We start from the raw sequence: 110,910 nt of genomic DNA, 5'->3' as shown, positions 1-110,910 counted from the left end.
GAGGCGCATCTCGAGGCGCTCCGTCCGGCCACCTATCACCTCGGCGGGCAGGCGATCGCGTTTGCGGCGGGCGAGCGCATCCGCACCGACACCTCCCACAAGTACACGTCGGCGGCCTTCCAGGCGCTGGCCCGCCGGAGCGGCTGGCAGCCGCGCGGCCTGTGGCAAGCGGAGGACGGGAGCTTCAACCTGCACCTGCTGGAGCATGCCGGCATGTGAGGCCCCGTCGAGGCCGGGCTCGTTGTCCGGCGTCGCTCGTGGAGCTTGCCCGGCGCGTCGGATGCGCGCTACGGCCGGGGCCGGTCGCTTCTCTCCCAAGGAGGCGTGTGGATCCTCCTCTCACACAGGGGAGGGAGCCGCGCTTGGGGCTGGCCCTTGCGTTCATCCGGCAGCGATGTGCGAATGTCGTGGCGGGCCGGGGGAGGGCACGGGTTCGCGCCGGATCGGCGCATCGTCCTGCCGCGGAAGATCGGGTTGCGGCCTAAAAATCCGTCGGCGCGACCGGCGACGTCCGGTCGAGCCCAGCCGGGGCGAGGGCGCCTCGAACCGATGGCGTCCCAACCACGGCGCGGATCGGACAGGCTTTGGACCGGAGGCGCGCCGGATCGCGCGCGGCGGGTCAGCCGCGCGAAAGACCCTGGACCCCGGCGAAAAATCTCACACCATCTGGAGCGGCCGGTGCTTGTCGTCGTCGGTATCGGTGGCCGCGCCCTTCGGCACGGTGCCGGTCTCGACCATGGCCCGCTGGTCGCGCGGTGGCGGCAGGAAATCCGTCAGGGGGCGCCAGGGCGCAGCCGGCACGCCCATCCGCACGGCGTTGGCCGAGCGGAACATCCATGCCGCGACCAGCATCCAGGGCACGACGAAAAAAACGAACGCAGTGAGTCCCACGACGATCCTCCCGGGCTAAGAGCCGTTCGCGCTCGCCGCCGAAACGAATACTGGTTCGGCATCGGCGAGCGCACTGAATCGACGGCTCTCCTACAAACGCGTGACCGGCCGGCATCGATCCGGGGGCTTCACGCCTCGTCGAAACGTGCCAGGGTGCAGAGGAGAGCCGCGTGGCGATACGCGCTGGGTGCCATGCCGAGGCGTGCGTTCAAACGGCGAGAGAAACGGGCCCGGCTGGCGAAGCCGCAGCCCAACGCCAGGGTGCCGCCGGCCGCAGGTCCGATCGTCACCGTACGGGATGCGTCTGCAAGACCAGTTGCAAGACCAGTCTCAAGACCAGTACCGGCGGCGGTCTAAAACGGAGTAAAATAACGTATGATAAGATTAAGACCGGGCCATCCTGCGATGACGGTTCCAAATCTCGAATCGTCGGCGATGTGCGCGAGGGTGTGTGCAGACGGTCCTTTCTACATGCGAAGTCAAAGAAAACACGCGGTTCAAACTGTGGTGTGAAGTCATCTCCGACCGCATGGGGCCAATTGAGCTGAGTCAGACTTGTGATCGGCCTTTCGAAGGACTGATACAGGCGGCCGATGTCGGCAGCTTGCGGATCACCCGCATTCGCGAAAGCAACGTGCGGTCGGAGATCACGCCGCAGACCCTGCGTCGGCGCGAGCGGACGGGGGCGGTGTTCGCGCTGATCCAGCTCGAAGGCCGCTCGATCAACATCCAGGATGGCCGGGAGGCCATCCAGGGGCCCGGCGAGATCGTGCTGCTGGCCGACCGGCCGAACGTGCACATCTCGGGGCCCAGCGATCAGTCCCTCGTGCTCGAGATCCCGGTCGCGCCCCTGACGCACATGCTGGGGTCGACCCAGCACCTCACCGCCCTGACGTTCGGGGGCGACGACGGCACCGGCGTGCTGGTGAAGGCCTTCTTCACCGATCTCGTCCGGGTCTACGCGGACCTCGACGCCGTGACGGCCGAACGCATGGCCGGTGTCGGCATCGACCTGATCGTGGCGAGCCTCGCCGAGCGGCTGGCCAGGGAGGTGCCGCGACCGCTCCACGGCAGCGTCGTGGTCCAGCGCGCCAAGGCCCATGTCGAGGCCAACCTGGGCGACACGACCCTCGACCCGCCCCGTCTCGCGGCCGCCGTCGGGGTCTCCTTGCGCCGTCTGCAGGAGCTGTTCCACGAGCGCGGCCAGCACATTTCCGACTGGATCTGGCAGCGCCGGCTGGACTCCGCGGCCGAGCGCCTGGCGGATCCGGGCTGCGCCCACATCGCGATCGGCAACCTCGCGTATGGCAGTGGCTTCACCAATCAGGCCCATTTCGCCCGCCGCTTCAAGGCGCGCTACGGCCTGAGCCCCAGCGCGTACCGGGCCGTTTCCGCGAAGCCGCCCCCGGGTCGGTAATCCGACGCGCGCGCGCTGCCGGCTCGGGCCGTGGAGCGTGGCCGCGCGCCGTCGCGACGGGCTCCGTCCCCGTCCTGTCCCCCGTCCCATCCCCGTCCCGTTCCCCTCCCGACCCCGTCGCAACGCCGCAGGCGGGATAGCTTTCGCGACTGCGGTGGTTTGCGGGACGACAGCATGGGGGCAGAATGGACGCCACCAGTCCTAGACTGGCGCCCGAGACCGCGCCAAAGACCGAGACCGGGCCGAAAACCTCGACCGCTCAGGCGCATCAGGCGGAGTTGACCCTGCGCGGCATCGTGCTCGGGGCCGCCATCACGATCGTCTTCATGGCGGCCAACCTCTACATGGGGTTGAAGACCGGGATGACGTTCTCGTCCTCGATCCCGGCCGCAATGCTGTCGATGGGCGCGTTCCGGCTGATGGGCGGCGCCGGCATCCTCGAGAACAACATCGTCCAGACCCAGGCCTCGGCGGCCGGCACCCTGTGCAACGTGATCCTGGTCCTGCCGGGTCTCGTCCTGATCGGGCATTGGCACGGCTTCCCGTTCTGGCAGACCACGGCGGTCTGCGCCCTGGGCGGCCTGCTCGGCGTGGCGTTCTCGATCCCGTTGCGGCGGGCGCTGGTCTCGGGCAGCGACCTGCCCTACCCGGAGGGCATCGCCGCAGCCGAGGTGCTCAAGACCGGCCACGAGGAGGAGGGCGGCCACGGCCTGCGCGACCTGCTGGCCGCCGCCGGGGCGGCCGGAATCGTCGGGCTCGCCACCACGGGGCTGAAGCTCCTGGGCGAGGGGCTCTCCGGCGCGATCAGCCTCGGGGGCGCCGCCTTCCGCACCGGGACCGGGTTCTCCCTGGCGCTGGTCGGCGTCGGCTATCTCGTGGGCATCGGGGCGTGCCTCGCGCTGCTGACCGGCGTGCTGATCGCCTGGGGCATCGCCGTCCCGATCCTGACCGCGCTCTCGCCCGATCCGGGCAAGACCGCCGGGCAGGCCGCCGAGGCGGTCTGGTCGGAGCAGGTACGCCTGATGGGGGCCGGGATCATCGCGGTGGGCGGCCTGTGGACGGTGGCCTCGCTCGCCCGCCCGATCGCGGCCAGCATCCGCACGGCCCTGTCGTCGGCCGGCGGCGGCCTCGGCGCGGACCACCCGCGCGAGGAGCGGGACCTGCCGATCACCTGGGTCGCGGGCGGGGCGCTGGCCCTGTGCGTGCCGCTGGCGCTGCTGTTTGCCGACTTCGCCCAGCCGGCCGGGCTCGGCGGCACGCTGATCGTCTTCGCGGTCGCGGCGACTTTGTTCATGGTGCTGTTCGGCTTCCTCATGGCCGCCGCCTGTGGCTACCTCGCGGGCCTGCTCGGCTCCTCGTCGAGCCCGATCTCGGGGATCGGGATCCTCACCACCATGGCGACCGCGCTGCTGCTGCCGCTGCTGCTGGGCCACGCGACCGGCCCCGACGGCGACCGGTTCGTCACCGGCATGGCGCTGCTGCTCACCGCCGTCATCGTGACGACCGCGTCGATCGCCAACGACAACCTGCAGGACCTCAAGACCGGACAGGTGGTGGGCGCCACCCCGTGGCACCAGCAGGTCGCGCTGGTCATCGGCGTCGGGGTCGGCGCCCTGGTGATCGCGCCGCTCCTGTCGCTGCTCTACCAGGCCTACGGCTTCGTCGGCGCCCCCTCGCGGGAGGGGCTCGACCCGGCGAGCGCCCTGCCGGCGCCTCAGGCCGCCCTGATGACCCAGATCGCGCAGGGCATCACGCACGGCGCGCTGCCCTGGACCATGGTGCTGATCGGCGCCGGGCTCGGCATCGTGCTGGTGGCGGCCGAGGCGTGGCTGAAGCGCCGCGACCTCACCTTCCCGGCGCTCACCGTGGGGATCGGCATGTACCTGCCGCTCTCCGTCGAGGTGACGATCGCCATCGGCGGCATCCTGGGCTGGCTCGCCGAGCGCCGCCTGCGCCGCCGGGTCCGGGGCGACCGGCGGGATACCGTGCTCGCCGCCGCCCGCCGCCGGGGCGTGCTCCTGGCCTCGGGGTTCCTGGTCGGGGAAAGCTGCGTCGGCGTGCTGCTGGCCGGCGCCGACCTCATCGCCGGGCACAGCGCGGCGCTGGCGATCATGGGGCCGGGCTTTGCCGCCACGGCGACTTGGCTGGGGCTGGCGGTGTTCCTGGGGGGGCTGGGCCTCTATTTCCGGCTGGTGTCCACGGCCGATGACGACGCGCCCGGGACCGCCGCCCGCTCTTCGGCCGCGTCATGAGGGCGGCGGCATCCGAAACCCGCTCGTTTCCGCTCAGCGCCGGGATCCTGTTCGGGCTGGGGCTCGGCGGATTCTTCGACGGGATCGTGCTGCACCAGATCCTGCAATGGCACCACATGGTGAGCAGCTGGTACCCGATCGATTCGATCCCGAACCTCGAGCTCAACACCCGCTGGGACGGGATCTTCCACAGCGCCACCTACGTGTTCGTGGTGCTCGGGCTGTTCATCCTGTGGCGCGCCGCCCACCGGGAGCACCTGGCCTGGTCGAACAGGTTGCTGGCCGGCTCGCTGCTGATCGGCTGGGGCCTGTTCAACCTCGTCGAGGGCGTGATCGACCACGAGATCCTCGGCGCCCACCACGTCAACGAGACGATGCCCCGGGACCAGTGGATCTTCTGGGATGTCGGGTTCCTGGTCTGGGGCGTCGCCATGCTGGTCGCCGGCTGGCTGCTGGTCCGGGCGGGCCGCCGGGAGGGGGCGGCGTGAGGCGTCGGCGAAGCGCCCGGCCGACCCTGGCCCTGCCGACCCTGGTTCCCTGGCTCGTGCTCGGGGCCGGCCTGGTCCTGGCGACGATGCCGGCCTGGCGGCCGCTGGTGTTCGGCACCGCACTCACCCTCGACGACCTGCTGAGCCTGCGCTGCCTGTCCGGCTGAGCCTCAGGCGCCGGCCTCGCCGAGCAGGGTCTGGACGAAGCGGCGGGTGCCCGGGTCGGCGGGCCGGGCGAACAGCTCGGCCGGCGGTCCCTGCTCCACAAGCGCGCCGCCGTCGAGGAACGCCACCGTGTCGGCGACCCGCCGGGCGAGGCGCAGGTCGTGGGTCGCCATCAGCATGGTCATGCCCTCGCGGGCGAGGCCGGCCAGCACGTCCACCACCTCGGCGGCGAGTTCGGGATCGAGCGCGGAGGTCGGCTCGTCGCACAGCAGCAGGCGCGGGGAGGGGGCGAGCGCCCGGGCGATCGCCACCCGCTGCTGCTGGCCGCCCGACAGGCTCGCCGGCCACGCCTCGGCCTTGTGGGCGAGGCCGACCCGCGCCAGCAATTCCAGCGCCCGGACCCGGGCCGCGGCCCGGGGCCATTTGCCGACCGTGATCAGCCCCTCGGTGATGTTCTCGATCACCGTGCGGTGGGGAAACAGCTGGAAGTTCTGGAACACCATGCCGGTCTGGCGCCGCACCGCCAGCAGGTCCCGCCGGGCCGGCGCCGTGCCGGGCCGGAAGGTGAGGCGCTGGTCGCCGAGCACCAGCGTGCCGGCCTGCGGGATCTCGAGCAGGTTCACGCAGCGCAGCAGGGTCGACTTGCCCGAGCCCGACGGGCCGATCAGCGCGGTGACCTTCCCCTCCGGGACCGTCAGGTCGATGCCGCGCAGGATCGGGGTGTCGCCGAACCGCTTCTCGATGGCCTGGAGGGCGATCACGCGCGGGCCTCCAGGTAGCCGCCGTAGCGCCCGAGGCGCCGCTCCAGCCCGCCCTGCAGCCAGGACAGGCCCGAGCACAGCACGAGGTAGATCAGCGCCGCCTCGGCGTAGAGGATCAGCGGCTCGTACGTCACCGCCACGATGCGCTGGGCCGCCTGGAACATCTCCGGCACGGTGATCGCGGCGGCGAGCGAGGTGTCCTTCACGAGCGCGATGAAGCTGTTGGACAGGGACGGCACCGCCACCCGCCCCCCCTGGGGCAGGATCGTGCGGCGCAGGGCCTGGGCGGGGGTCATCCCGGTGGCGTAGGCGGCCTCCCACTGGCCCTTCGGGATCGACGCGATGGCGGCGCGCACGATCTCGGACGCGTAGGCGCCGACGTTGAGCGTGAAGCCGATCACCGCGGCCGGGAAGGCGTCGATCAGGATGCCGGCGCTCGGCAGGCCGTAGAAGATCACGAACAGCTGCACCAGCAGCGGCGTGCCTCGGAAGATCCAGACATAGGTCCAGGCGAGCGCCGCCACCGGGCGCGGCCCGAACAGGCGCGCGAGCGCCACCGCCAGGCCGAGGCTCAGCCCGAGCCCGAAGGCGATGAGCGTCAGCGGCACGGTGAACCGGAGACAGGCTTCGAGCAGCGGCCCGAGCGACTGGAGCATGAGGTCGAGCCAGTGCGGCACGGGACGGTGTTTCCTGCGGGATCGGGCGACGGTCTATACGGGTTTGCGCCGCGGATCGCGCGGGGGATTTTTCGGGTCGGTTTCGGATCGCCCGCGCCTGTCGGGGGAATACGGTTCGGTGACCGAACCCGCCCGGCGGGGGCTGACGGGCTCACACCTGTCCGGACAAGGCGCGGGTCCGCTCTCCCGTGCGGGCTACGATGTTCGGACATCGTAGCCGGATGAAGCGACGGCTGGACCCAGGCGCGTCTCCCTCCCCCCTCTGCGGGGGAGGGTGGGCCGGCCGTGAGGCCGGGTCGGGAGAGGGGAACCCGGCCTCAGAAATGGGCGCGACCGGCATGACGGGCAAAGTCCGTTTCTGCACCGTCGCTCCCCTCTTGTGGGACTTCGTCCCGGCCCGACCCCCTCCGGGGGCCACCCTCCCCCGCAAAGGGGGGAGAGAGGGGGCGTGTCTGCCTCGAAAGGGACTTCTCTTCCCGCCGCCGAGGGTCCGAATTGCGATGTGCGAACATCGTAGCCCGGGGAGGGCGCGTGTTCCGCCGCGCCCTGCAGGCGATGACCCGCCTATCGAGACACGTCCGCCCCGAAATATTTCTGCGCGATCGCCGCGTAGCTGCCGTCGGCCTTGATCTCGGCCAGCGCCTTGTCGAGGGCGGCCTTCAGGTCGGGGTTGTTCTTGCGCAGGAGGATGCCGGACGCGTCGGCGTCGTCCTTCTGGGCGACGATCTTCACGGGGGCGTTCGGCTTCTGCTTGTGGAAGTCGAGGAAGGACAGGTTGTCGTTGATGGTCGCGTCGGCGCGGCCGGTGATGACCAGCTGGATCGACTGGTCGAACCCGTCGGTGCCGACCAATTCGGCCCCGGATTCGGTGGCGAGCCGCGCGAAGTTGCTGCTCAGGCTCTGGGCGGATTTCTTGCCCTTGAGGTCGGCGAACCCCTTGATCGTGCCGGTGTCGGCGCGGGTGATCAGCACCGCCCGGGAGCGGATATAGGGCTCGGAGAAATCGAACTTCGCCTGGCGCTCCTTGGTGATGCCGACCTGGTTGATCACCACGTCGTAGCGCTTGGCGTCGAGCCCGGCGATCAGGCCGTCCCACTTGCCTTCGAGGAATTGCGGCGCGACGCCGAGTTTGTCCGCCACCTTGCGGCCGATCTCCACGTCGAACCCGGCCAGCGCCCCGGAGGCGTCGTGGAAGGAGAACGGCGCGTAGGTCCCCTCAGTGCCGATCCGCAGGGTCTTGGCGGCTCGGATCGCGTCGAGGTCGTCGGCCCGCGCGGAGACGCCGAGGAGCAGGGCGGCCGCGGCGAAGACGGCCGCGCGGGCGGCGGGGACAAGACGCATCACGACGAACTCCAGAGCGAAAGCGTTGAAACCACGGACCCGGATCCCCGCCGCCCGTCCGGCAAGATCGTCCAGGACGGTTCTGTCGCGACGCGCGGATTGGAAAACCGGGGTGGCTCGTCGCCGCGTCGTCGCCGACCGGGCCGGGCCGAGAGCCCTATACCAAGCGGGGCGCGCGGCGCCTACGCCGAGTCGGGGCGGCTCCGTCGCCTGAAAGCAGAGTCTTCCAGTGGGCCGCACGGTTCCAGGTGTTTGGTTCTTCGGGGCGCGCGCCGCCCCGGACGGCCCGGATCGGCGGGAACGGGGCCTCGACGGCGCAAGACCTTGATCGACTGATGTTCTCGGATCCCGGACCCCGTCGCGCGGCTCCGGCATGACCGGGTGATGATCAATCCCATGCGCTGTGGGTAGGGAATAAGATTTCTTGCGGCCGGACCGGGTTGTCGCCGTCGCCCAAGGCTTGCGCGGCCGGCCCGGGCACATCGCAAACAGAGCGCGGCTTTTGTCGAGCCGGCGCCGGGACGGGCGTTGATCTTGGATGATCCTTCGGCACAGTGCCGGCGTGGTGTCGATCCGGGGCTGGCCTCTCGTCCCGGTGGCGGCACGCAATGGTCTATCGCTGTGAGCCGGGGGCCGCCCCGGCGGAGGATCGCGCATGAGCTCGCCTGCCCAGCCCTACCGGGGCGTCTTCCCGGTCGCCCCCACGGTGTTCGACGCCGCGGGCGCCCTCGATCTCGACGGACAGCGCCGGGCGATCGACTTCATGATCGAGGCCGGGAGCCACGGGATCTGCATCCTGGCCAACTTCTCCGAGCAGTTCGTCCTCACCGACGCCGAGCGCGAGACCGTGATGGACGCGGTGCTCGACCACGTCGCCGGCCGGGTGCCGGTGATCGTGACGACCACGCACTTCGCCACCCAGGTCTGCGCCGAGCGCTCGCGCCGGGCGCAAGAGGCGGGGGCCGCCATGGTGATGGTCATGCCGCCCTATCACGGCGCCACGATCCGGGTGCCGGACATCGGCGTCTACGACTTCTTCCGCGGCGTCTCGGACGCGATCGCGATCCCGATCATGATCCAGGACGCCCCGGTGGCCGGCACGCCGCTCTCGGCCGCGTTCCTGGCCCGCATGGCCCGGGAGATCGACAACGTCTCCTACTTCAAGATCGAGACCCCCGGAGCCGCCGGCAAGCTGCGCGAGCTGATCGCGCAGGGCGGCGACGCGGTGGTCGGCCCCTGGGACGGCGAGGAGGCGATCACCCTGATGGCCGACCTCGATGCCGGCGCCACCGGGGCGATGACCGGCGGCGCCTATCCGGACGGCATCCGCCAGATCACCGACGCCTACGCGGCCGGCCGCCGGAGCGAGGCGCTCGACGCCTACGCGCGCTGGCTGCCGCTGATCAACCACGAGAACCGGCAATGCGGCCTGTTGGCCTGCAAGGCGCTGATGGCAGAGGGCGGCGTCATCGCCCACGAGACCGCCCGCCTGCCGCTCCAGCCGCTCCACCCGGATACCCGCACGGCGCTGATCGAATTGGCCCGGCGCAACGATGCGCTGGTGCTGCGCTGGGGGCGGTGAGGGTTATTTGCTAGCGGCGGGCCGCGGTCCGACGGACGCGCGGCTTTCCCTCCCCCCTCTGCGGGGGAGGGTGGCCCGCGAAGCGGGTCGGGAGAGGGGAGCGACGCGGCCGGAGAAAGCTCTGGCTCGCACGCCCGCTCTGCCTCTTCCGGACACCGGGTTCCCCTCTCCCGACCCCTGCTGATGCAGGGGCCGCCCTCTCCCGCAGAGGGGGGAGGGAGGATGCGGTGGTTCAGGCGCCTAAGGCCGAACCCCGCCCCAACACCCCCGACAACCGCCGCACCGCCTCCCGCGCCAAGTCCGGGCTGATGGCGAAGCAGATACGGACCAGGCCCTCGCCCGCGGGGCCGAAGGCGGTGCCCGGGGCGACGCCGACCTTGGCGTCGCGCAGCAGGCGGAACGCCAGGTCGAGGCTCGGCTCGTCGCCGGCGATCCGGGGCATGAGGTAGAAGGCGCCCTCCGGCGGCGCCACCGTGACCCCGGGCAGGCGCGCCAGCCCCTCCACCAGGATCCCCCTCGCCTCGGCGCAGCGGTCGACCATCGTGCGGATGAAGCCGTCGCCCTCGTCGAGCGCCGCGACGCAGGCGTGCTGGATGAAGGTCGGGATCGAGGTGGTGCTGTACTGGCCGAGCTTGGCGAAGGTGGGCGCCAGGCCCCGGGGGAAGATCACCCAGCCGGCGCGCCAGCCGGTCATCGCCCAGTTCTTCGAGAAGGTGTTGGTCACGATCAGCCGGTCGTCCTCCGTGCAGATCTGCAGGAAGGACGGCGCGATCTGGTTGCCGTAGGTGAAGTGCGCGTAGACCTCGTCCGACAGGATCCACAGGCCGCGCGCGCGGGCGAGGTCGCGAAGCGCCGTCATCTCCGAAAGCGGCATGGTCCAGCCCGTGGGGTTCGAGGGCGAGTTGACCATGATCACCCGGGTGCGCGGCGTCAGCGCCGCCACGATGTCGGCGAGCGGCAGCGTGAAGCGCCCGTCCGGCTGGATCCGGTAGGGCACCGTCACCGGCACGCCACCGGTGATGCGGACCGCCTCGGCGAGGTTCGGCCAGGCCGGGGACGGGATGATGATCTCGTCGCCCGGCTCCAGCAGCGCCTGCGCGGCCTGCATGATCGCGTTCATGCCGCCGGCCGTGACGGCGAACCTGTCCGCCGGGACGTCCACCCCCCAGTGCCGGGCGTGGTAGGCGCCGAGCGCCGCCCGCAGGGCCGGCAGGCCGAGCGAGGTGGTGTAGCGGGTGTGCCCGGCCTGCATCGCCCGGTGCGCCGCCTCGACGATGAACGGCGGCGTCGGCAGGTCGCCCTCGCCGATCCAGAGCTTGACCACGTCCGGGTCGTCCCGGCCGCGATCCGCCACCAGGCCGATCTGGCTCGTGCCGATGCCGCGGATGCGCTCCGAGAGCGCGGCGGACAGGTCGAGGGGCATGTCGTGGGCGGCGGCAGCGGGTTCGAGCATGGAGCGAGGGGTCTCCTGGTGTCCGGGGAGCGGCGCAGCGCGGCGCGCGGGTGGGCACCCGACTTGCAAGCGCCCGGCCGTTTTGGGGAATCGCGCCGAGCCTGCCGCGTCGGAGCGCGCGCGTCCAGGCCCGGCGTCGCCGCGATGGCTGTCCTGTCATTATCGACATTTCAGAAATTTCTGAAAATGCTATAAACCGAGTCGCAGATCCCGAGCCGGGAGACCCATCGTGCTCGACACCCTCGATCCCCTGATCCTCGCCCGCATCCAGTTCGGCTTCACGGTGGCGTTCCACATCGTGTTCCCGGCCTTCTCGATCGGGCTGGCGAGCTTTCTGGCCGTGCTGGAGGGCCTGTGGCTCGCCACCGGCCGGCAGGTCTTCATGGACCTGTTCAAGTACTGGCTGAAGATCTTCGCCATCGCGTTCGCCATGGGCGTCGTCTCCGGCCTGGTGATGTCCTACCAGTTCGGCACCAACTGGTCGGTCTTCTCCGACAAGACCGGCCCGGTGCTCGGCCCGATGATGGCCTACGAGGTGCTGTCGGCCTTCTTCCTGGAGGCGGGCTTCCTGGGGGTGATGCTGTTCGGCATGCGCAAGGTCGGCCCACGCCTGCACTTCGCCGCGACCCTGATGGTGGCGTTCGGGACCTTCTTCTCGGCGTTCTGGATCCTGTCGGTGAACTCGTGGATGCAGACGCCGGCGGGGTACGGCACCAACGCCGAGGGCCAGTTCGTGCCGCTGGACTGGTGGGCGATCGTGTTCAACCCGTCCTTCCCGTACCGGCTCGTCCACATGGTGCTGGCGGCCTACCTGACCACCGCGCTCGTGGTCGGCGCGGTCGGCGCCTGGCACCTGCTGCGCGACCGGGCCAACCCGGCGGCCCGGACGATGTTCTCGATGGCGATGTGGATGGCCGCCCTGGTGGCGCCGGCCCAGATCCTCGCCGGCGACGCCCACGGCCTCAACACGCTGGAGCACCAGCCCGCCAAGGTCATGGCCATGGAGGGCCACTTCCAGAGCCACCCGGACGGGGCGCCCCTGGTGCTGTTCGGCCTGCCCGACCAGGAGGCCGGCACGGTCCGCTACGCCGTGGAGATCCCGAAGCTGTCCTCGCTGGTGCTCAAGCACAGCCTGGACGCGCCGCTGGCCGGCCTCGACAGCCTGCCCCGGACGGACTGGCCGCCGGTGCCGATCGTGTTCTGGTCGTTCCGCATCATGGTCGGGCTCGGCATGCTGATGCTGCTGCTCGGGGCCCTGAGCCTGCTCGCGCGCTGGCGCGGGGCGCTCTACCGGTGGAGCCCGCTGCATCGCTTCGCGCTCGCCATGGGCCCGGCGGGCTTCGTGGCGGTGCTGGCCGGCTGGATCACCACCGAGGTCGGGCGCCAGCCCTACACGGTCTACGGCCTGCTGCGGACCGCCCAATCCGCCTCGCCGCTCCACGGCCCGGCCGTGGCCGCCTCGCTCACCGCCTTCGTGGTGATCTACTTCTCGGTGTTCGCCATGGGGGTTCTGTACATCCTGCGCCTGATGGCCCAGCCGCCCCATGCCGGGGAGACCGGGATCGAGCCCGGCGCGCCGATCCGCACCGCGGGCATCACCCCCGCCCCGTCGGTCGATCCCGACCGCCACCTCCAGCCGGCCGAGTGAGGCAGCCATGGTCTACAGCGTCGATCTCACCGTGATCTGGGCGTTCGTGATCGCCTTCGCGGTCTTCGCCTACATCGTCATGGACGGCTTCGATCTCGGCATCGGGATCCTGTTCCCGGCCCTGCGGCCGGGGCCCGAGCGCGACACCGCGATGAACTCGGTCGCCCCGGTCTGGGACGGCAACGAGACCTGGCTGGTGCTGGGCGGCGGCGGGCTGTTCGCGGCCTTCCCGCTGGCCTACGCGGTGATCCTGCCGGCGCTCTACGCGCCGATCATCGCGATGCTGCTCGGGCTGATCTTCCGGGGCGTGGCGTTCGAGTTCCGCTGGCGCGATCCCGGCCACCGGGCGGCCTGGGATGTCGCCTTCACGGGCGGCTCGCTGGTGGCGGCGCTCGCCCAGGGGATCGCGCTCGGCGCGCTGCTGCAGGGCATCGCGGTCGAGGGCCGGGCCTATGCCGGCGGCTGGTGGGACTGGCTGACGCCGTTCAGCCTGCTGGTCGGCGCGAGCCTGGTGATCGCGTACGCGCTCCTCGGGGCGACCTGGCTGGTGATGCGCACGGAGGGGCTGCTCCAGCTCCAGGCCCGCCGCCTGGCCCTGCGCCTCACCGTCGCCACGGTGGCGGCGATCGCCCTGGTCAGCGCCGCGACGCCGTTCCTGCAGGGCCGCTACTTCGAGCGCTGGCTGGCGATGCCGAACGTGCTCGTCACCGCGCAGGTGCCGCTGCTCGTGGCGCTGGCCGCCGTCGCCCTGTGGCGGACCCTGCGGGGCGGCGGCGAGCGGGCCCCGTTCCTGATCGCGCTCGGCCTGTTCGCCCTCTCGTTCCTGGGGCTGGGGATCAGCATCTTCCCCGACGTGGTGCCGGGCCGGATCACGATCTGGCAGGCCGCCGCCCCCGCGTCGAGCCAGATGTTCATGCTGGTCGGCGCCTCGGTCCTGATCCCGATCATCCTGATCTACACCGCGTATTCGTACTGGGTGTTCCGCGGCAAGGTCGACGCGCACGGGTATCACTGATGGAGCCTGCAACCCCGCCGCCCCTGTGGACGCGCCTCGCCTGGTTCGTCGCGCTCTGGGCCGGGAGCATCCTCGGCCTCGGGGCCGTCGCGACGCTCCTCCGGTTCTGGCTCAAGAGCTGATAAGCCGGCCTCACGCCTCGATCGAACGCGCTCGCCTCCGTCGAACCGGTCTCCACGTCGGCGGCGCGCGCTCCGAACCCCCGCCTCGAACCCCCGCCCGCTTTGGGGGCTCACCGTCCGACGGATCGCCGCCGTGCACCTGCCTCCCCTGGTCCAGACCTTCGTGCTGCATTTCGGCGAGATGGGGTCTCGCTGGGGCATCAACCGGACCGTGGGGCAGATCTACGCCCTGCTGTTCGTGGCCGAGCGCCCGCTCAACGCCGACGAGATGGTGGAGCGGCTGGGCGTCTCCCGCTCCAACGTCAGCATGGGGCTCAAGGAGCTGCAGGCCTGGAACCTGGTGCGGCTGCTGCACGTGCCCGGCGACCGGCGGGACTATTTCGCCACCCCGGAGGACATCTGGCAGATCGTCCGCACCCTGGTCGAGGAGCGCAAGAAGCGCGAGATCGACCCGACCCTGACCCTGCTGCGCGAGCTGCTGATGCAGGAGGCCGAATCCGAGGTCGAGCGCCACGCGCAAGGCCGGCTCCGGGAGATGCACGACCTGTTCGAGCTCTTCGCGGGCTGGTACGCCGACGTCCGCCGCCTCGACACCGAGCGCCTGGTGCAACTCCTCACCCTCGGCGCCAAGGTGCAGAAGGTGCTGGCCATGAAGGACCGCCTGACCGGCCTCCCCGGCCGCCTCGGGGGGCGGGGCGGCCGGGTGGAGTGAGGGGGCGTTCCGAGCGGAGCCTGAAGGGTCCCGCGCTCGGCGAACGGTGCGCCGCGAGGGCACGGCAGGCGATACGGGAGCGGTATCGCGATCCCTCGGGACCGGGCTGTACCGCCGCATAGCGAGCTGCCGCCTGCCGCGCGCTCGCGTGATCCCCGCCGCGCGTAGGCCTGTTCAGAACCGGACCGTGAAGGCGCCCTTTGCGGCGTGGTCCTGGGCTCTGGCGCCGATCTGTCCGGTGTAGGACACGCCGAGCGAGGCCGCCGGGGTGAGCAGCACCGACAGGCCGGCCTCGGCGACCAGGGCGTCGCGGTCGATCGGCAGGCCCGCGCTGACGAACCGGGCGCCGGTGCCCCGGAACGCCAGCACCGCGCTCGGCACGACGTCGCCGAAGGTGCGCCGGTAGCCGGCGAGCGCGTGCACCGACACCGGCAGCGCCGCCTCCGGATCGAGCTGGCCTTCCGCGCGCACGCCCGCGGTCGCGCTCGGCAGCAGGCTGCCGCGGGCCGGACCCGTCAGCGCCGCCGCCCCGCCCTGCTCGGCGAAGCGGTCGCGCCCGAGCGCCACGGCGCCCGCGCCCACGAACGGCTCCAGCACCGCGCCGGCGCCGAGCGCCATCCGGTAGCCGGCCTCGCCAAAACCCTGGACGCTGCGCCCGCCGGTGCGCGCGCTCGGCGTGTCGGTCAGGCCGGGGAACGCCACCACCCGGCGCAGCCGCGCCGGCTCGTCGGCCGCCAGCGCGCCGAACCGCACCACCGCCGGACCCGCCTCCAGGCTGCCGTAGATGCCGCCGAACGTGCTCGCCAGCGTCCCGGTCTGGACCTGGCCGGGGCTGGCGAGATCGGTCTCGACATGGCCGCCGACCACGCCGAGCCGCAGCCCGCCGAGGCCGAGCGCGTCCAGGCGCGCGTCCACGCCCATCACGAAGCCGGCGCTCCGGCGCGACAGGGCGGCGGCGTTGGCGTCGGCCCGGACGTGGCCGAGGCTGCCCAGCCCCTGGCCCCACAGGCTCACGACCCGCGGGTCGAACACCCGCGCCGGGACCGCCACCGGCTCCACCGGCTCCCCGGGCCGGTCGGCGGTGTAGGCGGCCGGCAGGCTGCCGTAGTCGCGCGCCTCCGGGGCGGCCCCCCAGCGCAGCCGGTCGAGCACCGCCTCGCGAGTGAGGCCGGCATTGGCGAAGGCGGTCGAGGCCAGGCTGGCATGGGCGTCGCCCGCCAGCCCGGCGAACGCCGCCCGGGCCTGGGGCGCCGACAGGGTCGCGACCGCGTCGTACAGGACCGAGCCGACCGCCCCGGCCTGCACGGCCGTGGCGGTCGCGCGCTGGTTGCGGCTCTGGGCGACCGCGGCGAAGTCGAGGTCGTTGCGCGCCAGCGTCAGGGTCACGGCGTTCGGCTCGTAGCCGAGGAACGGGGTCAGGAACGCGAAGCTGCTCGACACCCCGGCGAACCGCCCCTGGACGCCGCCGGCGGCGCTCAGGATGGTGTAGCGGGTGCGCGCGGACCACGGGCCGGCGCCGGCCACCGCCTCGACCCGGGCGCCCGCCACCGTGGCGCTGCCGCCGACCGCGACGCGGTCGGCGCGGCCGTCGGCGGTGGCGTCGACCCGGTAGACCGAGCCGGGCGCCAGGGTGAGGCTGCCGGCGACGGTGATGCGCCCGAGGGGGCTCGATCCGGTACCGGGGCTGAGGAGGCTGCCGGCGCCGAGGCTCAGGCTGCCGAACCAGCCGTCGCCGGTGAGCCGGCTGCCCGAACCGACCGTGAGCGCGGCGTTGGGCAGGGCGCCGGTGACCGCGAGTTCGCCGCCCTGCACGCTGATCGGCCCCGAGAGGGTGTTGAGCCCGGACAGCGTCAGGGTGCCGGCGCCGACCTTGGTCAGGCTGGTCGGGCTGCCGCCGTCGACGATCTGCCCGGCATAGTCGGACGCGCTGCCGTCGGTGCCGACGGTGAGCCGGCCGTTGCCGAGCGTGGCGGTGGCGGTGGTGCCGGCGAGCGAGCCGACGGTGAGGGCGGTGCCGCCGAGGTCGAACGCGCCGTCGTTGGCGAGCCGGGCGATGCCGGTGGTGGGGCCGGTGAGCGCGATCACCGCGCCGGGGGCGTTGCCCACCGGCCCGGCGAGCACGCCGGCGGCCTGGACGGCGCCGGTGTTGGTGAGCCCGCCGGTGAGGCTGCCGGTGGTGACCAGGGTGCCGGCGTTGGCGAACGGGGCCGAGACGGTGGTGAAGCGGCCGGTGTTGATCAGGGTGCCGCCCGGGGCGTTGACCGCGTCGGCGGTGTAGGCGCCGGCGTTGACCAGGCGGCCGGTGTTGACGAGGTCGTCGACCACGCTGGCCTGGGCCGCGACGGTGAGCAGGCCGGCATTGGCGACGCGGCCGGCGACGAGGCGGCCGCCGTCGGCGATCGCGACGGTGCCGGCGTTGTCGAGGCCGCCGGCCAGGGCGTAGCGGCCGGAGACGGTCAGGCTGGCGCCGGCGGCGTTGGCGAAGCCGGCATCCGAGGAGACCGGCCCGGTGACGGCGAGTTGCCCGGCGTTGCGGATGGCGCCGTCGAGCGTGCCCCCGGTGGCGGTGAGGCTGCCGGTGTTGGTGATCCCGCCCGCGATCGTGCCGCTGGTGAGCGCGGAGCCGGCGTTGGTGAGGCCGCCCGTGAGGCTGCCGGCATGGGTGAGCGTGGTGCCGGCCAGGGTGACCACCGGCGAGACCAGGCTGGCGCTGGCGGTGAGGTTGAGCCCGCCGGCGGCCACGGTGGTCAGGCCGGTGAAGCTGTGGGCCCCGGTGAGCGTGAGGGTGCCGGCGCCGCGCTGGACCAGGTCGCCGGTGCCCGAGACGGTGCCCGCGAAGGTGACGGCGTCGGCGCGGTCGAACGCCAGGGTGCCGGCGTTGGCGACGTCGCCGACGAGGCTGCCCGTGGTGCCGCCGGCGCCGACCTGCAGGGTCCCGGCCGCGATGGTGGTGCCGCCGGTGTAGCTGTTGGCGCCCGCCAGGGTGAGCGTGCCGGCGCCGGCCTTGGTCAGTCCGCCGGTGCCGTCGAGGGTCCCGGCGAAGGTGGTGGAGGAGCCGTCGCCGCCGGCGGTGAGGCGGGCGGATCCGAGCGCGACGCGGCCCTGACCGGCGAGCGAGCCGACGGTCTCGCCGTCGGCGAGCGCCAGGGTGGCGCCGGCGCCGATGAGCACCGCGCTGCGGTCGCCGATGGCCTGGCCGCCGCGGGCCAGGAGGGTGCCGGCCGCGATGGTGGTGGCGCCCGCGTAGGTGTTGGTGCCCGAGAGCGCGAGGGTTCCGGCGCCGAGCTTGGCCAGGCCGCCGGCTCCGGTGAGCGATTGGGTGAGGGTGAAGGTGTTGGCCGGGTCGGCGATGTCGAGCCCGCCGCCGCCGTTCGCCCAGGTGATCGGGCGTGAGGTGGCGGTGAAGCCGGTGCCGGTCACCTGCAGGACGCCGCCGTCGAAGCTGAGCGGGGCGGCGGCGGCGCCGAGGCTGGCGTCGCGGGCGACCGAGAGCGTGCCGCCGGCCAGGGTGGTGCCGCCGGAATAGGTGTTGGTGCCGGTGAGCGTGAGCGTGCCGCCGCCGCGCTTGATCAGGCTGCCGCGGGTCGGGATCGACGCGAAGGAGGCGACTCGCGTGGTCTCAACCTGGACCTCGGTCTGCCAATCTGTGGCGATACCGGCGGCGACCTTGGTGAAGTCGGCGCGGCTCAGCCCCACGATATAGCGGGCCAAGCGGTTGCCGATGTTGACGCGCGCGTAAGCTAAGTTCGGATCGGAGAGCGGCCAGGCCCAGCCGATCCCGTTCGTCTCGACGAAGGCGGTCACGACTTTGCTGCCGACGGGGCTCGCGTCGCTCGCCTTGAGGGCGTCGAGGATGGCCGGCAGACTGCCGCTGCGGAACGCCTCGACGACGCCGACGAGGGCGGACCAGGTCTCCGGCAGGGAGGCCTGCAGGGCGGGAAGCGTGAGCTTCGGATCCATGGCGGCCTTGCGCGCCGGCCAAGCCGCGGCCTCGGCGTCGTTCTCCTGCTTGCGCTGGATCAGCGCGTCCTCGGAGATGTCGTTGGACCACGTGTCGCTGGTGCCGGTGGGAAGGTTGGCAGCGACGGGACCGAGGAACTGCCCAGGTCCTTTCATGGCCTTGTTCAGGTCGATCACGCCCCAGCCCCAGATCGCGTTGGGAGCGTTGGGGTTGGCGTCCGCGACGCCGTCGACCGCATTGCGATGGTAGGCGGTGGTGAGCAGGACGTCGCGGTTCTGCTGGTTGGTCATGTACGGGTAGCGCTGCATGATCACCGCGAGCGCGCCGGTGGCATGCGGCGCGGCCATCGAGGTGCCGCTTACCGTCGTATAGCCAGTCTGGTGCCGAGCATTGACACCCCATTGGCTGGGGTTCCATGCGGCACCCTGCGTATAGGGAGGTGTCGCACTAGTTATCCCACTTCCTGGCGCCACAACGTACCAATATTTATCGACGCCGGCTTTGTTTGAGTACCAAGCAATAGATAGACTGTTTGGATCATATTTATTTCTGTCAGATTGCTGCAACGCTCCAACGGCTAACCAGCGGCTTTCCAGCGCCGGCCTAAAGTAGGGTAACGAGGCTCGAATATCAGAATTTGTGAAGGATGTATTTCCTGCGATCACAACTTGTATAACATTATATCTCTGCGTAACCTCGTCCATTGCGTCGAGGAGGGATTTCCCCCCTGCAAACGTCGCGTAGGCACGCATCATTCCGGCTGTCGTATTATAGTTGTCTTGTAGAGGCGGGTCGCCCCAGGATGTATTTATAGCGCGGGCTCCCGTAAGTGCCACAGATTCGTAAGCGTTTTTAAAATAACTGTAATCGATATTAAAGCCATGCCTTGTGAAATCGATTGTTGCTGTGTCAGCAACATAAACTTTGGCATCGAACGCAACGCCGTGCATTCCAACGCCGTCGCGGGAAGCCGCGATCGTGCCGCTCACATGCGTTCCATGCGGATCGTTGTAGACGGGGTTGTACGTGCCCGGAACGGTGTAAGGCTGCCCCTTCGTAAAGGTATTCCACGATGGTGAATTGGCTTGCGGTCGCCCGTAAACATCCATGAGGTAGAAGCCGCTCGACCCGAATGTTCCTGTCAATGTGACAGGTTTGACCCGGCCATCCGCGAATTCAGGGTGTGCATTGTAGATACCTGAATCGACCACCCCGACGGTGACGCCCAGGCCGGTATAGCCCGCCGCGTAGGCATCGGCCGCATGGATCGCCTCCAAGCCCCAATCCGCCCGGTACTCCGTCGTGCGCCAGCTCGCCGGGTCGGTGCTGGCCAAGCTCTGGGCGAGGGCATGGTGCGAGACCGAGGCACCCAAGGCCGTGAGACCGAGGGTTGAACGGTATAGTGCAGTCGCGATCAAGCGCCGACACTTAGATCCGTTCCGTGAAGTGCTATCGACGTACGTGTGTCTACGCATCTTGACCGCTCAGTGTCCGGTGCAAAAGGGAAACAACGTCGCTTATTTTCCGCCGCAGATCGTCTTTGTCGAAAGTTAAGGCGTTAAAATGAGCGAATCCACGCAGGTTAGTTTCGAAAAAAACGAATGCAAGTGGAGTGTTGTTTTCGAAAAAGGTGCGACGCGTGATCAATTGCCGTATTGATACAGAATGATCGTCGAAATTTATTTGGTATGTCGCGAATGGTGTCGCCGGCAAAATTTATAAATTGGCATGCTTATTGCTTGTATCTGCGGGCATGGCGGGGCGCGCCGGGCGCTTCCGTCCGTTGAACAGATGCGGTTTTCGAGCGCCGTGTGACCCGAATGCCACGGCGTGGCGCATCGGTGGGCGGGCGATGCATGTGCGCGTGCCGGGGCAACCCGATGGCTCCCGCTGCTGGACGGCGGCACGGGACCGCTCGGCGGACAACGCGAGGGGGCCGCTCCGACGATCCGGCAGCCGTCGGCACGACGAAACACGGTCGCGGTGTGAGGCCCGGAGCGCGGAAGCGCCTCAATCGGCAACGCGTCGAGCATGGGTCAGCCGGGGGCTGGCGCCGTCACGGCGTCCGTAGCGCCCGAAGAGGGGCCAGGGCGGCGAGCGCCGACATGAAGACCGGCATCGGGTCGGTCGAAGGTTCTGCCCTGGTCGCGGTGTCGCCGACGAGCCCCGCTTCAGCCTTCGATGAGATGCGGCACGAACCGTGCCCGGTCCGTGGTGATGCGGCCCAGCCCCTCGCGCAGACAGAGGCCGCAGGGCTCGTCCCCGACGATCCAACTGCCGACGAGCGCGTGGCGGCCCTCGAAGGCGGGGAGTTCCGCCAGTGCTTGCCGCACGAAGCCTTCGCGTCCGTAGGGGCCCGCGTCGCGCTCCAGGAGCACGCCGTCGCGCACGAGCAGGATGTTGGCGCCCTCGCGCGAGACGAGCGGTTTCTTCGCGAAGGAGGTGCCCAGGGCCGCCTTGCCGGGATCGTCATCGAAGTAGGTCGGAAGCAGGTTCGGGTGGCCGGGCGCCATCGCCCACAGATGGGCGAGCAGGCCCTTGTTGGAGAGCACGGCCTTCCACGGCGGTTCGACGAAGCGGGTGGGCGAAGCGCCGATTGCCGGGCCGAACGCGTCGGCGAGCAGCCATTCCCAGGGGTAGAGCTTGAACAGGGCGGCCAGCGGCCGGCCTCCGGCGTCGAGGAACCGCCCGTCCTCGGACAGGCCGACCGCCTCCAGCGGCACGAACGGCGCCGCGAGCCCGGCCTGCACGGCGCAATCTTGCAGGTAGGCGACCGTGCCCCTGTCCTCCGGCGCGTCGGGATAGCACGTGAACGCCAGGGTGCCGGGGAGCCCCATGGCGGCGAGGCGGGCGATCAGCCGCTCGTGGAGCGCGTTGAACTGGTCCGCCCCCGCGGGCAGGCGTCCCCGCGCGAGACCGTCCTCCAGCCAGAGCCACTGGAACACGGCGCTCTCGTAGAGGGCGGTCGGCGTGTCGGCGTTGTATTCGAGGAGCTTGGCCGGTCCGGTGCCGGCCCCGCCGTAACAGAAGTCCATCCGCCCGTAGAGGGAAGGGTCGCGCCGCCGGAAACTGTCCGCGATGGCGTCCCAGGCGTGCTCGGGGATCGCCAGGGAGGCGAGGATCGCACCGTCCGACACGGCCCGGTCGGCGAAGGCGAGGCACAGGGCGTGGAGCTCGCGCGTGGGCGCCTCGATGTCGTCCTCGACCTCGGCCAGGGTGAAGGCGTAGTAGGCGCTCTCGTCCCAGTAGGGTTCGTCGTCGAAGGTGTGGAAGGCGAAGCCGGCCCGCGCCGCGTGATCGCGCCAATCGGGACGCTCCGGGATGGGCACGCGGCGCATCAGCCGCCTCCGAACCCGCCCGAGCGGCTGCCGGCCGAAGCGATCGCCCGCCCGGTCCCACCGAACCCGCCCTGGGACACCATCCGCGGTGCGGACGCCGTCGTGCGCGCCACGCTGGACGCGACGCGGGTCGCCGGACGGCCCGCCGCGGCGTAGACCCGGCCGCCCGAACCGGTGCAGTAGCCGCCTCCGCCGCGGCTGCCTCCGCCGGCCGCCTGGGTCTCCTCCGCGTGCCGGTAGAGCGGCTGGGCCGGCAGGCCTTGCTCCAGCGTGCGCCCGATCATGTAGCCGGCCATCAGGGGCACGAAAGAGCCGGCTGCGTCCGGAGCGACCGTCTCTCCCGCCACGCAGCCGTCCGGACCGTGATGCGCCCGGCATGTCTCCGCGGTGGGGTAGCGCGGCGCTGTCGTGGAATAGGCGGCCTGGGCGGCCGCATAATCGGTCGTGCAGGCCTCCTCCGTGCGAAGCCCCTGGCCGATGCAGGCGGACAGGCTGTCGTACACCAGGGCGTCCTCCTCCTTCTGGGAGGGATCCAGCCAGCCCAGTCCGAGCGCCGCCGCTCCGGCCCCGGTGACCAGGACGAGGGAGATCGCGGCCGAGCGCTTGCGCCGGCGGCTCTCGCCAGGGTCTTCTGCGGGCCCGACCGTGCGCGCGTCCGCCATCTCAGGCGGTCATCGAGGCGGCATTCACGAGGCCGCCCGCGAAGGACGCCGCGCCGAGGAGCACCGCGGCGGCCATCCGCCCGTCCTCGATGCGCCGCGACAGATCCGGCACCGCGAGGCGCACGAGCCAGTAGATCAGGATCTGCACGACGAGGGCGACGAGGCCCCAGACGATGCAATCGAGGATGGACTGGGCGTTGTAGATCGCCACCGAGAGCGGCAACGCGAAGCCGACGAGGCTGAAGCCCAGCGCCACCGCGGCCGCGGCCACGTCCCGCCGGATCAGCGCGAGCTCATTGTGGGCGGTGGCGAGCGTGTAGACGAGAAGGTAGAGGCCGATCAGTCCCCCAGCCGTCACGAGGTAGAGCAGGAAGGCGGGCAGACCCGAGATGGAGGTCATGCCCAAAGCCCTTCGGCGGGACCCGGCGCGGACCAGGGTGATGCGTCGGTCGGGTCGCCCATGGAGCCGTATCCGTCGAGGTTTCGCTCAGCCGCTCCGCAGGGCGTAGCATGCAGGCAGGAACGGTCACAATCGCGGGGCGGCAACCGCCGCTATGGGGCTGGACGATCGGCAGCGCGGCGTGTTCCCCGCCCACGCCGCCAAGTCAGACCGATGCGGACGCCGCCCCAAACCACACCCGCCACCAGCGTGAGCGCCATCAAGGGCAGCATCGCGACGACGACCCAGCCCATGAGCGCCATCAGCGTCAGGGGTAGACCGAGATCGATCCCGGCGATCACGCACGGATGGACGTCGTTCTCGCTCAACGTGCAGCCGGCCCCATTGCCCACGGCCAACGCGAAGGCAAACGGTAGGGCGGGCAGCCAGACGGCGAGGCCGAGGCCGATCAGGACGCGGTCCACACTGCGCATCACAAGCATCGCCTCGCGACGGGTCGAACCGGAACCGAGCCGCCCGGCGGGATCGGCTTCACGCTGACGGGCGCGGACTTCGCAGGCCGGATGGCGGGCTTAGAGCAGACGCGGGCTTACCCCGCTGCCCCCTCCACGCCCCCTCCACGGCTTCTCAGCGCGGAGGGGTGAGATCCGGTAGCCATCCCGCACCCGCACCCTCGTCGGGAGGGCACGCGTCGTGACGGTGCGCCGGCACGGAACCGGCGCGCGAGCCGATTGACGGCGGGTACGAGGGTCACCGGCGCTTCGTCAGGCTGAAGATCGCGAAACCGGCCAATGCGGCGAGGCCCAGGGCGAAAGAGCGGTTGCCGTGCACGAAGTCGGCCGCCTGTTCCCCGGCCTGCCGGAGGTCGTTGCCCAGCGGCGATCCGGTCAAGATACGCTCGGCCCGTGCCTTGTTCTCTTCGCGCGTGTTGATCGAGACCTCAAACCCGTCGCCATGCCGCTCGATGTCGATGCTGTTGCGGGCAAACCCGGCACGGGCCAGGCGGTCTCGCGCCGATCGAGCGGCCTTCAGGGAAGGGACCGTTACCGAAGCCAGGGTGCTGTCCATCATCATGTTCTCCACGCCGCGCGGCGTACCGCGTCGGTGCCGACCGCGCTCTTCGGAAAGCAAACCCCCTGCGGCCATTCAGGTTCGCGACGCCGCGACCCGGTGTCGAAGCCAAGCCGCAGGTGCCGCGCCCCGAGGGCCTACCGGAGGCCGGCACGCACCGCGAAGCCCGCGCGGGGGGCTCGCAGCCCGCCGATCTGATGCGGGTCTCGACGCGCCTGGCCCACGCCGCGCGCCCGATACGGATGAGCCCGGCGGCGGCCCGGAGTTCGCCCGGCCTCGCGCCGAGGCGCGTCGCTCCCTGGCACCGCGGGTGCAATCCGGGCCGAGTCTCGAAACAGATCGGGGGCCGCCCCAGGTGGACGCAAGACCGTATCCGGACGGATCGAACGCCGTGTCGAATCGCTGCGTTACGGTTTCCGGCCGAGCGGGATCGGAAGAGCGTGGAGGCGGCGCGTCCGTCCCGGTCTGGGGCCAACACCCACCCGATCCGGACAGGTCCGGGTTCCTGGACGAGGCTGCGGCCAACCCGGGCCTGGCGCTCCGCCTGCGGGTGGCTCCGCACGGTGAACACGCCCGGATGGCCGCGCCGTCCGGTCCCTGGCAGACCATCGCGGTCTCGGCCGGGCTGCCTGCTGGCCGTCTCGCCGCCACCGCGCGCCGACAGGCCGACGTCCGGCGCTGGCTTCCGCGGCCACGTGGAAGAGATCCCGGATCCGGCCCCGGATGGCGGCGCCCCGCTGCTGCCCGGGCGCGCTCATCCGCCAGAGCCGAAACCGTGAGCTGGCGAACCGGGAGGCCGATGTGTCCCTGAAACCACAGCGTGTGTAACGTTATTGCATTCTGTCGTTGAGGCATTGACCCCCGGGGGCGCGGTGGCGAGTATCGGGCGGCCAAGGTTCCCGCGGGCTTCGGTCCGCGGGCGAAGATGGGAATTCGGTGCGCTCGTACGGGCAAGGCCGAAGCTGCCCCCGCAACTGTAAGCGGTGAGTCCCTGCCGCCCGTGGTCACTGATGCGTCGCATCGGGAAGACCAGGCCGGGATCGTGACCCGCGAGCCAGGAGACCTGCCTCGGCGCGACGACGACCCTCGGGCGGGGTGCCCCGGCGGAACGCAGGGACGGCGCGGCCCCGTGGGCCCGTCGCCCGCACGCGCTCACGCTGAAGCCTCCGGCTCGACAACCATGAGTGTGCCGGTGCCAGTCCGCCCGAAGCCGACCACGACCCATCCCTCCGCGAAAGCCCGGGGCCCGCGGAGCCGTTCCCGGTCGCCCTTCCGCCGCCAGAGCCCGCGTGTCGCCCTCGCGGCGATCCTGACGGCGGGCTCGCCGGCCGGCGAGACGCGGGCGCAGGAGAGCATCGCCCTGGAGGAGGTCTCGGTCGAGCATGTCGGCGGCAGCCCAGCCCCCGGTACGACGGCCGCGTCGGACAGCATCGGCCTGATCGGGCCGACGCCGGGCTACGGTGCGACCCGGGCCGTCAGCGCGACCCGGACCCCGACCCGGCAGATCGACGTGCCGCAGGTGGTCACCGTCGCCCCCCGGGAGGTGATCAGCGACCTCGCCGCCACCCGCGTCGATCGCGTGTTCAACTACCTCCCCGGCATCGCGCAGCAGAACAATTTCGGCGGCCTGAGCCTGTTCAGCTACGCCATCCGCGGGGTGACGACCTCGGAGATCTACAAGAACGGTTTCCCGCTCAATCGCGGCACGCCCCCGCCGCCCGATGCCCAGAACATCGAGCGGATCGAGGTGCTGAAGGGCCCCGGCGCCGGACTGGTCGGGCGCAGCGATCCGGGCGGGCTGGTGAACCTCATCACCAAGCAGCCCACCGCCCAGCGCTTCGTCGAGATGGGCACCCAGATCGATTCGTTCGGGCTGACGCGCGGGACGGTCGATGCCGGCGGCGCGCTCAACGAGGATGGCACGGTCCTGTACCGGTTCAACCTCGCGGCCCAGGGCGCCGGCAGCTTCCGGGACTTCGTCAACAGCGACCGGCTGCTCGTGGCGCCGGTGATCAGCTGGCAGGTGACGCCGGATACCCGCGTCACGGTCGAGACCGAGTTCGTCAAGAACCGCATCGTGTTCGACCGCGGGGTGATCGCGATCAACAAGCAGCTCGGCTTCCTGCCGATCTCACGCTTCCTGGGGGAGCCGGGCCAGAGCACCTATCAGACCAACAACACCCTGCAGGTGCGCGTCGATCATCGCTTCGACGACGCCTGGCAGATGCGGCTCGCGACCTACCTCAACACGGGCGACCTGGCGGGCGAGTCGGCCGAGGTCCGTTCGCTCGCCGCCGACAACCGCACCGTGGCGCGCGACCGCAACGTGCGCGACTACCGCTGGGACGTGGCGATCGGGCAGGCCGAACTGCTCGGGCGCTTCGACACGGCCGGGATCGGCCACACGGTGCTGCTCGGGCTGGACCGCGAGAGCACCGACAGCCGGACGCAGTACTTCCGCTCGAATTTCCGCACGAGCCCCTTCGCGCTCGACATCTACGCGCCCGTCTACGGGCAGGCGCTGCCGCCGATCACCATCCCGCGCAACAACCTGGAGCGGGTCACCAACACCGGCCTCTACGCGCAGGACGAGATCGTCCTCACCCCGGAATGGCGGGCGCTCGTGGGGATGCGGGTGGACATCTTCGAGCAGTCCTTCCGGGAGCGGGCCCCGCGCAGCCAGGTCGATCAATCGCGCGTGGCGGCCTCGCCGCGGGCCGGCCTCGTCTACCGCCCGATCCCGGAATTCGCGCTCTACACCAATGTCGGCACGAGCTTCCGCCCGAATATCGGCCCCGACGCTGCGGCGGTGACGCGCGGCACGCCGCTCGCACCCGAGACCGGCCTCGGTTACGAGGTCGGCGTGAAGTCCGAGCTGTTCGACGGCAACCTCCTGCTGACGGCGGCCGCCTTCCGGGTCGAGCGCGAGAACGTGCTCACCCCCGATCCCAACAACAGCGGCTTCTCGATCGCGGCGGGCGCCGTGCGCAGCCAGGGGTTCGAGGTGACCGCGCAAGGTCAGTTGACCCCCGAACTGAAGGTGCTGGCCGGATACGTCTTCGCCGACGCGGTGGTGACGAAGGACAACGTGCTGCCGGTGGGCGCGCCGCTGATCAACGTGCCGCGCCACTCGGGCAGCCTGCTCGCGGTCTACGAACCGCAGGGCGGCGACTGGAAGGGCCTCGGCGTCGGCGGCGGCGTGCGCGGCGTCGGCGAGCGGGCAGGGGATGCCGCGGGCTCGGGCTTCGTCCTGCCGGCCTATGTCGCGGTGGACGCCCTGGCCTATTACCGCTTCGACAACGTCCGCTTGGCCCTCAACGTCGAGAACATCTTCGACACGCAGTACTACGAGAGCTCGCTCAACGTGTTCCGCGTGTATCCGGGCTCGCCGCGGCGCTTCACCGGCTCGTTCACGGTTCGGTTCTGATGGCCCGCAGGGCCGAGGAGCCCGCCGCGCCGCCGGATCCCCTGCGCCCGGGGGATGCCGGCTGCCGCGCCCCATCCCCGCGTCGATCGCACCGCATCGGCTCGATCGACGCCCTGCGCGGCCTCGTGATGCTGCTGATGGTGGTCGATCACGTGCGCGAGTTCGTCTACCTGCACGCCCAGGTTCGCGACCCGATGGATCTCGGCGTGACCCCGGCCGGCCTCGCCTGGACGCGGATCGCCTCGCATCTCTGTGCCCCGGTCTTCATCCTGCTGACCGGCCTGTCGGCGAGCCTGTACGGCCGGACGCATGGCGGGCGGTCGGCGACCGCCGCCTTCCTGCTGAAGCGCGGCCTGCTCCTGATCGTGCTGGAAGTGACCCTCGTCAGCTTCGCCTGGACCGCCAGCCTGCCGCCGCCCATCCTGTACCTGCAGGTGATCTGGGCGATCGGCATCGGCATGATCGCCCTCGCGGCCCTGCTCTGGCTCCCGCCGGTGGCGCTGCTGGGCGTCGCGCTGGCGATCATGCTCGGGCACAACGCCCTCGACGGGATCGCCGTCGCGCCGGACCAGGCAGGCTACGCCCTGTGGTCGATCCTGCACCAGCGCGGGCTGATCCCCCTGCCATGGGGCGCGGCCCGGACCTCGTACCCGGTCCTGCCCTGGATCGGGGTCATCGCGGCCGGCTACGCGCTGGGACCGTGGTTTTGCGGCGCCGTGCCGGCGAAGGACCGGCAGCGCCGGCTGGTCGTTCTCGGCGGGGTCGCGCTCGCGGCCTTCGTCGTCCTGCGCGGCCTGAACGGTTACGGGGATCCCGTACCCTGGCAGTCCCGCGCGACGATGGTCGACACCGTTCTGGCCTTCCTCAACCTGACCAAGTATCCGCCCTCCGCCGACTTCCTCCTGGCCACGCTCGGCCTCGGGCTCGTTCTGCTGGCGCTGTTCGAGGGCCTCCCGGCGGCGATGTCGGGTTGGCTGCAGGTCTTCGGCGGTGCGCCGCTGTTCTTCTATCTCCTGCACCTGCTGCTGTTGCGCGCCCTGCAGACCGCCGCGGCCGCGCTCGGTCTCGTCGCGTCCTCGGGGCGGATCGAGGTCGGCTCCCCCGCGCTGATCTGGCTGATGGCCGCCGCGCTCTCGCTGCCCCTCTACGCGGCCTGTCACGGGATGATCGGGCTCAAGCGCCGCGCGTCCTGGCCCGGCCTGCGTTACCTGTGACGAGGCACAAGGAACGCGGGCCCGCAGCAGCGTCGCCGCCTTGCGGTCACGGCTCCCCCCCGACGTGCGGGACACGATGCCACCAACCGTGCGCTTGCTCGTATCGGTGCGCGAACCGGAGAAGCATCCCCTCGGCGAAGGGCCGGGCGGCGATTTGCAGGCCGATCGGCAGGCCGCGCCGGTCGAAGCCGCAGGGCAGCGCGATGGCGGGCAGCCCCGTCAGATTGAACGGGTAGGTGAGGCGCCAGGACGCCGCCAGCACGCTCTCCTGCCGGCCCGCGAGCGCCACGGTCGCCTCGTCGGTCCGCCACGCGGTCAGCGGCGAGGCCGGGGTGACGATCACGTCCGCGTCGTCCAGCGTGGCGGCCATCTCGGCCATGATCAGCCCCCGGGCCTGCTCGGCCCGCAGGTAGTCCGGACCGGTCACGAACCGGCCCATCTCGACGAGGTCGCGGACGTCGTCGGCGAAGCCCGCCACGTGGCCCTGCGCGAGGCTGCGGTCGTGATAGGCCGTGGAGGACGCCAGCTCGATGGCGTAGATGGCGCCGAGCCCGTAACGCAGGGCGGGCACCGTGACGTCCCGGACCGTGCAGCCCTGCCCGGCGAAGAAGCGGATCGCATCCTCGACCGCCGCGGCGACGTCCTCGTCGACCGCCTCGAAGAAATGGTTGCGGATCACCGCCACCCGCAATCCGCCGACCGGCTCGTTGAGGCCGGCCGTGTAATCCGGCACGGGCACGGAGGCGGCGGCAGGGTCGGCCGGATCGGGGCCCGCCAGGACCTGGAGCAGGAGCGCCGCGTCGGCCACCGTCAGGGTGAGCGGCCCGGCATGGTCGAGGGACCAGGAATGCGGGACGATCCCCGAGCGGCCGATCCGTCCATAGGTCGGCTTGAGGCCCACGACGCCGCAGAGGGCCGCCGGGATCCGGATCGAGCCGCCGGTATCCGAGCCGAGCGCCGCCGGACACAGCCGGGCTGCCACCGCCGCCCCCGATCCGCCGCTGGATCCGCCGGGCACCCGCGCGAGGTCCCAGGGGTTGCGCGTCGGCGGCGTGACCATGCCCCAGGCGAATTCGTGCATGCGCAGCTTGCCGAGGATCACGGCGCCGGCCGCCCGCAGCCTCGCGACGCAATGGCTGTCCTCCCGCGGGAAGGTCAGGGCGTCGACCGAGGTGCCAGCCCGGGTCGGCAGGTCGGCGGTCGTGTAATTGTCCTTGATGCCGATCGGGATGCCGTGGAGCGGCCCGCGCGGCCCCGTCCGGGCGATCTCCTCGTCCGCCGCGCGCGCCGCGTCGAGGGCGGCCGAGGACAGGCACACGAAGCTCTGGAGGTCGCCGTCGAGGCGCCCGATCCGGTCGAGGTAAGCGCCGACGAGCGCGACACTCGACAGCTCCCGCGCCGCGATCCGCCGGGCGAGCTCCGTGATCGGCAGGGACCAGATGGCGTCAGTCATGGGGCACCCGGCGATAGGGGAGGCTCGGGTCGAAGACGACCGGGGGATGGACCGCCGCGAGGTCGAGGTCGCGCAGCAGGCGGATCTCGGCCAGGACCGGCGCGAACTGCGCATGCAGGTGCGCGACCCGTGCGGCCGGCTCCGGGGGCAGGCCGACGATGTCGTGCAGCGGGTCCAGCGCGCCCGCGGCCGCCGCACCGGGCCGCTCGCCGGGAGACCGAAGCAGCATCGCGGCGACATCCTCCGGCAACGCGCCGGCCGGCTCCTCCCGCCGCGGCATCCCGGCCACGAAGGGCACGAGCTGCCGCCGGGCCACGGCGAGGACGCGGCGCAGCTCGGCGACGGGGGCGGCATGCTCGTCGACGCGCAGGTCGAGGCACGGATAATCCTCGCGGGCGACGATCTTGAGCGCCGCCGATTGCTTGCCGCGCCGATCGCCGCCCGCGTCCTCGCCGGCTTCGAGGACGCGCATCAGCCGTTCGTCGAGGTCGCAGGCGGCGCTGCCGGCGAAGGCCTCGGCCATGGCTTCGATCACCCCGGGGGCGGCCAGCATGTTGCCCTGCACGGCGTATCCGGCTCCGGTGCGGTGCCCGGCCTGCGCCGTGCAGCCGGCACCGGTCCAGGCGGCGGCCGCGCCGCCCGCATCCACCAGCCCGATCTGGCGCAGGTCCGGCCGGTCGTCGGTCTCGAGCGCGGACGCGAGGGCCGCGTCCGCTTGCTGCCCCCCGGCGAGCCCGTCGAGGATGCGCAGGGCGAGGTAGGGGTTCACCCAGGATTGGGTGGTGACGGCCCCGATCCCCGCCCGGATGTACGGGCAGAGGCCGCCCACGGCCGGCACGGCGCTCGCCACCGCGACGCCGAGCTGCCCGGTCCGGGGACACCGGGCGGCGATGGAGAAGGTGTTGAGTTCCATCATGCCTCACACCGCGAGGTGGTCGATGACGCGGGCCTGCGCATCCGGGCCCTTGGCCGAGCCGCTGTCGACGATCTCGCCGAGCTTGAGCACGGCGTAGCGGTCGGCGAGGCCCAGCGCGAAGGCGACGTGCTGCTCCACCACCAGCATGGACAGGCCCGAGGCCCGCTCCGCCAGGAGCACGGCGCGCAGGCGCTCGACCATCGAGGGCTGCACGCCCTCGGAGATCTCGTCGATCAGGAGCAGGCGCGGGCGCAGCATCAGGGCGCGGCCGAGGATCAGCATCTTCTGCTCGCCCCCGGAGAGCGTGCCGGCGCGCTGGGCGAGCCGGTCCTTCAGGAACGGGAAATGGCCGAACAGGCGCTCCAGCGCCTCCGGCAGGTGCCGGTCGGACGGCACCGCGAGGCGCAGGTTGTCGCGGATCGACAGGTCCTGGAACAGCGGCTGCTCCTGGGGGGCGTAGCCGACGCCGAGCGCCACGAGCTTGGCGGGGGACAGCCCGGAGAGCCCCTGTCCGGCGATGGTGATCCTGCCCCCGCGCAGGGCCACCATCCCGAGGATGGTCTTGAGCAGCGTGGTCTTGCCCATGCCGTTCTTGCCGAGGAGGGCGACGATCTCGCCCGCTCCCACCGCCAGGGACACGCCCTTCACGATCGAGACGGCGCCGTAGCCGCTCGATACGGCATCGAGGTCGAGGGCGGCCCCCGACGGCGCGGTGCGTTGCGCGGCCTCAACCATGGGCGCCTCCCGAATAGATGGTGCGGACCAGCTCGGAGCCGACGACCGCGTCCACGGTGCCGTCGAGAACCAGGCGGCCCTGGTGCAGCACCACGATCCGGGACGAGATCTCCCGCACGAAGTCGAGGTCGTGCTCGACCAGGACGGCGGCGATCCGGCGCCCGGCGGTCAGCGCCTTGAGGACGGTCCCGATGGTAGTGCGCTCCGCCTTGGTCAGGCCGGCGGTGGGCTCGTCGAGCAGGATCAGCCGTGGCTCCAGCGCCACCACCATGGCGAGTTCCAGGGCCTGCTTCTGGCCATGGGACAGGAGGCGCGCGGGCTGCGTCAGCAGGCGGTCGAGGCCGGTCATCCGCAGCACGTCGAGGGCCGCCTGCGGCAGGCCCAGCGTCGGAGCCCGGCCGACCGGGTTCAGCCCGTCGTGAGGGGCCCGCGCGAGCCGCAGGCAATCGGCCACCGACAGGCTCTCGAAGACGCTCGCCACCTGGAACTTGCGGCCGACCCCGAGCCCGACGATCCGGTTCGGCGTCAGGCCGGAAATCGCCGTGCCGCCGATGGCGATGGTGCCGGTGAACGGCTCGGTGCCGTCGCTGAGGCAGCGCATCAGCGTGGTCTTGCCGGCGCCGTTGGGGCCCACGAGGCTGACGAGCTCGCCCGCCCGGATCTCCAGGTCGATGCCTTCGAGCACGGTCAGGCTGCCATAGGCTTTGGCCAGGCCTTCCACCTTGAGGATCGGAGCATCCGTCGCGATCGCGGCGGCGGTGGCGTCCCGCGCCACCAGGGCGGGGGCGGCGGGCTCCGTCCGGCCGAGCGGCAGCGCCCGCCACAGCCGGCCGGCGAGGTCGGCGAGCCCGCCCGGCAGCAGGATGATGATCGCCACGAAGGCCGTCCCCAGCAGGAGCTGCCAGAGGAAGGGCAGGTCGCCGGAGAGGTTCGCCGCGAGGTAGTCGATGGCGATCGTGCCGAGGACCGGGCCGAGCAGCGTGCCGCGGCCGCCGAGCGCCACCCAGATCACCAGTTCGGTGCCGAACAGGAAGCCGGCATTCTCGGGGGCGACCACGCCGGACGCGTTGGCGAACAGGAACCCCGCGAGCCCGGCCACGGCGGCCAGCGCCGCGGTCAGGAGGATCTGCAGGCGCCGGGGGTTGAGGCCGAGATAGGCGCAGCGCGCCTCGTTGTCGCGCAACGCCACGAGGGCGCGCCCGGCATCCGACCGCACCAGGATCCAGGCCGCCAGCGTGACGGCGATCAGGAACAGGGCCGCGAGGCGGAAATAGCCCTCGATCTCGAAGGGCAGCACGTCGAACCCGACGAGGCCGCTGCTGGAGCCGGTCCACTCGCCGCCCGAGTAGATGAGCTGCGTCACGACGATCGGGACGACCAGCGAGATCACCGAGGCGTAGAGCGGCGTCGAGCGGTGATAGAAGGACAGCCACCCCACCGCGAGGCCGAGCAGGGCCGGCGCCGCGACCGCGGTGGCGATGCCGGCCGCAATCCCGAGCGGGGTCGCCCCGTAGGCGCCCAGGATCATGGCGGCGGCGTAGGCGCCGACGCCGAAGAAGGCGGCCTGGCCGAAGGTCAGGATGCCGGCAAAGCCCCAGAGCAGGTCCACCGTGACGGCGAGCACCGCGTAGATCATCGAGCGGGTCAGCACGTTGACCGCGAAGGTGTCGAGGAACGCCGGCGCGATCCAGAGGGCCGAGGCCGCAACCGCCGCGACCACGAGGGGCGCCGTCCGGGCGAGGCGTCGACCGGAGAGGGCGGCGCGCTCCGTGGCGGGGATCGTGTCAAGCACGGGAGAAACCTTTCGGGCTGACGCGCAGGACGAGGGCCGCGAGCACCGCCACGGCGATGCTGCCCAGGATCGGGCTGACGAAGGTGCTGATCAGGACCTGCGCGGCTCCGAAGACGAGGCAGGCCGCCGCGAGCGCCAGGAAGGACGCGTCGGCGACCATCACCAGCATGAAGGCGCCGATCAGCCAGCTCACCCCCATGTTGGGATCGACGCTGGTCAGCGGAGTCAGGAGGACGCCCGCCAGCGCCGCGAGGCCCGCGCCGATCATGAACACCACCAGGCGCACCCGCCCGGTATCGATGCCGAGGCTGCGGGCCAGGGTCTCGTTCATGATCACGGCCCGGGCCGACAGGCCGAGCCGCGTCCGCTCGATGGTGAGGGCGAACAGGATCCCGATCGCGAGGGCGATGCCGAGGGCCACGAGCCGGTAGGCGGAATAGTCGACGCCGAGGATCGCGACGGTGCCCGAGAACAGGTTCGGGGTGAGCTGGACGTCGCGGCCGAAGGCCAGGGTGATGAGCTGGCCGAGCACGATCCCGAGCCCCCAGGTGGCGAGGATCGCGTCCAGCGGCCTGCGGTAGAGGGGGCGGATGATGAAGTGCTCCGCCAGGCCGCCGAGGCCCGCGCCGACCACGAAGGCCAGCGGCAGCGCCGCCCAGGGATTGAGCCCGAGCCTGGCCGTCACCACGGCGCAGTAGGCGCCGATCGTCAGCCACGCCCCGTGGGCGAAATTGATGATCTTCAGGACGCCGAAGATCGCGAGGAGGCCGATCGAGACCACGAACAGGATCGCCGCGGTGGTCAGGATGTCGAGGATGAGCAGCATCGCAGCTTCCGGATGAGCCGGCGTCGTCGCGCGGCGTAAGCGGATCGGCCCGACGGCCGATCCCGGACGCTCCCTCCCCCGGGAGGGAGGGAGAGGCGCATCACGTCACGGCAGCTTCGGGCACTGCTCGCCGGGATCGACATCCTTGAAGGTGCCCGCGACCTTGACCGATCCGTCCGCCTGGATCTGGCCGAGATACATGGTCAGGGGCGCGTGGTGCTGCTTGCTCATGCGGATCGTGCCCCGCGGCCCGGTCACGCTCACGGTGGGCAGGGCCTCGAGCACCTTCGCGGTCTCGGTGCCCCCCGCCTTCTCGACGGCGGCCTTGTAGAGGTAGATCGCCTCGTATTCCGGCACCGAGAGATCGTTGGGCGTCCGCAGCTCGGCACCGAACTTCTTCTTCATGGCGGCCAGGAAGGTCTTGTTCTCCGGGCTGTCGATCCCGGTCACGTAGGAGGCCGACAGGTAGACGCCCTCGGCGTCGGCGCCCATGCTCTTGGCGGTGCCCTCGTCCAGCGCGAGGTTGGCGAAGGGCAGCGACACGCCGGCGCCGCGCAGCTGCTTGGTGAGCGTGACGTTCGGCGCGCCGCCGGCGGTCGAGGTGACCAGCGCGTCGGGCTTGGCCTCCTTCAGCTTGGAGATGATCGCGGTCCAGTCGCTGCCGTCCATCGGCAGGTATTCCTCGCCCACCACCTTGCCGCCGGTCTTCTCGGCGTAGGTCTTGGCGAAGCCGAGCATGCCGCGCCCGAACGCGTAGTCGCTGCCGATGAGGAAGTAGGTCTTGGCGCCCTTGGCCTTGAAGGCGTCGATCACCGGCGGCACCTGCTGCTCCGGCACCCAGGCATCCACGAACATGTTCTTGTTGCAGGAATGCCCCTCGTAGAACGAGGTGTAGATGTACGGCACGCGGCCCTTGGTGACGGCGGGCAGGCCGGCGTTGCGGGCCGCGCTCGTCTCCATGGAGATCAGGACGTCGACCTTCTTCTGGTAGATCAGGCCGTCGAAGGCCTTCTGTGCGCCGGCCGCGCCGGAGGCGTCGTCGGCCACCTCCAGGACGAGCTTCCGGCCGAGCACGCCGCCGCCCGCATTGATTTCTTCGACCGCGAGTTCGGCCGACTGCACCACCGAGGGAGCGACGACGCTGTTGGCCCCCGACAGACCGATCGGCACGCCGATGACGATGGGCTTTTCGTCGGCGGCCTGCGCAGCCGAGGCCGCGAGCACGAGCGCAGCGGCCGTGCCGATGAGAAAACGTGTCACCATGAATGGGCTCCTGGGAAAGACGCGGTGGCGGCGGGGTCAGCCGTAGATGTCGGTGCGGCGGTCACGCAGGAGGGAATTGAACGCGTTCAAATCCTTGCGGCCGGCTTCGTCGAGATCGACCACGGCCGAGAGGGTCTCGGTCCGGTCGCGGCTCGCCGGGCCGGCCAGCGGCCAGCCCTTGGGGCCGATGATCAGGCTCTGCCCCTCGAAGGGCTGGCCGCGCTCGGTGCCGACCCGGTCGGCGCAGGCGATGAAGACGCCGTTCGCGTGAGCAGCGGCCCGGTGCAGGGTGTTGGCCATGGCGGCCTCGCCCGCGGGCTGGTCGAGCATCGGCACCCAGTTGGTCGGGATGCAGACGATCTCGGCGCCCGCGAGGGCGAGCTGCCGGAAGGTTTCGGGGAACCAGCCATCATAGCAGATCGCGATCCCGATCTTGCCGAGCGCCGTGTCGAAGACCGGGAAACCGAGGTCGCCCTTGGCGAAGAACACGTTCTCCTGGTCCCAGAGATGCGCCTTCCGGTAGGTGCCGATATAGCCCTGCGGCCCGACGATCACGGCGGCGTTGTAGAGGACGCCGTCCCCGCGCTCGGCGATGCCGGCCACGATGTGGACGCCGAGTTCCGCCGCGAGCGCCGCCCAGGCCCGGGCCGTCGGCCCGTCCGGCACCGGCTCGGCGAGGGCGGCCGCCTCCGCGTCGGATTCGAACACGTAGCCGGTGCTGGCGAGCTCGGGCAGGACGATCAGCCGGCTGCCCTCCGCCACGGCGGCGCGGATGAGATCGGACGCCTGCGCGATATTGGCCGCGACGGCACCGAATTGCGGTTCGAACTGGATGCAGGACACCCGTAACGGCGGGCGTGCGGGATCGTTCGCTTGGATCATGATGGCTCCAAAACGCAAAAAGCCCCTGGGCGCGGACGTCATCCGCGGACCAGAGGCTCCAAAGCCGAGATGTCATGCAGCAATGCTGCTGCGGGGCAACCTTGCCCGATAAGACTACGATACGCGCCTGAAGACGGGTCGCAAGGTGATATTTGCGGCAGGTTGCTGCATTCAGGTCTTTTCCGCCAACGCGATGCGCAAGCCGAGGCCGCTCATCGCCTCGTGGGCCGAGACGACGCTCTCGGCCACGCTCGCCATCGGCACGCGGGACGCGGTGGCACGGTCCCGAAGCATCTTGTAGGCGGCCTCCTCGTCGATCCGGTTGAGCTCCACGAGCAGCCGGACCGCCTTCTCGACGGTGCGGCGGCCCTTCATGGTCTCCTCCAGCCGGTTGATCTTGCTGATCAACCGGCCCTCGTAGCCGCGCCGATAGCGGGCCAGGGCAAACTGGGTCAGCACCCCGCGCGGGTGCAGCGGCTTGTTCAGCACGCCGTGCGCGTTGACGTCGGCGATCGCCTTCAGCGACGTCGGGCTCTCGTAGGCCACGATGGCGATGACGGCGGGCTCGATCTCCTCGATCGACGGCAGGAGGTGCATCACCTGCGCGTCGTCGAGCTGGATGAACAGCGTGTCGATGTCCGGCGGTAAGGCCGCCGGCGGCGGCCAGGCGAGGGAGACCGCGCAGCCGAGGCGCCGGAGTTGCTCCAGAAGCGCGGCGCCCTCCTCGTCGCTGGGATGGATGACCAGGGCTCTCGCCCGCCTCAGGTCGTCCAGGATCCTGCGGGCGGGCGCCGTCACGCGGCCATCCCCTCGTCCAGGCAGTTCGTCTCGAACCGGGACCAGGCGAGGTACGGATCGGGCCGCACCGGTCGGCGCGCCCGCCAGACGACGTCGAACTGCCCGTCGGCGCGGGCGACGCCGATGCCGGGGGTGAGCCAGACGTGCCGCGTCTCGCCATCGAAGGCGAGTTCGCCTTCCGGTGCCGCGAGGCGCTGCCGCAGAGCCGCGGCGCCGAGGCGCTCGGCATCGAGGGTGCCGGCCTCCGCCAGGGCGCGGGCGAAGAGATGCACCTGCGCGTAGGCGGTCTCAGACCACATGCTGGTCGGGCGCTCAGACCCGAACCGGTTCTGGAAGGCGGTGACGAAGCGCCGGTTCTCCTCGCCCACGAGGGCCGCGAAATACGAGGCCGCCAGGACGTGGCTGCTGCACAGGTCCGGGCCGATCGCCCGGATCTGGCCCTCCGCCAGGGTCAGGCTGGCGATCGGGCAGCGCCGCCGGTCGATCCCCGATGCGGCGTAGGCCCGGTAGAGCCGCTCGGCGCCGCGCCCGACCACGGTCGAGAACACCGCGTCCGGCGCCGCGTGGCGGATCTCGGCGATCATGTCGACATGGGCCGCATCGTCGGCGTCGAGGGGGGCGTAGAGTTCGCCGACGATGGTCCCGCCCTTGGTCTCGACCAGATCGCGCATGACCCGGTTCGACTCGCGCGGGTAGATGTAGTCGGACCCGATCAGGAAGATCCGGGGGCCATGCTCCTGGAGGAGGTAGTCTGCCAACGCGAAGACGTTCTGGTTGAGGGTCGCGCCCGTGTAGATGATGTTCTCCGAATACTCGAAGCCCTCGTAGATCGACGGGTACCAGAGCAGGCCGTTGTGCCGCTCGACAGTGGACAGGACCGACTTGCGGCTGGCCGAGAGCGAGCATCCGAAGATCACCTCGGCCCCGTCCTCGGCGAGCATCCGTCGGGCATAGGACCGATACGCATCGTTGTCGCCGGCCGGATCGTAGCAGATCGGTTCGATCGGCCGCCCGAGCACGCCGCCGGCCGTGTTGATCTCCTCGATCGCCAGGGCCGTGCCGAGGAAGTGCTCGGTCTCGGTGATGCCGCTAACCCCGCTGCGTGAGAACAGGACGCCGACCCGCCATGTCGCTTCGTCCTTGCCTGCCATGGCATCCCCACCCGTGCTGAAGGCCGCCCGCCGGGCGACCGCGCGCGCGCCGTCCTAACGCAGTCGCGACAGCCTTGGAAACCAAGGCGCCGGGGCGACGGGTGCGCGGGGGGCGGGACCGGGAGGCGGGATATGGCGCTCCTGCACGGCCGAAGCCATCCCGTGCAGGAGCGCGGCCTCATCGGCCACGCTATCCGTGGTGGGGCAGCCGACCGCGAACCGATTTTACCGTGCGACCACCGCGTGGGGGCGATCAGGGCATCCCGGCCAGCAGGGTGCGGGCGCTGGTCGGCCCGCCACCGGGCGCTGCCATGGGGTCGTTCACGGCGTGAGCGCGCGCCGGTAGATGGCGATCAGGGATTGCGCGGCGAACTCGATGTGACGGCGCAGGTGGTCGGCCGCCCGGTCGAACTGGCCGGCCTCGCACAAGGCGAGGATTTCCCGGTGCTCCCGGTCGGCGCGGGCGACGTCGCCGGAGGCCGAGAGCTGCAGCCGGGTCGGGCGGTCGCAATCCTGCAGCAGGCTGGCCACGATGGTCAGCGAGCGCGGGCGACCGGCATGCCGCAGCAGGTCGAGATGGAAGCGCTGGTTCAGCTCGCCCCAGCGCAGGATCTCGCCGGCCTCCAGGGCGGTGCCGTATTCCTCGGTGAGGTCGCGCAGGCCCTGGAGGTCCTGCTCCGACAGGCGCGGCGCCGAGAGGGCCAGCAGTTCCGGCTCGAGCCGGACGCGCAGGGCGAAGATGTCCTCGACCTCCTCCACCGACAGGCCCGAGACCACGGCCCCGCGATGCGGCATGATCTTGATCAGGCCGGTGGCTTCGAGCTGCAGCAGCGCCTCGCGGATCGGGATCCGGCTGATCCCGAACTCCTCGGCGAGCGCGTCCTGGCGCAGCTGCGTGCCGGCCGGAAACTCGCCGGTCAGGATCCTCTGGCGCAGGGATTCCGCGACGGCCGCGGCCACGGTCTTGTGGCGCAGGCGGTCAGGCACGGAGCGAGAGGGCACCGCAGTCAGCATCGGGGCCTCGACCGGACGGAGCTCACGGGCACAAGCCGGGCGCGCGGTTGGAGCGGATGCCGGACGCGGGCGGGCGTGCGGCGCTGGGGATTCTCGATCGGTGTCCTCATCGGGCGACGCGGCCCTGCGCGACGGATGCCCTGACCCGTAGGACGGTTCCAACGTCGGTCGACACCACATCCCTCCCATGACGTCCGGGGATCGGTCCGATCGACGCCGGAAGCAGACGCGCGTCGATCGATTCGGGTCCCGGCCATCCCTGGAAAGGTCGGGTCATCAAGAGTTTCGATCTCGTCAGATACAATCGTGCGAGTCAAGAAACTTTGTATAAAATCATTCAACGTGTAGCAGCCGTCGGGACATGGTCGGATTGCGGTTGTCCCGCGCTCTTGCCGGACCGGCATTCAACCACGTTAGAATTTCAGCCCCGCAGGCCTGCGATGGCCGGTCGTGCCGCCCATGGCGGCGGCCTTATCCCGGCGCCGGACCGGCCCAGGGCGCCTGGGCGAGCGTCTGGCCGAGATAGCCCAGCAGCGCGGTGATCCGGGCCGGCCGCGGGTCGCCGGGGGGCGTCACGAGGTGGAGCGCGATCGGGGGCGGCGACCAGCCTGGCAGGACCCGCTCGAGCCGCCCGGCCTCCAGGTCGTCCCAGATCATGAAGTCCGGCTGCAGGGCGAGGCCGAGCCCGGCCCGGAGCGCCGGGGCCAGCGCCTCGGCGTTGTTCGCCCGCAGCTGTCCGCCGGGCACGATCACGGCCTCCGCGCCGGCCGTGTCGATGAAGCGCCAGCGGTCGGGGGTCGGCAGGTAGGCGTAGCCCAGGCAGGCGTGGCGGGCGAGGTCGTCCGGATGTCCGGGCCGCCCGTGCCGGTCGAGATACGCCGGCGTCGCCACCAGCGAGCGCCGGATCGCGCAGAGCCGCCGGGCCCGTAGGGAGGAATCCGGCAGCGCCGCGATCCGCAGGCCGATATCGAAGCCGCCGCCGACGAGATCCACCACCGCGTCCGACAGGTGCAGGTCCACCGAGACCGCCGGGTGCTGCCGCAGGAAATCCGGCAACAGCGGCGCCACGTGCATCACCCCGAAGGTCATCGGGGCCGCGAGGCGGACCAGGCCGCGCGGCTCCGCGGCACCCGCCACGGCCTGCGCCTCCGCGGCCTCGCCCTCCGCCAGGATCCGGGCGGCGCCGGCCTTGGCGGCGTGGCCGGCCTCCGTCAGGGCGAGCTTGCGCGAGGTGCGGTTGAACAGCCGCGCGCCGATCCGGGCCTCCAGCCGGCCTACCGCCTTCGAGACGGTGCCCTTCGACAGGCCGAGGTCGTCCGCGGCCCGGCCGAACGAGCCCACCTCCACCACCTTGGCGAAGACCGCCCAGGCCTCGAAATCGGGGAGCCGCATGGGTCTCATTCCGGAAACGATGGGTTTCCAGCGTTTCTATTTTCGGATCCGATGGCAAGGGCCAGATTGCCGTCATCGACACACGTCCACCGCGCTTCTCGCGGCGGCCTCTCGGGAGACAGCGTCATGGTGCAGTCCGGCCTCCACCACGTCACGGCCTTTTCCGGCCCGGCAATGCGCAACCTCGACTTCCACACCCGCGTGCTCGGACAGCGGCTGGTGAAGAAGACCGTCAACTTCGACGATCCGGGCACCTACCACCTGTATTACGGCGACGCGTCCGGACAGCCGGGCACGATCCTGACCTTCTTTCCGATCGCGCACGCGGCCCCCGGCCGGGTCGGGATCGGCGAGACGCAGGAGACCGCGTTCCGGGTGCCCCGGGGCTCGATCGGCTGGTGGACCCACCGGCTGATCGAGAAGGCCGTCGCCCACGAGCCGCTGGTCCAGGTGTTCGGTGCGCCGACCCTGCGCTTCCGGGATCCCGACGGGATGATGCTGGCGCTGGTGGGCGTCGACGGCGCGGAGGCGGAGCCCGCCTGGGCCTCGGCCGAGGTGCCGGCCGAGCACGCGATCCGCGGCCTGCACGGGGTGACGCTCCTCCTGGAGACGGCACAGGGAACGGCCGCGATCCTCACGGAGGTGCTGGGCCTGCGCGAGGAGGCCCGCGAGGGCAACCTGATCCGGTTCGCCGGCAGCGCGGCGCTCGGCGGCTTCGTGACCCTCCGGGCGGTGGGCGGCTTCCTGCCCGGCCGGCAGGGGGCGGGCTCGGTCCACCACATCGCGTTCCGGGCGGCCGACGACGCCGCGCAGGCCGCGATGGCCGAAAAACTCGCCGGGCTCGGCCTCCAGGTCACCGAGCAGCGGGACCGGCAGTACTTCCGGTCGGTCTACTTCCGCGAGCCCGGCGGCGTGCTGTTCGAGATCGCCACCGATGCCCCCGGCTTCGCCATCGACGAGCCGGCGGAATCCCTCGGCACCGCCCTGAAGCTGCCCGCCGGGCTGGAGCCGCACCGGGCCCAGATCGAGGCGGTGCTGCCGAAGGTCGCCTGACCAAAACCTCCGCTCCGGACGAACGGAGCGGAGGCGCCAACCATGCCACCCGTGAGGTCGCCATGACCCAAGATGCCCTCGGCTTGATCCACCTGTTCGAACCCGGCGCGGCCGACGCCCCGCCGCTGCTGCTCCTGCACGGGACCGGCGGCAACGAGCACGATCTCCTGCCGCTCGGCCGGATCGTGGCCCCGGGCGCCGCCCTGCTGTCGCCCCGCGGGGCGGTGACGGAGAACGGCATGCCGCGGTTCTTCCGGCGCCTGGCCGAGGGTGTGTTCGACGAGGCCGACCTGCGCCTCCGCACCGCGGAGCTCGCCGCCTTCGTGGCCGCGGCGCGGAAGCGCTACGGGATCGCCGCCCCCGTGGCGCTCGGCTTCTCCAACGGTGCCAACATCGCCGCCGCGCTGCTGATGCTGGCGCCTGAGGTGCTGGCGGGCGCCGTGCTGATCCGCCCGATGGTGCCGCTCTCCGAGCCGCCCGTCGCCGACCTGGCGGGCAAGCCGGTGCTGATGCTCTCCGGGGCGATGGATCCGATCGTCCCCGCCGAGAACGCCGGCCGGCTGGCCCACCAGCTCACAGCGGCCGGCGCCGCGGTGGCGCACCGGGTCGTGCCGGTCGGCCACGGCCTGTCCCAGGCCGATGTCGGCCTCGCGGCGGACTGGATCCGCGGCCTCGCCCGACCGGGCGCGGCCTGATCCGCGCCAACGTCCCCACCTTGAACCGGAGTATCGCCATGGCTTCCCCGATCGCCCCCGCCGCCGCCCCCGCCGCCGCCGCCCTCTTGCCGGTATCCGGCCGGCTCCTGATGAGCGCCCTGTTCCTGGTAAGCGGGGTCGGCAAGCTCGCCGCCCCGGAGGCGACGCTCGCCACCATCCGGGCCGCCGGCCTGCCGCTGCCGGAGGTCTCGTTCGCGGCCGCCGCCCTGGTGGAGGTCCTGGGCGGCCTGCTCCTGATCCTCGGCTACCGGACCCGGCTCGTCGCCCTCGGGCTCGCCGGGTTCGCGGTGGCCACTGCCCTGACCTTCCACACGGCGCTGGCAGACCCGAACCAGATGTTCCATTTCCTGAAGAACCTCGCCGTGGCGGGCGGCTTGCTTCAGGTCGCGGCCTTCGGGGCCGGCCCGTTCAGCCTCGACGCCCGGCAGGGCCGGATCTGACCGGGCGCCGTCACCAGCACAGGGACCAGGAATGACCACGACCGACGCGCCGCTCGCCCTCGGGATCATCGGCGCGGGCATCATGGGCGAGCGCCTGATCGCCGCCCTCCACGGGGCACCGGATTCGCCGGTTCGGGTCGCCGCCCTGTGGGATCCGTCGCCGGAGGCCCTGGCCCGGGTCGGCGCGGCCTTCCCGGCGGTGCCGCGGGTCGCCGACGCCGCCGCGGTCGTGGCGGCGAGCGCCTGCGTGTACGTCGCCTCGCCGCCGGCCTCGCATCTCGGCTACGCCCGGGCCGCGCTGGCCGCCGGCCGGACCGTGTTCTCCGAGAAGCCCCTGGCGGTCGACCTCGCCGAGGCCCGCGCCTTCGTGGCGTCCGCGGGGGCGGCCGGGGCGGTGAACTTCCCGTTCGCCTCCTCGCCCGGCGTGGCGGCGCTGCAGCGCTGGATCGCCGACGGCGCGGTCGGGACGCCCCGGCGGCTCACCATCGCGGTGGCCTTCGCCCGCTGGCCGCGCCCCTGGCAGGCCGACGCGGCGCGCTGGCTCGACGCCCGGGCCGAGGGCGGCTTCACCCGCGAGGTGGTCTCGCACTTCCTGTTCCTCAGCCACCGCCTGTGCGGGCCCCTCCACGGGCTCGCCGGCACGGTCGCGTTCCCGGAACCCGGCCATTCCGAGCGGGCGATCGACGTGACGCTCACGGCGGGCGACGTCCCGGTCACGCTCACCGGCCGGGTCGGCGGGGTCGCGGAGGACGACCGCAACACCTGGACGCTCGAAGGCGATGCCGGCGCGATCCGCCTGCGCGACTGGGCCATCGCCGAGCGCCGCGCCCCGGACGGGACCTTCATCCCGGCCCCCGACGCGCTGCCCAACGCGGAGGTCCGCCCGATCGCGCTGCGCCGCCAGCTCGACGGCGTCGCCCGCATGACCCGCGGCGAACCCCACCATCTCGCCACCCTCGCGGAAGCGCTCGCCGTGCAGGAGGTGGTGGAGGGGATTCTGGCGCTGTGAGGTTTTGGAGGTCGGCGGGCCGAGATGTTCCGACTCGCTGCCGGATGAGGGCTCAGGCCAACCCCGGGCACCTCTCCCTCCCCCGCAGAGGGGGGAGGGAAGGCGCACGTACTTTCTTCCGCGCTCGAAAGGACGGCTTTCGCCCGCTTCACCCCCCCAGCAGCTCCACCAGGAACGGGATCAGCGGCGTGTCGGCCGGGGGCATGGCGAGGTCGCGCAGGGCCTTCGGGCGGACCCATTTGAGCGCCTGGCCCTCCATCGGGCGCGGCGTGCCCGACCAGCGCCGGCAGACGTAGAGCGGCATCAGCAGGTGGAAATCCGGATAGGCGTGGCTGGCGAAGGTCAGGGGCGCCAGGCACGGCTCCTCGACCCGGATGCCGAGTTCCTCCGACAGCTCCCGGATCAGGGTCTCCTCCGGGCGCTCGCCGGCCTCGACCTTGCCGCCGGGGAACTCCCACAGGCCGGCGAGCTGCTTGCCCGCCGGGCGCTCGCTCACCAGGATCCGGCCGTCGACGTCGACCAGCGCCACCGCGACCACCAGCAACAGGCGCAGGGCGGGCGTCCCGGGCCCGCTCACGGCGCCACCGCGAAGGTGGCCGAGACCTCGGAGGAGAGCTGGATCGTGCCGGCCTCGACCGGGACGCGCCGGCCCTTGGCCGCCATCGGCGCCGCCAGCGCCCGGCTGAAGGCCGGCGGCGGCGGGACCGCGCCCCCCGCGGTGGTGAGCACGCAGACCGGCCCGAGCTTGGCGCCGAGCGCCTCGGCCAGGGCCTCGGCCCGGGTCCGGGCATCGCGCGCGGCGGCGATCTGGAGGGCCGATTCGGCCTTGTCGGGCTCGCGCAGGCCGAAGCTCACCCCGTCGATCCGGTTCGCGCCCGCATCGAGCGCCTGGCGCAGCAGGTCGCCCAGGCGGTCCATGTCGGCAAGGCGCACGGTCACGGTGTTGCCGGCGCGGTAGCCGTCGGGCTCCTCGGTGACGAGGCCGCCCGGCCGGGTCACGGAGCGCGCGCCGGCCTGGAGCGTCACCGCGGCGGTGCCGATGTCGGCGGGCGGCACGCCGAGCGCCCACGCCTGCGCCGAGACGCCGGTTACCGCCTTCGAGGCGGCGTCGAGGGCCGCCGCCGGGGTCGCGCCCCGCGCCTCGATCCCGACCGTGACCTCGGCGAAGTCCGGTGCCCGCGCCTCCGCGGCGTGCCCGACGACGCTGATGCGGCGCTTGCACGCGTCATCGTCGGCGTGCGCCCAGGCGGGCAACAGGGCGAGCAGGAGAAGGCCGGCGAGGCCGGCCCTCACGAGCGGTAATCCCCGTTGATCTCGATGTAGGCCTTGGTCAGGTCGCAGGTCCAGACGCGGGCCTGGCCCTCGCCCAACCCGAGATCGACCCGGATCCCGATCTCGGGCTCGCGCATCACCGCGCTGGCGGCGTCCTCGCTGTAATCCGGGTCCCGGGCGCCCTGGACGGCCACGCGCACGTCGCCGAACCAGATCGCGAGCCGGTCCCGGTCGGCGGGCTCGCCGGCTTTGCCCACCGCCATCACCACCCGGCCCCAATTGGCGTCCTCGCCGGCCACCGCGGTCTTCACCAGCGGCGAGTTGGCGATCGACATGGCGATCTTGTGCGCGGAGGCGTCGCTCTCGGCGCCCGTGACCCGCACGGTGACGAACTTGCGCGCGCCCTCGCCGTCCTTGGCGACGAGCTGGGCCAGCTCGATCAGCAGGCCGTCGAGCGCCGCCTTGAAGCCGGCCAGCCGCGGGTCGGCCGCGTCGGCGATCTCGGCGTTGCCGGCCTTGGCGGTGGAGAACAGCAGCAGGGTGTCGGAGGTCGAGGTGTCGCCGTCCACCGTCACGCAGTTGAAGCTGGTCCTGGTGCCCGCGCTCAGCAGCGCCTGGAGGGCGGCCTGCGGCAGGGCGGCGTCGGTGAACACGAAGGCCAGCATGGTCGCCATGTCGGGGGCGATCATGCCCGCGCCCTTGGCGATGCCGTTGATGGTGACGCGCACGCCCGCGATCTCGGCGGTCCGGGTCGCGAGCTTGGGGAAGGTGTCGGTGGTCATGATCGCCCGGGCGGCCTCGGCCCAGGCGGCCGGGCCGTCCGTGGCGCGGGCGGCGCAATCGGCCAGCACGCCCTCGAAGCGCTCGGCCGGCAGCGGCTCGCCGATCACGCCCGTGGAGGCGACGTAGACCTCCCGGTCGCCGCAGCCGGCCGCCTGCGCGGCGATCTGGACGGTCTTGGCCACCGCCTCCCGGCCGAGCCGGCCCGTGAACGCGTTGGCGTTGCCCGAATTGACCACCAGGGCCCGGGCCGGTCCGTGGGCCAGGGCCTCGCGGCACCAATCCACCGGCGCCGACGGGCATTTCGAGCGGGTGAACACGCCGGCCGCGCGGGTTCCGGCGGCGAGGTCGACGTAGAGCACGTCGGTCCGGCCGCTGTAGCGGATGCCGGCCTGCGCGGTAGCGATCCGCACGCCCGGGAGCGGCGGCAGCTCCGGCACCGCGCGCGGCGCCAGCGGAGAGACGGGCGGGGATTTCGCGGACGACATCGACTCAAAGCTCCGGCAGCGCGCGGGGCGTCCCGCGGCGGCCCGGTGTTGCCCGCGCGACCCCGGCGCCGTCAACCGCACGCCGCCGCCCGGGGCTGCTGCCTAAGCGCGAGGCTGCACGCGCTTTGGGCAGTGCCGCCGCCGAATGCGGCGTCTTCGCGGCGGCAGACTTGCGCGGGGCTCGGTTCCCGGCATAGCATGGTGCATCGCAATGCCAGAGCGAGGTCGAGTGCGGACGATGCCCACAACCGACGTCGAGACGGCCTCCGGCAGGCTGCCCCAGGGCATCTGCTACCGGATCCAAGTGCTGGTCGTCGGCCGCCATAAGCGGTGGCGCGACGAGATCTCCACCGAGATCCGGATGCTGGGCTATCAGGTGACCGCCTGCGACCGCGGCGTCGACGCCATGACGGTGCTGGCCCTCGGGCTCCCCGTGGACGTAATGGTGGTGGATGCGGCCCTGCAGGGCGGCGGCCTGTGCTGCGCGCAGCTCGCGGTCGAGGCGCGGGCCCTGCGCCCGGGCCTGCGCATCGTCCTGTCCAGCGACCCGATCGATCCGCCGGCGCAGGAAGCCTCGGTGCTGGTTCCGGATGCCCTGTTCATCCAGCGCGAGCAGTTCCAGGACGGGATGGTCGCGAGCCTGATGCGCGAGGCGCTGGCCGACCGCGCGGCCTGACCGCGCCGGGTTGCCGTCGCCGGTCGAAGGCGGGCGAATCGCCCCATGCCCTGCGCTGGAGGATCGCCGGACGCGTCGCGACGTTCGGGATGACGGCGGGGCCGATTCGGGCGGCCCGAAGGCGTTCGGACAGGACGCGGCACAGTGGTGTGAAAGCCGGCCTCTGCCGTTCGAGTCGCTCAAGCCTCGTCCCGAATGATGGCCGCCGGCTTTCGGAAACAAGCGCCTGCAGCGCCGTGCGAACGGGATTTTGCGATCCGCGCGGCGTGTCTGCGGCTTGCGATCTTCATCGTCCCGATCGAGCGGTCTACCCGACGTGAGCATTCATTTGCGCGTCATAAAATCGATATGATTTGAGGCGGCATTGATTTCACGGCTCATCTCAGGCCATAGTTCAAGATCTATAGTTCAATTGTGCAAATCAAGAACGACACAACTGTGTCATCGGTCGGTATTTAAAGGGCTCCGTGCCGATTTTTGGCGCTGACAAGAGAGTCGTACGTCCGTGAAACTGGGAATTCGCCACCGGCTCTACGCCGGCTTCGCCATGCTCGTGCTGATCGCAGCCGGTATCGGTGGGTTTTCACTCTATCAACAGAGTGTTCTCAACGAACATTACGCGCTGCGGTCCCGATTCGAGTGGGGCACGCGGTCGGTCCTGACGATCAGCACCCTGGCCACCAGCCTGACGGCGGCGGCCGAAACGTTCCGTCTCAATCCCGATCCTGTGCAGATCGCCGGGATGGAGGAGGCGCGGCGCAAGATCGAGGAGCGGAGCGACCTGCATCTCGGGCGCGCCGTCAATCAGGACCGGCGCAAGATCTACCAGGATATGCGTGACGATGCCCGGGCCCTGAAGCCGGAGCTGGAGCGCCTCGCCGTGGCCTCCGTCGACCTGGGCAAAGCCAAGCTCGCCATGTTCAAGGCCGGCGACGAACTCTCCCGGGCGCTCGAAGTCCTGATCTCCGCCGTGCGGGCGCAGTCCGGCGAGGCCCTGCTGTTCCGGGCCCAGTCCGTCGAGAACGCCATCCTGCGCGCCCGGCTTACCGCCGCGCGCTTCACACTCCGGATGCAGGAGGAGGATCGGGTCGCGTTCCCGGTCAGCATCACACAGGTCCGCGCCGCCCTGGACAGCTTCGGGGCCAGCGAAGGCGGCGCGGCCTTCGCGCAGCCGGCCAAGGTCCTCGCCGACACGCTGGAAGCCTATGCCGCCAACATCCGGGACTACGACAAGGCCGCCGCCGGTTCGAGGGCGGCGCTGGAGACCGGGATCAAGCCGCGCACGGACCGGATCGAACAGATGACCACAACGGTGCGCGACAAGATCCTGGCCGTCGTCGCCGAACTCACCGAGTCGACGGACGCTTTGGAGGCGCGGGTCCGGCGGGTCCAGATCGGACTGGTGAGCTTGACCGTGGTGCTCGGCGGCGTCCTGGCTTTCCTGATCGGCCGCAGCATCATCCGGCCGATCACCGGCATGACCGGCGCGATGAAGCGCCTGGCCGAGGGCGACACCAGCGTGGTCGTGCCGTTGCCAGAGGTCCGCGACGAGATGCGGGAGATGGCCAAGGCGGTGGACGTGTTCCGCCAGAACGCCATCGTCCGCGCCGAGTTGGAAGCCGCCCAGGCCGCCGAGCAGGCGACCCGCCTGAGCCGGGCCGAGCGGGTCGACCAGCTGGTCCGCGCCTTCCAGCAGAACGTCGCCGCCTCGCTCGAAGTCGTCACCGGGGCCGCCACGGAACTCGATGCCACGGCGCGCTCGATGACCCAGGTCGCCGACGACACCAACACCCAGGCGGTCGCCTCGAGCGCCGCCGCCGAGCAGGCCTCCACCAACGTCCAGACCGTGGCGGCCGCCGCCGAGCAGATGGTCGCGTCGCTGCAGGAGATCGAGCGGCAGGTGATCCGCTCCAACGAGGTCGCGGGCCACGCGGCCCACGAGGCCGAGGCCACCAACACCGCCATGGCCAGCCTGCGGCTCGCCTCCGAGCAGATCGGCGCGGCGGTGACGACGATCTCGGGGATCGCCGGCCAGACCAACCTGCTGGCCTTGAACGCCACGATCGAGGCGGCCCGCGCCGGCGAGGCCGGCCGCGGCTTCGCCGTGGTCGCCGCCGAGGTGAAGGAACTGGCCGGGCAGACCGCCAAGGCCCCCGAGGAGATCGGCGGCCAGATCGCGGCGATCCAGGCGGCCACCCATCAGGCTGCCGCCGCGATCGAGCAGATCGCCCGCACGATCGCGGCGGTGAACGAGATCAGCGGCTCGATCGCCTCGACGGTGGTGCAGCAGACGGCGGCGACGAGCGAGATCTCGCGCAACGCCGGCGAGGCCGCCCGCGGCACCCGCGACGTCTCGTCCAACGTGGCCCAGGTGCTGGCCTCCTCCGGGGAGACCGGCAGCGCCGCCACGCAGGTGCTGCACGCGGCGTCCCAGCTGGCCTCGCAATCCCAGAAGGTCCGCCAGGAGGTCGACGGCTTCCTGCAGGGCATCCAGGCGGCCTGAGGCGGGCGCACGGCCTGCCGCAGGGCGCTCGTTCCGCTGTCGGGTGATTCCCTCCCTCCACCCCATCCCGAGGTGGAGGCGCTGGTCGCACGCACCACAGCACGCGGCGCGCGTGGCTTCGTACGGCGCGTCCGGCGGCAAGCGCTTGCAAAGAGGCGCTTGCCCATCCCCGCAAGGGAAGGAGCGTGCGTTCCGCCTTTCACGGGCGATATGAAACCCGCAAGGTCGGGGCGTCGCTTTGCGACGTCCCGCCCAACGCGGCGCTAGATCGCCGCCGCGGGATCCGTCTCGTCGCCGTCCGGCGCGCGCCGGGCGCTGGGACGCCGGTCGAGGAGGGACCGGCCGAGCGCGCGCAACGGCGCGGTCAGCCGTCGGGCATCCTCGGCGCGCTCCATGAGGCGCTCGCCGTTGCGGATCTCCTTGTCGAGCTTGGCCATCGTCCGGGCGAGCGCCGGATCCTCGTCGTCGAGCCAGACCTGGGTGACGCGGGCGAACGCGATCACAACGCCCTGGAGCTTGAGCTGGCCCAGCGGCCCCTCGGTGTCGATCCCGGCCGCCGCCAGCATGTAGCGGTGCGAGTTCAGCATAACGCTGTTGAGCGCCAGCATCGACAGCGGCTCGCCGCGCAGCGCGTAGGCGATCCGGCGGAGCGCCGGCTTGTAGGGGGTCATCGCGTCGAGCCGGCGCATCAGCACGTCGAACAGGCGCTCGCGGGTCGGCTCCTCCTCGAGGCCGGCGCTGTCGCCCTCCAGGACCTTGCGGTCGATGATCCGGGTCAGGCCGCCGAGCACCGCACCCTTCGACGGGAACAGGTCGCGCAGTTCCGCAAGCGTCAGACCCGCCTCCCGGGCGATGTCGCCGATCTCGATGTCATTCCACGGCTGCTCGGCGGCGAGCCGCATCAGCGCCTCGACCGCCGCCTCGCGGGGCGACGGCTTCGGCGCGGAACCGGACTGCGCCGATTCGGGATGCGCCGATTCGGGCTGTGCGGAGGTCTCCGGCGCCGTGCCGGCCTGGCTGGCCTGATCCGGGGCCGTACCGTCCTGCGGGGTGCTCGCGCCCTTGCGGGTACGCTTCGACGGGGCTCTGGTCTCGGTCATGGGTCTGTCGCCCGCTCCTGTCGGTCGTCGAGCCCCTATCTAGGCACGGCGGCGGCGATGGGCAGGGCCGTCGCGCGGCGATGCCGCACGGATGTCAGCCGGCGAGCTCGGCAGCCCGGCGCCGGGCCGCCGCCACGGCCTCGCGCATCAGCGGCGCCAGGCCGTCCGGCCGCATCAGCACGTCGAGGGCCGCGGCCGTGGTGCCGCCCGGGGAGGTGACGTTGCGGCGCAGCTCGGCCGCCTCGGCCGGGCTGGCGTCGAGGAGCGCCCCGGCGCCCGAGACCGTGGCCCGCGCCAGGGTCCGGGCCACGTCCGGATCGAGCCCGGCGGCGATCCCGGCCTCGGCCAGGGCCTCCGCCAGCAGGAACACGTAGGCCGGTCCGGAGCCCGACACGGCGGTCACGGCGTCGATCTGGGCCTCGTCGGCGAGCCACGCCACCGCGCCGTTGGCGGAGAACAGCGCGTCGGCCGCGTCGCGCTGGGCCGGCGTCATCTCCGGGCTCGCGCAGGCGCCGGTGGCGCCCCGGCCGATGCTGGCCGGGAGGTTCGGCATGGCCCGCACCACGGCCCGGGCCCGGGGCAGCCGGGCGCGCAGATCCGCGACGGTCTTGCCCGCCAGGATCGACACCAGCAGCGTGTCGCGGCCGATCAGCCGGTCGAGGCCGGGGGCCGCCGCCTCCAGGCCCTGCGGCTTGATCGCCAGCACCAGCACGGCGCCGGGCTCGGCCTCCGCCGGGTTCAGCCGGATCCCGCGCGCGCTGCACAGCTCGGCGATCTCGCGGGACGGCACCGGGTCGATGATGGTGGTGGCGTGGGGATCGAGGCCGGATTCGAGCCAGCCCGCCAGCATCGCCCCGCCCATCTTGCCGGCCCCGGCCAGGACCAGGGAGGGCGGCATCCGCGCGGCGTCGGGGGCGGCCGTCACGCCTCGCCTTCGGTCTCGAACAGCACGGCGTCCAGCGCCTCGCGGGCGCTCTTGCCGGCCCAGAGCACGAACTGGAACGCCTGGAAGTAGCGCTCGCAGGCGTCCACGGCGGTCTTCATCATGGTGGAGCATTGCGGGTGGGTCGGCACCGCGCCGCCCGCCAGCAGCAGCGCGTGCCGGAACATCACCACGCTGTCGCTCGACCACAGGTCGAAATGGCCGATCCAGAGCTGCTCGTTGATCATCGCGATCAGGCGCAGCACCTCGGTCCGCTGCCGCTCCGGCACCTTGAGGTCGAAGGCGCAGGCCACGTGCAGGGCCTCGACATCCTCGATCCAGGTGAACGCCACATGGTAGTCGGTCCACCGGCCGGGGCTGGTGATCGACATCTCGTCGGTCTCGGCCCGGTCGAAGATCCAGTCGCGCAGGGACGCCAGACGCTCGACGACGTCGAGCGGATGCTCGTTCCGGTCAGGGTCGTGGAAGTCGACGTGGAGAAGCGGCATGACGATCCAAAGGGACGGCCCGGAATCGATCCAGCCCGACGTGACGGGGACGCGAGAAGGAGTGTGAGAACACTCCGAGAACTTGCTACGACCGTCAGAGACGGGCCGGGGTGACGCGATCGACTGTCAAAGCGCTGCGGACATCGCCTGGCAGCCGTCGAATCACCCTATGCCTGACTATAGACCGGCCGTGACTCGCGACACAAAGTGCAGGTCACGCTCGGTGAACAGGAAACGAAATCGTCGGCTGCGCTTCCTGTGCAAAAGCCTGAAGCGTTGCCGTGCGGACTCAGATCGCCTCGCTGAGCCCCGCCACGCCGGCCGCGGCGGTGCCGGATTTGGCCTCGAGGGCGGTCACCCGGGCGGTGAGCGCGTCGTTCTGCGCCCGCAGGTTGGTCACGAGGTCGCGCAGCACGTCGAGCTCCTCGCGGGAGGCGATGTCGAGGTCGCGCACGAGGCGCTCGGCCTGCGCCTTGACCACGGTCTCGGCCTCGCGGCGCACGCCCTGGGCGGCGCCGGCCGCGTCGGTCATCAGGCGGGCGAGGTCGTCGAACAGTCGGTTCGAGGGGGGCATCGTGGTCTCCCGGATCGGCCGGCTGCCGCTTCGGCTGCCTGACTGCGCGATTCGAGATCACGAGATAGGAATCCGCTCGATGCGGAGCAACGCCCGAAACGCGGTCCTGGCGGCGAAGCGAGGCCCGGAGGCGGGGAAGCGAGGCCCGGAGGCCCCGCTTCGCGGCATCACATGTGGCGCATCGTCCGGCGGTGCATGTGCCGGCGCATCATCCGGCGCTCCATGCGCCGGTGCATCATCCGGCGCTCCATGCGGCGATGCATCATACGGCGCTCCATTGGCGTCACGCGGACCTGGGTGACGGCGTCCGGCGCGGCGATCGCCGAGGGCATGGCCGGGGCGGCGCTGGCGGGCTGGACGAGGGCGGCACCGCCCAGCGAGGCCAGCACGGCGAAGGCGAAAGTCAGTTTCCTCACGAGGAGACTCCAATGTTCTGATATCCGGGCATGGCGCCCGGTTCATCCTCCCAAGCGGGAGGTTCGGAGAGTCGTCTCGTGCCGGTGAGGGCACGGCGGGCCCGCGAGGACCCGCCGCCATCAACTTCTGGGTTAGAGATTCGTTTCCTCGAACGCCTTCACCCATTCGGCGCAGATCCCGGAGCGGACGATGTCGTCGCGGGTGAACTCCACCACCGGGATCGGCATCATCCGGCTCTTGATCAGGTGCATCACCGTGCGCAGCCCCGAGGTCTCGCGCAGGTCGGTCTGGGAGACGTCGCCGTTGATGATGACCTGGCAGTCGTCGCCGATCCGGGTCAGGAACATCTTGATCTCGGCGGTGGTGGTGTTCTGCGCCTCGTCCAGGATTACCAGGCAGTTCTTGAAGGTGCGGCCGCGCATCACCTCGAACGGCACGATCTCGATGTCGCCGGTCTTGAGCGCGATCTCGAAGGCGGCTTGGCCCATGCGCTCCTTCATGGCCTCGGTGAGCGGGGCGACCCAGGGGGCGATCTTCTCCTCCAGGGTGCCGGGGAAGAAGCCGAGCGAGCGGCCTGAGGGCACGTTCGGGCGGGTGATCACGACCTTGGAGATGCGGCGCTGGCGGAGCTGGTCGGCGGCGCGGGTCCCGGCGATGTAGGTCTTGCCGGTGCCGGCGGGCCCGAGGACGATCACCTGCGGGGCGCTGGCCAGGGCGTCGAGATATTCGGCCTGGCGGTCGGTGAGCGGTTGGATCGGGCTGAGGTTGCGTTCTTCGTCGAAGCGGGTGCGGTGAATACGGGGCGTGCGGTCTTCAACCAGTTCAAGTCGTGTGCGGCGTCGCTTCATGGATCAACACTCCAACGGGACTTGCCAACCTGGATCTGTCGATGAACTGCCGTTTACCTTGGTGCTCCCGGAGTTACACTATTCCGAAACTAATTCCGGCGCCATGCCGAAGGTTCCGCCCCGTGCTATTCGCCTGTGGAGAGCGTCACGCCGCCTCGCCCGGGGTCGAATACGCTGTGCAAGCGTCGCACCAACGCGATTCGCACGGGACGTTTGCGCGGCCGGTGTGACCAGGGGGTGACGGTCGGTGCCGCGCCGCCGGAACTGCCGGGACGCTGGCAAGATGGCATCAGGTCGAGGGCCCGGGACACGGGCGGGCGCGGCCATCCGGCACGACCGCGCTTCATCCGGCCAGCACGGGCGAAGCCGGCCGACCCTGTGGCCCGCGAACGCCCGGGCCCGGTCGGCGGGGCTAGCTCGATCCAGCCTGGATGAAGCTGTCGAGGACCATCTTCCGGCCGGCCTTGTCGAAGTCGACGGTGAGCTTGTTGCCGTCCACGCCCGCGATGGTCCCGGGGCCGAACTTCATGTGGAAGACCCGCTGGCCGTCCTGGAACGCCGATGGCGTACCGCTCGACTTGGCGATCAATTCGCCCTCGATCTGGCGCGGGCCGCCCGACCGTCCGCCGGGCGCGGTGCCGAAGCCGGACCGGCTCCCGGCGCCGGTGTTGGCCTGGGCGCGCTGCCAGCCGGGCGTGCCGTAGCTCGATCCGAACGGCGTCGGGTTGCGGTCGAACCGCGAGGCGCCGGCCGAGAAATGCGCGGGCGCCTCGACCACATCGACGGCCGATTCCGGCAATTCGTCGATGAACCGGGACGGGATGGTCGAGGACCACAGGCCGTGGATCCGCCGGTTGACTGCAAACGACAGCTTCGCCCGCTTGCGCGCCCGGGTGAGACCGACATGGGCGAGGCGGCGCTCTTCCTCCAGGCCGGCCCGGCCGCTCTCGTCGAGCGCCCGCTGGTTGGGGAACAGGCCGTCCTCCCAGCCGGGCAGGAACACGGTGTCGAATTCCAGGCCCTTGGCGGCGTGGAGCGTCATCAGCGAGACCCGCTCGGCGCCCTCGGCCTCGGAGGCCTCCATCACCAGGGAGACGTGCTCCAGGAAGGCCGCCATGTCGGGGAACTCCTCCATCGAGCGGACGAATTCCTTCAGGTTCTCCAGGCGGCCGGCGGCGTCGGCGGAGCGATCCTTCTGCCACATCTCGGTGTAGCCGGATTCCTCCAGGATGGTCTGGGCGACCTCGCTGTGCGGCTGGGTCTCGACCAGCCGGGCCCACCGCGAGAAACTCTCGGTGAGCGCCCGCAGGGTGGCGCGGACCCGGGGCTTCAGCTCGTCGGTCTCGCACAGGCGCTGGGCGGCGATCAGCAGCGGCAGGCGGTTGGCCCGGCCGAAGGTGTGGAGCTGCTGCAGGGTGGCGTCGCCCAGGCCGCGCTTGGGCGTGTTCACGATCCGCTCGAAGGCGAGGTCGTCGCTGACGTTCATGGTGACGCGCAGGTAGGCCAGCGCGTCGCGGATCTCGGCCCGCTCGTAGAAGCGCGGACCGCCAATCACCCGGTAGGGCAGCCCGAGCTGGACGAACCGGTCCTCGATCTCGCGCATCTGCGCCGAGATCCGCACCAGCACGGCGATCTCCGACAGGGGGTGCTGCTTGGATTGCAGGGATTCGATCGCTTCGGCGAGCTGGCGGGCCTCCTCCTCGGAATCCCAGGCGCCGGTCACGGTGACGCGCTCGCCCGGCTCGTCCTCGGTGCGCAGGGTCTTGCCCAGCCGGCTCTCGTTCTTGGCGATCAGGCCCGAGGCGGCGGCCAGGATGTGCCCGGTGGAGCGGTAGTTGCGCTCCAGCCGCACCACCACGGCACCCGGGAAATCGTGTTCGAACCGCAGGATGTTGTCGACCTCGGCGCCGCGCCAGCCGTAGATCGACTGGTCGTCGTCGCCCACGCAGGCGATGTTCTTGCGGGTCTGCGCGAGCAGCCTGAGCCACAGGTACTGGGCGACGTTGGTGTCCTGATACTCGTCGACCAGAATGTAGCGGAACCGGTCCTGGTAGGTGGCCAGGACGTCCGGGTTCTCGCGCCAGAGCTTGAGGCAGAGCAGCAGAAGATCGCCGAAATCGACGGCGTTCAGCGTGGCGAGCCGGGCCTGGTAGGCGGTGTAGAGCGTGCCGCCCTTGCCGAACGCGAAGGACGCGGCCTCGCCCGGGGGTACCTGCTCGGGCGAGAGCCCGCGGTTCTTCCAGCCGTCGATGGTGTGGGCCAGGGCGCGTGCCGGCCAGCGCTTCTCGTCGATGTTCTGGTCGGCGATCACCTGCTTCATCAGGCGCAGCTGGTCGTCGGTGCCCAGGATCGTGAAGTCCGACTTCAGCCCGACCAGCTCGGCATGCCGGCGCAGGATCTTGGTGCCGATGGCGTGGAAGGTGCCGAGCCAGGGCATGCCCTCGCCGGCGGGGCCGATCAGCGCGCCGATCCGGAGCTTCATCTCCCGGGCGGCTTTGTTGGTGAAGGTCACCGACAGGATGTCGAACGGGCGGGCGCGGCCGGTGGCGATCAGGTGGGCGATCCGGGTGGTCAGCACCCGGGTCTTGCCGGTGCCGGCCCCGGCCAGCACCAGCACCGGGCCTTCCGTCGCCTCGACGGCGCGGCGCTGCTCGGGGTTGAGCCCTTCGAGATAGGCGGCGGCGTCCCGCCGGAGGGCGCCCATGGCGCGGGCGGCGATGGAGGTCGGAGCGCCGTCCCCGGCGGGCTGCGCGTGCGGGCCATTCTGCATTCCGCTTCCCTGGACCAAATCGCGAACGGCGTCGAGGCCATTCGGTCCGGAGCCGCTGCAGCTCCGAGGGGGGATCGCCCGTGCGGCGCGCGGCCGGCAGCGCCTCTGGCGCCGTCCGGGACTTATCGTGCTATGGCCGGTGACAGGTTGCCCAGGGGGGCACGCGACGGCGGGGCATCGCGATGGTGCCGGCCCGCGCGGAAAAGAGTGCGGAACGGGTAGCGTGCGTGATCTTCTGACCGCGCTGGCGGGCGCCGTCATCCTGGTTCTCGTCGCGGCTCTGGCCGTTCCGCCCGTCATCGATTGGCAGGCCCAGCGCGCGCTCGTCGACCGGGGCCTGACGCGGTCCCTCGGGGTGCCGGCCCGGACCGACGGCCGGATCGAGGTTCGGCTCCTGCCCTCGCCGCGGCTGCGGATCGACCGCCTGCATCTCGGGGCCGATCCGGCCCGCCCGACCCTCGACGCCCGCTTCGTCAAGGCCGAGATCGCCCTGACGCCGCTGCTGAAGGGCGAGTTCCGCTTCACCGAGACGCGAATTGGACGGGCCGAGATCAAGCTCCCGGTGGTGGCCAGCGAGGCCCTGCGGATCCCGCCCGATCTCGGCGAGGCCCTGCGCGCCCGCGACTTCGCCATCGAGGACCTGCACGTCCAGCAATTCCTGGTGACCACCCAGGTGCCGGCCACCGGCCGGACCGACCAGCTCTACGTCCAGGACCTGCACCTGCAGACCCCCGCGCTCATCGGGCCGTGGCGGGTCGAGGGCACCAGCGGCGGCGTCCCGTTCCGGGCGGTGAGCGGGACCCCCGGGGCGGACGGGCGGCTCGCCGTGAAGATCGCCGGCGGCGGCGACGCGCATCCCCGCTTCGAGGCCGACGCCCGGCTGGGCCTCGTCCCCACCGAGTCCGACGGGACGGTCATCGAGTCCGAAGGCTCGGCCCGCCTGGTGGTCGGCCCGCCGACCCAGGCGGCCGGCCCCTACCTGCCGTTCTCGCTCGGGGGCAGCTTCAAGGCCCGGGGCACCCAGGTCCGGTTCGAGGGCGTCGAGCTGGCGATCGATCCGGGCGGCCGGGCGCTGCGCCTGGGCGGCACCGGACGGCTCGACCTGCGCCAATGGCGCGCCGGCCTGACCCTGGAGGCCCGCCGGCTCGACCTCGACGCCTTCCTGACCTCCCCGGAGGGCCAGAACCTGATCGGCCGCGGGCTGCCGGGCGCCGGGGCCGGGTTGCCGGCCATGCTCGACCTCGACCTGTCGGTGGGCAGCGCGGTCCTGGGCGGCGAGGAATGGTCGAACCTCGCGCTCGCCGGCACCGTCGAGCGCGCGGGCGGCCTGCTGCTGCGCCGCCTGACCGCGACCGGACCCGGCGACGCGACCCTGACCGTCAGCGGCCAGGTCGAGGCGGCGCCGCTGCGCCTCACCGGTCCCGTGGCGCTGGTCGCGGCCGATTCCGACCCGCTCGGGCGCTACCTGCGCCGGCTCGGCGTCGAGGGCCCCCTGACCGCGCTCCTCGACGGGCGCAGGGTCGAGGCCGCGGCGGACCTCGCGGCGGCCGCCTCCAGCCTGTCCGTGCGCAACCTGCGCCTCGCGCTGGGGGCGGCCCGCGTCACCGGCAACGCCCGCTACACCGCCGCGGAAGCCGGCGCGCGCGGGCGGTTCGACGCCCAGATCCGCGCCAGCGGCATCGACATCGCCGCCCTGCCGCCGCTCGGGACGACGCTCGGCAGCCTGCGCGACCACGACCTCGCCCTGACGCTGGAGGCCAAGGACGTGCGCTACGGGCCGGCCGGCTCCGGCAACGGCACGATCGCGGCCAGCATCCAGTCGGACGGGTCGAGCCTGGTGGTCGACAGCCTCGACGTGACGGACCTCGCGGGCGCCAGCGCCAAGCTGTCCGGCCGTATCGGCGCGGACGGGACCGGCCGCGTCTCCGGCCGCCTGAAGGCCCCCGTGGCGGCCCCGCTGCTCGGCCTGCTCGAACGGGTCTGGGTCGGCGAGATCCGCCTGCTGCCCGCGTTCCTGCGCGAGGCACCCCTCGACCTCGCCGTGACCCTCGATCGGGAGGGCGGCGCGTCCGACGCCCTGCGCAGCCAGATCAAGGGCAGCGCCGGCGGCGGCACCCTCGACCTGACGCTGGCGAGCCGCGGCACGCGGATCGAGGGCGGAACCGCGACCCTCGCGGCCCCCCGGGCGGGACTCTGGTTCGGGCGCACCGACATCCCCGGATTGCAGCAGCCGGCCGAGCTGCACTTGAGCGCCGAGCGGCCGGACGCCGACACCCTGGCGCTGGCCGTCAACGGCACGCTCGCCGGCTTGAAGCTCGCCACCGCCCGGCCGATCCTGGTGGGGTCCGACGCCCTGCCGGGGGCCGGCGAGATCCGGGCCGCCACCGCCGACCTCGCCCCGTTCCTGACCCTGGCCGGGGCCGCGCGCCTGGCGCCGGGCGTGTGGCCGGCCGACCTGACGTTCGTCCTCGCCAAGGACGGCAGCGACATCGCCGCCGACACCACCGGGACGGTCGCGGGCGCGGCCCTGGGCGGCCGGCTGCAGCGGGCCCCGGGCGGGGCGCTGCGCGGCCGGCTCAGCCTCGACCGCCTGTCGGTGCCGCAGCTGACGACGGCGCTGCTGCTGCCACCGGATCCGGCCAAGGCCGACCGCTTCGGCCCGGTCCCGCAGGCGCTCGCCCCCCTCGCGCTCGAGGCCCGTGTCGCGACCCTCGACCTCGGCCGCGGCCTCGCCGCCACGGAGGCCGGCCTGGCCCTCGGCCTTGCGGACGGCGTCCTGACCCTGCGCAACCTGACGGGCAAGCTCGCCGGTGGGCGGATCGCGGGCTCGGCCACGCTCACCCGTCGGGGCGCGGAGGCGTCGGTCACCGGCGAGGGCGCCCTCGACGACGTGGCCCTCTCCGCCCTGGCCGGCGGTCCGATCGGCGGACGCCTGACCGCGTCCGCGCGCTTCGTCACCACGGCCGAGACCGCCCCGGGCCTCGCCGACAACCTGTCCGGCAGCGGCAGCCTCACCCTCAAGGACCTGAGCGTTCCGGGGGCCGACCCGGCGTCGCTCGGCCGCGCGCTCGCCCGGGCGGTGGAGATCGACGATCCCCTGCGCGAAGGCCGGCTCCAGGCCCTGGTGGCCGAGGAACTCGCGAAGGCCGGCGCCCAGGCGAAGGCGCCGGCGCGCAGCCCGGCCACCCTCGTGGGCGGGGTCCTGCGGGCCGGCCCCCTCGACCTCGATTTCGGGGCCGCCCGCTGGTCCGGCACCCTCGGCTACGACCTGCGCGGCGGCCGGCTCGACGCCCGCGGGCTCCTGTCCGGCGGCCCGGTCCCCCGCGGCTGGAATGCCGGCCCCCCGGCCGTCCAGCTCGGCTTCACCGGGTCCCTCGCGGCCCCCGAGCGCGTGCTCGACGTCGGCGCCCTGTCGAACGGGCTCGCCGCCTTCGTGCTCCAGCGCGAGCTGGACACGATCGAGCTGACCGAGGCCGACCAGGTCGAGCGCCAGCGCCGCCGGGCCCGGATCGAGATGGACCGCGCCCGCGCCGCCGCCCTCAAGGCCGCTGCCGACAAGGCCGCGGCCGAGGACGCCGCCCGGCGCGCGCGGGTGCAGAGCGAGGGCGAGGCGGCCCCCGGCGGGACGGAGGGGACGCAGCCGCCCGGCCGGCCGTGAGGCCAGGCTCGACCCCCTGATCGCGGCGTCGGCTCAGATCGCCTGTTCGGCCTTCGCCGGGGTGATGGGGACCGCGCAATGCGAAGGGTCGACAACCGACGCTCGGGGCCCATCGCGATCTCCGCAACGGATGGCTACGCGACGGTTCGCTTCGGGATGGCGCTGCCTGGAAGCGGACGTCGTGTGTTGCCTCGCTCACGACACGAGGCAGACGTATCCGGACCGAGCCCCGGCTCCGGCACACTCGAGCGAACGGACGAGCCTGCTCCCGTAGCCTGAGGCGAGGCGCGGTTACCTGACTCGACTGTGACCGTTTGCCCTCGCAACGATCGGGGCGCCGCGCGATTGGCAGGGTCGCGCAGCTACGTTTCCGGGCGCACCTTTCATCCCCGTACGAACGAGAGATTTATGACGCCTCAATTCTGGCTGTGGCTGGGCTTTGCCGGAATGGCAGCCGGAGCCGCCGCGATCCTGTTCATGGCGAAGCGACGGACGCATGCCGAGGAGGCCGATGGCATCATCCATGGCATCGTGCCGATCATCGCGGCTTGCTCCTACTTCGCCATGGCGACGGGACAGGGAAGCATCACCCTTCCGGCCGGCCCCGATGCGGGGGAGGTTGCGCGCCAGTTCTACTTCGCCCGCTACATCGATTGGACCTTCACAACACCACTCCTGCTTCTCGGGCTCGCGCGCACGGCGATGCATTCTGGGATGCGCCGGCCGGCCGTCGTCTGGGGACTGATCGGCTCCGACCTGATCATGATCGTCACGGCCCTGGCCTTCGGCCTATCGACGGTCGCCTGGATCAAGTGGACGTGGTTCGCCATCTCGTGTGGTGCGTTCGTGGCCGTATTCTACGGGATCTTCGTGCAGTTGCGCGCGGAGAACGCCGCTGAGCGGGCCGACGTGCGCACCGCCTTCCTTCGCAACGCGGTGTTCCTGACCGTCGTCTGGTGCGTCTATCCCGTTGTGCTCCTCATCGGCCAGGACGGCCTCGGCATCCTGTCGCCCACCTTGGCCCTCGCCCTGATCGCCGTCTCGGACCTGACCGCGAAGGTCGTCTACGGCATCATGGCGACGATGGAGACCACCCGCGCCGTCGATCGCGACCTGGCCGACGGCCGGACCACCGCGACACCGCTTCGCCGGGCGGCCTGATCGGGATGGCGGCTCGCACATCCAGTCCCGTCCTCGGGGTCCGTGATCGGGCGAGCCGCCGCCGGATCGGTTCGGTGGAAGCGAAGCTCCCGCCCCTGGCGGGCGCCCTCGCGGCGCTCGCCCTGATCGCCACGGCGGCCCTGCCACGCGACGTCTCCTGGCTCGTGGCCCTTGCCGTGGTGATCGTTCTCGGCGTGCCGCACGGCGCCCTGGATGGGGCCATCGCGGCGCCCCTGCTGCGTCCGCGTTACGGCCGGCTTTGGTTCGGGATCTTCGCGGTTCCGTATCTCGGCCTTGCCGCCCTGGTGCTACTGTCCTGGGAGATCGCACCGATGGCGACCCTGGCGGGTTTCCTCGCGTTGTCGGTCCTGCATTTCGGCGAGGAGGATTCCGGTCCTGGGCGGCCGTTCGAGGCCCTCGTGCGCGGCGGCCTGCCGATCGCCCTGCCGGCGCTGCTGCGGCCCGACGAGACGGCCGCAATGTTCGCGGCCGTGGCGCGAGTCCCGATGCCCCAGCTTCCCGATTGGTGGGCGGCCGCATCCTGGCTCTGGCTCGCCCTGGCCGCAGCCTGGGTGCTTGCGCATCGGCGCCGACGGGCCGTGCAGCTGGAGATCGCCGTGCTGGCAGCCGCCTTCTGGCTTCTGCCGCCGCTCACGGCCTTCACGCTGTACTTCGTCGCCCTCCACGCCCCCCGGCACATGCGCGCGCTGGTGTGCGATCCGATCCGGGCGCCGGGCGTGGACACGATGGGCAAGGCCGTCCTCGGCTCGCTACCGGTGTTCGGCCTCACGCTCCTGCTCGGCGCGGCCCTGTGGCCGCTCTACGCTGCGGGCTCGGACAACGAGGCCGTCACCCTCCTGACCCTCACGCTTCGCATGCTCTCCGCCCTGACGGTGCCGCACGTGCTCCTTGATCGGATCGCCGCCCGGCATCACGCTTGAACGCCCCTCCGTTCGCCGACCTTGGGATTTGCTCCTCGGGGTGAGCCCGGCCGCGTGCTCGGAGATCGCCGAGCCGTCCGCGGCCCTTCAGGTCTAGACCCAGAGCAAAGAGGGCCGCGCACGGGCTGCCGATCCGACCCACGTTCCGGATCTCCTACACCCTCCCCACCACCATCAGCGCGAAGGCGTAGATCAGCGCCACCTCCTCCAGCCGGTCGAAGCGGCCGGCCGCGCCGCCGTGGCCGGCTTCCATGTTGATGCGCAGGAGGATCGGGCCGCCGCCGGTCAGGGTGGCGCGCAGGCGGGCGACCCATTTGGCCGGCTCCCAGTAGGTCACGCGCGGATCGGTGAGGCCGCCGAGCGCCAGGATCGCCGGGTAGTCCTTGGCGGCGACGTTGTCGTAGGGCGAGTAGGACAGGATCGTCTCGAACGCCGCCACGCTCTCGGCCGGGTTGCCCCATTCGGGCCATTCCGGCGGGGTGAGCGGCAATTCCGCGTCCAGCATGGTGTTGAGCACGTCCACGAACGGCACGTCGGCGACGATGCCGGCGAACAGCTCCGGGGCGAGGTTGGCGACCGCGCCCATCAGCATGCCGCCGGCCGAGCCGCCATGGGCGACGATGCGCTTCTCCGCCGTGTAGCCGGCCGCGATCAGCGCCCGCCCGCAGGCGATGAAATCCGTGAAAGTGTTGGGCTTCTTCTCGCGCTTGCCGTCGAGGTACCAGCGCCAGCCCTTCTCGGTGCCGCCGCGGATATGCGCGATCGCGTAGACGAAGCCGCGGTCGACCAGGCTGAGCAGGTTCGTGCGGAACCCGGCCGGCATCAGCGTCCCGTAGGAGCCGTAGCCGTAGAGCAGGAGCGGCGCCGAGCCGTCCAGCGGGAGGTCCCGGCGGTGCAGGAGCGAGATCGGCACCTGCTCGCCGTCCGGGGCGGTGGCGAACAGCCGGCGGGTCACGTAGGCGGCCGGATCGTGCCCGGACGGCACGGCCTGGCGCTTGCGCAGGGTCCGGCCGCGGCTGTCGCAGGCATAGTCCCAGGTCTCGGACGGCGTCGTCATGGACGAGTAGACGAAGCGGATCGTCGCCGTTTCGAACGCGTGGCCGCCCCGCAGGCCCAGCGCGTAGGCCTCCTCGGCGAACGCCACCGTGTGCTCGCCGTCATCCGCGAGGTCGCGCACGATGATCCGCGGCCGCGCGTTCTCGATCTCGAGGCGGACCAGGTGGCCGGCCAGCAGGTGCAGGTGGCGGATCATCACCCCGGGCCGGTGGGGCACGAGGTCGGTCCAGTTGGCCCGGCCCGGGTCGTCGAGCGGCGCGGTGACGATCTTGAAGTCCTCGGCGCCGTCCGCGTTGGTGCGGATGTAGAGCCGGTCGCCCCGGTGCTCGACGTCGTAGATCAGCAGCGGCTCGCGCGCCTGCACCAGGCGCAGGGCGGCCGACGGCGCGTGCCGGTCGAGCAGCCGGACCTCCGAGGTCTCGTGGTCGCTCGCGGTCACGTCGAGGAACGCGCCCGATTGGGTGCGCCCGATATGGACGAAGTAGCCGGCATCCGCCTCGGTGTAGAGCGTCTCGTCGTCCGCCTGCCCGGTGCCGATCCGGTGGCGCATGACCTTGGCGGGGCGGTGGTTGGCGTCGAGGGCCACGTACCAGAAGCTGTGTCCGTCCGCGGCCCAGACCGCCTCGCCGGAGGTGGCCTCGACCCGGTCGTCGAGGTCGAGCCCGGTGGCGAGGTCGCGCACCCGGATCGTGTAGAGTTCCGAGCCCTTGGTGTCGGCGCTCCAGGCGAGCCGGCCGTGGTCGTCGGAATGGACCGCGGCGGCGATCTCGAAGAACGGCAGCCCCTCGCCCTCGCGGTCGCCGTCGATCAGGATCGTCTCGTCCGGGTCGGGGCCCGACTCCGGCACGTTCGGCGCGGTCGAGGGCCGGCGGCAGACCAGCGGGTGCTGCCCGCCCTCCCGGTGGCGGGTGTAATAGGCGTAGGGCCCGTCGGGATCGGGCACGCCGCTCTCGTCCTCCTGGATGCGGCCGCGCATCTCGGAGACCAGATTCTTGCGCAGGTCGGCGGCGCCGGCGAGCGCGGCCTCCGCGAAGGCGTTCTCGGCCTTGAGGTAGGCGGCGATGTCGTCGGGCAGGGCGGCGGGGTCCTTGAGGACCGCCTGCCAGTTCTCCGCTTTCAACCACGCGTAGTCGTCGACGATCTCCCGGCCGTGGACGCTGAAGCGCCGCGGCCGGATCTCGGCGACCGGCGCCCCGGTCCGGTGAGCAAGAAGGCCACGCCCGATATCCGTCATCGTCTCTCCCGCCGGGTTCCGTCACGCCCGGTCTGGGGATGTGTCCCGCCCGGGGCCGGGACGCAAGCCGCCGCGACGCCGGAACCGGCCAGGACATAACTTTAGGTAGGTTTCAAGAAAATGACGGTCTACTTCTAGATGGGATGGCGGAACTTTAAGTATCGCGCAACCGAAACATCGGCGCGTATCCATAATGATGTTCTAACTTGTAATACAAAACCGCCTGTTGTACCTTCGTATGAGGGATCGATTGGTGCACTCCCGGCCTGGGGCCGCCTGTTTGTGCTGGGTGCCACTCTGTCCCGATGCCTGCATCAGGCGCTGCTTGAACTGGCGAGGGCAGAAGCGAGACGCACGCTTCTTAGGAAATCGGGGGGACGTGGTGGAAGAGAACAGGAACGGGATCGATCTCGTCGGTGCGACGGCCGATATCGTGGCGGCCTATGTCAGCAACAACGCCGTCCCGGTGGGCGAATTGCGGCCGTTGTTCGGGAATGTCTACGCGGCCCTGAAACGGGTCGCGGAGGACCATGCCGGCGCGGTGGACGTGCGGGCGGAACCGGCGGTCCCGGTCGAGGGCTCGGTGACGGCGGATTACATCGTCTGCCTGGAGGACGGGCGGACGTTCAAGTCGCTCAAGCGGCATCTCCGCTCGAAGTACGGGATGAGCCCCGAGCAATACCGCGCGAAGTGGAAATTGCCCGCCGATTACCCGATGGTGGCGCCGAACTACGCCAAGGCCCGCTCCGAACTCGCCAAGGCGATCGGGCTGGGCCGGCCCGACGCCTTCCGGAGCGCCGCCTGAGGGCGAGCCGACCGGGACCGGGACCGCGAGCCGGGAAACCGGGACGCCGTCGGACGTTGGGTTGCGATGGCGCGCTTCCTGCGAGGCCGTCGAACCCCCGTCCGGCGCCGAGGTGCTGAGCATGAACGCCATTCCCGACCCGCAGGACGGCGATCCCGCGGAGGACATCGTGCGGGTGAACGCCGCCCTCTCCGAATGGGCCGCGCGTTCCGCCGCCGACAGCGCAACGCTGATCGATCGCTTCGAAGACCTGGGCTACGCGGTCCGGGGCAAGTCCGAGGCGGAGATCGCCGAGATCCTCCGCCAGCCGCCGACGGGACAGCGTCGGACCTGAATCCCGTATTAGGTAAATAAGCCTTGACAATCGGGCTGACCGTCCGGTAGGCGTGGTGACGGGCCTTGCGTACCGAGATTGGAACAAAACATGAACAAAAAGGCGAAGTCCAGCCGGGCGAAGGCGGCGGCGCGTGGGACGGCCGGGACGCCCCTGACGTCCGAGGCGGCGCGGCTTCTGGCCCGGCTCGGGGAGGCCGGGGCCTATGCCCGGCCGGATCCGCTCACCGAGGACGGGCTGCTCGTCCGCCGCGGCGGCGACGGGGTCTCGGTGGGGAGCGGACGCTTCTCCTGCGCGGCCGGGCAGGCGCTGGTCGAGGCCGACCTCGCCGCTTGGAACCCGGGCGGCACCCGGCTGACGATCGGCACGGCCGGGCAGGCGCGGCTGCGGCGCGGCGCGGCCCCGGACGGGATGGCGTTCCTGGCCCAACACCACGATCTCACGGTCGAGCCAGGCAGCGGGCCGGAGCCGACCCTGCGCAACGCCTCGGAAAATCCTCTGGCCTGGATGGTCCGGCGCCGGGGCGGCGACGGCGCGCCGCTGATCGACCCGGCCGCCTTCGAGGCCGGCGAGCGGCTGCGCCGGGACATGACCACGGCCGCGATGCTGCCCCGGATGGGGATCGAACTCGGCGCCCCCCGGGTCGACGGCGGCAGCGCCCGCGACCCGGCCGCCGCCTCCGACCAGGTGATCGCCGCGCGCCAGCGGGTCCGCGGCGCCCTCGACGCCGTGGGCGGCGACCTGTCGGGGCTGCTGATCGACCTGTGCGGCTTCCTCAAGGGCCTGGAGCGGATCGAGGCCGAGCGCCGCTGGCCGGCCCGCTCGGCCAAGGTCGTGGTCCGCATCGCCCTGGGGCGGCTGGCCGAGCATTACGGCCTGGCACGCGAGGCGACCGGACCGGACCACGGGCGGTTGCGGCTGTGGCGGGCGTGAGGGGGACCGGTGCGGACGCCGGAGGGGTCTCGGCTTCACCCTTTGCATCCGGCGATGCGGGAATGCGCCAGCCCGCGCGGGTGAGGGGCCGGCCGGGTCGGCCCGATCCTACGCCTCGGCCCCCAGGAACCGCACCGAATCCCGGTGGACCCGGTCGGCCATGGCGCGGACGCCGTTCGAGCGTTGCGGGGTCAGGTGCTCGCCCAAGCCCAGCTTGGTGTAGAGTGCGAACGCGTCGGTCTCCGCGGCCTCGCGCAGGGGTTTGCCGTCGAACAGCGCGATCATCAGCGCCACGAGGCCGCGCACGATGTGGGCGTCGCTGTCGCCGCGCATACGCAGGCGCGGCTCCGAGTCCGAGCGGTCGACGTCGAGGTCGATCCAGACCTGGCTGGCGCAGCCCTGGACCTTGTTGGTCTCGGCGTGCAGCGCCGGGTCCGGCGGCGGCAGGGCGCGTCCGAGCTCGATCAGGTAGCGGTAGCGCTCTTCCCAATCGTCGATGAACGCGAAATTCTCGACGATGGTGTCGATCGGGGGAACCATGATGGACCGGATCCGGATTTGGGCGGGGCCGCTATACGGCGCTGGGGGAGATCTGGCGACTCCCGTGCGAACCACCAGGGGGCGCGGCGCCGGAGATCAGGTCTCCGGCGGCTGCGTCGGCGGCAGGGTCAGCATCAGGGGCGTGGCCGTGCTGGCATCGCCCGCGACCTGGATCTCGGCCTGGGCCGCGTAGGCCGCGATCAGGCGCGGCCCGAGCTTGGGGATGTTGGACCGTCCGGTGGCGGCCATCTCGCTCACCCCGGAGACGATCGAGACGCGCAGCGGCTGCCCCTCCGCGCGCTCGATCTCGATGGCGATCGAGCAGGCGACGTGCTCGGCGGTGGCGTCCAGGCACTCGGCCACGATCTCGGCGACGATCATGCCCAGGGCGTTGGCGGTGCGCGGCTCGACCAGCCCGGTCCCGGAGCCGCTGACCTGCACGCCGATCCGTCCGGCCCGGCGCAGCTGCCCGAGGCCCGAGGCCAGGCGGTGCAGGTAGTCGTGCAGGTCGATCGACGCGATGTGAGGGGCCTCGTGCAGGTGCTGCTGCACCAGGGCGATCGCCCGCACCCGCTGGCCCAGCGCCTCGAAGCTGCCGCGGCACGGTTCCGGGGCGGCCCGCCCGTACAGGCCGATCAGGCTGACCATCACCTGGAGGTTGTTGCGGACCCGGTGGTAGACCTCGGCGAGCAGCGCCTCCTTCTCAGCGAGCGCCTGCTCGATATGCTCCTCCGCATGCTTGCGGTCGGTGATGTCGAAGCAGGTGCCGAGATAGCCCTGGAACCGGCCGTCCTCCACGAGCGGGCGGGCGGTGTCGAGCAGCCAGCGGTAGACGCCGTCGTGCCGCCGAAGCCGGAATTCCACCGTGAACGGCGAGCGCGCCGCGAACGCTTCCGAGACGATCTGGGCGTGGCGCTCGAAATCCTCGGGATGCAGGCCGCTGCGCCAGCCGACGCTCAGCTCCTCTTCGAGGGGCCGGCCGGTGAACTCCAGCCAGCACTCGTTGTGGTGGACCGCGTGGCCGTTCTCGTCCGAGCGCCACAGCATCAGCGGCACCACGTCGGCGAACCGCCGGAAGCTGTCGCCCAGCGCGACGCTGCCCGTCAAAGCGGCCCCGTGCGACGGATCTCCCGCCTGGTCGGCCGCCGGCGGCGCAGCCATTCCGGACCCTGGTGGCTGACCGCCCATTCTGTACCCGACCCGCTGTGTCGAACTGTGTGAGACGCCGTGATTGGTTCGTGATTGCGCCGGTCAACGTGCCGGTCGGGTCCCCGTTCCGATCCCACGTTGCCGCTGCCGCCGTCATCCACACGGGCCTGTGGATTCCCGCACGCGGCGGGATCGGGGTTACACGGGCTGGACGATTCATCTCCCGAGGGTGGGTCCCACACGCGATCACCCGCGCCGTCATTCCGGGGCGCCGCAGGCGAGCCCGGGATCCAGAACCGCCGTCGGTGCAGGAGCTTAACACGCCGGCGTCTCTGGATCCCGGGCTCCGCCGCGCAGCCCCGGAATGACGGCGCGGGGCTGTATCGATCAGGTCGTCACGAGAAAAAGACTGAGCCGTCCGCCCTGAGCGGAGATTAAAATTCTCCCCTGCCTGACCCGCAGTCACAAGGGGGCGGGGGAAACGCGTTGCGTTTCCGAGGCTTGCCGCCGAACGGCCCTGTTGTGTGCATCCGGTGGACCGCTCGGGAGAGGCGGCGGCTCAAGCCCGGATCAGCTTCGACACCACCGCCAGGAGCTGTTCCGGCTTGAACGGCTTGGTGATCCAGCCGGTGGCGCCGGCGGACTTGGCCTGCTGTTTCACCGACTCGTCCGATTCCGTGCTCAGGAACAGGATCGGCACGCCCGCGCAGGACGGCACGGTGCGCAGCTGCCGGATCATCTCGATGCCGTTCATCACCGGCATGTTGAGGTCGGTGATCACCAGGTCGATCGCCCCGGCCTTCGCCTTGGCGAGACCCTCGGCGCCGTCCGCGGCCTCGATCACCGTGTGGCCGGCGGGGCTCAGCACGATCTTGATCATCTGCCGGATGCTGGGCGAATCGTCGACGGCGAGAACGGTGGCCATGGTGGGGCGCGGTCCTGGGATCAGAGAGCGGGAGCGGCGTCGAACGGGGCGTGCGGTGCGATGCCGGCGCGCCGGAACGCCGTCACGACCGGGTCGGGCAGGTTGGTCAGGTCTAGGGTGAGGCCGCGCCGGCCGGCGGTCCGGGCGGCCGCGGCGACGAGCTGGACGAAGGTGATGTCGGTCCGTTCGATCGCGGCACAATCCAGCACGAGCCGCGACCCGCCCTCGATGGCGGCCAGCACATCGTCCTGGAGCGCCTGCGCGGTCCGCAGCGTACAATCGGCCGGCATCGTGAGGGTGAGGTGTTCGGCCATGAGCAATCCGCTGCTGAGGCGCGGCCGGACTGGCTGCAGCCGTACGCATAAAGAGTCGCGCCCGTTAAAGTTTCCTTGAGCTGACCATAACGGCCAGGATTGTCCGACCCGTCGCGCTGCAATTCCTGTTGAAAACTGCTCGACCGGGCCGGCGGAGCGGTTTTATATTTGCCGAATTCATTGGTTTTATTTCGGCATACCGGTTCGGCTGAGACTTGTATCCGACTGTATTTCAGCACCAATATGCGGCTTGTATTGATATTGACGTTTCTTGAGATGATGATCGCTTCAAAGCACAATGAGTCACATCATCTGCATGATTGGACGTCAGACTGCCCAGAGCATAACTTTTCATTCAGATGACGCGGCTAGGAACCCGGTGATTGATAGTCCTGCGTTCAAGCCTGTCCCCGGCAAGATCTGGCAGAGTCCGAGGAATACACGGTGATGGCCTTCTGGGGGCGCGCGAATCTCAGGACAGCTCGGGCGGACGCAGCGGATCCGCGCGCGGCTCAAGAGTCCGACCGGGCCGAGCCCGTCGCCGAGCCCGTCGCCGAGACCGCCGCCGACCCTGTGGTGGTGCGTCCGGAGGGCCGGGGCGCGGCCGCCGACGTGCTCCAGGCGCGGCTCGGCCTGTCGGAGGTCCAGCGCCGGACCCTGGATGCGCTGATCGACGAGCTCGGGATCATCTCGGCGGATGTCGAGGCCGACGTGCACGGCGTGTCGGACCGGTTCCAGCGGATCGCCACGACGACGCGGGGCCAGTCCGAGATCGTGCAGGGGCTGGTGACGGCGGTCCAGTCGGTCCGGATCGACGGGGCCGAGCGGCCGCTCGCCGAGGTCGCGGGGGCGCTCGGCGAAATCCTGGCGATGCTCAACGACCGGATCGGCTTCATGGCGTCGCGCGGCGCCACCATGGGGGATGCGCTGAACGGCGTGCTCGGCGAATTGTCCTCCGTGGACGGCAGCATCGCCGAGATCGAGAAGATCAACCGCCAGACCAACCTGCTGGCGCTGAACGCCAAGATCGAGGCGGCCCGGGCCGGGGAGGCCGGGAAGGCGTTCGCGGTGGTCGCCGACGAGGTCCGCAGCCTCGCCGGCACGATCAACGCCCTGTCGGGGGTGATCAAGCGGCAGATCGGCTCGATCGCCACCGGCCTGCGCAGCAGCCACGCGTTGCTGCACGACATCGCCACCATCGACATGTCGGAGGAGAGCCGCAACGCCGACGCCCGGGTCCGCCTGGTGATGCAGGCCCTGGTCGAGCAGAGTTCGCGATTCGCCGGCGTGCTGAGCCAGACCGTGCAGACCACCGAGGCGATCACCCAGGACGTCTCGGGCGCGATCGTGGCCATGCAGTTCCAAGACCTCGCCAAGCAGCGGATGCAGAACCTGCAGGCGATCCTGCGGGCGCTTCCGGCGGCCCCGGAGGCCGGCGCCGGGTCGGAGCGGGACTGGGCGGCCGCGATGATCGCCGGGTGTACCCTCGGCGAGGTCCGGGAGCGGATGTCCCACCGCCTGCTGGGCCAGGCGGCACCGGCGCGGCTGCACGACGACGATCCTCTGGCCGGCATCGACCTGTTCTGACTTCGCGCCCGTCTTCGGTGCGCGATGGGCGTATCCGATGCAAAAAATCTAGGGCGTTATGTAGAATTGGCGATAAGTCTGCGGAATTATTAGATTAATCTCGCTGTAGGTCTCCATATTTTGCAATCGAGAGCCGATTTTGTTCATCGCACCAAAATTAGGTTTCTTAAAGAAACGTATTTTAGCGCGGGAAAAGCGCAGATCTTAGATTTTTGATGGATAAAGCGCTTCATTTTTTAACGGGTTTAAAGTATGGTATGGCCTGATTGATAGACCTGATCTCGGCTCTATCGCGGGGTATAGCCTTTGGGCAGCGTCCTCGGTGGGCGCGTGATCGCCCCGGTATTTTCGAAGACGGCGCAACGGGATCCGCTCGACGATGACTGATCACGATCCACGCGCGGTGTTCCTGGCGGAGGCCAATGAGCTTCTCGACCGCCTTGAGACCACGCTGCTCGACCTCGGCGACCGGCCCGGCGAAACCGCGCTGGTCGACACCGCGTTCCGGGCCCTGCACACGATCAAGGGATCGGGGGCGATGTTCGGCTTCGACCGGGTCGCGGCCTTCACGCACGATTTCGAGACCGCCTTCGACCTGGTCCGGCGCGGCGCGGTGCCGATCAGCGCCGAGCTGGTCAACGTCTCCCTCTCGGCGAAGGACTACATCCGCACGCTGATCGAGGATCCGGAGGTCACCGCCCCGGTGATCGGCGATGCGATCCTGGCCGAGCTCGAGCGCCTGGTCGGCCGCGCGCAGGCCCAGCCGGCGCAGCAGGAGGGGGCGAAGTCGATCGCCGACGCGCCCGAGCCGGCCGCAGGCTGGCGGATCGGGATCGCGTTCGCCCCGGAGGTGCTGCGCAACGGCACCAACCCGCTGGCGCTGCTCGACGAGCTGCGCGAACTCGGCCCCTGCACACTGGTGCCCCGCCTCGACGCGCTGCCCGACCTCGGCGCCCTGGACCCGGAAAGCCTGGCGCTCGGCTGGGACGTGACCCTGCGCGGCGCCGCGACCCGGGAGGCGATCGAGGACGTCTTCCTGTTCGTGCGCGACGACATGGTGCTGACCCTGGCGCCGTTGCTGCATGGATCCCAGGACGCACCTCCGGGCGTCCCGGACCCAGAGCAGGAGCGGTCCGCCCTGCCGGCCGTCGCGCCGGCATCTGCGCCGGTGCCGGCTCCCGCGCCCGTCCCTGCGCCAGCCCCCGTGCCGGCGGTGTCGGAGACGGCGCCTGCGCCCGTGGCCCGGCCGCCAACCGTGCCGCCGCCGGCGGCAAAAACACCCGGGCGGCGCGGCCCCGCCCGCAGTGCCGAGCCGCGCGCGGCCAGCACCATGCGAGTCGAGGCCGAGCGGCTGGACGAGCTGCTCGACCGGGTCGGCGAACTGGTGATCGCCCAGGCCCGGCTGAGCCAGCTGGCCGGCCTCCACGCCGATGCCGGGCTCCAGACCATCGCGGAGGAGATCGAGCGGCTGTCGGCGCAGCTGCGCGACACCACCATGAGCATCCGCATGGTGCCGATCGGGGCCCTGTTCAGCCGGTTCCGGCGCCTCGTCCACGACCTGTCGGGGGATCTCGGCAAGCCCGTGACCTTCGTGACCGAGGGCGAGGACACCGAACTCGACAAGACCGTGATCGAGCGCCTGGCCGATCCGCTGGTGCACCTCATCCGCAACGCCATCGACCACGGGATCGAGGATCCCGCCCGCCGGGGCGCCTCCGGCAAGAGCGCCACCGGGCGGATCACGCTCAGCGCCGAGCATGTCGGCGCCCAGGTCCACGTCACCGTGCGCGACGACGGCGCCGGGCTCGACGTGGCGCGCATCCGCGCCAAGGCCGAGGAGCGCGGGCTGGTGGCGCCCGGCACCCCGCTCACCGACCAGCAGGTCTACCAGTTCCTGTTCGCGCCGGGCTTCTCCACGGCCCAAGCGATCTCGTCGCTGTCGGGCCGCGGCGTCGGCATGGACGTGGTCAAGCGGACCATCGAGGCCCTGCGCGGCTCGATCGACATCACCACCGAGCCGGGGGCGGGCACCGCCCTCGTGCTGCGCCTGCCGCTGACGCTCGCGATCATCGAGGGCCTGCTGATCCGGGTCGGCGACGGCCGCTACGTGCTGCCGCTGGCGGCCGTGGAGGAATGCGTCGAGCTGCCCGAGGGGGGGCGCAGCGACCGCGGCCGGGACTTCCTCAACATCCGCGGCGACCTCGTGCCGTTCCTGCGGCTGCGCACCCTGTTCGCGGCGGCCGGCGAGCCCGACCCCTACCAGAAGGTGATCATCGTCTCGGTGGGCGAGGCCCGGTTCGGGCTCGTGGCCGACCAGATCCTCGGCAATCACCAGACGGTAATCAAGTCGCTGTCGAAGCTGCACGCCGACGTCACGACCTTCTCGGGCGCCACGATCCTGGGCGACGGCACCGCGGCCCTCATCATCGACCCGGCCCAGCTGATGGCCGGCGGGCAGATCGGCGCCGCCCCGGACGGGCTGCGCGAATACCGCGAGGTGGCGTGATGACCGATTTCGTCGATGCGATCGAGCAGGGCCACGCCTTCCAGGTCGTGATGATGCGGATCGGCACCGAGACCTTCGCGCTCGGGGCCGGGATGGTGCGCGAGATCATCGACCCCATCCCGACCACCCGGGTCGCCGGGGCGCGGCCGCATCTCGGCCACGTGGTCAACGTGCGCGGCAACGTGGTGCCGCTCGCCGACATCCGCGAGCGCTTCGGCATGCCGATGGACGCCGCGACGGCCGATACACGGTTCGTGGTGATCGAGCTGGATCTCGACGGCGACCCGACCCTGGTCGCGCTCGTGGCCGACAAGGTGTTCGAGGTGACCTCGGTGCCCCTCGAGACCCGCCAGCCGGCGCCGACGATCGGCACGTCGTGGCGGCCCGAATACATCCGTTCCATTGTAAAGTCCGGGGAAGAGTTCGTCATTATTCCGGACATGCAACAAATATTAAATTGATTATGCTTGGAGATTGTCGATGCGCTTTTCAATCAAAGCCAAGCTCGCGGCCGGGTTCGGCGTCATGCTCATCCTCGTCGGACTGGCGGGTTGGGTCGGTTATTACAAGCTCGTGAATACCGATGCGGCCCTGCAATACGTGCTCGGCCGCGCGGACCTGAACACCCTCGCGCTGGAGGCCAAGTCCGATCTGTTCAACGCCATATCGCTGACGCGCGCCGCGGTGATCGCAGTCGACGACGACCAGATGGCGGTTTTCGCCAAGCAAGCGTCGGAGAGGCGCAGCGCCGTCCAGGCAAAGCTGTCCAAGATCAAGGATCAGATCGATACCGAGAAGGGCCTGCGGCTCTACGATGAGGTCAAGGGCCGGCTCGAGAAGCAGGCGGTGATCGCCGGCCAAGTCGTCACGCTGACCCAGGTCAATTCCAATGTCCGGACCTGGACCGAGATCGAAACGGTCGGCATCCCGGCACTGAGGGCCCTGCAGGCGGATCTCGAGGCTGTTTCGGCGAAGGCCGGGACCGACGCCGGCGTGGCCCGCGCCGTCGCCGCATTCCAGATCCAGATCGAACGGGCCTGGGGCGGCCTGAAGGCCACCACCGGGGCGATCAGTTACCCCGCGCTGGAGCAGCATGTAAAAGCCGCGCGGACGTTGGAATCCAACCTCGCGCCGAGCCTCGACGCGCTGCTCCGCGCCCTGGCCGAGTCCAAGCACGGGATGGCCGGAGACCATAGCCAGGGGTCGCCCGTCCGGCCCTCGTTCGACCTCTGGATCGCCTCGTTCCGAAAGGCCCTGGCCACGGTCGAGAACGGCGCGACCATCCGCGCCGCCGACCTTGCTGCGGGCGACTACGTCACCGCCAGCACGGCGACCCTGCAGGCCATCGACGCCTTGGCTCAGTACGAGACCCAGCAGATGGCCGACGCGGCCGAGCACGCCCGGGTGGAAACGCGCGACGGGCGGACGATCCTGATCGCCACGGTCGCCGGGGCGCTGCTCCTCGGATTCATCATCGCCACCTGGCTCGCCGTCTCGATCGCGCGCGGTCTCCTGCGGGCGGTCTCACTTGCCGAGGCCGTTGCGGTGGGAGACCTCGGCACGACGATCACCGTGACCTCGCGGGACGAGATCGGCGACCTCGTCGCCGCCCTGAACCGCATGACCGCCAGCCTCAACGACACGGCCGCGATCGCCAACGCGATCGCGGCGGGCGACCTCACGGTCGAGGCGCGCCCCCTCTCCGACAGGGACTCGATGGGCCGGGCGCTGCAGACGATGCTCGGCAAGCTCCGGGCGATTGTGGCCGACGCGTCGGTCGCGGCCGGCAACGTGTCGGCGGGTTCGCAGGAGCTGTCGGCCTCGGCCGAGCAGCTGTCGCAGGGCTCCACCGAGCAGGCGGCCTCCACCGAGGAGGCCTCGGCGTCGATGGAAGAGATGGCCGCCAACGTGAAGCAGAACGCCGAGAACGCCAGCCAGACCGAGACCATCGCGCGCCAGTCGGCCAAGGACGCCGAGGTCAGCGGCGCCGCGGTGGGACGCGCCGTCGATGCGATGCAGACCATCGCCCAGAAGATCACCATCGTGCAGGAGATCGCCCGCCAGACCGACCTGCTGGCCTTGAACGCCGCCGTCGAGGCGGCCCGCGCCGGGGAGCACGGCCGCGGTTTCGCGGTGGTGGCGTCCGAGGTGAGGAAGCTCGCCGAGCGCAGCCAAGCGGCGGCCGCCGAGATCGGGACCCTGTCCTCCGACACGGTCAAGGCGGCCCAGCAGGCCGGCGAGATGCTCGGGCGTCTGGTGCCCGACATCCGCAGGACTGCGGGGCTGGTGGAGGAGATCTCCGCGGCGTGCCGGGAGCAGGATGTCGGCTCGGCCCAGATCAACCAGGCGATCCAGCAGCTCGACAAGGTGACCCAGCAGAACGCCAGCGCATCCCAGCAGGTCTCGGCGACCTCGGAGGAACTGGCGACCCAGGCCGAGCGGCTTCAGGCGACCATCGCCTACTTCCGCATCGAGGACGCCCAGACGGGCATCGACCAGGCGGTCTCGCGGCTGCGTGGCGTGGCAACCCGGATGGGGACTGCGCCGGCCGCGGCCTCCCCGGCCCGGGGCGGCGCCAAGGCCCGCGTCGGCCGGCCGACCCTCGCCCCGGGCGGTAACTTCGCCCTGGACATGGGCGAGGGCGACGCCCGCGATGCCGACTTCGTCCGCGTCGCCTGACCGATCCCGGCACCGCGCGGGCTCCCTCCGCGCGGCGCCTCCCGTCGAGACGCCCGATCCCCGAGACCCCCGATCCTCACGTCGCCGCGACGAAGCCCCGTGTCCCCCGCGTTCCGGGCCGGATCCGGCCAGCCGCGACCCAGCCGGAGACCAGCATGTCCAGCCTGTGGCAATACCTGACCCTCGGCCTCGATCGCGAGATCTTCGGGATCGACATCGAATCCGTACATGAGATCCTCGATTACCGCCCGCCGGCGTCCCTGCCGCAGGCGCCGCCGTTCCTGGTCGGCATGATCGACGTGCGCGGCCAGAGCTACCCGGTGGTGGACCTGCGGACCAAGCTCGGCCTGCCGGCGATCCCGGCGACCCCGGCGACCCGGATCATCCTGCTGAACATCCCCATGGGCGACCGGCCGATGCGGGTCGGCTTCGTGGCCGACCGGGTCATCGAGGTGACCGAGCTCGACAGAGCGGAGCTGGAGCCCGCCCCCGATGTCGGCGGCCGCTGGCGCTCGACCTACATCGCCGGCATCGGCCGGAAGGGCGACGCCTTCGTGGTGGTGTTCGACCTCCGGGCGCTGATGGCCGGGGAAGACCCGGCGCTCCTGTTGCCTTCGCTCGCGGCCTGATCGCCCCACCGGGAGCCACACCATGCCGCGCCTGAACGACCGCCATTTCGAAACCGTCGCGGAGATGATCCAGGACCGGGTCGGAATCCAGATCCCACCGGCCAAGCGCACCATGGTGGAGGGCCGGCTGCGCAAGCGCATGCGTGCGCTCGACATCGAGACCCTGACGGAATACGGGCGGCACGTGTTCGATCACGGCCACCTCGCCGAAGAGTTCGTCCACATCATCGATTGCGTCACCACCAACAAGACCGACTTCTTCCGCGAGCCGGCGCATTTCGACCAGCTCCGGGACGAGCTGATCCCGATGCTGCGCCGGAACGGCATCACCCAGGCGCGGCTCAAGCTGTGGAGTGCGGCCGCCTCCACGGGGGCCGAGGCCTACACCCTCGCGATGGTGCTGCACGACATGGCGATGGCCGGGCACGCCCTCGACTACGCGATCCTCGGCACCGACGTCTCCACGGAGGTGCTGCGGGTCGCCGCCGACGGCATCTATCCGGACGACGTCCTCCAGGCGGTGCCGCCGCATTTCCGCAGGCGCTACGTGATGAACGCCCGCAACCCGTCCTGGAAGGTCGGGCGGATCGTCCCGGAGCTGCGCAGCCGGGTCCATTTCAAGCACCTGAACCTGATGAACGCACAATATCCGGTCGATCGCGACGTGGACATCATCTTCTGCCGGAACGTTTTGATCTATTTCGACAAGGATACCCAGCGGGCTGTGCTGTCCAGGCTGGCCACGCACCTGCGGCCCGGCGGCTTCCTGGTGGTCGGCCACTCGGAATCGATGGCCGGGGCCGGGGTGCCGGGCCTGGCTCAGATCTCCTCGACCATCTTCGGCCGGACGCCGGGCGCGGTCGCGTGAGGCGGGGCGCGCCGATCCGCGTCCTGATCGTGGACGATTCCGCCTCGGTCCGGCAGACCCTGGTGGGCATCCTTGAGGCTGCCCCCGACATCACCGTGCTGGGCACGGCGGCCGACCCGTTCATCGCGGCGCGGCGCATCCACGACGAGGTGCCGGACGTCATCATCCTCGACCTCGAGATGCCCCGGATGGACGGGCTGACCTTCCTGCGCAAGATCATGGCGCAGCGGCCGATCCCGGTGATCGTCTGCTCGACGCTCACCGAGGACGGCTCGCGGACCCTGTTCGAAGTGCTGGAGGCGGGGGCGGTCGATGTCTTCCCGAAGCCCCGCGTCGACACCCGCCAGTTCCTGATGGAATCCTCCGTGCGGGTCTGCGACGCCGTGCGGGCGGCGGCCCGGGCGAAGCTGCGCCCGGGCCTTCCGGCTCCCCGGCCGGTGGAGGCCAAGCTCACCGCCGACGCCGTGCTGCCGCTCAGCGCCCGCCCCCGGGCCCTGGCCGGGACGGATCCGATCGTCTGCATCGGCGCGTCCACGGGCGGCACCGAATCCCTGCGCGACGTGCTGGAGGCGCTGCCGCCGGATTGCCCGGGCCTGGTCATCGTCCAGCACATGCCCGAGCACTTCACGGCGGCCTTCGCCAAGCGGCTGGACGGGCTCTGCGCCATCGCGGTCAAGGAGGCGGAGGACGGCGACGCGGTGGTCCCCGGGCGGGCCCTGATCGCCCCCGGCGGGCGGCACCTGCTGCTCCAGCGCAGCGGCATCCGCTACACCGTGGCGGTGAAGGACGGCCCGCTGGTCTCGCGCCACCGCCCGTCGGTGGACGTGCTGTTCCGCGGGGCCGCGCAATGCGCCGGCGCCAACGCGCTCGGCATCCTCATGACCGGCATGGGTGACGACGGCGCCAACGGCCTCCTGGAGATGCGCCGGGCCGGCGCGCTCACGGTGGCGCAGGACGAGGAGAGCTGCGTGGTGTTCGGCATGCCCAAGGAGGCGATCGAGCGCGGCGCCGCGGCCAAGGTCCTGCCGCTGGACCGGCTGTCCCACGAGATCATCCGCTTCGGCTGCGCCCCGGCCCAGCGCCAGCCGGCGTGAGCCGGAGCGCCGCGGGCGCGCGCACTCAGCCGCCGCGCAGCAGGGCGCCGAGCGCGTCCGTCACAAAATCGGCGACGCGGCGGATCCGGGCGTTGCCGCGCACCTCCTCGTGCAGGACCAGCCAGACCGGCAGCGGCGCGAGGGCAAGGCCGATCTGTGCCTGCTCCAGCTCGGGGTGGCGTCCCGCCAGGAGGACCTGGGCGAAGCCGAGGCCGGCCCCGGCCCGCATCAGGTTCCAGTAGGCCATCTGGTCGTCGCAGCGGATCGGGAAATCCGTGCGCGCCGCCCGGAGCCCGTGGGCGGCATAGGCCCGCAGCAGGGCGTCGCTGCGGTCGAAGCCGAGGACGTCGTGCTCATCGAGGTCCGCCACCGTGCGGGGCCGACCGCGGCGCTCGAAATAGCCGCGGGTGCCGAACAGGCCGAGCGGCGCCTCTCCGAGCCTGCGGGCGATCAGCGCATTCTGGGTCGGGTCGAACATCCGGATGGCGATGTCGGCATCCCGGCGCAGCAGGTTCTGGGCCTGATCCGAGGCGACGAGTTCAATCTGGATGCACGGCTCGGCCGCCCGCAGGTCCGCCAGGATCGGCGGCAGCAGCAGGTTGGCGACCATCACGGAGGCCGTGATGCGCACCGTCCCGCGCAGGCCCTGCGCGCGACCCTGAGCCTTGAGCGCGAAGGTTTCGGCGGCTTCGCCCATGGCGCGCGCGGCGTCGATCAGGCCGAGGGCCGCCTCGGTCGGATCGAGCCCCCGGGCCGAGCGTGTGAACAGGGTGACGCCGAGCGCGGTCTCCAGCGCGCGGATATGCCGGCTCAGGGTCGGCTGGGTCGCCCCGATGCGCGCCGCGGCCGCCGACAGCGAGCCGGCCTCCACCACCGCCAGGAAGGCACGCAGCAGGGTCCAGTCGAGGGTATTCATATTTCGGGTACCGCCATGCCGAATCTCGATATCGCCATTCGGAAATGGATCGGCGAGCCTCGGGATCGTCAAGCGGGAGACGACGTCATGGCCGGAATGGTAACGGGAGTGCCGCGGCTGCTCCTGCGTCTCGAAGGCGTCTGCATCGCCGCTGCCGCCACGGTGGCGTATGGCCGCCTGGACGCCGGCTGGTGGCTGTTCGCCCTGCTCTTCTTCGTCCCCGACCTGACCCTGCTGGGCTATGTCGCCGGGCGGTCGGCGGGGGCTGCGCTCTACAACGCCGCACACGGGTACGGCCCGCCTGTCGCCTGCCTGGCCTGGGGCGTGTTCGGGCCGGCCCCGGAGGCCCTCGCGGCGGGGCTGATCTGGGCCGCCCATATCGGCTTCGATCGTGCCCTCGGCTACGGCCTCAAATACGCCGACGGCTTCGGCGTGACGCATCTGGGGCCGCTGGGGGGGGGTCCGAGGGGTTCGCGGGCCGACGCGTGACGGGGCCCCAATCGGCGGCCCCCGGCCCAGCACCGGCTGGCGTCAGGCATCCGAGGCCGGCCCTGTCGGCGCCGTCTGTCGCGATCCGAGGAGCGTGCCGCCCCGCGCCCGTCGATCCAGGAGGCGCGCGAGGCCGGGAAAGACCGGTCAGGCGGGGCTTTCAAAACCGCACGCGCTCCCGCGGGGCCCGACCGGCGCGTCTTCGTGAGGCGCTCACCATCGGAGGGCCGGCGCGCGCCTTCCGGGCCACGACCGAACCCTCCCTGCTTCCGCTGTCCCGGCCACAGGTCAGGCCCGGCGGCGTTGACCCGACAGCGTGTCGTTGGCGACGGCGCGGGGCGCCTCGGACTGGATGTTCACCATCGGCTTGTGCGCGGCGGCGGGATGCCGGCTGCGCACGGCGGCAAGGAGGAGGCCGGCGAAGACCGCCGCGCTTCCCGCGCCGAACGGGGCCAGGAGGACCGCGCCGGGGCCGAACCATGGCCATGCGCCGACACAGGTCAGAATGCCACCCGCCAGGGTGGCCAGCACCAGAACGAACACTTCGCCCCCGTATTCATTTTCGAACGCGTCGCCGACGCGCCAGTCACATAGATTACCGTCGCACAGGTCTCCCCGGCAACCCCAGTATTTTTGCAGGACGCGCGACGAAAACGGCTCGCTCCATGTCCAATACGCAGATCGGACGCGGGTGACTGCAGCGTAAGCACGGTTCGACCAATAAAGTATCGAACCGGATTTCATGGTGCCTCAAGACTTTTTCTAGACCTGTGCTTGGTGTTCGACGGGCGCCGGGCCACCGCATACGCGAAGGTCTGTCTCGATCGCGTGCAGTCCCGGACCTGTCGCTCTGCTCTGGAAGCCTGCGCCGGGGCCATCGACAGCGCTGCCGCTCCCGGGCGCTGCGCGCATCGCCAAACCCGGAAAACCCACCGCAGACGGCAATCAGGAGCCTCTGACGGTGCAGGATCCCGACCCGCCGATGAGGCCGGATCCGGCGCAACATCCGGCCCCGCAAAGGAAATTTCGCCATCGCGCGCCGTCGCGGTGCCGCACGGTGCGGATCGGGTCTCGCCTGGGACGCGGCGCGACCCGCGCGGCCCCGCCGCCCACGATTACAACTTGCGAGATGTTTAAAGCTAACCCGAGATAGTCCGTGACGGCCCCGCATGGGTTGTGTCTGATGCCATTCGACACAACCCATAGGGTACCCTGTGAGACCGAACCCGATCCGCCCCGGGGCTTTGCTGTCGGCCGATGCCGGGCCCGCCCGAGGATCCGGTGGCGGTCGCGGGCCGAGCGCCACCGGCCCGAACGACACCGCGCGCGACGATTCCCGGGCACCAGTAAGCCCCTTGCCGGCGCGGTCGCCAAGCGCGGTCGCCAAGCGCGGTCGCTATGCCCGGTGCCGACCGGTGAGGCCCCATGCCTGCGCGCGGCTGGTGCTGGCCGGTGCCGTGCTTCTGGGATTCGCGGGCGCCGCCTGCGCCCGGGATGTCCGCGAGCCGGACGAATCGACCCTGGACCGGCATGGCCATTACCGCAGCCGCGACGGCTCCGAGGTGCATCGCCCGGCCAAGACCCGCGACGGCGGCAAGCCGGGCGGCGCCACGGCCAAGTGCCGCGACGACACCTGGAGCTTCAGCCACACGAGGCGCGGCACCTGCTCCGGCCATGGCGGCGTGGCGCGGTGGGAGGGGTGAGTCGGTGCCCCGAAGATCTGCCTAAAATCCGTTTCTAGGATTTTAGAGATTGACACCGTCGCGCTCCTCGGGTACAAGACAGGCACGGTCGAGAAGTGTGCGGAGCGGCGGCGATGCGGTCCTTCGATGCGCTCCCGTCGGAGCGGCGCGCCCTGGCCGAGCAGCTCCTGCGCGAGACTGCGTTGACGCTCGAAGAGATCAGCGCCTGCACCGGCGTCAAGCCGGCCACGATCTCCACCTGGAACGCCCGGTCCGGCTGGCTGAGGCCGCGCCGCTGGCGGCAGGACGTGGTGACGCGCTGGCCGGAGGCGCGCCGAGCGGCGCTCGGCCGCCTCATCGGCGCGGCGCAGAACGATCCCGGCGACGTCGCCGAGGCGGTCGGGATCGGGCGCGACGCCGCCCGCCGGCTGATGGCGGTCTGCGGCGTGGCCCGGCCCGAGCCGCCGGCCGAGCCCGAACGTGAGCCCCAGACCGAGCTTTCGGAGGCGGCGGTCGAGCGCGGGATCCTCGATCCGGACTCGGCGGCAGACCCGCCGGTCCTGCGGGCGCACCTGCGCGCCCACATCGCCCGGCAGATCGCCGCCTTCGACGCCGCCTTGAGCGGGCAGGGGGCGGCGGTGCTGGATTCCGCCCGGGTGCTCCGCGACCTCGGCGGTCTCAAGCGGCTGCTCGACGAGATCGCTCCGGGGCAGGCGCGTGCGCGGACCGGCGGACCGGCGGACAGGCGCAGGGGGAGGGCGGCGATGGCGGCACCGGACCCGACCTGCCTGCGCTCCGCACGGAGATCGCGCGCCGCTATGCTGGCTTTGTCCGCGACCGGAAGGCTGCCTGACTTCCTCGCGACCCTGCCGGCGCCGTTGGTCTGCGCCCTGGCCGACGACTGGCTGCACCAGGCCCGCCCCGACCAGCTGCCGCCCGCCGAGACCGCGACGCCCTGGACCACCTGGGCGGTGATCGGCGGCCGCGGCTGCGGCAAGACCCGCACCGGAGCCGAGTGGGTCGATGCGCTGGCCCGGGGCGATCCGGCCTTCACGCCGGAGCCGGTCGGGCGCATCGCCCTGGTGGGCGAGACCCATCTCGACGTGCGCGACGTGATGGTCGAGGGGCCGTCCGGCCTGCTCAACCTGCCGGCCCGGGGCCGGGTGCGCCCGCGCTGGTCGCCGAGCCTGCGCCGGCTCGCCTGGGACAACGGCGCGGTGGCCCAGGCCTTCTCGGCGGAGGAGCCCGACGCGCTGCGCGGCCCGCAATTCGGCGCCGCCTGGTGCGACGAGGCCGCCAAGTGGCGCCGGCCCGAGGCCGCGTTCGACATGCTGCAATTCGGGCTGCGGCTGGGCACCCGCCCGCGCAACCTCGTCACCACCACGCCCCGGCCGGTGCCGCTGATCCGCCGCCTGCTCGCCGACCCGCGCACCGTGGTCAGTCGCGCCCGCACCCACGACAATGCCCGGCACCTCGCCCCGGATTTCCTGGAGCAGGTGGTCGGGCGCTATGCCGGCACCCGCCTCGGCCGCCAGGAACTCGACGGCGAGCTGATCGCCGACCGGGACGATTCCCTGTGGGAGCGTGCCGCCCTGGAGGCCGGCCGGGTCGGCGCCGCGCCGGACCTCGCCCGGATCGTGGTGGCCGTGGATCCGCCCGCGACCTCGGGCGCGCGCTCGGATGCCTGCGGGATCGTGGCCGCGGGTCGGGCCGGCACCCACGCCTACGTGCTGGCGGACGCGAGCCTCGCTCGGGCGAGCTCCCAGGCCTGGGCCGGGGCAGCGCTGGCGCTCTATCATCGGTTTCGGGCCGACGCCCTGATGGTCGAGGTCAACCAGGGCGGCGAGATGGCCGCCGCGGTCCTGGCCCAGTGCGACCCGGCGGTGCCGGTCACGCCCGTCCGCGCGACGCGGGGCAAGTACCTGCGCGCCGAGCCGGTGTCGCTGCTCTACGCCCGGGGGCTCGTCCACCATGTCGGGGCCTTCCCGGCCCTGGAGGACGAGCTGTGCGATTTCGGTCCGGACGGCCTGTCAAGCGGCGGCTCGCCCGATCGCCTCGACGCCCTGGTCTGGGCGGTGACGCACCTGCTGCTCGACGCACCCCGCGCGCCGCGGATCCGCGGCCTCTGAAACCAAATTGTGCGCGGTCACACGGGAACGTGACGCCGGGCTGCATCCTTAAATTGCATACACGCAGGGCGACTGCTATAAACCCGTGTACATCGGAGGATGGCCCGTGAACTCGGATGTTAATCCTGAGAGCTGTCTGTCCGACGGAGCCCATCGGCGCCTCCGGATGATCGCTGAGACCCTCGGCTGCCCGGTGGGCGATTTCTACGGTGTGGCGACGGTCCGCCCCGACCTGAGCGCGACGGTCGAGCTGCTGCGCCTGTGGAACGCGATCGCGAGCGAGACCGATCGGGCCGCGGTTCTGCGCTGCGCCCGAGAGGCCGCCAACGTCGTCAGCCGCGAAGTCGAGGCCGTCTGATCGGCGTCGCGGCGTTCGGTTTTCGTTTGGCCTCATCCGGAATCCGGCGGCGACCTCTCGGGACGATGTCCGAGCCCGGCGTGCCCCGATCTCGAATACCCTGCCTTCTGACGCGGTAAGTCGCCCGATCGGCGGATCTTTGCCCTGCATCCTGCGGCGCACACGCAGCCGCCGCGAAGGTTGGGCCGACATCGCTCTCAACATCAGGCTCGCGATACCCGCCGCTTCCACAGGGGCGGAGGCGCGTCGCGCCCGTTCCCGCACTGCCTAAGCGCGTCGGCTGCCGATGCGGCGCTGCGAAGCCTCGACGCGGGGTTGGGATGGCCCGCGCGTGCAGGGCGCCGGATCCAAGCCGTGCTGTCGAAGCGCGCACAAAACAATACGGCGCGCTTCTGCGGGAAGCGCGCCGGGAGTCGGTTCGTGGTCTCTGGAACGAACTGCATCCTGAATACACGACTTCGCCCATCCAGGCTGTAGCGGCGTCGCCACGGTGCCGGTTCGGGTGCGGTGTATTCGCCGCAGCCGCCGTGATGCCCGAGGGCGCTGGCCGAGACCATCCGAAGCCTCCCGGTCCAGGCCCGGCCCTCCCGGGCCGGCGGACGCTCGGAGGTCGACATCATCATGGCGCAGGAGCGGACCGGCATGGCGACCTTCCTTGATCGGATGACGCGGGTGGCGCGCCGCGCCACCGGGGGCCCTCCGGGGCTGGCCCTCGCCACCAAGGCCGCCCCGGCCTTCGCGCTCTACACCGACGGGCGAGCGAGCTGGACCGCCCGGGACCCGGCGGCGCTGGCAAGGGCCGGCTACCAGCGCAACCCGATCGTGCACCGGGCGGTCCGGCTGGTCGCCGAGGGGGCGGCCAGCCTGCCGCTCATGGCCACCGGACCGGGCGCCGGCCATGCGGCCGATCTCCTGGCGCTGCTCGCCCGGCCGAACCCGCGCGAGAGCGGCACGCGCCTGCTCGAGACCGTCTACGCGGACCTGACGCTCAGCGGCACCGCCTACCTGGAGGCGGTGAGCCTCGACGGGCGGATCGCGGCCCTGCAGAGTCTGCGGCCCGGCCGGATGCGGATGCTGCCGGGTCCCGACGGCTGGCCCGCCGCCTACGTCTACACGGTGGGCGGCAGCAGCCGGCGGTTCGACCTGCCGGCACCCGGCGCGCCCGAGGTGCCCCCGATCCTGGCGCTCAGCCTGTTCCACCCGGACGACGACTATGCCGGCCTCGCCCCGATCGAGGCCGCCGCCACCGCCCTCGACATCCACAACGCCGCGAGCGCCTGGAACAAGGCGCTGCTTGACAACGCGGCCCGGCCTTCGGGTGCGCTGGTCTTCGCCGGCGCGGCGCTCACCGAACCGCAATTCGACCGGCTGAAGGCCGAGCTGGAGGCGAATTACCAGGGGGCCGCCAATGCCGGCCGGCCGCTGCTCCTGGAGGGCGGCCTGGACTGGAAGCCCCTGGCGCTGTCGCCCCGGGACATGGACTTCGTCGAGGCCAAGAACGCCGCCGCCCGGGAGATCGCCCTGGCGTTCGGGGTACCGCCCCTGCTGCTCGGCCTGCCCGGCGACAGCACCCACGCCAACTACGCCGAGGCCAACCGGGCGCTCTACCGCCAGACCCTGATCCCGCTCGCAGCCCGCACCGCCCAGGCGCTGGCCGGCTGGCTGGAGCCGGCCTTCGGACCGATGGACCTGGAACCCGACCTCGACCGGATCGAGGCTCTGTCGGGCGAGCGGGAATCCCTGTGGCGCCGGGTCGAGGCGGCCGGGTTCCTGTCGGACTCCGAGAAGCGCGAGGCGGTGGGCTACCCGCCGGAGCCGGAGGCGGGCGGGTGAAGGGCGCGCCGCCTGCCAGACCCGCGCGCTCTCCCTCCCCCCTCTGCGGGGGAGGGTGGCCCCCGAAGGGGGTCGGGAGAGGGGAGCGACGGTGCAGGATTGATGCGGCGGCCTTCACACCGGCTCCGCATTGTCCTGAATCCGGGCTCCCCTCTCCCGACCCTCGCTGACGCGAGGCCCACCCTCCCCCGCAGAGGGGGGAGGGGACGCGCCTGGGGTTGGCCTTGGCCCCAATCCCAAAAGAACCAACCGAGGATCCTGCCGATGGATGGCCATTTCTCCGGCTACGCCAGCGTGTTCGGCGTGCCCGATCTCGGCCGCGACGTGGTGGTGCCGGGCGCGTTCGCGACCAGCCTGGCCCGGCGCGGGGCAGCGGGGGTGAGGCTGCTGTTCCAGCACGATCCGGCCGAGCCGATCGGGCGCTGGCTGTCGCTCCGGGAGGATGCCCGCGGCCTGTTCGCCGAGGGGCAGCTCAACCTCGCGGTGCAGCGCGCCCGGGAGATCGACGCCCTGATGCGCGGCGGCGGCCTCGACGGGCTGTCGATTGGCTTCCGCACCCTGCTGTCCCGCAAGGGCCCGGCCGGCGAGCGCCGGCTGCAGCGGGTCGACCTCTGGGAGATCTCCCTGGTGACCTTCCCGCTGCAGCCGCAGGCCCGGGCGAGCCCGGATCACACCCCGTCGGCCGAGGAGATCCGCGGCCTCGCCCGGAAGATCGCTCCCAACCCCGCCGCCTGCCGCGCCCCTTGCCCGCGCCCGGCGGCCCGGTCCCGCTTCACCCACCCCAGCCACGAGGTCGTTCGATGATGTCTCACACCACCGCGCTGTCGAGCCCCGCCCCGGAGACCAAGGCCGCGCTGCCCGGCCTGGAGAACAAGGCCGGCCGCCCCGGGGCCGAACCGGTCCAGCCGGCGCTGGACGAACTCGCCACCGCCTTCGAGGCGTTCAAGGAGACCAACGAGACCCGCATCGCCCAGATCGAGGGCCGGCTCGGCACCGACGTGCTCACCGAGGAGAAGCTCGCCCGGATCGACGCGGCGCTGGACGCCGCCCGCACCCGGCTCGAGCGGATCGGCCTCGACCGCGCCCGGCCGGCGCTCGGCCAGCCGGGACCCCGGGAGGATGGGGCCGCGCAGGAGCACAAGGCGGCCTTCGACCTCTACGTCCGGGCCGGCGAGAGCGCGGGGCTCAAGCGTCTGGAGGCCAAGGCCCTGTCGGCCGGCTCGGGGCCGGACGGCGGCTATCTCGTGCCGCAGACCATCGAGCGGACCGTGCTCGCGCGCCTCGCGCAGGTCTCGCCGATCCGGTCCATCGCCAGCGTGCAGCAGATCTCGGGCGCCCAGTACAAGCGCGCCGCCGCGGTCGGCGCCCCGGTGACCGGCTGGGTCGCCGAGACCGCGCCGCGCCCCGGCACCGACGGGCCGGTCCTGTCCGAGATCGCGTTCCCGGCCATGGAGCTCTACGCCATGCCGGCCGCGACCCAGACGCTGCTGGACGATGCCGTGGTCGATCTCGACGCGTGGCTCTCCGCCGAGGTCGAGATGGCGTTCGCGGAGCAGGAGGGGGTGGCCTTCGTCACCGGCAACGGCGCCAGCCGCCCGCGCGGCTTCCTGAGCTACGACACCGTGCCCAACACCGCCTGGGTGCCGGGCAAGCTCGGCGTCGTCGCCACCGGGGCGGCCGGGGCGTTCCCGTCGACCAACCCGTCCGACGTGCTGTTCGACCTGGTCTACGCCCTGCGTGCGGGCTACCGCCAGAATGCCGGCTTCGTGATGAACCGGCGGACCCAGAGCGCGATCCGCAAGTTCAAGGATGCGCAGGGCAACTACCTCTGGCACCCGCCGCTCACGGCCGCCCAATCCGCGACGCTGATCGGCTTCCCCGTGACGGAGGCGGAGGCGATGCCGGAGATCGCGGCGGGCAGCCTGTTGGTGGCGTTCGGCGACTTCCGCCGGGGCTACCTGGTGGTGGACCGCACCGGCCTGCGGGTGCTGCGCGACCCGTACTCGGCCAAGCCCTACGTGCTGTTCTACACCACCAAGCGCGTCGGCGGCGGGGTGCAGGATTTCGATGCGATCAAGGTTCTGAAGTTTGGGTAAGCCTTGGCGTGGCTGACAGGCGCGTCGAACCCTCCCCCCTTTGCGGGGGAGGGTGGCGCCTGCGTCAGCAGGGGGCGGGAGAGGGGAGCGACGCCTCCGGAAAGGGCGCGACGGGCGCGAACTCCTGCACCGTCACGCCGCCCCTCTCCCGACCCGGCCTAACGGCCGGCCCACCCTCCCCCGCAGAGGGGGGAGGGAAGGAGCGTGCCATTACCGAATCCGCTTGGCTCTCGACCGAAGCGCTTACCGCCCCGGGTTGCCGTCGCGAAGGGTGCCGGTCGGCTCCTGGACGTGGGCCTCGAGGAACCAGAGGTGCTTGTCGACCGCCCGCGAGATCTCGGTGAACAGGTCGGACGTGCCGTCATCGCCGGCCTCGTCGGTCTCGTCGATGTTATCGCGCACCGCGTTGGCGTAAGCGGCATAGCTGTCGATCAGCGCGGCCACGTGGTCGGCGATGGCGTAGATCCCGGTCGGGTAGGCCGGCAGCTTGGTCTTCTCGGCGACCGCCTGGGTCGAGCCGAACGCCGTGGCGCCGAGCTGCACCGCGCGCTCCGCGACCTTGTCGTTGAAGTCGTCGAGCTCGGTACGGAAGCCATCCAGCATCTCGTGGATACCGATGAACTGCGGGCCCTTGAGATTCCAGTGCGCCTGCTTGATCGCCAGGGCGAGGTCGATGCCGTCCGCCAGCCGGGCGTTCAGCGCCTCGACCGAGACCTGCTTGGCGTTCGAATCGGTGTTGTTACGGGTCTTGTGCGAGCGAACGGTGTCGCCTTTGCCGGTCTCAGCCATCAAATCTGCTCCGTGACTTTGCGTGCGGGCCTCCGCGCAGATGCCGATACGGCCGCGGGTCCTCATCGAACGCGATTGCGTTGCACAAACGCGACGGCGCGCCCGGTGTTCCGAGCGGCGCCGACACGTCCGGGCGCGCGGTCTCGTCCCGACGGCCGATGACGGGCCCGGGGACGAGGCTCAGCGGCGCCGGCCGGGCTTGGCCATCCAGTCGGAGCGGTTGCCGCGGGGCAGGGCCTCGCCGACCGGGATCCGCGACAGTTCGGCCGACCGGGTGGCGATCCAGCCGGTATGCTCCGCCACCGGCGTCACCGCGGTGAAGCCGCCGCAGGCGGTCCGGCGCGCGCCCTGCTGCAGGGCGCCGCTCGACCAGCTGACCACGCCGACGATCCGGTAGCCGCCGGGGCCGCCGACCAGGATCGGGCCGCCGGAATCGCCCAGGCACGCCCCGGCGCCCGAGGTCTCGGCCATCCGCCGCCGGTCGGTCACCACGGTCACCCGGTTGGCGACCTGCAGCGAGCCGATCGACACGAGGTGCGCCAGCCGCAGGATCCGCGCCGAGTCGCGCCGGTTCTCGGCCACGACGCCGAAGCCGGCGATGTCGACCGGCGCGCCGGTGTCGATCGTGGCGGCCCCGCGCGGATCCAGGGGCACGTAGTCGGCGCCGAGCGGCGCCTCGAGCTTGAGCAGGGCGAGGTCGACGCCCGGCTGGTCCTCCGGGGTCGTGCCGGGCACGAAGTCCGGATGCATGGTCGCGGCGATCACCGGGGTGCGCTGCTGGCGGAAGCCGCGGTCCACGCTGATGATGGTGTAGCCGGCCGGGCGCATCACGCAGTGGGCGGCGGTGAGCACGAGGTCCTGAGCGATCAGCGTGCCCGAGCAGATCTCGCCCTCGGTGCTCTCGATCCGCACCGCGAAGGTCCGGGCGCCGTTGGGGTCGCGGGTGGTGGTGCCGTTGATCACCGCGGATGCGGGCGCCGGCATCAATCCGGCCACGGCGCCCAGCAGGGCGCTGCCGAGCCCCAGGCCGAACAGACGCTCACGGGGGCCGGCCTTGCGCATCGGGCGACGGAACATCGGGCACTCCGGGGGCGCTCGCGGCGCAAGGTGGGACGCCGCGGCCAGAGGCGCGGCGCCGAGGGAGCCTAGAGCAAGGCAATGAACCGGCCAAGCTGCGGTTCCGGATCGGTAGTCAATGAGATGGGCGAACACTTTGATCGGCCACTGTTGAGCTTCGATCGCGTGGCCGGTCAGCGGTGGATCTGTCGGCTCACCCCCAACCCCGTCAGTCCGGGGCCGCGCAGCGGAGGCCGGAACCGAGAAGCGCGGGTTCAGCGAGGTCTTGCGGTCCCCGCCTGTGGGTTCCGGGCTCGCCCGCGGCGCCCCGGACCGACGATCTGGGGTTCTCAGCCGTCGTCTCGCACGCACACGGGCAGCGAACCGCAACCCCGCCGCGCGATGGCCCACCACGGGCGGCCCGTCAGCCGCCCCACTGCGCGCTGCGGCCCCATCCCGCCAGCACCCGGTCGATCCAGCCGCGCTGCGGTCCCACCAAAATGCCCTGGGTGAGGCCGCCGCAGGTCCCGCCGACCCAGGCGGCCAGCGCCAGCACGGACCCGTCCGGCGCGGTGATCGGGCCGCCGGAATCGCCCTGGCAGCCCCCACCGGCCGCACCCTTCAGCCAGACCAGGATGCGGCTCGGCCCGTGCGGCTCGATCACCGGCAAGCCGACGCTGCGGTAGGTTCCGGTCGAGCGCGGGTCGCCGGCCCTGGCGGCGCCGTAGCCCGACAGGGTCAGGCGTTCGCCGGCCCGGGGTAGCGCGGCGCCCAGGGTCACCGGGGCGAAGCGCGCTGGCAGCGGCGTCGCGGTGCGCAGGAGCGCGAGGTCGATGGACCGCCGGCGGCCCGAGGCGCCGCCGGCATCGTAGCCCGGATGGATCGCCCGGCCCGCCACCTCGACCAGGACCGGCGCCCCGGCCTCGTCGCGAAAATGGATCCGATGCTCCTGCCCGGCGGCGGCGCAATGGGCGGCGGTCAGCACCGTGTCGGGGGCGAGTACCACGCCGGTGCAGACGCCGCCCTTCGACGACAGGACCATCACGGCCCCGCCGGCCTGCGCCTCGGCGCCGCCGACGATCGCGCGGGCCGGACCGGCCGCCAGCGACAGGGCCGCAGCCAGGACGGTGGCCGGGACGGTGAGGGCCGCCCGGCGGCGCTTCGGAACCGGCATTCGGAACAATGACCTGTGAGGGGGCAACGCGATGATCCCGATACGCGCCGACGGGGCCGTGGTCGAGCCGGTGACCGTCGCCGAGCTGCGGGCCTACCTGCGTTTCGACTCCGACGACGGCGGCACCGAGGACGGGCTGCTCCAGGCCCTGATCACCGCGGTCCGGGCCAGCCTGGAGATCGAGGCCCGCCGCATCCTGGTCCCGGGCCGCTACCGGATCGCCCTCGATTCCTGGCCCGCCAACGGCCGGCTGGCCTTGCCGCTGAGCCCGCTCGTGGCGCTCGTCCGCGCCGGCTTCGCGGACGCGAAGGGCGTCACCGAACTCGCCGCCGGCCTGGTCCGCCTCGGGCCGGAGCCGGTCGAGGCGCCGGGCCTGCTGATCGACGCAAACGTTCCGGACCCGGCTGGTCGGACGATCCTGATCGAGGTCGCGGCCGGGTTCGGGGGCGACGGCCCGCCGCTGCCGGCGCCCCTGCGGCTCGCGATCCTGCGGCTGGCCGCCGCCCGCTACGAGCACCGCGGCGACGAGCCGGATGCCGTCCGCACCGATGCCGCCGACCTCGCCGCGCCGTTCCGGCGGATGCGCCTGTGATCCGCCGCCCTGTCCGCATGCGACCCACTGGAGCAGCCCCGATGGCGCCCAATCCGCACCACCCTGCGCTCGGCGCCCGGCGCCGCCGCTTCGTGCTCGAACGGCCCCTGGAGCAGCCCGACGGGTTCGGGGGCGTGCTGCGCCGCTTCGTGGCCGGCCCGGTCCTGTGGGGCGCGATCACCCCGTCCGGGCTGGCCGACCGCCCGGAGGGCGGCCGGACCGACACGCGTCCCACCTACCGGGTCACCCTGCGCGCCGGGGTCGCCCTCGACCCGACCATGCGGCTCGCCGCCGGCCCGCGCCGCTTCGCGATCCGCGCCGTCGGCGAGCCGGACGCGCGGGGCCGCGACCGCGTCTGCCACGTCGAGGAGCTGGCCCGGGAGAGCGCGTCGTGAGCGACCCCAGCCCGCTCCTGGCCCTGCGCGCCGGCCTGATCGCCCGCTTCTCCGGCGACGCCGCGCTGGCCGCCCTGCTCGGCGGAAAAGTCCGGCTCCACGACGAGCCACCCCGGGGTTCGGTGCCGGTCTACGCCCTGTTCGGCGACGCCGAGAGCGTGGACGATTCCGTGGACGGCGCCGAGCGCCACCGCCACAGCCACGCCATCGCGGTGATCGCCAAGCCCGGCTCGGTCCGCACCGCGCTGGACGCGGCCGCCCGCATGGCCGCGCTCCTCACCGACGCCGCTCTGCCGCTCCAGGGCTGCCGCCTCGTCACCCTGCGGGTCCGGGCGATCAGGGCGAGCCGCGACGCCCGCACCGGCGAGGCCCGCGCCACCCTGACGATCGAGGCCGTCACCGAGACCCTTTGAGGTGGGCGCGGTGCCTGACACGCACGGCACGTTCGATTGCGATGAGGCAGGAGGGAACCGATGGGCGCACAGAAGGGCAAGGATTTGCTGCTCCGGGCCGGCGACGGCGCGGGCGGCTTTCTGGCGGTGGCGGGCCTGCGCACCCGGCAGATCACCCTCAACGCGGAGACCGTGGACGTCACCAACGCGGACTCCACCGGCCGCTGGCGCGAGCTGCTGGCCGGGGCCGGCGTGCGCCGGGCCGCGATCGCCGGCGCCGGGGTGTTCCGCGATCAGGCCTCGGACCTGCGCCTGCGGCTGATCTTCTTCGAGGGCGCGATCGAGACCTTCCAGGTGGTCGTGCCGGCCTTCGGGACCCTGGAGGGCCCGTTCCAGATCGCGAGCCTCGAATACCGGGGCGACCATGCCGGCGAGGTCACCTTCGACATCAGCCTCGACTCGGCGGGCGTGCTCGCCTTCACGGCGGCTTGAGCCATGGCCAACCGGATCCGCGGCGAGGTGCCGCTCCAGCTCGCCGGCCATCGCTACACCCTGTGCCTGACCCTCGGCGCGCTGGCCGAACTGGAGGGCGCGCTCAAGGCCGGCGACCTCGTCGGCCTGGCCGAACGCTTCGATGGCGGCCGGGTCTCGGCCCGGGATCTGATCGCCCTGCTGGGCGCGGCCCTGCGGGGCGGCGGCCACGCCCTCGACGACGACGCGGTGGCACGCCTGCCGCTCGCCGGTGGGCTTGAGGCCGTCTCCACCGCCCTGGGCGAGGTTCTCGCCGCCGCGTTCGGGGAGGCGCCGGGCCCCGCAAACCCTCGGTAGGGCCGGCGCCCGACGGTTATGCGTCGGCGCCGGCTCGAGCCACGGCCTTTCCCTGGGACGACGCCCTCACCCTCGGCCTCGGGGCGCTCGGCTGGAATCCCGCCGCCTTCTGGGCGGCCACGCCCCGCGAGTTCGCCGCCGCGCTCGGCCGCCGCCGCGGCCCGGAGCCTCTGAGCCGCGACGGGTTCGAGCGCCTGCTCGCCGCCTATCCGGATCCGGGCCCGTGAACGGAGCCGGGGCTCCACCCCTGACCCGGCCAAAGGGCTGAGCCCTTTGGGATCCCGGGTGTTGGCACCACGCTGACCCCGACCAACCAGGAGGGCCGCCCGATGAGCGACGCCGATCCCGATTCGCAGGATGCCGCCCGGATCAAGCAACTCGAGACCTTGGACCAGCTCGCCAAGAATTTCGGGCGCAGCCTGGATTCGGCGCTCACCCGCGGGGCCGCCTCGGGGCGCAGCCTCGACGGCGTGCTCGGCACGATCGGCAGCAAGCTCGCCGGCGCGGCGGCCCGGGCGGCCGCCGGCCCGATCCGCTCCGGCATCTCCGGCCTGGTCAACGCCGTGCTCGGGGCGGGCGCCGGCAGCGAGACCGGCTTCGCCCGGGGCGGGGTGTTCCGGGGCGGACAGGTCCAGCCCTTCGTGGCCGGCGGGGTGGTGGCCGCGCCGACCTACTTTCCGATGGCCAACGGCACCGGCCTGATGGGCGAGGCCGGGCCCGAGGCGATCCTGCCGCTGAACCGCGGCCCGGACGGCCGCCTCGGCGTCGCCGCGGGCGGCGCAGCCCGGCCGGTCTCCGTCACGGTCAACATCGCCACCCCCGACCCCGGCGCCTTCCGCCGCTCGGAGGCGCAGGTGACGGCGAGCCTCGCCCGCGCGGTCGCGCGGGGGCAGCGGGCGACGTGACCGCCCCTCACGCCGCCTTGCTGGCCGCCGCCTCGCGGGGGCGGCTGCGGCGTCCGTCGACGCTCACCGCGGGGGCGCCTTCGAGGGTCACGCGGCGGACCACCCGGGGCTGGTCGCCGTAATCGTCCACCGCGCGGTGCACTGTGGCCCGGTTGTCCCAGATCGCCACGTCGCCCAACCGCCAGGACCAGCGCACCGTGTTCTCCGGACGGGTCGCGTGGTCGTGGAAAATCGCCAGCAGGTGCTGCGAATCCGAGGTCGTGAGCCCGAGGATGCGCTGGATGAAGTGCCCGACGATCAGCGAGCGTTCGCCGGTCTCCGGATGGACGTGCACCAGCGGGTGCTCGGCCTCGTGGACGGTCCGGGTGAACACCTCGTCGTGCCGGCGACGGCCGGCCTCGGTGACGTTCACCCGCCCGCCGACGTAGTCGTAGACGTTGGAATGCAGCGCCCAGAGCCGATCGGCCAGCGCGCGAAGCGGCTCGGGCAGGTCCGTGTAGGCCGCCGCCGTGTTGGCCCAGAGGGTGTCGCCGCCATAGGCCGGCAGGGTCACGGCGCGCAGGATCGAGATCGCCGGATAGGCCGGCACGAAGGTCACGTCGGTGTGCCAGGAACTCGCCCGCTCGCCCCGGCTGGCGTCGAGGTCGAGGATTCCCGCGGTCCCGGGGAGCGACGGCACGGTCGGGTGCGGGACGAGCTCGCCCAGGCGCCGTCCGAACGCCTCCTGGCCGGATTCGTCGAGGCTCTGGTCGCGGAAGAACACCACCTTGTGGGTGAGCAGCGCCTGGCGGATCGCCGCCACCGTCCCGGCATCGAGGTCGCCCGAGAGCGCGACGCCGCGGATCTCCGCGCCGATGCAGCCGGCGACCCGGCGGATGTCGAGATTGGGGTGCAGGGACTGCAGGACGGCACTCATCGGAAAACTCCTTCGGTCGGTGACGGCCCGTACTGATCGCGCAAGAGTTTCGAAGCCTTTTCGAGCATCGAGATCTTCGGCGGATCGTGGCGCGTCTTCCATGATCTTTGACCGGTGTGTGCCGATTGTCGATGAACGGCGTTTTCGAAGTTCCGGCGTTTTCCGAAAGACTTTTCCCGGCCGCCGGCTGCCGGCAGGGGGGGCCTTCTCCCGTCGCCCGACCGGGATCGGGTCTTCGCCGGATCGGGCTCCAACACGGGATCATCGCGCCATGGCCGACGCCTTCCACGAGGTGCTGTTTCCCCTCGACGTGTCGCTGCGCGGCAGCGGCGGGCCGCAGCGGCTCACCGAGATCGTCACGCTGGCCTCGGGGCGGGAGCACCGCAACGGCCGCTGGGCCGATTCCCGGCGCCGCTACGATGCCGGGTTCGGGGTGCGCGGGCTCGACGCGCTCCATGCGGTGCTGGCGTTCTTCGAGGAGCGGCGCGGAAGGCTGTACGGCTTCCGCTACCGCGACCGGGTCGATTTCCGCTCCGGGCCGCCCGGGCGGGCGATCGGCCCCCTCGACCAGCCGCTCGGCGCCGGCGACGGCGCCACGGCGACGTTCGCGCTGACCAAGTCCTACGGGTCCGGCTTCGCGCCCTACCGCCGGCGCATCGCCAAGCCGGTCGCCGGCAGCGTCCGGGTCGCCCTGGCCGGCCGGGAGGTCGGCGCCGACGCCTTCGCGTGCGACCCGGCCACCGGGCTCGTCACCTTCGCGGGCGGGCACGTCCCGGCCAAGGGCGCCGCCGTCACGGCGGGCTTCGCCTGCGACGTGCCGGTCCGGTTCGACACCGACGACCTCACCATCGACCTTGCGGCCTTCACGGCCGGCGAGATCCCCAAGGTGCCGCTGGTCGAGATCGTGCCGTGAGGGACAACGATGCGTGCCATCCCCGATGCCTTCGCGGCCCATCTCGCGGGCGGCGTGACCACCCTGTGCCGGTGCTGGACCCTGCGCCGGCGCGACGGGGCCGCCCTCGGCTTCACCGACCATGACCGCGACCTGACCCTCTCGGGCCTGGTCCACGAGGCCCGGACCGGGCTGGACGCGGCCGAGGCCAGCGCCGAATCCGGCTTCGCGGTCTCCGGGGGCGACGTGGCCGGGGCGCTGAGCGCACTCGGGCTCACCGAGGCCGACATCGCGGGCGGACTCTACGACGGCGCGTCGGTGGAGACCTGGCTGGCCGACTGGACCGCCCCCGAGACGCGCCTGCTGCTCGATGTCGGCACGATCGGCGAGGTGCGCCGGGAGGGCGACGCCTTCGTGGCCGAGCTGCGCGGCCTCGCCCACCGGCTCGATGCCGAGCGCGGCCGGACCTTCCGGGCCACCTGCGGGGCCGATCTCGGCGATGCCCGCTGCCGGGTCGATCTCGCCGCCTGGCGCACCGCCGGCTGGGTCACCGGCCTGCCCGAACCCGCGACCCTCGCGGTGGCCCTGGCCGGCAACTTCGCGGACGGGCTGTTCACCGGCGGAACGCTCACCTGGACGGCCGGCGCCAATACCGGCCTCAAGGCCGATGTGCGGCTCCAGCTCGACGCGCTCCTCGAATTGTGGACCGCGCCGCCCCGGCCGGTGGCGGCGGGGGATGCGTTCAGCCTCACCGCCGGCTGCGACAAGCGGCTGGCCACCTGCCGGGACCGCTTCGCCAACGCGATCAACTTCCAGGGCTTCCCGCACATGCACGGCAACGACGCGGTGATGCGTGCGGTGCCGGGCTCGGAGCCCGTCCTCGACGGCAGGAGCCTGTTCCGATGAGCGCAATGCGGCGGGACATGGGCGTGGCCGCCCTCGGCGAGGCGCGGCTATGGCTCGGCACGCCCTACCGGCACCAGGCCTCCCTGCGCGGGGTCGGCTGCGACTGCCTGGGCCTGCTGCGCGGGGTCTGGCGCGGGCTCTACGGCGCCGACGAGCCGGAACCGGTGCCGCCCTATGCCGCCACCTGGGCCGAATCCGCCGCCCCGGGGACCGATCCCCTCACCGAGGCGGCAGCGCGCCACCTCGTGCCGGTGCCGTCCGCCGGAGACCCGCCCCGTCCGGGCGACGTGCTGCTCTTCGCCTTCCGCCGCCACCTCCCGGCCCGCCACTGCGCCATCGCCACCGGCGACGGTGCCATGATCCACGCCCACGACAACGCCACGGTCGCCGAGGTCGCGCTGACGGCGTGGTGGCGCCGGCACCTGACCGGGGTGTTCCGCTTTCCGCAGGCCCCTTACGAGGCGCCGGTCGCCACGGTCAGCTTGACGCCGAGCGCGTCCATGACTTTGCGCACAGTCTCGTAGCGCAGCTTCGAGCCCGGGGTCAGCGCCTTGTACAGGCTTTCCCGCCCCAGGCCGGCCTCCCGGGCGATCTGGCTCATGCCGCGCGCCTTGGCGACATCACCGAGCGCCGCGACGAACAGCTCGGGATCGGGATCCTCAAGCGCGGCCGCGAGATATTCGGCGATCGCTTCCTCGCTGTCGAGGAACTCCGAGGCGTCGAAAGGCGTGAAGGACATCAGGTGATACCGTAGAGATGTTTGGCCAGGGCCTTGGCTTTCTGAATATCTCGATCCTGACTGGACTTGTCGCCGCCGTTCAGAAGCAGGTAGGTCACCTCGCCCCGCCGAACGTAGTAGAGGCGATATCCTGGGCCGTACGAGATTCGCATTTCGAAGACGCCTTCACCGACCGGTTTGACGTCACCGAAATTACCGAAGCCCGCAGCTCGGATCCGAGCGACGATACGCGCCTTCGCGCGGTGATCCCGCAGGTCGGTGAGCTACGGACGAAAGCTATCGGACAGCAGAATCGTAGCCACGATGCAACGTATCCGACCGGATACGGATCGGCAATCCGTGAGCGTCATGTCTTTCCACCCCCACCCCCGGAGCCCGCCATGGCCACCCTGATCCTGTCCACGGCGGGCGCCGCGGTGGGGACCGCGCTCGGCGGGCCGATCGGATCCGTGGTCGGGCGCGTACTCGGGGCGGCCGCGGGGGCGGGGCTCGACGGGATGCTGTCGGGCTCCGGGCGGCACACGCGCTTCGTCGAGGGGCCGCGGCTCGCCGACGTCGCCGGCCTGTCCTCCACGGAGGGCGATCCCATCCCCCGGGTCTACGGGCGGGCGAAGATCGGCGGCAGCCTGATCTGGGCGACGCGCGTCCGCGAGGTCGCCAACTCGACGGTGGAGCGCGCGGCCTCCGCGTCCAAGGGCGCGGGCGGGCAGAAGACCGTGCACACCCGCTACGCCTATTTCGCCAACCTGGCGGTCGGCCTGTGCGAGGGCGAGGTCGCGCTGGTCCGCCGGATCTGGGCGGACGGCAAGGAAATCGATCAGGTCGGGATCACCCTGCGGGTCCATGCCGGCGGCGCGGACCAAGCGCCGGACCCGCTGATCGTCGCCAAGGAGGGCGCCGAGAACGCCCCGGCCTATCGTGGCCTCGCCTACGTGGTGTTCGAGAACCTGCCGCTCGCCGACTTCGGCAACCGCGTGCCCCAGTTCGCCTTCGAGGTGGTCCGCCCCGTCAACGGCCTGTACCACCGGATCCGCGCCGTCGACCTGATCCCGGGGGCCGGCGAGTTCGCCCTCGACCCGAACCGCGTCACCGTCGATCTCGGCCTCGGCCGGACCGAGGCGGCCAACCGGCACCAGCTCCAGCGCGCCACCGACGTCACCGCCTCCCTCGACGCGCTTCAGGCCCTGTGCCCGAACCTCCGCCGGGTCGCCGTGGTGGCGACGTGGTTCGGCACCGATCTGCGCGCCGGCGCCTGCCGGATCGTTCCGAAGGTCGAGACCCGGGGCAAGCGCACCAAGCCGGAGGCCTGGGCCGTCGCCGGGATCACCCGTGACAAGGCCGAGGTGGTCTCGACCCTACCGGACGGCACCCCCGCCTACGGTGGGACGCCCTCGGATGCCGGGCTGACCCGGCTGGTGGCCGACCTCGCCGCCCGCGGCCTGGACGTGCTGCTCTACCCGTTCGTGATGATGGACGTGCCGGCCGGCAACGGCCTGCCCGACCCGCGCGTGCCCGGCGCGACCCAGCCGCCCTATCCCTGGCGCGGGCGCATCACCTGCGACCCGGGCCCGGGCGTCCCCGGCAGCCCGGACGGCACCGCCGCCGCGGAGGCGCAGGTCCAAGGTTTCTTCGAGGGCGGCTATCGCGCGGAGGTGCTGCATTATGCCGGCCTCGCGGCCCTGTGGGCGGCCTCCGGTATCCGGATCGCCGGCTTCGTGATCGGCAGCGAACTCGTCGGCCTCACCCGGGTGCGGGGTGCCGCCGGCTACCCGGCCGTCCAGGCGCTCCGGTCCCTCGCCGCGGATCTGCGCGGCCGGCTCGGGCCCGGCGTCACGCTGGTCTACGGGGCGGACTGGACCGAGTACGGCGCCCATGTCCGGGACGGGGGCGCCACGATCCGCTTCCCGCTGGACGACCCGTTCGCCGACCCCAACATCGGCGCGGTCGGGATCGACTGGTATCCGCCGGTCACCGATTGGCGCGACGCCCCGGACCACGCCGACCTCGCGGTCGCGGGCGACATCAACGACCGGGCCTACCTGAAAGCGAACGGCGCCTCCGGCGAGGCGTTCGACTGGTACTACGCCGTCGCGGCCGGGCGTGCCGCCCAGGACCGCCGGCCGATCCGGGACGGCGCCTACGGCAAACCCTGGATCTTCCGGCCCAAGGACCTCATCGGCTGGTGGTCGAACCCGCATGTCGAGCGCGACGGCGGCGTCGAGACCCGCGCCACCGCCTGGGTGCCGAAGGCCAAGCCGATCTGGCTCACCGAGGCCGGGGTGCCGGCGGTGGACAAGGGCACCAACGGCCCGAACGTCTTCCCTGACCCGAAATCCGCCGAGGGCGCCTACCCGCCGGACTCGCGAGCCCTGCGCGACGAGCTGATCCAGCTGCGCGGGCTCGAGGCCGTGATCGCCCGGTTCGACCCGGCGGCGACCGGGTTCTCGGAGGCCGACAACCCGGTCTCGCCGGTCTATGGCGGCCGGATGGTCGATCCGGGATCGATCTTCGTCTGGTCCTGGGACGCGCGGCCGTTCCCGGCCTTCCCGGCGGTGCAGAAGGTCTGGGCCGACACCGCCAACTGGCGGGTCGGCCACTGGATCACCGGGCGGATCGAGGGCTGCGACCTCGACCTTCTGGTCCTGAGGATCCTGGCCGATTTCGGCTTCGACGCGCCGGTCGCCGTGGAGGCCGCCGCCTTCCTCGACGGCTACGTCGTCGACCGGCCGCTCTCGGCGCGGGCCGCGCTCGAGACCCTGGCGCAGGTCTACGGGCTCGACGTCTCGGCGGGGGCGGGGCGCCTGTACCTGCGCGGACCCCGCCGCGAGCGGCCGGTGGTGCTCGCGGAGGCCGACCTCGTCCGCCTGTCGGAGGCGAAGCCGGTCCTGCGGCAGGTCCGGGCCGAGGAGAGCGCGCTGCCGCGCTCGGTCATCCTCGGCATCACCGAGTCCGAGAGTCCGGATTACCGCCGCGCCGCGGCGGCGGCGATCCGGCCGGTCGGCCAGCGGCGCCGCGAGACCTGGATCGAGGCCGCCATCGTCACCCGCAGGGAGACCGGCGACGATCTCGCCGAGGCGCTGCTCGACCGGGTCATCGCGGCCCGGGACAGCGCGGCCTTCACGGTGAGCCCGCGCCGGCTGGAGCTGGAGCCCGGCGACCTGCTGGCGGTGCCGGCCGACGTGCCGGGCGGGACGGTGCTGCGCAGGATCGACCGGATCGACGACGCCCCGACCGGGCGCCGGATCGAGGCGAGCGGCGTCCCGCCCCGGGGCGGCCCTCCGCGCGGCCTGCCCCGCAACCCGGCCTTGCCGGCTGGCGCGACCCCGGCCTTCCCGGGGCCGCCCTTCGCGCTCGCCCTCGACCTGCCGGTGGATCGCGGCAGCCCAACGGTGCTGCAATACCTCGCGGTCGCGGCGGAGCCCTGGCCCGGGGAGGCGGCCGTGTGGCGGGCGGAGGGCGCCGGCCCACTGACCCTCCGCGGCCTGGTCGATTACCCGGCCTGCCTCGGCCGGACCCTTTCGGACCTGCCCGCCGGGCCGCTCTGGCGGCTGCAGCGCGGCGCCCATCTCGACGTCACCCTGCGCCGGGGCGGGGCGCTCGGATCGATCGGCGAGGCCGCGATGCTGGCCGGCGGCAACCTGTTCGCCCTGGTCGGGCCGGACGGCATCGTCGAGCTGCTCTGCGCGGCCGACGCGGTGCTGACCGGCCCCGACACCTACCGGCTCTCCGGGCTGCTGCGCGGGCTCGCGGGCAGCGAGCCGGCCGCCGGGCGTTCCACCCCGGCGGGCAGCCTGATCGTGCGCCTCGACGACGGCGCGGTGGTGCCGTTGGTCGAGCGCCTGGACGAGGCCGGCCGGGGCTTCCGCTACCGGGTCGGCCCGGCATCCGCTGACCCGGGCGATCCGGCGGTTTCGGAATTTGCCGCGATGGCCGGGCTGGGTTCGCTCCTCCCCCTGCGGCCGGTCCACCTGCGGGCGCGGCGGGACGCGTCGGGGGTGCGGCTCTCCTGGATCCGCCGAGCGCGCCGCGACGGCGACGCCTGGGCCCCCGCCGAGATCCCGCTCGACGAGCCGGAGGCCTACGCGGTCACGGTGTTCACGGGGGCCGGCACGCCCCTGCGCCAGTTCCGGGCCGAGGCGCAGCAGGTCCTCTACGCCGACGAGGCGGCCGATTTCGGCGCTGCTCAGACCAGCCTCGACGTCGCTGTGGCGCAGATCGGCGCGGTCGCAGGTCCCGGCCCGGCCATCCGCGCCCGCATTCCGATCCGAAGCGCCTGAACGGACACCGACCCCGCGGGACGGCGCCGGTCCCGCAGCACCCCTTCCCGGATCGCCGTCCACCGCCGTTCCAGGCGTCCGGGGCGGGGGGCGCGTCATCCGCCGGCGACGGCTGCGCCGCTGGTCACGGACAGAGTATCCGATCGAGGAGCCCCCGATGTCCGACACCACGCCCCGCCTCGGCCTGCCGCTGATCGCGGCGAGCCAGGCCCAGAAGCACGTCACCCACAACGAGGCGCTCGGCCTCCTCGACGCCCTGGTCCAGCTCGCCTGCCTGGACAAGGACCTCACCGCGCCGCCCAAGAACCCCGCCGACGGCGACCGCTACCTCGTGGTCGCCTCGAACCCGGGGGGCGCCTGGGCCGGGCTCGCCGGCCAGGTCGTGCGCTACGCCGACGGCGTCTGGGTCGGCGCGGTGCCCCGGGCCGGCTGGTTCGCCTACCTGATCGACGAGGCCGACCTCTACGTGTTCGACGGCAGCGCCTGGGGCAGCTTCCGCCGGACGCTGACCGCGATCCAGAGCGTGAGCCGGCTCGGCATCAACACCGGGGCGGATGCCACCAACCGCCTCGCGGTCAAGGCGGACGCGGCCCTGCTCACCTGGGACGACGCGACGCCGGGCTCCGGCGACATGCGGATCTCGGTCAACAAGCAGGCCGCCTCCCGGGACGCAGCCCTGAACTTCCAGACCGGGTATTCCGCCCGCGCCCTGCTGGGCCTTCTGGGCGGCGACGACTTCTCGCTGAAGGTCTCGCCCGACGGGGCCGCCTTCGCCACCGCACTCACCGCTTCCGCGGCGAAGGGCGGGATCGATTTCGCCTCCACCGAGACCGTGCTGGCCGCGGCGGCGACCACGGATCTCGGCGGTGCCGGCACCCGGCGGGTCCTGGTCACCGGAACGGCCCGGATCACCCGCTTCGGCACCGGCGCCGACCGGGAGTGGCTCGTGCGCTTCGCCGGCGCCGCGACCCTGGTCCACGATCCCGAGCAGCTCGCCCTGCCGACCCGGGCCGACATCGTCACGGCCGCCGACGACACCTGCCTGGCCGCCTCGGACGGTGCCGGCCGCTGGCGCGTGCGCCATTACAAGCGCGCCGACGGGACGCCGCTGGCGCTGGGCACCCAGGCGCTCGCTCCGAACGGCTACGCCCGGCTCGCCAACGGCCTCGTCCTGCACTGGGGTCTTGCGACCGGCGCGGACGCGGATCTCTCCGTCGCGTTCAGCCCCGCCTTTCCGAGCGCATGCCTGGGGGTCTGGGCCCAGCCGGTCGCCCGGGATGCCGGGACGCTCTACGCCAGCCAGGTCAGCGACGTGTCGGCCACCGGGTTCACGCTCCGCAACCGCCGCGACACCGGCGGCGCGGTGACCGGCGCCGGGAATGGCGCGACGTATTGGCTGGCCCTGGGGTCTTGAGGGCGGTTCCGGACGCGTGGCTCTCGCCGAGCCCCCCCATCACTGCCGCTTCGACATCGTCTGCGCGTCCGACGCAAGCCGGAATGGGAACGTCGGTGGGGCGTGAGAGCGGAGCCGTCGCCGTCGCGACAGGCCCGTGGGTCCGTCAGCCCCGCCTCACCGGTCGGCCCCCGGCGCCAGGGCCGTCAGCATCGCCGGTTCGATCGCTGCGTAGCCCGCTCCGTTGAGGTGGATGCCGTCCGCGGTGAAGTCCGGCCGCAGCGCGCCCGACGGGGTGGCGAGCGGCGTGTGATAGTCGATGAGCGCGGCGGCGCTGGCGGCGCAATGGGCCCGGATCCAGCGGTTCAGGGCGTGGATGCGCGCCACGGGCCTGAGCTCGGGGCGCCATCCCCAGAAATCGCTCGGCATCACGGTACCGATCCACAGCGGCAGCCCGGCCTCGAAGGCCAGCCGCGCCATGGCGGCGATGTTGTCGCGGATCGCCCCGTCCGAGACCGGGCCGCCGATCTCGGCGATGTCGTTGACCCCGCACAGCAGGTGGACGCCCCGGGCACCGGCCGCGTCGCGGCGAAAGCGGGCGCGGATCTCACCGCTCGTCTGTCCCGGAATGCCGCGCGCCGCGAAGCCGTGCCGCGCGAACGTCTCGGCCCGGGCCTCGCCCCAGCCCGCGGTGATCGAATCGCCGATGAACACCAGCGGCCGGTCCTGTCCGTGTCCCACGTGGCCCAAGCGTCTCCTGTCCCTTGTCCCCTGCCCGCGTCCCCCGTCGGCATCGCGCGGATTCATGCCCGGAGAACCCCGATGTCCGCAACCACTGGTCCGGCCCGTGGGCCGGGCGACGCCTTCGCGGCCGGCTGCCGGAGCCTGGGGCCGCGCCTGATGCGCGATCTCGGCCTCACCGACCTGCAGGCCGCCGGGCTGCTGGGCAATCTCGGCCACGAGAGCGGCGGTTTCCGCCGGCTCCAGGAGGTCGCCCCGGCGGTGGCCGGGTCCCGGGGCGGCTGGGGCCTGGCGCAATGGACCGGCCCCCGGCGCGTGGCCATGGAGGCCTGGTGCCGGGCGCACGCGCTCGATCCGGCCGCCCCCGAGGCCCAGTACGGCTACCTCTGCACGGAACTGCGCACCACCGAGGCGGCGGCGCTCGCCGCCCTGCGGCAGGCTCCGACCCTGGAGGCCGCCACCGAGAGCGTGTGCCGGCACTTCGAGCGGCCAGGCGTGATCGCGCTGGCGAGCCGGCTGGCCTGGGCCCGCCGGGCGCTCTTGGCCCTGCGCGCGGGCGCCGTCTCGCCGCGCAAACCCGAATCCCGAGCCGGCCGGGTCCGCCGCGCGCTCAACTCCGGAGATCGATCATGACGCACCTCTTCCGGGCCGGGCTGGCGCTGGCCGGCGCCGCGATCCCGTTTGTCGCCCTGCTCACCTCGGCCCTGGTCGCCCCGGCTCTGGCCTCTGCCCAGGCGGGCGGCGTGGCGATTCCCTGGGGCGACTGGCTGGTCGGGCTGCTGCAGCCGGTCTCTGCCGTGCTGGTGCCGATCGCCGCGGCGGCCGTCACGGCCGGGATCGCCCGGGTCGCGCCCTGGGCGGCCTCGCTCCTGACCCGGGAGCGGGTCGAGGCCGCGATCCGGGCCGGGGCCGCGTACGGACAGAACGCGGTGGCCGGTGCCGCAAGGGGCCGGACCGTGAGCGTCGATCTCGGCTCCGCGGTGGTGGCGGCCGGCGTCCGGCACGTCGTGGCGACTGCGCCGGCCCATGTCGTCCGGAGCGCGGGCGGTGCCGAAGGCGTCGCCGCCCGGATCTTCCGGGCCCTGCCGCTCGACCCGCAGGCCAGCGCCGGCAACGTCCTGGCGCCGGCGCTGCGGGCGCTGAGGGAGGGGGACGCGGTGCATCGGGCCTGACGGCGTTCGCCGACCTCACACGTCTCCGCACGCGGGTCGGACCCCTGTCCCGGATGGGGGGCGGGGACATGACGTGGCCCGCGCGCGGCATCGTGCGGGGCCGGAGAGGTTCCGGGGAGGAAGCCATGAACGCGGGCCACCATTCCCCCGAGGACGCGCCCGGTCCCGGTGGTCGGGCGCGGACGATCCGGTTCCCGCCCTTCTGGCAGGCCTACGTCGCCCGCCAGACCGCGCCGCGCCTGGCGGTCCTGGACGAACTCGTGGACGCGCATGTCGAGCGGCGGGTGCTGCGCCGCTACGTCCGGCGCCTCAAGCATGCGGCCCTGTTCACCTTTGTCACCACGGCGGCGGCCGCGCACTGGTTCTCGGACCAGATCGCCTGGCTGGTCGAGCGCATGCCGGCCCTGCGGGCGTTCTGGTTGCTGATCACGGGAGGTTCGCGATGAGCTTGCACCGGGACCGGATCCTCGACCGCGTCTGGCTGACCCTGTCGGGGGCGGCGGTGATCGCCGTCACACTCCAGCTGGGTGCGCGGCTCGGGGCCCGGCCCTGGCCGATCGACGCCGCCCTGGCCGCGCAGGCTGCCGCGTCGGTGCCGGCGGTATGCCGGGACGGCTCTCAATCCTCGGTTCGAAGCGCGCGCTGACGCCGAACCGGTCACCACTCCGGCGGCGAGGGCGCCGGATCGGGCACCGCGGCGTGCGCAATCGCCTGTGCGGCGCGACCTCGGCGGTGGAACCCGAAAAGCCCGTCGGCCGTAGTGCCGGCACGATGGCATCCACAACGAAACAGCTCACATCTTACCGTTGCAGGCGCCAGTCAGAACTCGCGTCGGGGCCGCTACAGCTACGTATTCAGGGCGCATTCAGTGCCCTCGGCGCAAATCTCCTGGCAATGCGCTACGCCATCGCCCTCGTTGCCATCAGCCTGACCGCCGCGGCCCTCGCCGCCAGCGGCCTCGGCTCCATGGCCGATGACGGACCGGCCTCGCAGACGTCCCAGGTGGCGGACCCGACGCCCCTGCGGATCGAGTCCTGCCTGTCGCCGGCCGACATGCGCGAGGAGGTCGGCGAGCGGCGGGTGATCGCCCCGGTGGCGGCGATCCGGGCGGCCCGCACGGTGATCCCCCGGGCCGAGATCCAGCGCGCGAGCCTCTGTCGTCACGCCGACGGCCTCGTCTACATGCTGACCGCCTTGCGCCGGGACGGGCATTTCGTGCACGTGATCGTGGATGCCCGCACCGGCAAGGTCGCGGGCCAATACTGACCGGGCTTCACACCCGCAGTGGAATGGAGTGAGCCGTGCGACTGCTCGTCGTGGAGGATGACCGGGACATCAACCGGCAGGTGGTCGCGGCGCTGGAGGAGGCCGGCTACGTCGCCGACAAGGCCTATGACGGCGAGGAGGGCGGCTATCTCGGGGAGAGCGAGCCCTACGACGCGATCATCCTCGACATGGGCCTGCCCAAGGCCGACGGCGTCTCGGTGCTGCAGAAGTGGCGCCGGGCCGGGGTGAAGACCCCGGTGATCATCCTCACCGCCCGGGACCGCTGGTCCGACAAGGTCGACGGCTTCGATGCCGGCGCCGACGACTACGTGACCAAGCCGTTCCACATGGAGGAGCTGATGGCCCGGGTCCGGGCGCTCCTGCGCCGGGCGGCGGGCCACGCCTCCAGCCAGATCGCCTGCGGGCCGGTCACCCTCGATACCCGCTCCGGCAAGGTGTTCGTGGACGGCGCCCAGGTGAAGCTCACCAGCCACGAATACCGGCTGCTCTCGTACCTGATGCATCATACCGGACGGGTGGTCTCCCGGGCCGAGCTGACCGAGCATCTCTACGACCAGGATTTCGACCGGGATTCGAACACCATCGAGGTGTTCGTCGGGCGGCTGCGCAAGAAGCTCGCCGTGGACCTGATCCAGACCGTGCGCGGGCTGGGCTACCTGGTGGATCCGAACCAGCCGCCGGCGCGGGTGTGACCGCGGTGCCGGCGCCCGGCACGCTGCCGGCCGTGTTCATGCGCGGCGGCACCAGCAAGGCGCTGATGCTGCATCGCCGGGACGTGCCGGGCGACCTCGCCGCCTGGGAGCCGGCCTTCCTGTCCGCGATGGACAGCCCCGACCCGTTCGGCCGCCAGCTCAACGGCATGGGCGGGGGCGTCTCCTCGGTCTCGAAGATCTGCGTCGTTGAGCCGTCGCGCCGGCCGGATGCCGACATCGACTACACCTTCGTGCAGGTGGTGGTCCGCGACGGGCGGATCGACCTGTCCGGCAATTGCGGCAACATGCTCTCTGCGGTGGGCCCCTTCGCGGTGGACGAGGGCCTCGTGCAGCCCGCCGACGGCCCGGTACGGTTACGGATCTACAACACCAACACCGCCAAGCGGATCGAGGCCGGCTTCGCGGTCCGGGACGGGCGGACCGTCTACCGCGGCGACCTTGCAATCCCCGGCGTCACCGGCACGGGCGCGCCGATCCGCCTCGATTTCGTCGATCCGGGCGGCGCCACCACCGGGCGGCTGCTCCCGACCGGCTCGGTCCGGCAGCCGCTCGACGTGCCGGGCCTCGGCCGGGTCGAGGTCTCGCTGGTGGACGCGGCCAACGCCTGCGTGTTCGTCCGTGCGGCCGATCTCGGGCTCGCCGGCCGCGAATTGCCCGCCGCGCTGGAAGCCGTGCCCGGCCTCCTCGACCGGCTGGCGCGGATCCGCCTGGCCGCCTCGGTGGCGATGGGCATCGCGCCGGATCTCGACGCCGCAGCCCGGATCGTCCACGTGCCGTTCGTGGGCCTGGTCGCGCCGCCGCTGGATGCGTCCAGCCTGTCCGGGGCGGCGATCAACGCCGACGATATCGACCTGACCGCCCGGGTGATCTCGAACGGGGTGCCGCACCAGGCCCTGCCGCTCACCGCCACCCTGTGCCTCGCGGTGGCCGCCCGGATCGAGGGCAGCCTGGTCCACGAGGCCGCGCGCGCCACCGGGGATGGCGCCCTGCGCGTCGGCATGCCGTCGGGCATCCTCACTGCCGACGCCACCGTTTCGCGGGATGCGGACGGTTGGCGTGCGGAGCGCGGCTCGTTCTTCCGCACCGCGCGGCCGCTGATGCGGGGCGCGGTGTATTACGATGCGGTGACGCCGGTGTGAGTGCGGTTGTCCCGATGAAAACCCTGATCGGCCTCTTCTCCCTGCGCCGCCGTTCGATCGCGGTGCGGCTGGCCGTGTCGGCGTTCCTGTCGAGTTCGGCGATCCTGCTGATCGCGGCCTGGATCCTCACGACCCTCTACCGGGAGACCACCGAGCGTGCCTTCGACAGCCGGCTCCTGGTCTTCACCAACAACCTCGCCACCGACTTGGTCTCGCCCAACGATCCCGAGAGCCGGACCTTCTCGCTCGGCGATCCGCGCTTCGATCTGCCCCTGTCCGGCTGGTACTGGCAGGTTGGCAAGCCGGACGCGAAGCCCCGGGACCTGCGCACCTCGCGCTCGCTCGTCGGCGTGCCGCTGGGGCCCGCCACCGATGCCGACGGCAAGGTCGGGGTCGGGCAGATCCGCCAGGGCTACGGCAAGGGCCAGGACGGCCGCCTGCTGCGGATCATGGAGCGCGACGTCGATCTCGGCGAGGAGGGTCGCTACACGGTGCGTGTCGCCGGCCCGGCGGACGAGATCGTCAACGACGTCGACCGATTCCGCAATTCGCTGACGATCACGTTCGGGCTGCTCGGCCTGTCGCTGGCGATCACCACGCTGCTTCAGATCCGGTTCGGCCTGGCGCCCCTGAAGAAGATGCGTGCCGCGCTCGGCGCCGTCCGCCGCGGCGAGGCCGACCGCATCACCGGTACCTACCCGCGCGACATCGCCCCGCTCACCGGCGAGGTGAACCTCCTGATCGAGACCAACCGCGAGATCCTGGAGCGCGCCCGCACCCAGGTCGGCAACCTCGCCCACGCGCTGAAGACGCCGCTCTCGATCATCGTCAACGAGGTCGGCGCCTCGGACGCCCCCGAGGAGCTGTCGCAGAAGATCCGCGAGCAGGCCGCCGTGATGCGCGACCAGGTGAACTATCACCTCGACCGGGCCCGTGCCGCCGCTCTGGCCGGCACGCTCGGCACCTCCACGGAGGTCGAGCCCGCGCTGGCCGGCCTCGTGCGGACCTTCGGGAAGATCTACCGAGACAAGGACATCGCCTACGACGTCCACGTGCCCCCGGGCCTGCGCTTCCGGGGCGAGCGCCAGGATTTCGAGGAGATGGTCGGCAACCTCGTCGACAACGCCTCGAAATGGGCTCACGGCCGGGTCGCGATCCGCGCCGAGGCGGTGGCCCGGAACGATTATCCCCATCTCCTGATCGCCATCGAGGATGACGGCCCCGGGCTGCCCCCGGAGGCGCGCCAGGCCGTGCTCGGGCGGGGCCGGCGCCTCGACGAGTCGAAGCCCGGCTCGGGCCTCGGCCTGTCCATCGTGGCGGATCTGGCCGCCCTGTACCGGGGACGCTTCACCCTGGAGCAGGCGGCCCTCGGCGGCCTGCGGGCGGTCCTGGAAGTCCCGGGCGACGCGCCGGTCGGGCCGGCCAACCATTGATGGTGCGTGCGTGGCGGCGACGGGCGGTGTGTTGACGCTGCCGCTCATCCGCAGTGTCATCGCTGCAAAGGTTGCCTCGCCGGTCCCGCTGCGGAATCAGATCTTGGCGTTCGTGTCCGTGATCTCCGGGGTGCCGGCCTTATTGAGCGTCGAAGCTGAGGACGCCGCGTCCCACGTTGTTCTCGTGCCGGTGGCCTATTGCGCTGTGACTAACAGGCTGGTCCAGGTGGAGTCCCGTCTGACAGACACGCAAGCGGTCCTGTGGCGCCGCAAGCTCACACGGTTTCACGAATTCTCCTTCACGATCCTGGTCGTCAGCCTCGCCGACGACACGCCCACCTACGAGACGCAGGACAGGA

General features: G+C 71.8%; 104 protein-coding genes, 1 pseudogene and 1 riboswitch (2 of these 106 only partly in view). Of the genes and pseudogenes, 59 read left to right on the top strand and 46 right to left on the bottom strand.

What is annotated here, in order from left to right:
- Window positions 1-219 carry the 3' portion of an L-histidine N(alpha)-methyltransferase gene (gene egtD / locus ACYQPG_RS01100; RefSeq protein WP_461230034.1) on the top strand. The gene continues 741 nt to the left of window position 1, outside the view, so 219 of the gene's 960 nt are visible here — the last part of the coding sequence; its start codon lies off the left edge, out of view; it ends in the stop codon at window positions 217-219.
- A 438-nt stretch (window positions 220-657) separates the two neighbouring features.
- Here the strand turns inward: egtD and ACYQPG_RS01095 are convergent, their stop codons facing one another.
- Window positions 658-891 (bottom strand): hypothetical protein, encoded by a 234-nt coding sequence (locus ACYQPG_RS01095; protein ID WP_461230033.1) that lies wholly within the window; start codon window positions 889-891, stop codon window positions 658-660.
- Between the two features lie 451 nt (window positions 892-1,342).
- On the opposite strand from ACYQPG_RS01095, the gene ACYQPG_RS01090 reads away from it, so the two are divergent.
- The 4 genes from ACYQPG_RS01090 (at window position 1,343) to ACYQPG_RS01075 (ending at window position 5,215) form a co-directional block, all read left to right on the top strand.
- The gene (locus ACYQPG_RS01090) at window positions 1,343-2,308 is read left to right on the top strand and encodes a helix-turn-helix domain-containing protein (RefSeq protein ID WP_461230032.1); all 966 of its coding nucleotides are present in this window, start codon (window positions 1,343-1,345) and stop codon (window positions 2,306-2,308) included.
- Between the two features lie 185 nt (window positions 2,309-2,493).
- The gene (locus ACYQPG_RS01085; RefSeq protein ID WP_461230031.1) at window positions 2,494-4,560 is read left to right on the top strand and encodes an OPT family oligopeptide transporter; all 2,067 of its coding nucleotides are present in this window, start codon (window positions 2,494-2,496) and stop codon (window positions 4,558-4,560) included.
- Complete coding sequence (locus ACYQPG_RS01080) at window positions 4,557-5,048, top strand: DUF2243 domain-containing protein (protein ID WP_461230030.1); 492 nt, start codon at window positions 4,557-4,559, stop codon at window positions 5,046-5,048. Before ACYQPG_RS01085 ends, ACYQPG_RS01080 begins: the two co-directional genes overlap by 4 nt.
- The gene (locus ACYQPG_RS01075; RefSeq protein WP_419830938.1) at window positions 5,045-5,215 is read left to right on the top strand and encodes a hypothetical protein; all 171 of its coding nucleotides are present in this window, start codon (window positions 5,045-5,047) and stop codon (window positions 5,213-5,215) included. The genes ACYQPG_RS01080 and ACYQPG_RS01075 overlap by 4 nt, the downstream gene beginning before the upstream one ends.
- Before the next feature lie 3 nt (window positions 5,216-5,218).
- Here ACYQPG_RS01075 and ACYQPG_RS01070 read toward each other — a convergent pair whose 3' ends face one another.
- The 3 genes from ACYQPG_RS01070 to ACYQPG_RS01060 form a co-directional block, all read right to left on the bottom strand.
- Window positions 5,219-5,974 (bottom strand): amino acid ABC transporter ATP-binding protein, encoded by a 756-nt coding sequence (locus ACYQPG_RS01070; RefSeq protein WP_461230029.1) that lies wholly within the window; start codon window positions 5,972-5,974, stop codon window positions 5,219-5,221.
- Entirely contained in the window at window positions 5,971-6,651 is a 681-nt protein-coding gene (locus ACYQPG_RS01065; RefSeq protein WP_461230028.1) for an amino acid ABC transporter permease, read from the bottom strand. Before ACYQPG_RS01065 ends, ACYQPG_RS01070 begins: the two co-directional genes overlap by 4 nt.
- Before the next feature lie 564 nt (window positions 6,652-7,215).
- Window positions 7,216-7,992, bottom strand: a complete 777-nt coding sequence (locus ACYQPG_RS01060; RefSeq protein ID WP_147939864.1) for an amino acid ABC transporter substrate-binding protein — start codon at window positions 7,990-7,992, stop codon at window positions 7,216-7,218.
- A 655-nt stretch (window positions 7,993-8,647) separates the two neighbouring features.
- On the opposite strand from ACYQPG_RS01060, the gene ACYQPG_RS01055 reads away from it, so the two are divergent.
- Window positions 8,648-9,574, top strand: a complete 927-nt coding sequence (locus tag ACYQPG_RS01055) for a dihydrodipicolinate synthase family protein (protein WP_461230027.1) — start codon at window positions 8,648-8,650, stop codon at window positions 9,572-9,574.
- A gap of 232 nt (window positions 9,575-9,806) precedes the next feature.
- Here ACYQPG_RS01055 and ACYQPG_RS01050 read toward each other — a convergent pair whose 3' ends face one another.
- Window positions 9,807-11,027 carry a pyridoxal phosphate-dependent aminotransferase gene (locus ACYQPG_RS01050; protein WP_461230026.1) on the bottom strand — a complete coding sequence of 407 codons (1,221 nt, stop codon included), beginning with the start codon at window positions 11,025-11,027 and terminating at the stop codon, window positions 9,807-9,809.
- 229 nt (window positions 11,028-11,256) lie between these two features.
- Between ACYQPG_RS01050 and ACYQPG_RS01045 the strand changes: the two genes are divergently transcribed.
- The 4 genes from ACYQPG_RS01045 to ACYQPG_RS01030 all read left to right on the top strand — a co-directional run bounded on the left by ACYQPG_RS01045 (window position 11,257) and on the right by ACYQPG_RS01030 (window position 14,524).
- Complete coding sequence (locus ACYQPG_RS01045) at window positions 11,257-12,675, top strand: cytochrome ubiquinol oxidase subunit I (protein ID WP_461230025.1); 1,419 nt, start codon at window positions 11,257-11,259, stop codon at window positions 12,673-12,675.
- 7 nt (window positions 12,676-12,682) lie between these two features.
- Window positions 12,683-13,690, top strand: a complete 1,008-nt coding sequence (gene cydB / locus ACYQPG_RS01040; RefSeq protein WP_419830933.1) for a cytochrome d ubiquinol oxidase subunit II — start codon at window positions 12,683-12,685, stop codon at window positions 13,688-13,690.
- Window positions 13,690-13,812, top strand: coding sequence for a DUF2474 family protein (locus tag ACYQPG_RS01035; RefSeq protein WP_419830932.1), 123 nt, complete (start codon window positions 13,690-13,692; stop codon window positions 13,810-13,812). The genes cydB and ACYQPG_RS01035 overlap by 1 nt, the downstream gene beginning before the upstream one ends.
- A 133-nt stretch (window positions 13,813-13,945) precedes the next feature.
- Window positions 13,946-14,524: a GbsR/MarR family transcriptional regulator gene (locus tag ACYQPG_RS01030; protein WP_147856216.1), complete on the top strand. Its 579-nt coding sequence runs from the start codon at window positions 13,946-13,948 to the stop codon at window positions 14,522-14,524.
- Between the two features lie 174 nt (window positions 14,525-14,698).
- Here the strand turns inward: ACYQPG_RS01030 and ACYQPG_RS01025 are convergent, their stop codons facing one another.
- The 6 genes from ACYQPG_RS01025 to ACYQPG_RS01000 form a co-directional block, all read right to left on the bottom strand.
- Window positions 14,699-19,960, bottom strand: coding sequence for an autotransporter domain-containing protein (locus ACYQPG_RS01025; RefSeq protein ID WP_461230024.1), 5,262 nt, complete (start codon window positions 19,958-19,960; stop codon window positions 14,699-14,701).
- Window positions 19,961-20,656: 696 nt separating this feature from the next.
- Window positions 20,657-21,823, bottom strand: coding sequence for a glutathionylspermidine synthase family protein (locus ACYQPG_RS01020; protein WP_461230023.1), 1,167 nt, complete (start codon window positions 21,821-21,823; stop codon window positions 20,657-20,659).
- Window positions 21,823-22,485: a DUF1190 domain-containing protein gene (locus ACYQPG_RS01015; protein ID WP_147909895.1), complete on the bottom strand. Its 663-nt coding sequence runs from the start codon at window positions 22,483-22,485 to the stop codon at window positions 21,823-21,825. Before ACYQPG_RS01015 ends, ACYQPG_RS01020 begins: the two co-directional genes overlap by 1 nt.
- A 1-nt stretch (window position 22,486) precedes the next feature.
- Entirely contained in the window at window positions 22,487-22,885 is a 399-nt protein-coding gene (locus tag ACYQPG_RS01010) for a DUF350 domain-containing protein (RefSeq protein ID WP_147909894.1), read from the bottom strand.
- A gap of 152 nt (window positions 22,886-23,037) precedes the next feature.
- The gene (locus ACYQPG_RS01005; protein WP_419830928.1) at window positions 23,038-23,358 is read right to left on the bottom strand and encodes a hypothetical protein; all 321 of its coding nucleotides are present in this window, start codon (window positions 23,356-23,358) and stop codon (window positions 23,038-23,040) included.
- Window positions 23,359-23,635: 277 nt separating this feature from the next.
- On the bottom strand, window positions 23,636-23,953 hold the full coding sequence (locus ACYQPG_RS01000) for a hypothetical protein (protein WP_419830927.1): 318 nt from the start codon (window positions 23,951-23,953) through the stop codon (window positions 23,636-23,638).
- Window positions 23,954-24,832: 879 nt separating this feature from the next.
- Window positions 24,833-25,041, top strand: a riboswitch (cobalamin riboswitch).
- A gap of 221 nt (window positions 25,042-25,262) precedes the next feature.
- Between ACYQPG_RS01000 and ACYQPG_RS00995 the strand changes: the two genes are divergently transcribed.
- Together ACYQPG_RS00995 and ACYQPG_RS00990 are read left to right on the top strand one after the other, a co-directional pair.
- Window positions 25,263-27,383 (top strand): TonB-dependent siderophore receptor, encoded by a 2,121-nt coding sequence (locus ACYQPG_RS00995; RefSeq protein ID WP_419831105.1) that lies wholly within the window; start codon window positions 25,263-25,265, stop codon window positions 27,381-27,383.
- Window positions 27,383-28,597: a DUF1624 domain-containing protein gene (locus ACYQPG_RS00990; protein ID WP_461230022.1), complete on the top strand. Its 1,215-nt coding sequence runs from the start codon at window positions 27,383-27,385 to the stop codon at window positions 28,595-28,597. The genes ACYQPG_RS00995 and ACYQPG_RS00990 overlap by 1 nt, the downstream gene beginning before the upstream one ends.
- A gap of 46 nt (window positions 28,598-28,643) precedes the next feature.
- Here the strand turns inward: ACYQPG_RS00990 and ACYQPG_RS00985 are convergent, their stop codons facing one another.
- From ACYQPG_RS00985 to ACYQPG_RS00935, 11 genes are all read right to left on the bottom strand, one after another.
- Window positions 28,644-30,050, bottom strand: coding sequence for an amidase (locus ACYQPG_RS00985; protein WP_461230021.1), 1,407 nt, complete (start codon window positions 30,048-30,050; stop codon window positions 28,644-28,646).
- A complete protein-coding gene (locus ACYQPG_RS00980; RefSeq protein ID WP_461230020.1) occupies window positions 30,043-30,966 on the bottom strand; it encodes a DUF1028 domain-containing protein in 924 nt (307 codons plus the stop codon). Before ACYQPG_RS00980 ends, ACYQPG_RS00985 begins: the two co-directional genes overlap by 8 nt.
- Window positions 30,967-30,969: 3 nt before the next feature.
- Window positions 30,970-31,701 carry an ABC transporter ATP-binding protein gene (locus tag ACYQPG_RS00975; protein ID WP_461230019.1) on the bottom strand — a complete coding sequence of 244 codons (732 nt, stop codon included), beginning with the start codon at window positions 31,699-31,701 and terminating at the stop codon, window positions 30,970-30,972.
- Window positions 31,694-33,493: a branched-chain amino acid ABC transporter ATP-binding protein/permease gene (locus ACYQPG_RS00970; RefSeq protein WP_461230018.1), complete on the bottom strand. Its 1,800-nt coding sequence runs from the start codon at window positions 33,491-33,493 to the stop codon at window positions 31,694-31,696. The genes ACYQPG_RS00975 and ACYQPG_RS00970 overlap by 8 nt, the downstream gene beginning before the upstream one ends.
- Window positions 33,486-34,319, bottom strand: a complete 834-nt coding sequence (locus tag ACYQPG_RS00965; protein ID WP_147856281.1) for a branched-chain amino acid ABC transporter permease — start codon at window positions 34,317-34,319, stop codon at window positions 33,486-33,488. The genes ACYQPG_RS00970 and ACYQPG_RS00965 overlap by 8 nt, the downstream gene beginning before the upstream one ends.
- Before the next feature lie 105 nt (window positions 34,320-34,424).
- On the bottom strand, window positions 34,425-35,582 hold the full coding sequence (locus tag ACYQPG_RS00960) for a substrate-binding protein (protein ID WP_461230017.1): 1,158 nt from the start codon (window positions 35,580-35,582) through the stop codon (window positions 34,425-34,427).
- A gap of 36 nt (window positions 35,583-35,618) precedes the next feature.
- On the bottom strand, window positions 35,619-36,464 hold the full coding sequence (locus ACYQPG_RS00955; RefSeq protein WP_461230016.1) for a nitrilase family protein: 846 nt from the start codon (window positions 36,462-36,464) through the stop codon (window positions 35,619-35,621).
- Between the two features lie 171 nt (window positions 36,465-36,635).
- On the bottom strand, window positions 36,636-37,262 hold the full coding sequence (locus ACYQPG_RS00950; protein WP_147909883.1) for an ANTAR domain-containing response regulator: 627 nt from the start codon (window positions 37,260-37,262) through the stop codon (window positions 36,636-36,638).
- A complete protein-coding gene (locus ACYQPG_RS00945; RefSeq protein WP_461230015.1) occupies window positions 37,259-38,413 on the bottom strand; it encodes a transporter substrate-binding domain-containing protein in 1,155 nt (384 codons plus the stop codon). Before ACYQPG_RS00945 ends, ACYQPG_RS00950 begins: the two co-directional genes overlap by 4 nt.
- Window positions 38,414-38,734: 321 nt before the next feature.
- Entirely contained in the window at window positions 38,735-39,427 is a 693-nt protein-coding gene (locus tag ACYQPG_RS00940) for a GntR family transcriptional regulator (RefSeq protein ID WP_461230014.1), read from the bottom strand.
- 471 nt (window positions 39,428-39,898) lie between these two features.
- A complete protein-coding gene (locus ACYQPG_RS00935; protein WP_461230013.1) occupies window positions 39,899-40,819 on the bottom strand; it encodes a LysR family transcriptional regulator in 921 nt (306 codons plus the stop codon).
- Window positions 40,820-40,945: 126 nt separating this feature from the next.
- Here ACYQPG_RS00935 and ACYQPG_RS00930 point away from each other — a divergent pair, with 126 nt between their 5' ends.
- From ACYQPG_RS00930 to ACYQPG_RS00915, 4 genes are all read left to right on the top strand, one after another.
- On the top strand, window positions 40,946-41,872 hold the full coding sequence (locus ACYQPG_RS00930) for a ring-cleaving dioxygenase (protein ID WP_147910917.1): 927 nt from the start codon (window positions 40,946-40,948) through the stop codon (window positions 41,870-41,872).
- 62 nt (window positions 41,873-41,934) lie between these two features.
- A complete protein-coding gene (locus ACYQPG_RS00925; protein ID WP_461230012.1) occupies window positions 41,935-42,567 on the top strand; it encodes an alpha/beta hydrolase in 633 nt (210 codons plus the stop codon).
- Window positions 42,568-42,605: 38 nt separating this feature from the next.
- Window positions 42,606-43,028 carry a DoxX family protein gene (locus ACYQPG_RS00920; RefSeq protein ID WP_461230011.1) on the top strand — a complete coding sequence of 141 codons (423 nt, stop codon included), beginning with the start codon at window positions 42,606-42,608 and terminating at the stop codon, window positions 43,026-43,028.
- Window positions 43,029-43,059: 31 nt separating this feature from the next.
- Window positions 43,060-44,037, top strand: coding sequence for a Gfo/Idh/MocA family protein (locus ACYQPG_RS00915; protein ID WP_461230010.1), 978 nt, complete (start codon window positions 43,060-43,062; stop codon window positions 44,035-44,037).
- Window positions 44,038-44,185: 148 nt separating this feature from the next.
- Here the strand turns inward: ACYQPG_RS00915 and ACYQPG_RS00910 are convergent, their stop codons facing one another.
- From ACYQPG_RS00910 to argJ, 3 genes are read right to left on the bottom strand one after another with little or no spacing between them, the layout of a single operon-like run.
- Window positions 44,186-44,614 (bottom strand): (deoxy)nucleoside triphosphate pyrophosphohydrolase, encoded by a 429-nt coding sequence (locus tag ACYQPG_RS00910; RefSeq protein ID WP_147910215.1) that lies wholly within the window; start codon window positions 44,612-44,614, stop codon window positions 44,186-44,188.
- On the bottom strand, window positions 44,611-45,330 hold the full coding sequence (locus ACYQPG_RS00905; RefSeq protein WP_461230009.1) for an SIMPL domain-containing protein: 720 nt from the start codon (window positions 45,328-45,330) through the stop codon (window positions 44,611-44,613). Before ACYQPG_RS00905 ends, ACYQPG_RS00910 begins: the two co-directional genes overlap by 4 nt.
- Window positions 45,327-46,577, bottom strand: a complete 1,251-nt coding sequence (argJ, locus tag ACYQPG_RS00900; RefSeq protein ID WP_147910213.1) for a bifunctional glutamate N-acetyltransferase/amino-acid acetyltransferase ArgJ — start codon at window positions 46,575-46,577, stop codon at window positions 45,327-45,329. Before argJ ends, ACYQPG_RS00905 begins: the two co-directional genes overlap by 4 nt.
- 238 nt (window positions 46,578-46,815) lie before the next feature.
- On the opposite strand from argJ, the gene ACYQPG_RS00895 reads away from it, so the two are divergent.
- Window positions 46,816-47,253 (top strand): response regulator, encoded by a 438-nt coding sequence (locus ACYQPG_RS00895; RefSeq protein ID WP_461230008.1) that lies wholly within the window; start codon window positions 46,816-46,818, stop codon window positions 47,251-47,253.
- Between the two features lie 505 nt (window positions 47,254-47,758).
- On the top strand, window positions 47,759-49,756 hold the full coding sequence (locus tag ACYQPG_RS00890; protein WP_461230007.1) for a methyl-accepting chemotaxis protein: 1,998 nt from the start codon (window positions 47,759-47,761) through the stop codon (window positions 49,754-49,756).
- A gap of 263 nt (window positions 49,757-50,019) precedes the next feature.
- Here the strand turns inward: ACYQPG_RS00890 and ACYQPG_RS00885 are convergent, their stop codons facing one another.
- From ACYQPG_RS00885 to ACYQPG_RS00855, 7 genes are all read right to left on the bottom strand, one after another.
- Window positions 50,020-50,856, bottom strand: a complete 837-nt coding sequence (locus ACYQPG_RS00885) for a TetR/AcrR family transcriptional regulator (RefSeq protein WP_147910211.1) — start codon at window positions 50,854-50,856, stop codon at window positions 50,020-50,022.
- Between the two features lie 94 nt (window positions 50,857-50,950).
- A complete protein-coding gene (gene proC / locus ACYQPG_RS00880) occupies window positions 50,951-51,781 on the bottom strand; it encodes a pyrroline-5-carboxylate reductase (RefSeq protein WP_461230006.1) in 831 nt (276 codons plus the stop codon).
- Window positions 51,778-52,287, bottom strand: a complete 510-nt coding sequence (locus tag ACYQPG_RS00875; protein WP_147856750.1) for a type III secretion system chaperone family protein — start codon at window positions 52,285-52,287, stop codon at window positions 51,778-51,780. Before ACYQPG_RS00875 ends, proC begins: the two co-directional genes overlap by 4 nt.
- Before the next feature lie 289 nt (window positions 52,288-52,576).
- Window positions 52,577-52,861, bottom strand: a complete 285-nt coding sequence (locus tag ACYQPG_RS00870) for an accessory factor UbiK family protein (protein WP_147910210.1) — start codon at window positions 52,859-52,861, stop codon at window positions 52,577-52,579.
- Window positions 52,862-53,028: 167 nt separating this feature from the next.
- On the bottom strand, window positions 53,029-53,277 hold the full coding sequence (locus ACYQPG_RS00865) for a hypothetical protein (RefSeq protein WP_147941189.1): 249 nt from the start codon (window positions 53,275-53,277) through the stop codon (window positions 53,029-53,031).
- Between the two features lie 132 nt (window positions 53,278-53,409).
- Window positions 53,410-54,126 carry a PhoH family protein gene (locus ACYQPG_RS00860; RefSeq protein WP_147910209.1) on the bottom strand — a complete coding sequence of 239 codons (717 nt, stop codon included), beginning with the start codon at window positions 54,124-54,126 and terminating at the stop codon, window positions 53,410-53,412.
- Window positions 54,127-54,538: 412 nt separating this feature from the next.
- The gene (locus tag ACYQPG_RS00855; protein ID WP_461230005.1) at window positions 54,539-56,896 is read right to left on the bottom strand and encodes an ATP-dependent helicase; all 2,358 of its coding nucleotides are present in this window, start codon (window positions 56,894-56,896) and stop codon (window positions 54,539-54,541) included.
- Between the two features lie 223 nt (window positions 56,897-57,119).
- Between ACYQPG_RS00855 and ACYQPG_RS00850 the strand changes: the two genes are divergently transcribed.
- The 3 genes from ACYQPG_RS00850 to ACYQPG_RS00840 all read left to right on the top strand — a co-directional run bounded on the left by ACYQPG_RS00850 (window position 57,120) and on the right by ACYQPG_RS00840 (window position 62,656).
- The gene (locus ACYQPG_RS00850; protein WP_461230004.1) at window positions 57,120-60,554 is read left to right on the top strand and encodes an AsmA protein; all 3,435 of its coding nucleotides are present in this window, start codon (window positions 57,120-57,122) and stop codon (window positions 60,552-60,554) included.
- 408 nt (window positions 60,555-60,962) lie between these two features.
- Window positions 60,963-61,715, top strand: a complete 753-nt coding sequence (locus ACYQPG_RS00845; RefSeq protein WP_147910414.1) for a bacteriorhodopsin — start codon at window positions 60,963-60,965, stop codon at window positions 61,713-61,715.
- A 74-nt stretch (window positions 61,716-61,789) separates the two neighbouring features.
- On the top strand, window positions 61,790-62,656 hold the full coding sequence (locus ACYQPG_RS00840; RefSeq protein ID WP_461230003.1) for a Brp/Blh family beta-carotene 15,15'-dioxygenase: 867 nt from the start codon (window positions 61,790-61,792) through the stop codon (window positions 62,654-62,656).
- A 154-nt stretch (window positions 62,657-62,810) separates the two neighbouring features.
- Here the strand turns inward: ACYQPG_RS00840 and ACYQPG_RS00835 are convergent, their stop codons facing one another.
- Window positions 62,811-64,946 (bottom strand): S9 family peptidase, encoded by a 2,136-nt coding sequence (locus ACYQPG_RS00835; protein ID WP_461230002.1) that lies wholly within the window; start codon window positions 64,944-64,946, stop codon window positions 62,811-62,813.
- Between the two features lie 382 nt (window positions 64,947-65,328).
- Here ACYQPG_RS00835 and ACYQPG_RS00830 point away from each other — a divergent pair, with 382 nt between their 5' ends.
- The 3 genes from ACYQPG_RS00830 (at window position 65,329) to ACYQPG_RS00820 (ending at window position 67,018) form a co-directional block, all read left to right on the top strand.
- Window positions 65,329-65,751, top strand: coding sequence for a Ros/MucR family transcriptional regulator (locus ACYQPG_RS00830; RefSeq protein ID WP_461230001.1), 423 nt, complete (start codon window positions 65,329-65,331; stop codon window positions 65,749-65,751).
- A 121-nt stretch (window positions 65,752-65,872) separates the two neighbouring features.
- A complete protein-coding gene (locus ACYQPG_RS00825; protein WP_147910410.1) occupies window positions 65,873-66,085 on the top strand; it encodes a hypothetical protein in 213 nt (70 codons plus the stop codon).
- Between the two features lie 90 nt (window positions 66,086-66,175).
- Window positions 66,176-67,018 carry a DUF6456 domain-containing protein gene (locus ACYQPG_RS00820; protein ID WP_461230000.1) on the top strand — a complete coding sequence of 281 codons (843 nt, stop codon included), beginning with the start codon at window positions 66,176-66,178 and terminating at the stop codon, window positions 67,016-67,018.
- A 108-nt stretch (window positions 67,019-67,126) separates the two neighbouring features.
- Here the strand turns inward: ACYQPG_RS00820 and ACYQPG_RS00815 are convergent, their stop codons facing one another.
- The 4 genes from ACYQPG_RS00815 to ACYQPG_RS00800 form a co-directional block, all read right to left on the bottom strand.
- Complete coding sequence (locus tag ACYQPG_RS00815) at window positions 67,127-67,558, bottom strand: SufE family protein (RefSeq protein ID WP_147910409.1); 432 nt, start codon at window positions 67,556-67,558, stop codon at window positions 67,127-67,129.
- Between the two features lie 96 nt (window positions 67,559-67,654).
- On the bottom strand, window positions 67,655-68,746 hold the full coding sequence (locus ACYQPG_RS00810) for a sensor histidine kinase (protein ID WP_461229999.1): 1,092 nt from the start codon (window positions 68,744-68,746) through the stop codon (window positions 67,655-67,657).
- Window positions 68,747-69,266: 520 nt separating this feature from the next.
- Complete coding sequence (locus ACYQPG_RS00805) at window positions 69,267-69,632, bottom strand: response regulator (protein WP_147910408.1); 366 nt, start codon at window positions 69,630-69,632, stop codon at window positions 69,267-69,269.
- Window positions 69,633-69,652: 20 nt separating this feature from the next.
- Entirely contained in the window at window positions 69,653-69,946 is a 294-nt protein-coding gene (locus ACYQPG_RS00800; protein WP_147910407.1) for an STAS domain-containing protein, read from the bottom strand.
- Between the two features lie 447 nt (window positions 69,947-70,393).
- Here ACYQPG_RS00800 and ACYQPG_RS00795 point away from each other — a divergent pair, with 447 nt between their 5' ends.
- The 7 genes from ACYQPG_RS00795 (at window position 70,394) to ACYQPG_RS00765 (ending at window position 79,309) form a co-directional block, all read left to right on the top strand.
- Entirely contained in the window at window positions 70,394-71,533 is a 1,140-nt protein-coding gene (locus ACYQPG_RS00795; protein ID WP_461232403.1) for a methyl-accepting chemotaxis protein, read from the top strand.
- 379 nt (window positions 71,534-71,912) lie between these two features.
- Window positions 71,913-74,039: a chemotaxis protein CheA gene (locus ACYQPG_RS00790; RefSeq protein WP_461229998.1), complete on the top strand. Its 2,127-nt coding sequence runs from the start codon at window positions 71,913-71,915 to the stop codon at window positions 74,037-74,039.
- Window positions 74,039-74,500: a chemotaxis protein CheW gene (locus ACYQPG_RS00785; protein WP_147910928.1), complete on the top strand. Its 462-nt coding sequence runs from the start codon at window positions 74,039-74,041 to the stop codon at window positions 74,498-74,500. Before ACYQPG_RS00790 ends, ACYQPG_RS00785 begins: the two co-directional genes overlap by 1 nt.
- A gap of 19 nt (window positions 74,501-74,519) precedes the next feature.
- Window positions 74,520-76,718: a HAMP domain-containing methyl-accepting chemotaxis protein gene (locus tag ACYQPG_RS00780; protein ID WP_461229997.1), complete on the top strand. Its 2,199-nt coding sequence runs from the start codon at window positions 74,520-74,522 to the stop codon at window positions 76,716-76,718.
- A gap of 155 nt (window positions 76,719-76,873) precedes the next feature.
- Window positions 76,874-77,347, top strand: a complete 474-nt coding sequence (locus ACYQPG_RS00775; RefSeq protein ID WP_461229996.1) for a chemotaxis protein CheW — start codon at window positions 76,874-76,876, stop codon at window positions 77,345-77,347.
- Between the two features lie 22 nt (window positions 77,348-77,369).
- Window positions 77,370-78,215 (top strand): CheR family methyltransferase, encoded by an 846-nt coding sequence (locus tag ACYQPG_RS00770; protein WP_461229995.1) that lies wholly within the window; start codon window positions 77,370-77,372, stop codon window positions 78,213-78,215.
- A complete protein-coding gene (locus tag ACYQPG_RS00765; RefSeq protein WP_147910599.1) occupies window positions 78,212-79,309 on the top strand; it encodes a protein-glutamate methylesterase/protein-glutamine glutaminase in 1,098 nt (365 codons plus the stop codon). Before ACYQPG_RS00770 ends, ACYQPG_RS00765 begins: the two co-directional genes overlap by 4 nt.
- A gap of 25 nt (window positions 79,310-79,334) precedes the next feature.
- Here ACYQPG_RS00765 and ACYQPG_RS00760 read toward each other — a convergent pair whose 3' ends face one another.
- Complete coding sequence (locus tag ACYQPG_RS00760) at window positions 79,335-80,225, bottom strand: LysR family transcriptional regulator (RefSeq protein ID WP_461229994.1); 891 nt, start codon at window positions 80,223-80,225, stop codon at window positions 79,335-79,337.
- Window positions 80,226-80,312: 87 nt separating this feature from the next.
- Between ACYQPG_RS00760 and ACYQPG_RS00755 the strand changes: the two genes are divergently transcribed.
- Entirely contained in the window at window positions 80,313-80,714 is a 402-nt protein-coding gene (locus tag ACYQPG_RS00755) for a DUF4260 domain-containing protein (protein ID WP_461229993.1), read from the top strand.
- A 288-nt stretch (window positions 80,715-81,002) separates the two neighbouring features.
- Here the strand turns inward: ACYQPG_RS00755 and ACYQPG_RS00750 are convergent, their stop codons facing one another.
- The gene (locus ACYQPG_RS00750) at window positions 81,003-81,458 is read right to left on the bottom strand and encodes a hypothetical protein (RefSeq protein WP_461229992.1); all 456 of its coding nucleotides are present in this window, start codon (window positions 81,456-81,458) and stop codon (window positions 81,003-81,005) included.
- A gap of 671 nt (window positions 81,459-82,129) precedes the next feature.
- On the opposite strand from ACYQPG_RS00750, the gene ACYQPG_RS00745 reads away from it, so the two are divergent.
- From ACYQPG_RS00745 to ACYQPG_RS00720, 6 genes are all read left to right on the top strand, one after another.
- Window positions 82,130-82,417: a DUF3761 domain-containing protein gene (locus tag ACYQPG_RS00745; protein ID WP_461229991.1), complete on the top strand. Its 288-nt coding sequence runs from the start codon at window positions 82,130-82,132 to the stop codon at window positions 82,415-82,417.
- 797 nt (window positions 82,418-83,214) lie between these two features.
- A complete protein-coding gene (locus ACYQPG_RS00740; protein WP_461232402.1) occupies window positions 83,215-84,525 on the top strand; it encodes a DNA-packaging protein in 1,311 nt (436 codons plus the stop codon).
- A 166-nt stretch (window positions 84,526-84,691) separates the two neighbouring features.
- Window positions 84,692-84,883: a hypothetical protein gene (locus ACYQPG_RS00735; RefSeq protein WP_147910588.1), complete on the top strand. Its 192-nt coding sequence runs from the start codon at window positions 84,692-84,694 to the stop codon at window positions 84,881-84,883.
- Window positions 84,884-85,525: 642 nt separating this feature from the next.
- A complete protein-coding gene (locus ACYQPG_RS00730; RefSeq protein WP_461229990.1) occupies window positions 85,526-86,716 on the top strand; it encodes a phage portal protein in 1,191 nt (396 codons plus the stop codon).
- A gap of 264 nt (window positions 86,717-86,980) precedes the next feature.
- Window positions 86,981-87,520 carry an HK97 family phage prohead protease gene (locus ACYQPG_RS00725; protein WP_461229989.1) on the top strand — a complete coding sequence of 180 codons (540 nt, stop codon included), beginning with the start codon at window positions 86,981-86,983 and terminating at the stop codon, window positions 87,518-87,520.
- Window positions 87,517-88,812: a phage major capsid protein gene (locus ACYQPG_RS00720; protein WP_461229988.1), complete on the top strand. Its 1,296-nt coding sequence runs from the start codon at window positions 87,517-87,519 to the stop codon at window positions 88,810-88,812. The genes ACYQPG_RS00725 and ACYQPG_RS00720 overlap by 4 nt, the downstream gene beginning before the upstream one ends.
- 243 nt (window positions 88,813-89,055) lie before the next feature.
- Here the strand turns inward: ACYQPG_RS00720 and dps are convergent, their stop codons facing one another.
- The 3 genes from dps to ACYQPG_RS00705 all read right to left on the bottom strand — a co-directional run bounded on the left by dps (window position 89,056) and on the right by ACYQPG_RS00705 (window position 91,831).
- Window positions 89,056-89,601, bottom strand: a complete 546-nt coding sequence (gene dps / locus ACYQPG_RS00715) for a DNA starvation/stationary phase protection protein Dps (RefSeq protein WP_147910800.1) — start codon at window positions 89,599-89,601, stop codon at window positions 89,056-89,058.
- Window positions 89,602-89,781: 180 nt separating this feature from the next.
- The gene (locus tag ACYQPG_RS00710; protein WP_461229987.1) at window positions 89,782-90,678 is read right to left on the bottom strand and encodes a S1 family peptidase; all 897 of its coding nucleotides are present in this window, start codon (window positions 90,676-90,678) and stop codon (window positions 89,782-89,784) included.
- Between the two features lie 403 nt (window positions 90,679-91,081).
- A complete protein-coding gene (locus ACYQPG_RS00705) occupies window positions 91,082-91,831 on the bottom strand; it encodes a trypsin-like serine protease (RefSeq protein WP_461229986.1) in 750 nt (249 codons plus the stop codon).
- Between the two features lie 31 nt (window positions 91,832-91,862).
- Between ACYQPG_RS00705 and ACYQPG_RS00700 the strand changes: the two genes are divergently transcribed.
- The 7 genes and pseudogenes from ACYQPG_RS00700 (at window position 91,863) to ACYQPG_RS00670 (ending at window position 94,943) form a co-directional block, all read left to right on the top strand.
- Window positions 91,863-92,423: a head-tail connector protein gene (locus ACYQPG_RS00700; RefSeq protein WP_147910797.1), complete on the top strand. Its 561-nt coding sequence runs from the start codon at window positions 91,863-91,865 to the stop codon at window positions 92,421-92,423.
- Window positions 92,424-92,464: 41 nt separating this feature from the next.
- Window positions 92,465-92,818: a head-tail adaptor protein gene (locus ACYQPG_RS00695; RefSeq protein WP_461229985.1), complete on the top strand. Its 354-nt coding sequence runs from the start codon at window positions 92,465-92,467 to the stop codon at window positions 92,816-92,818.
- Window positions 92,815-93,231 carry a DUF3168 domain-containing protein gene (locus ACYQPG_RS00690; RefSeq protein WP_147910795.1) on the top strand — a complete coding sequence of 139 codons (417 nt, stop codon included), beginning with the start codon at window positions 92,815-92,817 and terminating at the stop codon, window positions 93,229-93,231. Before ACYQPG_RS00695 ends, ACYQPG_RS00690 begins: the two co-directional genes overlap by 4 nt.
- A 60-nt stretch (window positions 93,232-93,291) precedes the next feature.
- On the top strand, window positions 93,292-93,702 hold the full coding sequence (locus tag ACYQPG_RS00685) for a phage major tail protein, TP901-1 family (RefSeq protein WP_147910794.1): 411 nt from the start codon (window positions 93,292-93,294) through the stop codon (window positions 93,700-93,702).
- A gap of 3 nt (window positions 93,703-93,705) precedes the next feature.
- Window positions 93,706-94,038, top strand: coding sequence for a gene transfer agent family protein (locus tag ACYQPG_RS00680; RefSeq protein WP_461229984.1), 333 nt, complete (start codon window positions 93,706-93,708; stop codon window positions 94,036-94,038).
- Window positions 94,039-94,097: 59 nt separating this feature from the next.
- Window positions 94,098-94,265, top strand: a pseudogene (locus ACYQPG_RS00675) (phage tail assembly chaperone); the annotation flags it as partial.
- A 102-nt stretch (window positions 94,266-94,367) separates the two neighbouring features.
- A complete protein-coding gene (locus ACYQPG_RS00670; RefSeq protein WP_461229983.1) occupies window positions 94,368-94,943 on the top strand; it encodes a phage tail tape measure protein in 576 nt (191 codons plus the stop codon).
- Between the two features lie 7 nt (window positions 94,944-94,950).
- On the opposite strand, the gene ACYQPG_RS00665 is transcribed toward ACYQPG_RS00670, so the two are convergent.
- Window positions 94,951-95,859: a TauD/TfdA dioxygenase family protein gene (locus ACYQPG_RS00665; RefSeq protein ID WP_461229982.1), complete on the bottom strand. Its 909-nt coding sequence runs from the start codon at window positions 95,857-95,859 to the stop codon at window positions 94,951-94,953.
- Between the two features lie 271 nt (window positions 95,860-96,130).
- Here ACYQPG_RS00665 and ACYQPG_RS00660 point away from each other — a divergent pair, with 271 nt between their 5' ends.
- The 3 genes from ACYQPG_RS00660 to ACYQPG_RS00650 are packed head-to-tail and all read left to right on the top strand — an operon-like array spanning window position 96,131 to window position 98,181.
- Window positions 96,131-96,772: a phage distal tail protein, Rcc01695 family gene (locus tag ACYQPG_RS00660; RefSeq protein ID WP_461229981.1), complete on the top strand. Its 642-nt coding sequence runs from the start codon at window positions 96,131-96,133 to the stop codon at window positions 96,770-96,772.
- 9 nt (window positions 96,773-96,781) lie between these two features.
- Complete coding sequence (locus ACYQPG_RS00655; RefSeq protein ID WP_461229980.1) at window positions 96,782-97,657, top strand: DUF2163 domain-containing protein; 876 nt, start codon at window positions 96,782-96,784, stop codon at window positions 97,655-97,657.
- Complete coding sequence (locus tag ACYQPG_RS00650; protein ID WP_461229979.1) at window positions 97,654-98,181, top strand: NlpC/P60 family protein; 528 nt, start codon at window positions 97,654-97,656, stop codon at window positions 98,179-98,181. Before ACYQPG_RS00655 ends, ACYQPG_RS00650 begins: the two co-directional genes overlap by 4 nt.
- Here the strand turns inward: ACYQPG_RS00650 and ACYQPG_RS00645 are convergent.
- Entirely contained in the window at window positions 98,112-98,396 is a 285-nt protein-coding gene (locus ACYQPG_RS00645) for an addiction module antidote protein (protein WP_419830891.1), read from the bottom strand. The genes ACYQPG_RS00650 and ACYQPG_RS00645 overlap by 70 nt on opposite strands.
- On the bottom strand, window positions 98,396-98,650 hold the full coding sequence (locus ACYQPG_RS00640; protein WP_419831102.1) for a type II toxin-antitoxin system RelE/ParE family toxin: 255 nt from the start codon (window positions 98,648-98,650) through the stop codon (window positions 98,396-98,398). Before ACYQPG_RS00640 ends, ACYQPG_RS00645 begins: the two co-directional genes overlap by 1 nt.
- A gap of 126 nt (window positions 98,651-98,776) precedes the next feature.
- Between ACYQPG_RS00640 and ACYQPG_RS00635 the strand changes: the two genes are divergently transcribed.
- Together ACYQPG_RS00635 and ACYQPG_RS00630 are read left to right on the top strand one after the other, a co-directional pair.
- Complete coding sequence (locus ACYQPG_RS00635; RefSeq protein ID WP_461229978.1) at window positions 98,777-102,673, top strand: baseplate multidomain protein megatron; 3,897 nt, start codon at window positions 98,777-98,779, stop codon at window positions 102,671-102,673.
- Window positions 102,674-102,830: 157 nt separating this feature from the next.
- A complete protein-coding gene (locus ACYQPG_RS00630; protein WP_461229977.1) occupies window positions 102,831-104,087 on the top strand; it encodes a DUF2793 domain-containing protein in 1,257 nt (418 codons plus the stop codon).
- Between the two features lie 156 nt (window positions 104,088-104,243).
- Here ACYQPG_RS00630 and ACYQPG_RS00625 read toward each other — a convergent pair whose 3' ends face one another.
- Window positions 104,244-104,807: a GDSL-type esterase/lipase family protein gene (locus tag ACYQPG_RS00625; protein WP_419830889.1), complete on the bottom strand. Its 564-nt coding sequence runs from the start codon at window positions 104,805-104,807 to the stop codon at window positions 104,244-104,246.
- A gap of 81 nt (window positions 104,808-104,888) precedes the next feature.
- On the opposite strand from ACYQPG_RS00625, the gene ACYQPG_RS00620 reads away from it, so the two are divergent.
- The 9 genes from ACYQPG_RS00620 to ACYQPG_RS00580 form a co-directional block, all read left to right on the top strand.
- Window positions 104,889-105,440, top strand: coding sequence for a phage tail tip lysozyme (locus ACYQPG_RS00620; protein WP_461229976.1), 552 nt, complete (start codon window positions 104,889-104,891; stop codon window positions 105,438-105,440).
- The gene (locus ACYQPG_RS00615) at window positions 105,437-105,979 is read left to right on the top strand and encodes a hypothetical protein (RefSeq protein WP_147940196.1); all 543 of its coding nucleotides are present in this window, start codon (window positions 105,437-105,439) and stop codon (window positions 105,977-105,979) included. Before ACYQPG_RS00620 ends, ACYQPG_RS00615 begins: the two co-directional genes overlap by 4 nt.
- Window positions 105,980-106,104: 125 nt before the next feature.
- Window positions 106,105-106,425, top strand: a complete 321-nt coding sequence (locus tag ACYQPG_RS00610; protein ID WP_147908031.1) for a hypothetical protein — start codon at window positions 106,105-106,107, stop codon at window positions 106,423-106,425.
- The gene (locus ACYQPG_RS00605; protein WP_147908030.1) at window positions 106,422-106,625 is read left to right on the top strand and encodes a hypothetical protein; all 204 of its coding nucleotides are present in this window, start codon (window positions 106,422-106,424) and stop codon (window positions 106,623-106,625) included. Before ACYQPG_RS00610 ends, ACYQPG_RS00605 begins: the two co-directional genes overlap by 4 nt.
- A 248-nt stretch (window positions 106,626-106,873) precedes the next feature.
- On the top strand, window positions 106,874-107,245 hold the full coding sequence (locus ACYQPG_RS00600; protein ID WP_147908029.1) for a PepSY domain-containing protein: 372 nt from the start codon (window positions 106,874-106,876) through the stop codon (window positions 107,243-107,245).
- A gap of 35 nt (window positions 107,246-107,280) precedes the next feature.
- Window positions 107,281-107,958, top strand: a complete 678-nt coding sequence (locus tag ACYQPG_RS00595) for a response regulator transcription factor (RefSeq protein WP_007565778.1) — start codon at window positions 107,281-107,283, stop codon at window positions 107,956-107,958.
- Window positions 107,955-109,118 carry a PrpF domain-containing protein gene (locus tag ACYQPG_RS00590; RefSeq protein WP_461229975.1) on the top strand — a complete coding sequence of 388 codons (1,164 nt, stop codon included), beginning with the start codon at window positions 107,955-107,957 and terminating at the stop codon, window positions 109,116-109,118. The genes ACYQPG_RS00595 and ACYQPG_RS00590 overlap by 4 nt, the downstream gene beginning before the upstream one ends.
- A gap of 14 nt (window positions 109,119-109,132) precedes the next feature.
- Window positions 109,133-110,551, top strand: coding sequence for a sensor histidine kinase (locus tag ACYQPG_RS00585; protein ID WP_147908027.1), 1,419 nt, complete (start codon window positions 109,133-109,135; stop codon window positions 110,549-110,551).
- Window positions 110,552-110,561: 10 nt separating this feature from the next.
- Window positions 110,562-110,910, top strand: partial view of a hypothetical protein gene (locus ACYQPG_RS00580; protein WP_461229974.1) — the 5' portion only. Its footprint extends 263 nt past the window's final position; the window shows 349 of its 612 coding nt (coding positions 1-349); it begins with the start codon at window positions 110,562-110,564; its stop codon lies beyond the right edge, outside the window.

This window comes from Methylobacterium sp. CM6246, from assembly GCF_054818005.1.
This window is presented reverse-complemented; position numbering and strand designations above follow the sequence as displayed.

What these genes read in the sequence shown, in the direction of transcription:
- ACYQPG_RS01085 (WP_461230031.1), top strand. Translation starts at nt 2,494, where the DNA reads ATGGACGCCACCAGTCCTAGACTGGCGCCCGAGACCGCGCCAAAGACC.
- ACYQPG_RS01080 (WP_461230030.1), top strand. Translation starts at nt 4,557, where the DNA reads ATGAGGGCGGCGGCATCCGAAACCCGCTCGTTTCCGCTCAGCGCCGGG.
- ACYQPG_RS01060 (WP_147939864.1), bottom strand. Translation starts at nt 7,992, where the DNA reads ATGCGTCTTGTCCCCGCCGCCCGCGCGGCCGTCTTCGCCGCGGCCGCC.
- ACYQPG_RS01055 (WP_461230027.1), top strand. Translation starts at nt 8,648, where the DNA reads ATGAGCTCGCCTGCCCAGCCCTACCGGGGCGTCTTCCCGGTCGCCCCC.
- ACYQPG_RS01050 (WP_461230026.1), bottom strand. Translation starts at nt 11,027, where the DNA reads ATGCTCGAACCCGCTGCCGCCGCCCACGACATGCCCCTCGACCTGTCC.
- cydB (WP_419830933.1), top strand. Translation starts at nt 12,683, where the DNA reads ATGGTCTACAGCGTCGATCTCACCGTGATCTGGGCGTTCGTGATCGCC.
- ACYQPG_RS01035 (WP_419830932.1), top strand. Translation starts at nt 13,690, where the DNA reads ATGGAGCCTGCAACCCCGCCGCCCCTGTGGACGCGCCTCGCCTGGTTC.
- ACYQPG_RS01025 (WP_461230024.1), bottom strand. Translation starts at nt 19,960, where the DNA reads ATGCGTAGACACACGTACGTCGATAGCACTTCACGGAACGGATCTAAG.
- ACYQPG_RS01020 (WP_461230023.1), bottom strand. Translation starts at nt 21,823, where the DNA reads ATGCGCCGCGTGCCCATCCCGGAGCGTCCCGATTGGCGCGATCACGCG.
- ACYQPG_RS01015 (WP_147909895.1), bottom strand. Translation starts at nt 22,485, where the DNA reads ATGGCGGACGCGCGCACGGTCGGGCCCGCAGAAGACCCTGGCGAGAGC.
- ACYQPG_RS01010 (WP_147909894.1), bottom strand. Translation starts at nt 22,885, where the DNA reads ATGACCTCCATCTCGGGTCTGCCCGCCTTCCTGCTCTACCTCGTGACG.
- ACYQPG_RS01005 (WP_419830928.1), bottom strand. Translation starts at nt 23,358, where the DNA reads ATGCGCAGTGTGGACCGCGTCCTGATCGGCCTCGGCCTCGCCGTCTGG.
- ACYQPG_RS01000 (WP_419830927.1), bottom strand. Translation starts at nt 23,953, where the DNA reads ATGGACAGCACCCTGGCTTCGGTAACGGTCCCTTCCCTGAAGGCCGCT.
- ACYQPG_RS00990 (WP_461230022.1), top strand. Translation starts at nt 27,383, where the DNA reads ATGGCCCGCAGGGCCGAGGAGCCCGCCGCGCCGCCGGATCCCCTGCGC.
- ACYQPG_RS00985 (WP_461230021.1), bottom strand. Translation starts at nt 30,050, where the DNA reads ATGACTGACGCCATCTGGTCCCTGCCGATCACGGAGCTCGCCCGGCGG.
- ACYQPG_RS00980 (WP_461230020.1), bottom strand. Translation starts at nt 30,966, where the DNA reads ATGATGGAACTCAACACCTTCTCCATCGCCGCCCGGTGTCCCCGGACC.
- ACYQPG_RS00975 (WP_461230019.1), bottom strand. Translation starts at nt 31,701, where the DNA reads ATGGTTGAGGCCGCGCAACGCACCGCGCCGTCGGGGGCCGCCCTCGAC.
- ACYQPG_RS00965 (WP_147856281.1), bottom strand. Translation starts at nt 34,319, where the DNA reads ATGCTGCTCATCCTCGACATCCTGACCACCGCGGCGATCCTGTTCGTG.
- ACYQPG_RS00960 (WP_461230017.1), bottom strand. Translation starts at nt 35,582, where the DNA reads ATGGTGACACGTTTTCTCATCGGCACGGCCGCTGCGCTCGTGCTCGCG.
- ACYQPG_RS00955 (WP_461230016.1), bottom strand. Translation starts at nt 36,464, where the DNA reads ATGATCCAAGCGAACGATCCCGCACGCCCGCCGTTACGGGTGTCCTGC.
- ACYQPG_RS00945 (WP_461230015.1), bottom strand. Translation starts at nt 38,413, where the DNA reads ATGGCAGGCAAGGACGAAGCGACATGGCGGGTCGGCGTCCTGTTCTCA.
- ACYQPG_RS00940 (WP_461230014.1), bottom strand. Translation starts at nt 39,427, where the DNA reads ATGCTGACTGCGGTGCCCTCTCGCTCCGTGCCTGACCGCCTGCGCCAC.
- ACYQPG_RS00935 (WP_461230013.1), bottom strand. Translation starts at nt 40,819, where the DNA reads ATGCGGCTCCCCGATTTCGAGGCCTGGGCGGTCTTCGCCAAGGTGGTG.
- ACYQPG_RS00930 (WP_147910917.1), top strand. Translation starts at nt 40,946, where the DNA reads ATGGTGCAGTCCGGCCTCCACCACGTCACGGCCTTTTCCGGCCCGGCA.
- ACYQPG_RS00925 (WP_461230012.1), top strand. Translation starts at nt 41,935, where the DNA reads ATGACCCAAGATGCCCTCGGCTTGATCCACCTGTTCGAACCCGGCGCG.
- ACYQPG_RS00920 (WP_461230011.1), top strand. Translation starts at nt 42,606, where the DNA reads ATGGCTTCCCCGATCGCCCCCGCCGCCGCCCCCGCCGCCGCCGCCCTC.
- ACYQPG_RS00915 (WP_461230010.1), top strand. Translation starts at nt 43,060, where the DNA reads ATGACCACGACCGACGCGCCGCTCGCCCTCGGGATCATCGGCGCGGGC.
- argJ (WP_147910213.1), bottom strand. Translation starts at nt 46,577, where the DNA reads ATGTCGTCCGCGAAATCCCCGCCCGTCTCTCCGCTGGCGCCGCGCGCG.
- ACYQPG_RS00895 (WP_461230008.1), top strand. Translation starts at nt 46,816, where the DNA reads ATGCCCACAACCGACGTCGAGACGGCCTCCGGCAGGCTGCCCCAGGGC.
- ACYQPG_RS00885 (WP_147910211.1), bottom strand. Translation starts at nt 50,856, where the DNA reads ATGACCGAGACCAGAGCCCCGTCGAAGCGTACCCGCAAGGGCGCGAGC.
- ACYQPG_RS00875 (WP_147856750.1), bottom strand. Translation starts at nt 52,287, where the DNA reads ATGCCGCTTCTCCACGTCGACTTCCACGACCCTGACCGGAACGAGCAT.
- ACYQPG_RS00870 (WP_147910210.1), bottom strand. Translation starts at nt 52,861, where the DNA reads ATGCCCCCCTCGAACCGACTGTTCGACGACCTCGCCCGCCTGATGACC.
- ACYQPG_RS00860 (WP_147910209.1), bottom strand. Translation starts at nt 54,126, where the DNA reads ATGAAGCGACGCCGCACACGACTTGAACTGGTTGAAGACCGCACGCCC.
- ACYQPG_RS00855 (WP_461230005.1), bottom strand. Translation starts at nt 56,896, where the DNA reads ATGCAGAATGGCCCGCACGCGCAGCCCGCCGGGGACGGCGCTCCGACC.
- ACYQPG_RS00845 (WP_147910414.1), top strand. Translation starts at nt 60,963, where the DNA reads ATGACGCCTCAATTCTGGCTGTGGCTGGGCTTTGCCGGAATGGCAGCC.
- ACYQPG_RS00835 (WP_461230002.1), bottom strand. Translation starts at nt 64,946, where the DNA reads ATGACGGATATCGGGCGTGGCCTTCTTGCTCACCGGACCGGGGCGCCG.
- ACYQPG_RS00825 (WP_147910410.1), top strand. Translation starts at nt 65,873, where the DNA reads ATGAACGCCATTCCCGACCCGCAGGACGGCGATCCCGCGGAGGACATC.
- ACYQPG_RS00820 (WP_461230000.1), top strand. Translation starts at nt 66,176, where the DNA reads ATGAACAAAAAGGCGAAGTCCAGCCGGGCGAAGGCGGCGGCGCGTGGG.
- ACYQPG_RS00815 (WP_147910409.1), bottom strand. Translation starts at nt 67,558, where the DNA reads ATGGTTCCCCCGATCGACACCATCGTCGAGAATTTCGCGTTCATCGAC.
- ACYQPG_RS00810 (WP_461229999.1), bottom strand. Translation starts at nt 68,746, where the DNA reads ATGGGCGGTCAGCCACCAGGGTCCGGAATGGCTGCGCCGCCGGCGGCC.
- ACYQPG_RS00805 (WP_147910408.1), bottom strand. Translation starts at nt 69,632, where the DNA reads ATGGCCACCGTTCTCGCCGTCGACGATTCGCCCAGCATCCGGCAGATG.
- ACYQPG_RS00800 (WP_147910407.1), bottom strand. Translation starts at nt 69,946, where the DNA reads ATGGCCGAACACCTCACCCTCACGATGCCGGCCGATTGTACGCTGCGG.
- ACYQPG_RS00795 (WP_461232403.1), top strand. Translation starts at nt 70,394, where the DNA reads ATGGCCTTCTGGGGGCGCGCGAATCTCAGGACAGCTCGGGCGGACGCA.
- ACYQPG_RS00790 (WP_461229998.1), top strand. Translation starts at nt 71,913, where the DNA reads ATGACTGATCACGATCCACGCGCGGTGTTCCTGGCGGAGGCCAATGAG.
- ACYQPG_RS00785 (WP_147910928.1), top strand. Translation starts at nt 74,039, where the DNA reads ATGACCGATTTCGTCGATGCGATCGAGCAGGGCCACGCCTTCCAGGTC.
- ACYQPG_RS00780 (WP_461229997.1), top strand. Translation starts at nt 74,520, where the DNA reads ATGCGCTTTTCAATCAAAGCCAAGCTCGCGGCCGGGTTCGGCGTCATG.
- ACYQPG_RS00775 (WP_461229996.1), top strand. Translation starts at nt 76,874, where the DNA reads ATGTCCAGCCTGTGGCAATACCTGACCCTCGGCCTCGATCGCGAGATC.
- ACYQPG_RS00770 (WP_461229995.1), top strand. Translation starts at nt 77,370, where the DNA reads ATGCCGCGCCTGAACGACCGCCATTTCGAAACCGTCGCGGAGATGATC.
- ACYQPG_RS00760 (WP_461229994.1), bottom strand. Translation starts at nt 80,225, where the DNA reads ATGAATACCCTCGACTGGACCCTGCTGCGTGCCTTCCTGGCGGTGGTG.
- ACYQPG_RS00755 (WP_461229993.1), top strand. Translation starts at nt 80,313, where the DNA reads ATGGCCGGAATGGTAACGGGAGTGCCGCGGCTGCTCCTGCGTCTCGAA.
- ACYQPG_RS00750 (WP_461229992.1), bottom strand. Translation starts at nt 81,458, where the DNA reads ATGAAATCCGGTTCGATACTTTATTGGTCGAACCGTGCTTACGCTGCA.
- ACYQPG_RS00740 (WP_461232402.1), top strand. Translation starts at nt 83,215, where the DNA reads ATGCTGGCTTTGTCCGCGACCGGAAGGCTGCCTGACTTCCTCGCGACC.
- ACYQPG_RS00735 (WP_147910588.1), top strand. Translation starts at nt 84,692, where the DNA reads ATGATCGCTGAGACCCTCGGCTGCCCGGTGGGCGATTTCTACGGTGTG.
- ACYQPG_RS00730 (WP_461229990.1), top strand. Translation starts at nt 85,526, where the DNA reads ATGGCGACCTTCCTTGATCGGATGACGCGGGTGGCGCGCCGCGCCACC.
- ACYQPG_RS00725 (WP_461229989.1), top strand. Translation starts at nt 86,981, where the DNA reads ATGGATGGCCATTTCTCCGGCTACGCCAGCGTGTTCGGCGTGCCCGAT.
- ACYQPG_RS00720 (WP_461229988.1), top strand. Translation starts at nt 87,517, where the DNA reads ATGATGTCTCACACCACCGCGCTGTCGAGCCCCGCCCCGGAGACCAAG.
- dps (WP_147910800.1), bottom strand. Translation starts at nt 89,601, where the DNA reads ATGGCTGAGACCGGCAAAGGCGACACCGTTCGCTCGCACAAGACCCGT.
- ACYQPG_RS00710 (WP_461229987.1), bottom strand. Translation starts at nt 90,678, where the DNA reads ATGTTCCGTCGCCCGATGCGCAAGGCCGGCCCCCGTGAGCGTCTGTTC.
- ACYQPG_RS00705 (WP_461229986.1), bottom strand. Translation starts at nt 91,831, where the DNA reads ATGCCGGTTCCGAAGCGCCGCCGGGCGGCCCTCACCGTCCCGGCCACC.
- ACYQPG_RS00700 (WP_147910797.1), top strand. Translation starts at nt 91,863, where the DNA reads ATGATCCCGATACGCGCCGACGGGGCCGTGGTCGAGCCGGTGACCGTC.
- ACYQPG_RS00695 (WP_461229985.1), top strand. Translation starts at nt 92,465, where the DNA reads ATGGCGCCCAATCCGCACCACCCTGCGCTCGGCGCCCGGCGCCGCCGC.
- ACYQPG_RS00685 (WP_147910794.1), top strand. Translation starts at nt 93,292, where the DNA reads ATGGGCGCACAGAAGGGCAAGGATTTGCTGCTCCGGGCCGGCGACGGC.
- ACYQPG_RS00680 (WP_461229984.1), top strand. Translation starts at nt 93,706, where the DNA reads ATGGCCAACCGGATCCGCGGCGAGGTGCCGCTCCAGCTCGCCGGCCAT.
- ACYQPG_RS00670 (WP_461229983.1), top strand. Translation starts at nt 94,368, where the DNA reads ATGAGCGACGCCGATCCCGATTCGCAGGATGCCGCCCGGATCAAGCAA.
- ACYQPG_RS00665 (WP_461229982.1), bottom strand. Translation starts at nt 95,859, where the DNA reads ATGAGTGCCGTCCTGCAGTCCCTGCACCCCAATCTCGACATCCGCCGG.
- ACYQPG_RS00660 (WP_461229981.1), top strand. Translation starts at nt 96,131, where the DNA reads ATGGCCGACGCCTTCCACGAGGTGCTGTTTCCCCTCGACGTGTCGCTG.
- ACYQPG_RS00655 (WP_461229980.1), top strand. Translation starts at nt 96,782, where the DNA reads ATGCGTGCCATCCCCGATGCCTTCGCGGCCCATCTCGCGGGCGGCGTG.
- ACYQPG_RS00650 (WP_461229979.1), top strand. Translation starts at nt 97,654, where the DNA reads ATGAGCGCAATGCGGCGGGACATGGGCGTGGCCGCCCTCGGCGAGGCG.
- ACYQPG_RS00645 (WP_419830891.1), bottom strand. Translation starts at nt 98,396, where the DNA reads ATGTCCTTCACGCCTTTCGACGCCTCGGAGTTCCTCGACAGCGAGGAA.
- ACYQPG_RS00635 (WP_461229978.1), top strand. Translation starts at nt 98,777, where the DNA reads ATGGCCACCCTGATCCTGTCCACGGCGGGCGCCGCGGTGGGGACCGCG.
- ACYQPG_RS00630 (WP_461229977.1), top strand. Translation starts at nt 102,831, where the DNA reads ATGTCCGACACCACGCCCCGCCTCGGCCTGCCGCTGATCGCGGCGAGC.
- ACYQPG_RS00620 (WP_461229976.1), top strand. Translation starts at nt 104,889, where the DNA reads ATGTCCGCAACCACTGGTCCGGCCCGTGGGCCGGGCGACGCCTTCGCG.
- ACYQPG_RS00615 (WP_147940196.1), top strand. Translation starts at nt 105,437, where the DNA reads ATGACGCACCTCTTCCGGGCCGGGCTGGCGCTGGCCGGCGCCGCGATC.
- ACYQPG_RS00610 (WP_147908031.1), top strand. Translation starts at nt 106,105, where the DNA reads ATGAACGCGGGCCACCATTCCCCCGAGGACGCGCCCGGTCCCGGTGGT.
- ACYQPG_RS00605 (WP_147908030.1), top strand. Translation starts at nt 106,422, where the DNA reads ATGAGCTTGCACCGGGACCGGATCCTCGACCGCGTCTGGCTGACCCTG.
- ACYQPG_RS00600 (WP_147908029.1), top strand. Translation starts at nt 106,874, where the DNA reads ATGCGCTACGCCATCGCCCTCGTTGCCATCAGCCTGACCGCCGCGGCC.
- ACYQPG_RS00585 (WP_147908027.1), top strand. Translation starts at nt 109,133, where the DNA reads ATGAAAACCCTGATCGGCCTCTTCTCCCTGCGCCGCCGTTCGATCGCG.